Source organism: Gemmatimonadaceae bacterium (genome assembly GCA_035606695.1).
Taxonomy (GTDB): domain Bacteria; phylum Gemmatimonadota; class Gemmatimonadetes; order Gemmatimonadales; family Gemmatimonadaceae; genus JAQBQB01.
This window is the reverse complement of the sequence record DATNEW010000023.1, coordinates 57,672-173,014: the sequence shown is the minus strand read 5'-3', so window position 1 is coordinate 173,014 and position 115,343 is coordinate 57,672. Positions and strand designations below refer to the sequence as shown.

Genomic DNA, 115,343 nt, shown 5'->3' with positions numbered 1-115,343 from the left:
CCTTCTGCGTGCGTTCGGCGAGCTGTCGCATTCAGAGAATTGTTATGAGCGCGCGATCGATCTCTTCGCGCGGAGCGGTGCGCCGTTCGAGACCGCGCGAGCGCGCGCGGGGCTCGCGGAGTTGTATGTATCGACGGGCCGCGAGGAATCCGCCGAGCGCGAGGCGCGCTTGGCGGCGGGTGCGTTCGAGGCGCTCGGGGCCGCTCGTGAGGCGAGCCGTGCGCAGGCGTTGTTGGAGTCGCTCGATGAAGCGCCGGTGAAAGGCAGGGCGGGGCTAACCGAACGCCAGATCGAGATCCTCCGTCTCGTCGCGAAGGGCATGAGCAACGGCGACATCGCCGCAAGACTGTCGCTGAGCGAGCACACGGTGAAGCGGCACGTTGCCAATTTGCTCATGAGGCTCGCGCTGCACTCGCGTGCCGCCGCTGCGGCCTACGCCGCCAAAGAGGGCTTGCTGTAGCGAGTGTACATGGCTCGAACGAGCCATGCGCGAGGATGTGGTGTTGTGGCTCGCCTGGGCGAAGCGCCCGCCTGCGACGACGCGTATCCTGCCTCGACCCGGGCGCTGTTGCCCACCACCGACCGAACTTTCTGGAGGCAGAACGTATGCGTATCCTCCGCATCACCGGCGTGTTGCTCGTCGCTCTGTGTGCATACACGGCGCGCGCCGCCGCGCAGTCCCCCGATCTCAAGTGGGGCCCGGCGCCCGCGATCTTCCCAGCCGGGGCGCGCATGGCCGTGCTCTCGGGCGATCCGAGCAAGAGCGAACTGTTCACCGTTCGTCTGGACATGCCCGACGGCTACACCATCGCGCCGCACTGGCACCCGACCGACGAGCATGTGACCGTCATTCGCGGCACGTTCCTCGTGGGCATGGGGGACAAGTTCGATCTCGGGAAGACGATGGCGTTACCGGCCGGCGGGTTCGTCACCGCGGGCGCGCGGATGAATCATTTCGCGCGGGCGAAGGGGCACACGATCGTGCAGGTGCATGCGATGGGGCCGTTCGCGCTCACGTACGTGAATCCTTCCGACGATCCCACGAAGAAGCTCGCGAAGCACTAGCATCGCCTCGCGAACAACTGCGACCACGGACTCAGGCGAACAACTGTGGATCAGTTGGAAGAAGCGTCAAAAATCAGTCAACGGCTGTTGACTGCAGTTCACGCCGTCTCCAACTGATCCGCTGTGGTCAGACTTATTCCGTGGTCGCTTTTTTTTTAGTTTCTTCCTGTGAGCTCGTTCGCGATTCGGTCTCCGCTGTACAACTTTCGCAGTGCCTCCACGATCGCCCTCGAGCTCACGCTCACCGACCTCGCGACATCATCTGTATAGATGAACCGGTTCGGCAGCGACTCGATGTTTCCGTCGAAGATGAGCCCGACGACTTCCGCATTCCTGTTGATCACCGGACTCCCCGAATTGCCTCCGATGATGTCGTTCGTCGAGACGAAATCCATCGGTGTCGTGAGATCGAGCTTGTCGCGTCCGTTCTTCCACCTGTCGGGCAGGTTGAACGGCGGCTTGTTATCGAAATCATTCGAGCGATCGTAGAGGCCGAACATCGTCGTCTTGTAGGGCGCCTCCGTGCCGTTGTACGGATAGCCTTCGACGAGGCCGTCGGTGATCCGGAGCGTGAACGTCGCATCCGGCGGCAGCGATGTACCGTATGCCGCGAAGATCGCCTGACCAATCTTTTCCGCGTTGGCCGACACGATCGCATCGAGCTTCGCTTGACGCTCCGCGAGCTTGCGGTTGGTCGGCTCGATGAGACGCGCGAGTTTGATCAGCGGATCGTTCGAGCTGGCGACCGCTGCCGAGCCGCCGTTGACGAGCGCCGCGCGCGTCGCCGGATTCGTCAGTGTCGTGTGCGCCACGAACGCCTCTGCGGCGCGCTCCGGATCTCCGTTGCCCATGTTCAGCGCGTATGACATGGCCGGATCGGTCGGCGGCAGCGCTTCTTTCCATGCCGCGAACGTCGCGGCGAGCACGCGGCGCTCGAATCCGGTATCGATCGGCGTCATGAGAGCTTGCTGCCGAATTCGCGCGAGGCCGGCGCCGCGATACTGCATCAGTCGCAGCGAGTCCGCGAGTGAGCCCTGCATCGGCAGGCGCACGATCCCGCCGGCGAGATTGAGCAGGGTCGATCCGCCGCCGAAGCTTTGCCACTGCAGGTTCTTCGCGAACGATGCCTCCTCCTTCAACGCGTTCGCGATCGCATCCCAGGCGCCGCCGTACTTGGCGCGCAGCGCCGGATCGGCGTTGATGCGCGCGCGGAAATCGCGCTCGAACGCCCGCTTGCGCGCCATGATCGACGAATCGAGCAATCCGGCGCGATAGCCCGTGACCGCCTTTTTAGAGTTCGCGTATGAGAAGATCGCGTTCTGATACATCCGCGCCGCGTTCGGCGACTGCGCGGACATCGTACGCCAGATATCGAGGAGACGGTCGTACGTCGCGAGGCTGTACGGATAGGTGACGTCGCGCAGGTAATCCATCTGCGCAACGGTGAGCAGCCGGCCCGTCGAACCGGGATTCCCGGTGACGAACACGAGATCGTTCTCGTTCGCGCCGTTCGCGCTCCACTTGAGATAGTCGTGCGGGTGCAGCGGCTGGCCGTTTTCGTACACGCGCAGGAGCGTGAGATCGAGATCGTAGCGCGGATAGGTGAAGTTGTCGGGATCGCCGCCGTAGAACGCGATGCCTTCCTCGGGCGCCATGACGAGCCTGATGTCCGTCCAGCGATGATACTTGTAGAGCGAGTACATCCCGCCCTGATAGAACGTGACGACCTCGCAGATGTCGGTCGGCTGCTGCTGACAGTCTTTTTGAATGCGGTCGATGGCCGCGTTGCGCTGCTCGACCTGTTGCGCCGCCGTCGCGGCGGTCACCGCGCGGCGAACGCGGTCGGTGACGTTGGTGATCGACTGCAGCTGGTCGGCGTACATGTTCGCGCACTTCTTCTCGTCGGTTTCGGCGCGCGCGGCGAAGCCCGTCTCGATGTAATTGCTGTCCGCCGTCGACGAGCCCGCGGTGCAATCGCGGCCGCAGTGATGATTCGTCATCACCAATCCCGCCGACGAGACGAACGATGCCGAGCATCCGGGGATGCGGATCGAGGAGAGTCGAACGTGATCGAGCCACGCCTGATCGGGCGTGAAGTTGTAGCGCGCTTTCCAGTACGCGAGCGGCGGCGACTCGAACGTCCACATCGTGCCGAACTCTTTCACCCAGCCCGCGGGTTGGGTGTCGCGCGGCGCCATTCGTGTTGTCGCGGGGCGCCGAGCCTGCGCGATGGTGCGCTGTGTAGGCGAAGTCAGCGCCAGGGCGATGAGCGTAACGAGCAAGAGACGCATGCGGCTGTCCTCGATGCTAGGTTCTTGTAAGGAAACTAGCATGTCGGCCTTTTGTGTCATCCCGAGCGAGCGGAGCGAGTCGGGGGGACCCCCGTCCCGGCGGAAGGGCCGTATGCAGCGCTCCGCCAAGAAGGGGATCCCTCGACTACGGCGCTCCGCGCCTTCGCTCGGGATGACAACCGAAACGGACCTACCGAGCTCCGCCGTTATTCCCCGTGCTGCCCCAGCAGCATCGAGATGTACCGCTCCATCCGCTCCTTGCCCATCGCGGTCTTCGCGCTCGCCAGATACCCGGCATAAATCGCGTCCCAATGCCCGGCCGCCTCGAGCGCCGCGCGATCCCATCGCGCGCTGTCGTGCGCCTTTTGCGCCGCCTGGAATTCCGGAATCAACGCGCGAATCGAATCGCGCTGCGCCACGAGAATCGGCCGCACGTCGGGGCGCTGCTCGAGATTCCGAAAGATCGCTGTCGTGTCCGTCACTTCAGCGAGTGCGAGCCCAGCCTTCCGGACGCGCATGCTGAACGCCGCATCGTGCATGCGCAATGAATCCGGCGCATCGAGTCCCGCCGCCCAGAACGGAAGATTCGGATTCGTACCCGCGAACGGACCATCAGGCGACGGCACGAACCACACGTGCAGCATCACGAGCCGCTGTCCCGGCGGCGCGAGATCCGGATGCTCATGCCAACCCGGCGCACCGTCGAACAACTTCGGCGGCGACGAATCGTTCACCGCGGTCATGTACGCGAACGCCGCACCGACGAGCGAATCTTTTCCGGCGATGCGCGAGAACATCACGTTGCTCGGGTCGCCGAGCGTGCTTTGTTCGCTCTTGACCATGCGGTTCATCGCGACGTAGTGCACGCCCATCGTCGGAATCCAGCCGAACACCGGGCGAAAGCCCGCGGCGGTCGCGGCCGTGGGCGCCGCGAGTCGCGCCGCGGCTAACGCGACGCTGTCGATCTGCCGCTTCGCCGTCGCGCTGAGCGGCGCATTCGAGTGGTGATGCATGTCCATGCCCGGCATGTCTGGATGCTGAGCGGACAGCGGCGTCGCGAGGGCCGACGCTACGAAAACCGTGCAGAGTACGTTGCGCATGAGGAAGGGGTTGTCTGCATATACTATATATCCGCGTTCCACCCTTTACCACGGCGGTCGCTCTCATGTTCCTTGTCATCGCCTGCATTCTCTTCGTCCTGTGGCTGCTTGCCGTCGTCGCGTTCCGCATGACGAAGGGCATCATCCATCTCGTGCTACTGATCGCGATCATCGCGGTCGTCATTCACTTCGTCCGCGGCCGGCATTGATGCGCCGTCCAGATCTGGTCAGACGATGTCTGACGTTGTCGTTGTCAGGGTTATTGTCGCGCGGTAGTGGCTTCGTGTTCGTCGTCGCACTAGCCGCGTGCACCCGGGCGACACCGGCACCGACTCCTTCGGCGCGGACGATCGGCTCCGCCGTGGTCCCGATCCCACAGACCGTAGACATCGCAAGCCGGGACAGCTTCCTCGTCACCCCGCGCACCGTCGTCTACATCGACGCAAACGCGAGTCCCGAGATCCAGGCGATCGGCGACTACACCGCCAACCTCCTGGCAAGCCGCGCCGGCGCGACAGCGCAGCGCCTTTCAACCGCCAACGCCCCCGACTCGAGCGTCACGCTCTCCCTCGACGCTTCACGCACGAGTCTCGGTGCCGAGGGATACGAGCTCACCGCGACGCGCACTGGCGTTCACATCGTCGCCGCACAACCGGCCGGCGTGTTCTACGGCGTGCAAACGCTGCGACAGTTGCTGCCGGTTTCCGTCGAGCATCAGGCATCGTATACGCGACGCCTGATCATGCCCGCCGCGCACGTCGTCGACGTTCCGCGCTTCGCGTGGCGCGGCGGCATGCTCGACGTCTCGCGACATTTTCTCCCGGCCGCCGACGTCAAGCGATTCGTCGATCTCTACGCGCTCTACAAGTTGAATCGCCTGCACCTGCATCTCTCCGACGACCAGGGCTGGCGCATCGAGATCAAGAGCTGGCCGCGGCTCACGGAGTTGAGCGGCCACACCGCGATCGGCGACGAACCCGCGGGTTTCTACACGCAAGCCGAGTACGCGGACATCGTGGCGTACGCGCGGTCGCGATACATCACCGTCGTCCCCGAGATCGACATGCCGGGCCACATCAACTCGGCACTGCTCGCCTATCCCGATCTCAAGTGCGATCGCGTCGCACCGCCGCCGTTCACGCGCGTCGGCGGCCCGCCGAACTCGCTGTGCGTGACGCGCGACAGCATCTACGGCTTCGTCGCCGACGTCGTGCGCGAGATCTCTTCTGCCGCGCCAACGCCGTATTTCCATATCGGCGGCGACGAAGTCCGCGGGATGTCGAAGGAGGATTACGCATCATTCGTCACGCACGTACAGCAAATCGTGACGAGCATCGGACCGCGCATGGTCGGCTGGGGCGAGATCGCGCCGGTGAACATCTCGCCGACGACGATCGTGCAGCACTGGACGAATGATTCCGTCGTCGTACATGCGCGGCGGGGCGGACAGATCATCATGTCCCCCGGGCCGCACGCGTACCTCGACATGAAGTACGACAGCAGCTCGTCGCTCGGGCTGCAGTGGGCAGGGCTCATCAACTTGCAGCGCGCCTACGATTGGGATCCGGCGACGCTCGTGCCTGGCGTCGCCGAGTCGTCGGTGCTTGGCGTGGAAGGTCCGTTGTGGGCGGAAACATTGTTGACGCGCCAGGACTATGAGTACATGGCGTTCCCGAGGCTGGCCGCGCTGGCCGAGCTGGGGTGGTCGCCGGCGAGCAAGTTGAATTGGAATGATTTCCGCGCGCGCATGGCGGTGCAGGGTGCGCGGCTGGCGGCGATGGGCGTCAACTTCGCGCGGGTGCCGGGGGTGGATTGGAAGTGGTGAAAAGCGATCGACTTCCCTTCGCTACGCTCAGGGTCGCTCGGGATGACAAACGTGCCGCGCCCCCGCTCAGTGACAATTAGAGGACACGGAATATGGATCATCTAATTCAAGATATCAAATACTCCCTGCGCCTCTTCCGGCAGCAGCGCGGCTTCACGTTCGCGGCCGTCGCCGCGTTGGCGCTCGGCATCGGCGCCACGACCGCGGTCTTCACCGTCGTCGATGCCGTGCTCCTCAGGCCATTTCCGTTCCCCGATCCCGATCGGATCGTGATCTTCGAGAACTCCAGTCCGCGCGGCAACGGGACGGCATCATCGCCCGCCAAGTTCGTGCACTACGAGCGGCAGACCGACGTCGTGCAGGACATCGCCGCGTTTCGTACCGGTCTCGCGAACTACACCGGCGGCGACGTTCCTGAACAACTGCGTGCGGGTCAGGTGAGCGCGAATTACTTCCGCCTGTTTGGCGCGACACCCGTTGTCGGTCGCACATTTTCGCCGGATGAAGACAAGCCGAACGGACCACACGTCGCGGTGTTGTCGTACGGGTGGTGGGTGCGCCGCTTCGCGTCCGATCCGGGCATCGTCGGCAAAACGATCTCACTCAGTGGCGAACCGTACACCGTCATCGGGGTGATCGGCAAAGGCTTCGACCCTTCGGATTTCGGCGAGCAGTCCGACGTATGGACGCCGTTCCAGCTCGATCCGAACTCGACGGATCAAGGCCACTACTTCACGACCGCCGGCCGCCTCAAGCCGGGTGTCTCGCTCGTCCAGGCGCAGGGACGCGTGAAGGCGTCGGCCGCTGATTTCCGCCAGCGCTTTCCAGACGCGCTGGACAAAAATGAGGGATTCACCGTCGAAACATTGCAGCAGATCTTCGTGCGCGGGTCGAAGACGCTGCTCACCGTACTGCTCGCCGCGGTCGGCGGCGTCTTGCTCATCGCGTGCGCGAACGTCGCCAATCTGCTCCTCGTTCGCTCGACGGTACGCAAGCGCGAGATGGTCATTCGCGCGGCGATCGGCGCCGACCGCCGGCGCATCGTCGCGCAGCTCATGACCGAGAGTGTGCTGCTCGCCATCTTCGGCGGCGCGGTCGGATTACTCCTCGGTGTCATGGGTATTCGCTGGCTGCTGTCGATCAACACTGCAGGCTTGCCGCGATTGGGCGACAACGGCGCGCTCGTTCATCTGGATTGGCGCGTACTCGCGTTCACGAGCGCGGTATCGATCGGCACCGGATTGCTCTTCGGTGTCGTGCCCGCGCTGCACGCGTCGCGCGCCGATCTCGTCGGTGCGTTGCGCGAAGGCGGCGGTGCCGCGGGCGGCGCTCGCAACAACGGGCTTCGCTCGACGCTCGTTGTCCTCGAGATCGCGTTGGCGCTGGCGCTCGTGATTGGATCGGCGCTGCTCATCCGCACGTCGCTCGCGCTGCGTGCCGTGCCGTCGGGCCTCGACGTCACCAACGTGCTGACGATGCGCATGGCGTTCACCGGAAAACAATACGAGTCGGCGACCGCCGTCGATCAGGCCATTCGCGACGGCGTCGAACGGCTGCGCGCGATTCCCGGCGTCTTGAGCGCGAGTGCCTCGTGCTGCCTGCCGTTCGAAGGCGGCTATGGATTGCCGTTCAAGGTCGTCGGCCGCCCGCTCGACAACGGGCCGTGGCATGGCAACGCTGAATGGGTGACGGTGTCGCCAGGCTACTTCGACGTGTTCAAGATTCCCGTACTCAAGGGCCGAGCGTTCACGGATCAGGATACGAAGGGAACGACGCCGGTGATCATGATCAACGAAGCGATGGCCAAGCAGTATTGGAAGAAAGGCAATCCGCTCGACGATCGGCTCGTCGCGGGCCGCGGCATCATGAAGGAGTTCGCCGATGAGCCGGATCGCCAGATCATCGGCGTCGTCGCCGACAGTCGCGACGACGGGTTGAATCAGGATCCGAGCCCGAAGATGTTCACCGTGCAGGCGCAGACGACCGACGGTGTGAACGCGCTCAACATGCGCCTCTCGGCCCAGGCGTGGGTGATTCGCACGAAGGTGCCGCCCATGTCGCTCAACGCGGCGATCCAGGCGCAGCTTCGCCAGGCGACGGGCCTCCCGGTCTCCGACGTGAGGACGATGGAGCAGGTGGTGTCGACGTCGACGTCACGCACCCGTTTTAATACAATCCTCATGGCGATCTTCGCGAGCTCGGCGCTGGTGCTGGCGGCGATCGGCATTTATGGCGTCATGGCGTACGCGGTACAGCAGCGTACGCGCGAGATCGGTGTCCGCCTCGCCCTCGGCGCGGAGCCGAGCGCGGTGAGGACGATGGTGGTGTTTCAGGGCATGCGTCTCGCGGCCGTTGGTTTGGTGCTCGGCATTCTCGGCGCGCTCATGTTGTCGCGGTACATGAGCAGTCTGTTATTCGGCGTACAGGCGCACGATCCGTTGGTGTTTGTGGGCGTGCCGGTGTTGCTGGCGATCGTGGCGCTGGTGGCCGTGTGGGTGCCGGCGGGGCGGGCGAGTCGGATCGATCCGTTGGGGGCTCTCCGGTCGACTTGACGAAATCTGACTGGTGCTAAACAGCGCTATCACCACGACAAGAACAGACAAAATCTGACCAGATCTGGACGGCCTTGCAGCGTCCGGGCGCGATAACGGTGGTCGTCTCAACAGATCTTGTCAGATGTTGTCAGATCTGGTCGTAGCGCGATTTGTGTTCCGACACCGAGATCTTTACTCGGATCTTGTCGAGCCCAACAGCCGGGAATCTCAGAGGGCCCTATAGTATTTCAAGATGTCGCTCATCTGACCCGAGGAACAACCAACCATGCCCACGACCACCGCCAACGCATCCACCGTCACCGTTCGCTCACCGGACAAACCGAAGAACGACGCTCCGCTGCGCGTAACCAGTAGTTCGTTCACCGAAGGCGGCGACATTCCGCTCGACTTCGTCTTCACCGGGTGCGGCGGCAAGAACAAATCGCCGCAACTCGCCTGGAGCGGAGCACCCGAGGGAACCAAGAGCTACGCGATCACGTGCTTCGATCCCGATGCGCCCACCGGCTCGGGCTTCTGGCACTGGGTCGCGTTCGATATTCCAGGCAACGTCACGTCGATCGATTCCAGCGACGGCAAAGACGCGCCGAAGGGCGGTAAGAGCGCCACGTCGGACTACGGTATGACCGGCTACGGCGGTCCATGTCCTCCGAAGGGCGACGGCAAGCATCGCTACATCTTCACGGTGTACGCGCTCGACGTCGACAAGGTCGACGGCGCCGGCGACAAGGCGCACGGCGCGACGTTGATCTTCATGATGCGCGGGCACGTGCTGGCGACAGGAAAGCTCGAGGCGAAGTTCGGGCACTAGCTGTCATTCCGAGCGCATGCGAGGAATCTGGCGTCCGGACCGAGTGACAGGTCTCTCTATCGGGATGCTAGATCCCTCGCTCCGCTCGGGATGACGCTCTTTCGCCCACACGCCCACACGCCCGCTACTTCACAACCGGCAACTCCACAAAACTCGCCTGCCCCGCCGTGTGATACACGCGCATCGTCGCCTTCTGATAGTCGCCCGGCTTCGCCCAGAAAATATTCGGCACGAACGTCTGCGGATTGCGATCGTAGAGCGGGAACCAGCTCGACTGCACCTGCACCATGATGCGATGCCCCGGCAGGAACACGTGGTCCGCGTTCGGCAGCGCGAAGCGATACGTGAGCGGCACGTTCGGCGCGATCGCCTTCGGCGTCTCGAAGCTCTCGCGATAGCGGCCGCGGAAGATGTCCATCGCGATCGGCAGTTGATATCCGCCCATCGCCGGCTGCCCCGCGACCTCGTCGGGATACACGTCGATCAACTTCACGACCCAGTCGGCATCAGTGCCTGTCGTCGACGCAATCAGATTCGCGATCGGCGGTCCCGCGATGTGCACCGGCTGCGTGAGCACGTCTGACTCGAACGCCAGCACATCCGGCCGGCCCGACTGCTCGCGCTGATCGTCGACGAGCCACTCGGGCCACGTGAGCGGCAAATCATATCCGATCGGCTGCGCCGGACGCCGACGGAAGGGAACCGGCTTCGCGGGATCGGACACGTACTCGTCGAACGCCGCGCCGCCCGAAGGCGAGTTGAAGCCCACTTTCAGTCCCGGCTCGAGATATAACGGCGTCGGCTTCGATTCCGGCGGCGGCCACGCGTTCATTCGCCGCCACTCGTTCGTGCCGGTCTCGAACACCGTGACGGGTGCCACGTTCGCCCTCGGCGCGTTGTTCTGTAAATACTGATTCAAAAATGGTAACAACATGTCCCGCATGAACGTGCGCGAAGTGTTGCTGTCCCACCGCAGCGCCCCCAGCGTGCTCCCGTCGTCGATCTCCTGGCCGTGATGCCACGGACCCATGACCAGAAACACCTTGTCGTTGTTCACGTCCTTGGGCTCGATCGCCCGATACACCGCCTGCGCGCCGTAAATGTCTTCCTGATCCCACAGGCTGTGCACGATCATCACCGGCACGCTCAGCGGCAGACGCCCGAGGATCTTGTCCATGGCTTGTTCCTGCCACCACGAATCGTACGACGGATGCTCCAGCACCTTCTTCCAGAAGCCCACCTGCTCGAGCCCGCGCTCGCGACCCAGCTCGCCCGCCGAACCCGCGCGCATGAAGACGTCCCAGTCGTCGAAGGCGGTGGTCCACCACTTCGCGCTGTTGTCGCGCATCGCCTCCTGCTCGTAGATGTACGGCATGTTCTGTTCGCGGAACGCGCCGTTGTGGAACCAGTCGTCGCCCATCCAGCCGTCGACCATCGGGTTCATCGGGATCGACACCTTGAGCGCCGGGTGCGGGTTGATGATCGCCATCAACGGCTCGAACCCGTCATATGAGATCCCTAATTCCCCCACCCGGCCGTTCGACTCCGGAACGTTCTTGACCAGCCAGTCGATCGAGTCGTAGGTGTCCGTCGATTCATCCACCTTGGTCGGATTGAGCGGCCCGACCAATGGGCGATTCATCACGAAGTCGCCCTCGGAGCCGTACTTGCCGCGAACGTCCTGCACGACGCGGATGTACCCGCCGCCGATGATGACGTCGACCGCGTTGTCGTAGCCTTGCAGACTCGACGCGAGATGCGCGCTCTGTGTGTGCGTCGTGAGCGCGGTGGCGTCGTACGGCGTGCGCGTCAACAGAATCGGCGCGTTGCGAGCTCCCTTCGGAACCAGAATGACGGTGTGGAGCTTCACTCCGTCGCGCATCGGGATCATCACGTCGCGGCGCTCATAGTCGAACCCGGCGTTCGTCGCCTTCACGGTCGCCGGCGTCTCGCTCGGCAGGGTCGGCACTTGCGCATGAACGCCGCGAGCGGCGGTTGCGGCGGCGAGCAGCGCGGCAGCTATACGTACACTACGTACACGCATTGCGATTCCTGGCAGTTTGGATGCTTCAAAGTGGTGGCGCGGGGTGGGTCCTCGCCAGATTTCGATCATACCTGACCGTTTCGCCATGACCGCGCTCACCGACCGGCTGCACCTCCTTCATCCCATCATCCAGGCGCCCATGGGCGGCGCGAGCGCGACACCGCCCGCGCTCGTCGGCGCCGTGAGCAGCGCGCGAGCGCTCGGCTCGATCGGCGCGGCGTACATGCCGCCCGAGCAGATCGCGCGCGAGGCGGCGGCCATTCGCGAGCTGACGCAGCGGCCATTCGCGATCAACCTCTTTGCGCCGGTCGACGCGCCGCCGCCGCCGGCGCCGAGCGAGTTGGAACCCGCCCTCAAACAGCTTTCGGTGTATCACCGCGAGCTCGGCATCGATCCGCCGACTGGGCCGACGCCGCCAACGTTCGCGTTCGAGGAGCAGCTCGTTGCCGCGCTCGCGACCGAGGCGAGCGTGTTCAGCTTCACGTTCGGGCTGCTGCCCGAGCAGGCGATGCGCGCCCTCAAATCGCGCGGCGTCTTCGTCATCGGCACCGCGACGACGGTGCAGGAAGCGATTCTCATCGAACGCAGCGGCGCCGATGCCGTGGTCGCTCAGGGCAGCGAGGCCGGCGCGCATCGGGGCACGTTCGCCGGTTCGTTCGAGTCCTCGATGATCGGTACGATGGCGCTCGTCCCGCAGATCGTGCAGGCGGCGCGCATTCCGGTGATCGCGTCGGGCGGCATCATGACCGGCCGGGGCATCGCCGCCGCGCTCGCGCTCGGCGCCGCGGCAGTGCAGATGGGCACCGCCTTTCTGACGACGCGCGAATGCGGTATCGCCGAGTCGTACAAGCGAGCGATTCTCACGGCGCCCGAGGATTCGACGCGCGTCACGCGCGCCTTCTCCGGCCGCCCGGCGCGGGGCATCGTCAATCGCGCGATGACGGAGCTCGAGGATGCCCCCGGGGCGATATTAGCATATCCTCACCAGAATTCTCTGACGCGACCGATGCGCGTCGCGGCGGCCCAGCGGGATCGCGCCGAGTTTCTGTCGTTGTGGGCGGGGCAGGGCGTACGCCTGGCGCGAAGGATCGGCGCCGCCGAGCTGATCCGGCAGCTGACGGAAGAGATGCGCTAGCCTGTCATTCCTCGCCGTCGGCTCGGGATGACAGGGGCCGCTCGGGCCGACGACCGCCACAAAACTTTCGTAGCACGGCGCTTCACGAGCACCTGATTTGCCTTTGGGTGCGTCATGTCGATTCGCATCTCCACGCTCCGGCGCGGTGCGCACCTCGCGTGCGCCGCCCTCATCATGGCTGCGTCCGCCTGCGGGTCCGGCGGCGGCAGCGGCAACAACGGCGTCGTTCCGCCAACCACGCCAACGCCGCCGTCGTCGGTGCTGTCGAGCATCAACGTCACGCTCAGCGCGGCGACGCTGCAACTCGGACAGACCGCAACGGCCACCGCAACGGGTCTGGATCAAAACGGTGCGGCTACGACATTGAGCGACGTCACCTGGGCCTCGAGCAACACCAGCGTCGCTACGGTGAGCGCGAGCGGCACGATCACCGCGACGGGCGCGGGCACCGCGGTGATCACGGCATCGTCCGGCGGCAAGACCGGCAGCGCGACGATCACCGTCATCGTCGGACCGACGATATCGGGCGTGATCATCACACTTTCCGCATCGACGGCCATTCAGGGCCAGAAGGTACAGGCCAGTGCCGCCGCGATCGACCAGACCGGCGCGACCATCCCGAGCGGCGGCGTAACGTGGTCGTCGTCGAACACGGTCGTCGCGACGATCGATTCGACCGGCGTCATTACCGCGCTCTCGCCGGGCACGACGACCATTACCGGCCGCATCGATGGTCACTCCGGACAAGCCACGTTCACGGTAACGACGGTGCCCGTCGCGAGCGTGTCGATTTCGCCGGCGAACGTGTCGCTCAATATCGGCGGCACGCAATTGATGAGCGTCACGGTTCGTGACGCGAGCGGCAACACGCTCACTGGCCGCCAGGTCACGTGGTCCAGCTCCGATCCGACGAAGGCGAGCGTGTCGCCAACAGGGACGGTGCAAGCGATAGCCGCCGGCACGACAACGATCGTCGCCACCAGTGAAGGCAAGTCCGCGTCGGCGACCGTGACCGTCACCGCGCCCGCTCCCACGCAACCTGCCACGCCGTCCTGCACGCCTGCCTCGGCGCTGCAACCGGCGCTCGGCGACGTCCGCACGTTGACCGCGGCGCAGGTCGCGGCGCTCTGCGTCAGCGGCGGCGGATCGGCGGCGGAGTTCGCGCTGATTCCGTTCAATCATTCGAGCCTCGCGTCGACGACGACGCAGATCGAGCTGTCGTCGACCGGAACGGTTGCCGTGACCGCATCGCCGAGCCTCGTGCCGTCCAGCGTACTGCGTGCGACGGGCCTTCGCCCCGCGACGATTCGCAGCGTCGAGCCGGCGTTCCGCGCGCGGGAGCTGCGCGACATCGGTTCGTTGCGCGCACGTGGCCGCATGCCGCGCGCGTTCATCACGGGCGTGCCATCGACCCCGTCGCTTGGCAGCGTCGTCTCACTCAACGCGAACGTCAGCGGCAACACCTGCAGCGATCCCAAGACTCTGCATCAGGCGCGCGTCGTCGCGGTGACGACGCACGCGATCGTGTTCCTCGACACCCAGGCGCCGGCCGGCGGTTACAGCGATGCCGAGCTCGCCGCGTTCGCGGCAACGTTCGACACGCTGGGCTTTGCGCTCGACACGACGAACTTCGGCGCGCCGACCGACATCGACGGCAACGGACGCCTTGGCATCTTCTTCACGACGGGCGTCAATCAGATTCCCGGACCGGTCGGCGGCGTGATCGGCGGTCTCTTCGCGGCGCGCGATCTCTTTCCGGCGACGACCGGCGGCTGCACCGCGAGCAACGAAGGCGAGATGTTCTACATGCCGGTGCCCGATCCGAACAGCACGATCAACGGCAACTACACGAACAAGTCATTCGTGGCGAGTCTCGTCGAGCCGACGCTCGTGCACGAGTTCCAGCATCTGATCAACGCGGGCCGGCGTATTTACGTGAACAACGCCGCTTCGCTCGAGGAAGTCTGGCTCAACGAGGGCCTTAGTCATATCGCCGAAGAGTTGTTGTACTTCCATCAGGCGGGCAACGGCCCATTGCAGAACATCGATCTCCCGCGCCTGCAATCGAGCCAGGCGCAGGTGACCGCATTCAACAATGATGAATCGCAAAACTTCGGGCGATTCAGCACGTACCTGAGCGCCACCGCGGCGAATTCGCCGTACTCGCTGATGGATGGTCTCGCCATGCGCGGCGCCATCTGGTCGCTTCTGCGCTACTCGGCCGATCAGAAGGGTGGTAATCAACGCAACACGTGGTTCGCGCTCGTCAACAGCACGACGAGTGGCGAAGCGAACTTCAACGCGGTGTTCGGCGACATCGTGACGAACACGCGCAACTGGTCGGTGGCGAATTTCCTGGATGACATCGGCTTCGCGGTGCCCGCGCAGTACACGCAGCCGAGCTGGAATTTCCGGAGCATTTATCCGGGACTGTCGACGAAGAAGTTTCCGCTCGTGACGAATCCGCTGGTTGCGGGCACGCCGGCGACGATCACGATCGTCGGCGGTGGTGCGGCGTACGTGCGCTTTGGCGTCGGCGCGGGTGCGGCCGCGAGTGTCGCGGCGACGTCGCAAGGGCAGGCGGTGCCGCCGAACATGGACTTCATGCTGGTGCGGACGAAGTGACGACGCCATGACGCCGTTCGGACGACCACGACGACGGCCGCCTTGAATCCGAGGCGGCCGTTTGTCTTGCGCGCTCGGTGACGTTCGTGCGCGTCGCGGCGTTTGGCGTCACATGAAGATGACGCTGATCCTTCCGATGTGTGTCGCGGCCGCGCTCGGCGCCGCGCACGCGCAAGCGACCGGTCCGACGTCGCGCTGGAGCGTTGGTGCGTCCGTCGGTGCTCAGAGCGTGCCCGATGCCTTTGGCTCCCGCTGCGGCAAGCCGGCGAGCGACGATTTGGCGCTGAATGCCGGCGGGATGGTGGTCTTCCGTCCGCGCGCCTGGCTCAATCTCGAGGCAAGCACGCGGTACACGAACGTGCCGCAACTGTTCGGCTGCGACTTGGTCATTCCCGCGCCGATCCCACTCGGCAACGGCGTCTTCGAGGCACGGTCCGGTCCCGATTACGATCGCGACGTGCCGGAAGACCAATTCGTCGATTCGAGGCTGCGCGTTGGCGTCGCCACGCCCCCGAGTTGGAGCAGCGAATTCGTGCGACTCATGCTCGGCGGCGGTGTGATCTGGGGCAAGCAGAGCGTTCCAGTGGGCTCGATCGCGGCGGCATTCGGAACGCGCGGCGAGCGTCACCGCTTCTACGTCGAGCTCGAGGAGTCCGCGTCACGCGTGCGCGCGCTGGAAACGATCAATCGTTTTCGCCAGGATTCGACGGGCGAAACACCCATCAGCTCGACGCACGTCTATTCGATCGCGCACCCGCACTGGACCGAATTCCGCTTCGTCTTCGAGCAGACGATTCGTTGAACGTTATGACGCGGACGTATTGCGCGCCAACCGCAGCTCCAGGTGCCGCTTGACGTCCGGCCACTCGCTTTTGAGAATGCTGAACATCACCGAGTCTCGCACCGTGCCGTCGCGCCGCGCTTGATGATGGCGCAGGACGCCGTCCATCTTCGCGCCAAGTCCCGCGATCGCGCGTTGTGAACGGAAATTGAAATTGTCGGTGCGAAGCCCCACCATCGCGCAGCCGAGCGTATCGAAGGCGTGCGCGAGCAGGAGCAGCTTGCAGGTCGTGTTCACGCGGCTGCGCTGCCAGCGTTGCGCGTACCATGTCCAGCCGATTTCGACGCGATCGACCGGCTTCACGATATCGTGATACCGCGTCGTGCCGATGATCTCGTTGGTCGTCAGCTCGCGAACGGCCCACGGCAGCATGTGGCCGGCCTCGAGTCCGTCGAGCGCCGTCGCGATGTACGCGTCGCACTCGTCGGGGCGCGGCACCGAGGTATACCACAATTCCCACAACTTGCCGTCGGAGGCCGCGACGCCAAGCGCGGATGCGTGCGCCGGCGTCAACGGCTCGAGACGAATTCCGCGACCCTCGAGAACGACCGGTGCGGGATCGATCATCGCCCTCGGGGCATCACGACCCGCGGCGTCCCGACTTCGACGACGTCGAGTGCGGCTTCGGCTGCGGCGTGCGCGCCGGCTTCGCCGACTGCTGTGCGTTGCGCTCCGGCGTGACGCCGCGCGGCGTCTGCGGAGCCTTTGGTTTCTTCGAGAAGTCGGGAATCTGACGTTCGCCTTTGTGCTTCATGGCTCCTCCAATGAGACACCAACATGTCGCGCTCGCAGCCGTTTGCGCAAACCGGCGCGGCTAGCCGCCGTGCTTGAAGTACTGGACGGCGCGCTCGTGCTTCTCCGCCGCCGCGCGCGTCTTGAATGTACCGAGGTTGCGGCGTTTGCCCGTCTTCGGGTTCTTCTTGCGCGAATACAGGCGATACTGTCCGTCCTTGAGCTTTCGGATCATCGCTCCTCCCGCGTGTGTTCGTACACCTGATGCTCGAAGCCGTCGAACTGCGTATGTTCGCACGCCGCGCGCCACTCTCTGTCGCGTTCCTCGCCGAGCCAGAGGCCATGCCGGTCATGCGCCCGCGGCAAGTCTCGCCGAGAGGACGTCGACTGCGCGGACGATCGCGGCCATGTCGTCGTCGCTCACTCCGCCGAGCAGTCGCTCCATCGCGGCGAGTCGTCTCCGGCGCGCTGCGTCGAGAATGCGCCGGCCTTTCGGTGTGGCGCTCAGGCGGATGGACCGCCGATCGTTGCTGTCAGTCTCGCGACGCACGACTCCGGCGGCCTCGAGCGCGTGCACCAGCCGCGTCATGGTGGGCGTCGTGACATGCTCGGCGTCGGCGAGCTCGGTGAGACTGAGCGGGCCGGCGAAGACGACGACCGAGAGCGCCGAGAGGCGAGGACCGGTCAGGCCGCTCTCGTCGTCTCCCGCGCGCACGGCGCGCAACAGGTGGATGGCGAGCGAGTGCAGCCGGTCGGCGGTGGCGACGCGGTCGAACGGGGCGTGGGGCATGGCGGGATCATTGGTTAGCACCGCTAACTATATCGCCAGGATCCGCCTCGCGTCACTCCTGGTCCGATCTTGTCGCACTGCCTCGTTTGGCTCCGCGCCAAACCCTACTCCATCACCGCGTGCGCGCCCGCCGCGCCTTTCGTCTGCCGCACCAACGCCAGCAACGGTATCAAAAGCAGAATGAGCCCCGCCGCGAGCACATAGATTCGCGAATACGCAATCACGCTCGCCTGCCCGAACAGCTGTCGATCGAGTAGCGTCAGCGCCTGACGCCGCGCCGTCCAGTAGTCGGCGCCGCGCGCCATCATGCCGCGCGTCATCATGTCCAACCGCGCGACACTCGCTGGATCCGCCGACGACACATGCTCGCCCACCAGCGCGCGGAATTGAACCGTGTACCGCGACACCAGCGTCGCGATTCCCGCAATCCCGAACGATCCACCGAGCTGCCGGAAGAAATTGTATAAGCCCGTACCCTGCGGCAGCTCGATCACCGACAACTCGGCCAGCGTGATCGTGGTGAGCGGAACAAACATCAACCCGAGCCCGACGCCGCGGAAAATGAGCGGCCAGAAGAAATCGCTCGCGCCGCTCTCGCCTGTCACGAGCGACAACTGCCACGCCGCCAGCGCGAAGATGAGCGCCCCGGCGGTGATGAGTAATCTTGGATCGATCTTGTTGACCAGCTTTCCGACTACCGCCATCGAGATCGCGGTCGCAAGCGCGCCCGGCAACAGCACGATACCGGTCTGCTGCGCGGTCATACGCAAATTGTTCTGCAGGAACACGGGCAGCGTGAACGCCATCGCGTAGAGTCCAACGCCCATCACGACGCCGAGCACGGTCCCGACCCACATCTGTCGATGTCGCATGATGCGGAAGTCGATCGCCGGATGATCGGTCGTCAACTCTCGCCAGAGAAGCGCCGCGCCGCCGACGCAGCCGAGCACCGTCAATGACAGGATAACGCGCGAGTCGAACCAGTCCTCGCGCTGCCCGTGCTCCAGCACGAATTGCAGCGAGCCGACGCTCACGATCAACAGCGCGATACCCAGGTAGTCGATCGTGTGCGGCTTCCGCTGATGCAGCGGATCGTGCACGTACGCCGCGATCATCACCGCCGCCACGATGCCGACGGGAATGTTGATGTAGAAGATCCACGGCCAACCGTAATTGTCCGTGAGGTAGCCGCCGAGCGTGGGGCCGATCGTCGGGCCCACCATGACGCCGAGTCCGAACAGCGCCATCGCGGTGCCCGCTTCCTCCGGCGGAAACGCCTCGAACAGCACGGCCTGCGACACCGTCATCAACGCGCCGCCGCCAATGCCCTGCACGATGCGCCAGAAAATCAGCTCGCCGAGCGAGTGCGACGCGCCGCAGAGAAAGCTCGCGATCGTGAACGTCACGATCGAGCCGACGAAGTACCGCTTGCGTCCGAACAGGTCGCCGAGAAATCCGGTGAGCGGAATGACGATGACGCTCGCCAGGATGTAGCCTGTCGACACCCAGGCGATCTCGTCGAGGTTCGCGCCCAGGTTGCCCATCATGTCGGGCAGCGCGACGTTGACGATCGAGCTGTCGATGACCTGCATCAACGCGGCGAGCACGACGGCGACCGCGATGAGATAGCGATGTTCCTCGCCGCGGCGCGACATGGCGCCGGCGCCGATCTCGTGCGAGAGCTGCTCCTCTTCGTCGTCGCGTGCTACGGTTGCGCTCAATCGTCCGCCGCGTCGGGTGAAGGCGATCCGTGCGGCGCGTGCCCGGCGTGCGCCTCGCCGGCGTGGGTCACGCGACTGAACTTGCCGAGCAGCCACTCGCGCCACTCATCGAGAATCTCGTAGACGGTCGGAATCACGACGAGCGTCAACATCGTCGACGCGATCACGCCGCCGATCACCGCGCGGCCGAGTGGGGCCCGGAAGTCCGCGCCTTCGCCGTAGCCGATCGCGACGGGAATCATGCCGGCGATGAGCGCGAGCGTCGTCATCATGATCGGCCGCAGGCGCGTGCGCCCCGCTTCGATCAATGCTTCACGCCGTGGCACGCCGCGGCCTTCGTGCGCCCATTTCGCGAAGTCGATGAGCAAAATGGCATTCTTCGCGACGATGCCCATGAGCATCATCACGCCGATCAGGCTCATGATGTTCAGCGTATCGCGCGTGACGAGCAGCGCCGCGACGACGCCGATCAGCGAGAGCGGCAGTGAGACGAGAATCGCCAGCGGATCGAGGAATGAGCCGAATTGGATGACGAGGATCAAATACATCAGCATCGCGGCGACGCCCAACGCCAGCACCATCGCCGTGAAGACCTGGTTCTGATTCTCGACCTGTCCGCCGGCGGTGATGTGATACCCCGGCGGCAACTGCACCTTGTTCACACGGCGCATCACGTCCTGATTGACATTGCCCACCGATGCGCCGATGACGTTCGCGCCGATCGTCACCACGCGCTGGCGCTGATAGTGATCGATCTGCGCCGGACCCGAGCTCGGCGTAATCGTCGCGACCTGGCTGAGCGGTACGAAGGCCGGCGCGCCGTTCGCCCCGGGGGCGGTGAGTTGGAGCGGCAACGCGGCGAGATCGCTCGCGTTCTCGCGCGCTTCCGGCGTGAGACGCACGTGCACTTCGCGCGTGGTTCCCGTTGGATCGACCCAGTTGCCCGCCGCGACGCCGGCGAATGCGTAGCGCAGCGACACCGCGAGCTGCGACAGACTCACGCCAAGCTGCCCGGCGAGCGGACGATTGACGAGCACCGTGAGCTCAGGCGTTTGTCCGCGCGACGAGAGACCAACGTCGACCGCGCCCGGTGTTGCCCGCACGGAATCCGCGATCGGCTCAGCCAACTGCGACAACATGTTCGCGTCGGGGCCTTGGAGTTGGAGCTGTAGCTGCTTTTGATTGCCGGCGAAGCCGCCTGCCGCGTATGTGTACGCGGTCGCGCCGCCGATCTTCGCGAGCTCCTTGCGAAGCAACTGGCCGAACTCGTCCTGGCTGATGTCACGCTGATGCTTCGGCACGAGGCGCACGTATACCGTCGCTTCGTCGACGGCGCCCGATCCCGTCGCCGAACCCACGGTGCTGTAGACGTACGCCACTTCCTTGTGCGCCCGCGCGGTCCGCGCCGCTTCTTCCGCCTTGAGCGTGGTGTACTCGAGACTCGATCCCGGCGGCGTCTCGATGTTGATGTTGAGCTCACTGTTGTCGGACAGCGGCGCGAAACCAAACCCGCCGAACGAGACCTGCAACGCGACCGCCGCCACGAACGTGATGACGGCCAGGCCGATCATCGCCGCGCGGTGGTCCAGCGCCCACGCGACCAGGCGTTCGTATCGCCCGGCCTGACGGTCGAACCAGCGGTTGAATCGCTCGAGTGCGCGCGCGATGGCATTCCGTCGCTCGTGCGCTTCGATCTGCGGATCGGGCCAGTACGCGGAGAGCATCGGGTCCAGCGAGAACGAGACGAAGAGCGACACGAGCACCGCGGCGGCGATCGTCAGCGCGAACGGCTTGAAGAATTGTCCGGCGATGCCCGGCATGAATCCGACGGGAACGAACACGGCGACGATCGAGAACGTCGTCGCGGTCACCGCGAGTCCGATCTCGTCGGTGCCCTCGTGCGCGGCCCGCATGTGATCGGCGCCCATCTCGACGTGTCGCACGATGTTCTCGCGCACCACGATCGCGTCGTCGATCAGAATGCCGATCGCGAGCGACAGGCCCATCAGCGACATCACGTTGAGCGTGAAGCCGAACAACAGCAGCGGCACGAACGACGTGAGCACCGACACCGGCAGCGCGAGACCGGTAATGACCGTCGAGCGCCACGAGTTGAGGAACAGGAACACGACCAGCACCGTGAGCAGCGCGCCTTCAATGAGCGTTTCCTCAACGTTGCGCACCGAGTTGCGAACGCGGACGCCGGCGTCGCGAATCGTCTCGAGCCGCGTGCCGGCGGGCAGCGTCTTCTGCAGCTCGGCGATGCGCTTGCGGACGCCGTCGCTGACCTCCGTCGTCGCGTACTCGCGCGACTTCACGATGTCGAGGCCGATCGCCGGCGTCCCGTTGAATCGCGCCGCCGACTTCGGCTCGGCCGCGCCCGCGGTGACGTTCGCGACGTCGCCCAGTCGAATGAGCGACTGGCCGCGCTGGGACACGACCATCTGCGCGAAATCTTCCGGACGCTCGAAGCGGCCTTGCAGGCGAATCGATCGCTGCTCGAGCGGGGTGTTGAGATTGCCGACCGGCGCCGCGAGATTCTGCGCCCGCAGCGCATTCACCACCTGATCGATGCCGATGCCCGACGCGGCGAGATCGCTCGGCCGCACGTCGACGCTCAACTGCGCGCTGTCGCCGCCGACGATGTTCACCTGCGCGACGCCGGGAATCGACCGCAGCTCGCCGCCGATCGTCTGATCCGCGAGCTGCGTGAGCTGTGGCGGGCTGAGCACGTTCGACGTCAGCGCGAGCGAGACGATCGGCAGCGTGTTCGGATCGAACTTTTGAATGATCGGTTCGAGAATCTCCGCGGGCAGCTGCGAGCGCACCGCCGAGATGGCGTCGCGAATGTCCTGTGTCGCCTGGTTCGTCTCCTTGGAGAAGACGAACTGCACGATGATCTGCGCGAAGCCGTCCGTCGACGTGGAGTTGACCTTGTCCACGCCGCTGATGCCGGCGATCTGATCCTCGAGCCGCGTGACGACCTCGCGCTCGACGACATCGGGCGCCGCGCCGGGGTACGCGATGCCGATGAAGACGATCGGCTGATCGATGTCGGGAAACTCATCCGTCTCCAGCCGGCTCAGCGCCGAGAGGCCGAAGACGACGATCGCGATCATGGTCACCACCGTGATGATGGGCCGTTTGATCGCAAAGTCGGAGATGAACATTTATCGAAGTGAGAGCGGGGCCAGTGGTGTCACGCGAAAGATAGTTTGGCCCCTGAAAGCATCGACGGCCGAGGCCGGTGGCCGCCGTCAAGGTCCAGTTCAGGTACGCGGCCGTACCGCGTTGATAAGAATCTCTCACATTCGAATAATCACCGCAGCGTACTCTAGCTTTCTTCGGGTTTCGGGTGAGATTCTGCATGGGCGCCGCAGCCGCGCCCTCTCCCTCCTCCCCGCCGCACTGATGGTGACTGACGTCGAGTCGGTAGTCAACGATTGTACGTCGTCCGTTGTCGAGCTCACGACTCCTGCCGGCACCCGGATGTTCGAGTTCCTTTCGGCAGAAGAGCGCGGTGCAGTTCTGCATCCGTTCGTGCGTGCGCTCGCGCTCGATGCATGCGCCTCGTCGTCGCAGCGCGCACGCGATGTCGTGGAACGCGCGGCTGCACTCGCCGATGCCGCGCGCCGCGCGGGCGTGGACGTCACGGATCTGCTGGGCCGCGTCGCGCGTCTCGTCTTCATTACCGAGCGCCGACTGGGCGAGCTGCGGCCCGAGTTCCGTCAGGATCGCGCGTGGCGCGCGCACTGGCACATGCTCGATGAGATGAGCACGCGCGCGTGCATCTACGCGTTCTCACGCGAAGCGTTCAGCAGCGACGGTGCGTGGAACAAGGCGCTCGACACGATCGCGAGCAATCCGGCGGGCGCAGCAAACGCCGTGCGCCGCACCGCGCAAGCGATGGACTCGGGCGTCGCCGCCGTCATCGGGACCGACGTGTCGGGAACGATCCTCTATTGGAACGCCCAGGCGGCCGAGCTCTATGGCTGGGATTCGACGGAAGTGCTGGGCCACAACATCATGCACGTGACGCCGACGTCGCAGAGCATGGCGGACGCCGAGGACATCATGCGCCAGCTGGCGGCGGGCGAGGTGTGGTCGGGAACGATTCTGCTGCGTGATCGGCGCGGGGCGGCGATGCAGGTGAATGTCACGGATACGCCGGTGTTGTTTAATGGAGTGATCGTCGGGATAGTGGGGGTGAGTGGGCGTATGGGCGTGTAGGCGTATGGGCGTCGAGGCGTCGGGGCGTCGGGGCGTCGAGGCGTCGAGGCGGAACAACGAAGGGCGACGGATCTCTCCGTCGCCCTTCGCTTTTGCGCCATTCGGGTCCTGCGCCGTTCGGGCTTTGCGCTGTTCGGGCTTTGCGCTGTTCGGGCTTTGCGCTGTTCGGGTTCTGCGCCTTTTGTGTAGTTCCGCCCATACGCCCATACGCCCATACGCCCCGACGCCCCGACGCCCCGACGCCTAGAACGTCGTCGTCACCGCCTGCTGCCCCTTATACGTCCCGTACTTCTCGAACCACCCGCGCACATAGAGTTGCGTCCGCAAAAAGTTCGACGGCGTACTGCTCGTGCCGTGATACTCGTTGTTCATGCGAATCATCGCCGTCGGCACGCCGCGCATCTTGAGCGCGCGATAGAACTCCTCGATCTGCGGAATCGGCGTGCGCAGATCGAGCACGCCCGTCATCAGCAGCGTCGGCGTCTTCACATGCCCGACGTACATGATCGGTGAGCGCCTGAGATACTCGCTCGGATCCTCCCAGAACGGCTTTTCAAAGTTTCCATACCAACCCGCGCCGTCCGTCTCGCCCACGAAGCTGATCCAGTCGATCACCGGACAGAGCGCCGCGGCCGCCGCGAAGCGATCGGTGTGCCCCACCGTCCACGACGTCAGCACGCCGCCGCCCGAGCACCCGTACACGAACATGTTCTTCGTGTCGATGTAGCCGCGCCCGACGACCGTATCCACACCGGCCATCAGGTCGTCGAAATCCTTGCCCGGATACGCGTTCTTGATCTCGTTCGTGAACTTCTCGCCGTAGCCCGTCGACCCGCGCGGGTTCGTGTAGAGCACGATGTAGCCGTTCGCCGCGTGATCCTGGCGCGGGAAGCTGAAGCCGACGTTGTACATCGACTGCGGACCGCCGTGAATGTCGAGAATCAGCGGATACTTCTTGCTCGGATCGAATCCGGCCGGTTTCACGACCCAGCCCTGGATCTTGAGCCCGTCCTTCGACGTGTACCAGATCTCTTCGGTCTGCGCGAGCTCCTTGCCGGCGAGCACGTCGTCATTCACCGCGGTGAGCTGATTGAACGTCGACGTCGATCCGGTCTTCGGCACCGTGAACGTCACGACGTCGTTCGGCTTGACCGGCGTCGTGCGCACGCCGACGGCGAGGCCGCTCCTCGCGATGCCGGCGACGGTGAGCACCTGCTTGCCCGTCGTCACGGGATGGAACTGCCCCGCCGGCGACGCGAAATACAAGTTCTTTGAACCTTCGCTCTCGACGTTGAAGTACACGCCGCTGTTGTCGGGGGCCCAGATCACGCCCGAGATCGGACGGTCGAGGGTGCCCGACACGAGATGCAGATTCGACCCATCAGCATTCATGAAATACAATTTGCTCTCGGCCCACGCGGAATGGTCGCCCGAGTCGGCCGAGATGAACGCGATCGTGCGGCCGTCGGGCGAATAGAGCGGTTGCCCGCTCGTGCCGTTGCGGTGCGTGAGCTGCTTCACCTCGTTCGTCTCGACGTTCGTGGCGTAGATGTTCGACTTGCGATACGCCATCTCCGCGTTCGGCTCGCGCAGGCTCGAGTACGCGATCCACTTGCCGTCCGCCGAATAGGCGGGTGCGCTGTAGTTCCAGTCGCCGGTCGTGATCTGCCGCGCCGTGCCGCCGTCGGACGGAATCACGAAGATGTGGCGGTAGTAGTCGTCGGTGTAGCCGACGCGATCCGAGCGGTAGTTGAGCCGCGTGACGATTTTCGGCGGCTCGATCCACTTCGCGCCCTTCGGCGCCTGCGGCATGTTGATGCGCATGAAGTTGTCGCGCACCGGCACGTTCATGTTGAACGCGATCGACTTCCCGTCGGGCGACCACTCGAGCGCCGTCGGCGCTTCGGTGAGATGCGAGATCTGCGTCGCCGCGCCTTCGCCGTCCATCCAGCGCACGAAGATCTGCGAGCCGGTCGGCTCCCCCTTCCCGATGTAGGCGATACGCTTGCCGTCGGGCGACCACTGCGCGTCGGAGCCTTGCACGAGCGCGCGCTGATGCGTGCCGTCGGCGTTCATCAACCACACCGACGATTCCCACCGGTCGTTCATCTTGTCCACCCATCGGCGCGTAAAGAGAATCTGCGCGCCGTCGGGCGAGAGCTGCGGCGTTTGAACGTCTTCCCAGTCGAGATACTGCTCGAGCTGGAGTCGGTTGGAGGGGCGTGCTTGCTGCGGCTGCTGTTGCTGCTGTTGCTGCTGTTGTTGCGCGATCAACGGAGCCGTGGCGACAAACGCGCCGAGCGCCGCGACGGCGATACGGGTGCGATACATGTGTGCCTCGTGTGCGGGGAGCACTCTGATTCTGGTGTCCGGAAGGGAGGTGGGGAAGGGCTCTGCGCTGACTCGGACGGGACGCCGTTTGGGGCTGGCGCCGTTCGGGTTGGCGCCGTTCGGGTTGGCGCCGTTCGGGTTGGCGCCGTTCGGGCCGGCGCCGTTGCGGCCGGCGCTCTTTAGCTGCCTCTCCACACGTTAAATGTCGATTACGATCCGTCCCGAAAGCTTCGCCGCCCACGTTCCACGACACATGATTCACCCGTCATTCCGAGCGCAGCGAGGAATCTGATGTCCCGGTCGACCGCCTTCATGGCCGCGACACTGCTAGCCCTGCCGAGCGCCGTTTCCGCTCAGCAACACGGCATCGTGCGCGACGCCGGCACCAACGCGCCGCTCCCCGGCGTCGTCGTCACCGCCGTCGACTCGGCAGGCAGCCAATCCACGCGCGCCATCGCCAACGCCGAGGGCCAGTTTACCATCGCCCTGCCGCCCCACGCTGCGCGGCTGCATCTCATTCGCATCGGCTTCCGCCCTCGCGACGTCGATCTCCCCGCGCGGCGTGATTCCGTGCTTCAGCTCGTCATGGAGCGCATCCCGCCGCTGCTCGAGGCCATGAAGGTGTCGGGCAAGGAACTGTGTCCCGGGTCGTCGGAACGAGGCGCGGCGTTCGCGCTCTGGGACCAGGCACGCGCCGGTCTCCTCGCCGCTGTCGTCGCACGCGAAGTGAATCCCGCCACGGCGACCACGCTCGTCTACGACCGGCAGATGTCGCCGAGCGACGAGTTGATTCGCCAGCAGCACACGCGCACCAACTACGGCACGACGACGCGGCCGTTCATCGCGGCCGCGACGCCTTCATACTTTGCGAAAGTCGGCTACATGTCCGATGGCGGTGACGGCGGGCGTATCTTCAACGCCCCCGATGCCGACGTGCTGCTCGATCCATCGTTCGGCGCCACGCACTGCTTCCACCTGCAACGCGCCGACGCCGCGCATGCCGGCCAGATCGGTCTGGCGTTCGTGCCGGCCCCCGGCCGCGACAACCTCGTCGACGTCGCGGGCGTGATCTGGATCGATCAGACCACACCGCAGCTCAGGTCATTCGACTTCTCATATACGTCGCTCGAACCGCCGGCGATGAAAATGAAGGCCGGCGGACGGCTCGAGTTTCAAACCATGCCGAACGGCGTGTCGTTCATTCAGCGCTGGGTGCTCCGGCTGCCCGTGCTCGCCTTGGCGCCAAGGAACGGCGACTCCTACCGGCCGAATCAAACGGGTCCGGTCCGCCGTCAGGATCGCGACGACCTCGGGCTCAACGCCATCGCTGAAGCAGGCGGCGAAGTGCTCGACGCGAGATGGGGCGACGGCCAGTCATGGCACCTGCCGCGGACCGCGCTCGTCGGCGACGTCGTGCAGCGGAAATCGTCCGAGCCCGTGCGTCACGCGATCGTCACGCTCGCCGGCACCACGGACAGCGTCCCCACCGATTCGCTCGGGCATTTCGAATTCACCGTGGTGCCCGGCAAGTACACGGTGATCGTCGCGGACACGTTGCTGCGCGAGTTCGTCGCCGAGCGCGTCGAGCGCCGCGTCGTGACCGCGCAGCGCGATCGCGAGACTCCGGTGCGTATCGAAGTCGATCGTGTGGCCAACGCTGTCGCCGACGTCTGCCACGGCCAGGAGATGCGCGACAAGACGTCGATCATCATCGGGCACGCCGTCGCCGCGTCCGGTGACATGCCCGAGGGCGCGCACGTGAAGGCCGACTGGCAGGCGGAGTATCTCATCGCCAACGGCGCGCCGCTGCAAGTCAACGTTCGCACGTCCGACTCACAGCTCGACGATCATTCGCGTTTCGTGATTTGCGGCGTCGTGCGCGAGCGGCCGATTCATCTCCGCCTGGTGCTCGCCGAGGGAAATAGCGTCGTAGCCGATACCTCGGTCAGGGTGTACAGCGAACAGTTGACGTATCCCGTCGTCTGGCGCCTTCCCGCCGGGATCACCGCACACGGCGGCGTCCTCGCCGGCTCGGTCATCGGGCCGGACGCGCGGCCGCTCGCGAACGTCGAAGTCGGCATTCCGCAGCTGCATCGTCTGAGCACCACCGATTCGGCGGGACAGTTTCAGCTCGCCGCCATTCGTCCGGGCGCGTACGCGCTGCAGGTGCGGCGCATCGGCTACGAGCCGGTGAACGATTCGATCACCATCGTGGCCGGCGCGCGCGCGAATCGTGTCTTCGCCCTGAAGAAAGTCGCGAAGGCGCTCGATACCGTTCACACGATCGCGGGCAGCACGAAATACATCTCCGGCAACCTGCGCGCGTTCCAGGAGCGCGCGGAGAAGGGCATCGGCCGCTTCGTCGTCGATTCCACGCTGCGCAAGAACGAGAATCAGCCGCTGTCGGACGTGTTACGCGCGTTGGTCCCCGGGCTTCGCATTCAGCAGCGCGGTGCCGAGTCGATCGTGATGTCGTCGCGCGACCAGCGGGGCGGGAAGTACGCGCTGCTCGGAGCGGGCGCCGGCGCGCGTTGCTTCGCCTCGATCTATCTCGACGGCATTCTGGTCTACGACCAGGCCGCCGTGGACGACCGCGTGCCGCCGCCGAACATCAACGACTACACGGTGCGGGACATCACCGGCATCGAGTATTACGCGGGTCCGGCCTCCGTGCCCTCGCAGTTCAAGGCGAGCGAATGTGGCACGCTCCTGCTGTGGACGCGGGAGAAGTAGCACGGTATTCTCCGGCGAGCGTTCTTGGGCTCTGATCGCCCCCACCTCTCGCGGAGTGACGATGCGCCTGCGCCCGTTCCTGTGTCTCCCGTGCTTGGCCGCCGTCGCATGCGCGTCAGGCAACAGCCCCGGCGCCGCGGTTCCCGCCGGCGCGCCCGATCCGATGCGCATCGGCAACGTCGGTATCGCCACCGATCAACGCCTGCAGATCACGACGACCAACGGCGAGAACATGGTCGCGCTGCAACACCCCGTCGCCGACGTCTGGCGCGTGCTGCGCAGCGCGTACGACTCCCTCGGCATCACGGTCGGGTCGGTCGATCCAACAATGCACGTAATCGGCACCAACGGCTTCCTGCGCGTGCGCCGGCACCTGGGCAATAGCGACGTGCCCTTGAGCAAATACATCGATTGTGGGAGCACCCAGGGCCCGCCGAGCGCGGATACCTACGAGCTGGAGATGCAGGTCCGCACCGAGGTGCGGCCGGTGACGGGCGACGCGAGTCGCTCGAATCTCGTCACGCTCGTCCAGGCGCAGGGGCGGCCGATCGGGATGTCGGCGGATTATGCGGTGTGTCCGTCGAAAGGCGTGATCGAGCAGCGGCTGGCGGAGATCGTGGACAAGCAGTTGCGCTGAGTCGAACGGAGACAAAGCGAAACACGCGACAAGAAAAACACAGCGGGGCGGCGCACATGCGCCGCCCCGCTTTCGCTCGTACGAGATCGAGGTCGCCGAATCAGAACCCGCTATTCGGATTCTTGTCGACGATGTACACGATTCCCGCCGTCGTAAAGCTCGTCGCCTTGCTGCCCGCGACCGACTTGGGCATCAGGAACGCCGTGATCACGCTGCCCGGCTGCGCGATACCACCCACCGCCGTCAGATCGTTCGGCTGATCCGCTGCCAGACCGGCCGGCATCGCTGCCTCGACCAGCGCCGGGACCGTCTTGGTGCCCGCGTTGACCGCGCGCAGGAACATCGCCGACGCCGTCGACGTCGGCACATACTTCGACGCACTCAAGCTGCCGAGACCCGCGACCAGCGCCGACGACGGCAGCGCCGTGCTGCCACCAGCGCTCGACGTGTAGACGTCCACGGTGCCCACGCCGGCGTTCACGACGCGCACCTCGACGCCGTTGCCGGGATCCGCGAAATCATCCGTCAGGATGAACAGCTTGCCCTGGCCCGCGCGCATGTTGCCCGCGACCATGATCGTGTAGTGTGTGTTCGCCACGAAATTGAACGTCGTGTCGAACAACACCTTCGAGACGATCTCCGGCGTATTCAGCGTCGGATCGGCCGCGTTGCCGCTCTGGAACACGCGGAGGTGCCGGCTGCCCGCGCCCGTCTCCGAGTAGCCAGAGCCTGGGAACGTGCCGCGGAAGTTCATCGCGAACGTCACCGGCGAATTCTCGATGACGTCCACGAACCGGAAGTCCATGCCGCCCGAGTCGGGCACCGCATGCACGTACCGCGTGAACGCGATCGGCGGTTTGGGGGCGATGATGGGGCTGGTGTCGTACTTGCACCCCGCCGCGAACACGGCGAGCGGCGCAAGCGAGAGCAACGTTTTCAAGGTCTTCATCTGCATCTGCAGGATTCCTCCGAAATCATTCAGTGAATCGCGTAATGAATCGCGTCGAGCTTACGGGTGAAAAACGGGAACGCGGAGCGAGGCCGGCGTAACGCCAGTGCCGGGATCCGGATCGGGATAGCCACCGAAGTGACCGATGAAATGCGCCCCGAGCGCGATGACTGCCACGCCCGCGACCGCCGATCCGACGAGCAGCGCGGTTCGTGAAGCAGAGAACTCGCGCTGCTTGACCGTGCCGATGTACGACCGGTCCAGGCGAACCATCTCGCCGCTCCACATCGCCGATGCACCGTTGAGCTGCGACACGCGATAGACGTTGACGACGTATTCGTTCGAGCTCGACTGCACCAACCGGCCCTGCACCGCGGCAAGCCCGGAGCCGAACCGCTCTCCAAGCCCGACACGGCCCACGTCGCTGATGTCCAACTCCACCAGCTCGCCGGCAGGGACAGCGCCGCTGTCAGGCGGCGTGTACACGTAGCACGCTTCGGCCGTCGGCAAGAGCGCCGCCGCCACCATCAGAGCACGACCGAAGCGGGTGCGTGACTGCATCATCTTCATCAGAAGCCGTAGGTACCCTTGGTGGCGCTGCTCGGCAGCCCACCACCCAGACTGTAGAAGCGCGACTGACGTGCCTGCATCTCTTGATACGGCACCGGATATTCGTACGCGGTGTTGGTGATCAAGTCGCCCCAGCCGCGGCTGTCCTGCCACCAGCGGCCAAAGCTGGAGAAGGCGGTCTCGATGCGCTTCTCGTACTTCATCGCTTCCATGATGTTGCCGCACGACACCGTCCCATCCGGCGACGGAACTTCCGGCACGCAGTGCGATCCGCCCGGCACCGCCTGCGTGGCCGACGTCACCACGCCGCTCAGCTTCTCGAGCCCGTTCGGTACGCGCGTCAAATCGATCTTCGCCGCCGCCGAGGCAATGTCACCCTTGCGGATGTAGCCTTCCGCCGCGAGGAGATCGATCTCCGCCTTCATCAACTCGGGATAGAGACCGGTCTGGCTGTTGTTGCGAATGTACTTGTAGCGATAGTAGTCGTAATTCGAGATGCCCCAGCCGGCGCCCGACGGATCGGCGAGCGTGCGATTGCCGATGTACGGCTTGGTGCTCGCGTTCGCGGGCGACGCCGACGAATTCCCTTGCTGCGTCTTTCGGTCCGCACCCGCAGGCCACCGCTTGTCCGGCGTCTGCACGATCAGCTTGCTGCCGTCGCGCGTCGTGATCGGCGTCGCAATGAAGCTCGCGTACGCGCCCGACGTGTCGGCCATGCCGAGATACATCATCGACAGCTCGCTCCACGTCGCGTCCTGGTACATCGTGCTGATGTAGCCGAGCGACCAACCGCTCGTCGAGCCGACCGTGACCATCAGATCCGACTGAATGCCGTTCTCGGCGTCGGCGATGACCTGCGACCAGTCGACCGCATTCCGCTCCGCCGGCGTGCGGGCCACGCCCGCGCGGAACACCGCCTTGTACGAGCGCGTGAGCCGCTTGAACTGATCGGCGCTCAACCCGACGTTGCCGAACCAGCTCGTGCCGGTTGGCGTCGGGAAACCGCCCGTGGCGCTGGCGGTCGCATTGTTGGCGTACGCATAGGCGCTGTCGAGGTACGCCAGCGCCGCGGCGGCGACTTCCTTCGCGCCGCTGAGCGGCGGGATCGAATCGGATGGCATCCGGGGTCCCACGATGCCCGCCGAGTCGTAAATGATGGAGAGCCAACCGGTCGCCACACCCATCCCGAAGAAGCCCATCGCCCGCGCGCGCAGGTTCTGCGCGTCCGAGCCCAGGGTGCTCTTTTGATCTTCGATCAAGCGCGCCAGCGCGTCGAGCGCATTCGCGTCGAGACGCGCCGCACGCTCGAGCGAGCTGAATTCCGAAAAGATCGTCGACGACCCGTTCTGGTTCGCGATCGGCGAGCGCGGAATGTCCACGCGCGGGCCGTTGAGAAAATTGTTAAGAGAGGAATAGCTCTCCAACCCCAGCGACAGCGCTTGCTGGTACAGCGCCGGATCGTTGGTGTGGTGGATGGCGTTGTGAACGGACTGGAACGAGCTGGCGATCGTGCCCTCGATTCCCGACGGCAGCGCGAACACGCGCAGCACGTCGGGGTTCGTGGTGTTATCGACCGTCAGATCCTGGTTACAGGCGGACGCTGCGAGTACCAGCAGCGACGCCGATGCAAACGAGGCAAGGCGGTGAATCGACTTCATCTTGTGTCCTCGGAGTCGGGAGACACGCGCGCGGGAAGGAGGGAACCTGAACGATCGTGAAAGCGCCCGCGCGCGTGTTGCTAGTTTGCTGGTGGTTAGAACTTGGAGCCGAGCGTGAACGAGAACGTGCGGCTGGCCGGATAGGCCGACGACTGCGCGGAGAAGATCGCGCCGGAGTTCGTATTGCCACCACCCGCGCCGATGTCCGGATCCCAACCCTGGTACTTGGTCCACGTATACAGGTTGCGCCCGATGATGCTCAAGCTCCAATCACCCGGCAGCTTTCTGAGCACGCCGATGTTGTACGTTACCGACGCTTCGCGAAGCTTGAGGTAGCTCGCATCCTCGAAGCTCACCGAGTTCGGACCAAGGACGCTGTAAAAGCCGCCCACGCCGGCGCCGTTGTCCGGAGCCGTTGCGCGCCAGTAGTAGCCGATCGGCTTCGCCGTCTCGACCGACTGACCGCGCTGGTCTTCGTCCGCCGCCATGAAGTCGCCGAACGACCACTGGCGATCTTCGTTGTATACGTGATTGCCGAACATCTTGTCGAGCAAGAGGTAGCCGTTCACGCGCTTGAAGCTGACGTTGTGCGCCCACGTCACGTGCCACAGCGGCTGGCTGTTGCCCAGGAGGCTCAGCTTGTGGAAGCCCGTCGAGTCACGCACTTCGATCGGCATGCCCCAGTTCATCGTCGGCTGGCCCCACGGCGTGTTGACCGTGCCGCCCGCGGCGAGACAGTTCGCCGAACCCGTGATGGTGTTCGTCGGCACGCCCTTCACCGTGCAGCCGAGCAGCTTGGCCTGCCACAGGTTCTTGGTCACGCCGTCCTGCCACGAATTACCCGCGCCGACCCAGACGATGTAGCCCTTGTCGTTCGCCTGGAAATCCTTGCCGGCGCCGCAGCGACCCTGGAAGTCGGACGGCAGCTGGCCGCAGCTCTTCACGAACTGCCAGCCGTACACGTTGCCGTATCGCTCGCCCACCGCGTAGCGGATGTTCGAGTTCGTGTTCGCGGCGAAGAAGTCAGGAACGTTCATCGCCGTGATGTAGGACCGGGTCTGATCCCAATTCAACCGGCTCGTCCACGCGAGACTGCGGTGGTTGATGAGCGGCACGTTCAGCGAGACTTCCCACGTGCGGCTGTCCATCGTGCCGGCGTTCTGCCACTGCGACGAGAAGCCCGACGACACCGACGGCGGCACCTGCATGATCTGGTCGGTCGTGATGTCGCGCGCGTACGTCAGCTGGAGGCCGTACTTGTGGAAGAACTCCGCGTCGATGCCGTACTCGGTCTCGAGCGCGTGCTCCGGACGCAGATCCTTGTTGCCGAGCGTCGATGCGGTGATCGAACCGCCGGTGCCAAGGTTGTACACCTCGTACTGCTGATCGAACGCGGGACGGCCACCCGCCGTGCCGACCGCCGCGCGGAACTTGAACTGATCGATCTGGCTCGGCAGGAACCACCAGGGCTCTTCGGACGCCAGCCACGCGAGCGAGGCGCGCGAGTAGTCGTGCCAGCGCTGCGCGATACCGAACAGCGAGCTGCCTTCACGGCGGATCGAGCCGTCGAGGATGTAGCGATCCTTGTAATCGAGATTGAGGCCCGACGAGTAGCCGAGCGCCCGCTGCGCGTTGTTGGTGTACAACGGCTGCAGCGACGTCGTCGCGTTGCGCAGCGTCTGCAGGCCGGGAAGGGTGAGCGTGCTGCCCGAACCCGACTCGCTGTGGCTGTTCTGGTCGTCGAAGCTGTAGCGAACGTCCCAGCGCGTCGCCAGATCCTTGCCGAAGTTGTGCGTGGCGGTGCCGTTCACGAGGACGTTGTACGAGAGATCGTAGTTGTCGCTCGTGCTCATGTTGCCGTCGTTCGCCGACGTGGATGCCGCGGTGCGGAAGCCCTTGTCGGTCACGAACGCGCCGCTCGTGCGCCGCTCGTCGATCGCCGTCGTGGCCTCGAACGTCAGCCAACCCGTCGGCGTGTAGTGCGACGTCATCGACCCGAGATAGCGGTTGATGTCCGTCTCGCCGACGTTGCGATAGAGCTGGAAGTAGTTCGGGTTGTCGTTCGAGTCCTGCGACGTCTCCGACGTGATGTCGGGGCGGTAGTACAGACGGCCGAACGCGTCGAACTGATTCAGGTTGGCGCCCGCGTGCGTGCGCGTCACGCCGAACCAGCTGGTCTGATCCGGGAACTGGCGGCCGCGGCTGAACATCATCTGCAGCGACGTCGTGAAGTCCGAGCCGATCTGTTGATCGACGTTGGCGCGGCCCGACTGGCGCTGATAGCCCTGCTGGTATTTCACGGCGCCGTTCTGAATCGTCTGGTTGAAGCTCGAGAAGTAGCTCGTCCCGCCGTTCTTTCCGGTCAGGCTCACCGTCGAATTGATGTACGCGTTCGACGCCTTCACCTGATCGACCGGATTGTAGCGCTTGGGCCATTCATTGATCATGAACAGACCCTTGATCTCGTACTGCGTGCTCGGCGGCGCGGTCGAGAAGCCGTAGTCGCGCACGAGCGCGTAGGGGGTCGCGGTGAACGCCGTCGGCACGTTGTTGATGCGCGCCGCTTCGGTATCCCAATCGACCGTCTGCGCGCAGTTCGGCAGGCCCGACCGATTGATGCAGAAGCGCGTGCCGTCCTCGTTCATCTGCAGCATCTGCGTCGTCGGGAAGTGATACGTGCCCTGGATGTCCGAGAAGCCCGTTTCCTGACGCGCGTCGATGCGCAGCGCACGCGACTCGTTCGTCGCGCGCTTCGTGCGAATCGAGATGATGCCGTTCTCCGCCAGCGATCCGTACATCGATCCGCCGGCGGCCCCCTTCACGATCTCGACCGACTCGATCGATTCCGGATCGATGTCGGTGGAGTTGCCGTTGAGGATGATGCCGTCCACGATGATGAGCGGGCCCTGTCCGCGGTTCGTCGCGTTGATCGAGTGCGCGCCGCGCAGCAGGATCGCCGGCGCGGTGCCGGGACGTCCGTTACCGCCGACGACCGACGCACCCGCCACCTTGCCGGCCAGTCCTTCGAGCGGCGTCACCGAGGCCACCGGCATGTCCTGCTCCGCCGTGAGCGCGGTGATGGCGAACGTCGTCTTGCGCTGCTCCGTCGCGCCGGACATGCCGGTGACGACGACTTCCTCGAGACGATTGATGTCCTTCTTCAGCTCGAAGTCGATGGTTTGGTTGCCGGCGCGCACCGTCACGGGGCGCGACTGGGCAAGGTGCGCGATCGCGCGCACGCGGAGCACCACTGCCTGACCCCGGACACGTTCGGCGGGAATCACGAGCGTGAACCGACCCTGCGCGTTCGTACCCGTGGAGAGATTGAGCTCCTGGATGTACGCGTTGGCGTTTTCGATCGGTTGGCCGGTTTCCGACTTGACGGTGCCGGTGATTGATGCGCTTTGCTGCTGCGCGAGGGCGGTGGAGGCGGGTAGGGCCGCTAGAAGTAGGGCCGCTAGGGGGAGGACGAAACCGCGGGACGAGCACAAGCGCTTCATGTTCACCTCGGAACGGTGGGGTAATCCGTCTGGTGCCATGCTGCAAAGGCCGATTCTGGGGATGAGACGGCCTTGTGGAGCCGCCAGATACTGTAACCCAGCGCAGGCCCCCGCAAGTCACGCCGGCTTTTTCGGGGCCAAACAGGCGTTTTGGGCGTCGGAGTGCCTTCGGCGATCGACCGGCCGCTCGGTCTGGCCTCCTAAACCCCTGTCATCCTGAGGACAGTGAACGACCCCTCGGTTGCCGGGGAGGGCCCCTCAGTCGGGAGGCGGTTCCCTCGACGCTGGCGCGGCGCGCATCCGCCGGGGATGAAGGGGCGGTTCCGGCCAATGAACACACTCATAATAAGAGCACGCTCATTCGAGTCTCGAAATTAATGACCACGGACCATGAACGGCGACGTTCTCGGATCGGCACGGAGAGGGCGTCAACGGCAGTCAACTGCCGTTGTCAGTCAACGCTGTCTCCGTGCCTGTCCGAGAACGTCGCCGTACCCAATTCCGTGCTAATGCCTTTTCCCTCGTCCGCGCCCTCAGGACGACACGCCGCGCGCTCGCATCCGCCGCCTCATCCGTGACGTCGATCCGTGCTTCCGAAACCTTCTACAGCACGCAGCGAACCGAACGGTGTCGCCCCCGCGCATGAGTGCCGAGTTCGTCACGTCTCTCACATCCGCCTCCCTTCGAGAACCAAAAAGGCAAGGCCCGCGCCGCTCGCCGCCGCGAGTCGAGGCCTGGGGATTGCCTCATTGAATGCGAGGTGCACGAATTCAGACCTTGTCTCACGAGGAGAGTTGCATGAGTGAACGTCACAAGACGCACAATGGCCGCGATGTCGATGGACGCTTCCGCGTCCGGCAAGAGGATGTCGACGATCTGCTCGAAGATCCCAGCGGTGTCGACGCCGTGCGCGACGATGTGCGGCTCGGCGGCGCCGTCGCGGACGACGGAGCGCAAGCAGGTTTGCGCGCGCGTCACATTGGTGAAGTGATCGAGGAAAATCGCGAAGACGTGAACAAGGCAACGGGTCGTTCGTCGTCGCGCGGACGCGGAAATCGCCGCCGCTAAGATTTGCCCGCGTTTGCCCGCGCGGGGCTTGCGAAAGGAACCGTGATCTCGAGCTTTGGATTCGTGGCGTCGGTACCCGCCATTAACCGGAGCTCGAGACCATGCGATCCTCATTCAGATTTTTGGCATTAAGCGTTGTTGCCGTCGCGGCAGCGTGCGGTGGAAGCAGCGGCACGTCGACGGGAGTCACCGGACCGACGGGGCCGACGCAACCGACCACGCCCTCGTCACCGTCCAATCCAGTTCTCACGACGGCCGTGACCGTCGGCGACGACTTCTTCGATCCGTCCAACATTCAGGTATCGCCCGGCGCCACGGTGACGTGGTCGTGGCCGTCTGGCGTGTCCATTCACAACGTCACCTTCAGCGGTGACAATTCGGGTGACAAAGGCCCGGGCGGGTCCTTCAGCAAGGCGTTCCCGACCGCGGGAACATTTTCCTATCAGTGCACGTTACACGCTGTGATGACGGGGACGGTGCTGGTGAAATAGGCGGCTGCTTCGGTTTGCCGTCTGACGCCCGTACCGCTCGCGCGGTGCGGGCGTTTTCTTTTCGGTATGCGTGAGGCGTCTGTGTTTCGAATTCGAATGCGATTCATCGCTGTGCTCGTTCTTGTCCCCGGCGTCTGTGCGGCGCAGCGCGGCGGATTCGGCGGTCGCGGGCGCGGCATCGGCAAGATCGCGCACGAACCGGGCATCGACATTCCCAGGCAGGTCAATCCCGTGAACCTGCTGATCGCGCACCGGCAAGAGCTCGCGCTGTCGGATTCGCAGTTCATGCACATCGTCGCGCTCAAGCGGACGCTCGACTCAACGAATGCGCCGCTCATGCGGCGCCTCGACTCGGTGCAGCATGTCTTCCGCGGCGGACTCATATTCAGCGAGCAATCGCGCGAGCACCGCGATTCAGTCGCCGACGCGCGGATGTTCGTGAAAGGCACGAGCGCGGAGCTGCACGACAACTATCTCGCCGCGCGCGAGAAGGCATTCGGCGAATTGAATGCGACCCAGTATGCAAAGGCGGTCGACCTCGAGGCGAGCGCGGAGAAAGCCATCGCCGACGAAGAGCTCAAGGCCACAAAAAGCGCTGGACGTTCGGGCCCACCGCTGTTGCACTAGCCATCACTAGCCAGCACTAGTCTGCAATAGGCGGTTCGCGCCTAGCGGAACCCCGCGCGGCGCGCGAGAATTGCCGAGCCTTCACTCGGCCCCCGCGTCGCGATGCCGCCTTCCACATCTCGCTCGACTGCACCAACGTCGGCACGCGTGCTCGCGCGGGTCGTCGTGTTCTATGCATTCATCTTCGGCGTCGGCGCCGTCGCGTGGCGCTATTTGCCGCGCACGCATCTCATCACCACGGACTCGCTCGACGCCTTGTTCGGCGACGCGACCGGCACCATCCGCGGCAGCGGAAAGAATGCGGTGAGTGTCGCCACCGACCAGGGCACCCTCGCCGTCACCGTCATTCTGGCGATGCTTGGCTCCGCGCTGCTCGCGCTGCCCGTTGCGTGGATCTACACGCTGACGCGGGCGCGGCGCGGCTATCAGCAGTCGATCGTGCAATTGCTGATCGTCCTGCCGACGGTGATCGCCGGCGTGATCGTGCTCGTGAAGTACAGCATCGCGCTCGCGTTCGGGCTTGGCAGCGTCGTCGCGGCCGTGCGCTTCCGCAATTCGCTCGACGATAGCAAGGACGCCGTCTACGTGTTTCTCGTGACCGGTTTGGGGATTGCCGCCGCGGTCGACATGCCGGTGGCGATGGTGATTTCCGTGTTGTTCAACGCGGTCGTCGTCATTCTCTGGATGACGGATTTCGGTCGCACGCCCGTGGCGCTCGATGGCAGATTGGCCGAGCGGCGGTTGGAGCGCGCGCGGCAGCTGGCGCGCACGGGAACGTTCGTCGCGCGCATCGACGACGAAGTCCTGCGCAACATGACGGCGGAACAGCTCGAAGGCGTCGCGAAGCGGGCGTGGCGCCGCGCGCGCGAGAATCACCCCGACGGACACGGCAAGGGCGGCGATGAGGAGGTGCGCACCGAGACCCGCCTGCGGCTGCGCACGCGCGACTCGGGTCTCACGCGTCCACTGGTCGAGGCGCGGCTGGAGGACACGACGAAGCGCTGGAAACTCGGCGGCGTCTCGATGGAGCCCGATGGGACGTGCGTGCTCGAGTATGTCGTCCAGACGCGCAAGCGCACGACGCCCGACGAACTGCTCGCGCTCGTTGTTGCGACCGGTGGTCCCGAGTTGGTCGACGCCGAACTGGCGCGCTGAGCGGCGTGCTCGCGACCCTGTTTTCACTATGAGATTTCTCACGTCGATCTCCGGCGTGGCCGCATGGGGTCTCTTCGCCGGCGTGGGCGCGGCGCAGAATCCAAAGCCTCGCGCGCCGAAGGACACGTCGCTCGCGGCGCAGGCGAAGCGCGATACGGTGAAGCGCGCCAAGCTGGCGAAGATGCCGCACGACAGCCTCGCGGTTGCGCGCTTCTTCGAGCGCAGCGAGCCGCTGCCGGTCACGCTCGTGATCGACGTCAAGCGCATTCGGAGCGATCGCGATGCGAATGCGCCGTATCGCCAGGCGGTGTTCAGGTACAAGAATGACAGCGGCGGGATGATCTCGGTGCCGGCGAGGGTGCGCACGCGCGGCATCTGGCGTCTCAAGACGTGTGAGTTTCCGCCGCTGCGGATCAACTTCACGAGCGAAGCGACGAAGCACACGGTGTTCAAGGGCCTCGACAAGCCGAAGCTCGTGAACTATTGCCGCGACGACGACGCGTACGAGCAGTATCTGCTGCAGGAGTATCAGCTATACCGAGTGTATCGTTTGCTCACGCCGGCCAGCCACGCGGTGCGGCTGATGCGCATCACGTACGAGGACAGCGCGAGCGGCAAGGTCCAGGCGACGCGCTACGGCTTCATGGAGGAGGATCCCGACGCCGTCGCGGCGCGCATGAACGGCAAGATGCTCAAGATCACCGGCGCCGGTCCCGGCGATCTCGAGCCCTATCAGGACGCGCTGGTCGGCGTCTTTCAATACTTCATCGGCAATACCGACTTCGCGCTATCAGCGTTGCACAATGCCGAGCTGCTCGGCCGCAACAATGGCGACTATTTGCCGATCGTGTATGACTTCGATTTCGCCGGCGCCGTCAACGCGCGCTATGCGACGCCGGATCCCCGGCTCCACATCAACAGCGTGCGCGATCGCTTGTATCGCGGCTACTGCGTGCCGGACGAGGAGTATCCCAAAGTGTTCGCGCTGTTCAACGCGAAGAAGGATTCGATCTACGCGTTGTATCGCGATACGGTCGGCAAGTTGATTCGGCCGAGCGTCGTGGATGAGACGCTGGGGTATTTCGATCAGTTCTACAAGACGATCAATGATCCGCGCGCGGCGAAGGCGAGTATCGTCGAGGCGTGTTTGGGGAAGAAGAAGTAAGGCGTCATCCCGAGCGCAGCGAGGGATCTTCTTTCCCGGTAGAGAGCTCTAACCGGACAGAAGATCCCTCGTCGCTTCGCTCCTCGGGATGACAGGCTATTCCGAGCGCAACGCCACGATCGGCGACACCGACGACGCTCGGAGCGCCGGCAACAACACCGCCGCCACCGCCGCCGCCGAGAGCACACCCACCGCGAGGACGATCGACGCCGGATCGATGAGCGCCACGTCGTGCAGCTGGGCGCGCAACAGTCGCACACTCAGCAACGCGAGCGGCAGGCCGATCACCACGCCAAGCACGACCAATCGCATCGCGTCGATCAGCACCATGCTCACCAGATTCACGCGCTGCGCACCGAGCGCCACGCGCAGACCGATCTCTCCCGTGCGGCGTGAGATGGCATACGTCATCACCCCGTACAGTCCAACCGCCGCGAGAATCAACGCCAGCACGCCGAACGCTGTCGCGAGCTTCGCGAGCAGACGTTCCTGCGTGATCGTGTCGCGAATCAACGTGACGAGCGGATCGACGCCGTCGATCGGCAAGAGCGGATCGACGCTCTGGACCGCCTTGCGCAGCGGCTGCACCAGCGCCGTGGGATCGCCGCTCGTACTCACCTCCAACCGCAGCGATCCCGGCCAGCCGAGGTTGAGACTGTCGGCGGCGTGGACGAAGGGGAAATAGATGCGGCGAAGCGGCGCGGTGGCCAGCTCGTGGTCGCGCGTGTCGGCCAGCACGCCGACGATCTGCACCGCCACGCTGTCGTTGAAGTGGATGTATTTGCCGACGGCGTCGCCGTTGAAGAAGAACTTCGCCAGCGACTCATTCACCACGGCGACGCGCGGTACACCGGCTTCGTCGGACTTTGCGATGTCACGCCCGGCGAGGAGATGGGCTCCAATCGCGTGCGCATAGCCCGCGCCAACCTGGTCGTACGCGACATTGCTGTCGCTCGGCTGCCGCATTGCGAAACCGGGAATCTGAATGTTCGTAGCCGACTCGGTGCCGGAGAAGATGCCATTCTCCGAGAACGTGACCTCTTTCACGCCCGGCACCGCCGCGAGCCGGTCGCGCAGCTTGTTGGCGAACGGGCCGAGCAGCGGGCCTTGAATCCCGCGCGAGGTGACATCGACGTCGACGAGCACGAGATGATCGCGGTCGAGACCGATGTCCGTTGATTGCACGTTGCGAAGGCTGCGCACGAGCATCGTCGCGCCGACGAGCAACACGATCGACAGCGCGACTTGTCCCGTCACGAGCAGCGCGCCGAGCGGAGCCCTGCGTCCGCGAGCACCGAGCGCGGAGCCGGTGACGGCGGTGGCGCCCGCGCGCATCGTGGATGCGAGATCGACGCGCGACGCACGCACCGCCGGCGCGAGGCCAAACAGCGCGACGGCGGCGATCGACACGACCACCGTAAACGCCAGCACGGTGAAATCCATGTTCAATCGCAGCGGGATGGTGCCGCCATCGGCCGCCATCGTGAGCAGTGCACGACTGCCCCACCAGGCGACCAGGAGTCCCGCCGCCGCGCTCAATACCGCGAGCACCGCGCTTTCGGTCAGCAGCTGCCGCACGAGTCGCGAGCGATCGGCGCCGAGCGCGAGACGCACGCTCATCTCGCGACCGCGGGCGACGGCGCGCGCCAGGAGCAGGTTCGCGACGTTCGCGCAGATGATGCAGAGCAGCAGTGCCACGCCGATCATCAGCGTGATCAACGGCGCCTGGAAGGTCGTTCTCACCCGGGAGAATCCTTTCGATCCGTCGCTGACGTAGTAGGTGTGCTTGTCGGCCGCGAATTCCTGGGACAGGGACTGCGGGCCGCCGGCGAGCACGTGGCGCTTGATGATGTCGGGCAATACGAGCTTCGCCTGCGCGAGCGTCGCGCCGGGCTTGAGGCGGCCGAGCAGCAGCACCCAGCTCGCCGAGCGATCGTTGAGTATTTTCTGATGGGGCTGGAGCGACGGCTGCATCGAGATCGGCAACCAGAGGTCCGTCGAGGTGCCGACGATCTCGCCGCTGAATCCGGGCGGCGTAACGCCGATGATCGTCATCTTCACGCCGTCGATCGTCACCGTGCTGCCGATCGCGTCATTGCTCGCCTTGAATCGGCGCGTCCAATAGGAATTGCTGATCACGATGACTGGCGACGAGCCGGTCACGTCGTCCATGTGCGCGTCCAACGTGCGTCCCGCGAACGCCGGCACGCCCAGGAGGCTGAAATAGTTGCTCGAGACGAATCGTCCGTGCGGATGCTCGAGCTCTCGGCCACTCGAGACCTGGACGTCGAGACGACCGGTGCGGCCCGACGCGAGGACGTCGCTGAAGACGGGATTGTCGCCGCGAATGTCCTTGTAGAGCGGATACGAGAGCAGGTCGGTGCGCACCGACCCTTCCGAGAGACCGCCGATGCGCGACGGATCGCCGACGACGACGAGCTGCTCGGGATGCGCGACGGGCAACATGCGCATCAGGACGGCGTCGATGAGCGTGAAGATCGCCGTGTTCGCGCCGATGCCGACGGCGAGCGCGATCACGATCACCGCCGTGAAGCCGGCGTTGCGGCGCAGCGTGCGGAGCGCGTACGCGATGTCCTGTAAGAGATCTGCCATCATGTTCGTTCGTTGCCTCGCTCGTTCGCGTTGTTCGTCGAGCGTCATGCACGAGCTGCGCACGGCGTCGACGTTGCCGAACTGTCTCAGGGCTTCATGGCGCGCGTCATCGTAGGACCACCCGGCGGCGACCAGCCGTTGCACGCGCATGTCGAGATGGAACGCGAGCTCGTCGTCGACCTCGCGCGCGATGTGGTGCTTGCCGAACGGCATGCGGAACGCCCGGCGCATGGCGTGTTATGCGAGCGCGGGGGAGGAGGCGGCCAACGCCTTGCCGACGGCGCGCGCGTAGCGTTCCCACGATGACACTTCGGTGCGCAGTTGTGCGCGTCCGCTGCGGCTGAGCTGATAGTACTTCGCTCGGCGGTTGTTCTCGGAGTATCCCCACTCGGCCGTGAGCCAGCCGTTCTTCTCGAGTCGGTGCAGCGCGGTGTACAACGGGCCTTCTTCGACGAGGAGGTCGCCGTCCGTGATCATCTGGATCCACTCGGCGACGGCGTATCCGTGCCGCGGACCCCAGGTCAGTGCCTTGAGGATGAGTACATCGAGCGTGCCGCGGAGCAGTCCGCCGTCGGGATCGAGCATGGTGTTGTCCCCTCTGTGTTAGAGGGGAAAATAGGGTGTGGACCGCGAGGGGACAAGTTCTGGACTCCAAAAAAGCTCGAACAACGAACAGATCAGACACGATCTGACCAGATCTGTAGATCTTCGGCGGGCTGGCGTGCTCTCGCCCTGGACGGTTCAGATCTTGTCAGATCTTGTCAGACTCGGTCGTTGTTGGACAGTTCAATCCGGACGAGCGTTCGGTGGCGCGCGACTCAGCTTCCCGCCAACGCGGGCGGTACACGGCCTGGCGCTCGACGTGAGCGGTATCTCGACGTGAGCGGTATTTCGAATCGGCGTCGGAGGCCTGAGAGCCGAGTCTCCGTCGGCACGGTTGGCTCATTCATCCCATGGCGGTGTCGGGATTCCGAATGCAAAGATTGTGAATTCAGTTGTTCGGACTCCTTGCTGACAAACGGATGGCGGGGTAAGCTCGTGCCGGTCGCTCCTCAAGCATTCGCCTCCTATCCGCACTACGTGACCGCGCGGCTCGCGTCACTCATTCAAAACGCCATCGGCCCGGACTACCGCATCGAGCAGGAGCTCTCGGGCGGTGGGATGAGCCGGTTATTTCTCGCGACCGACATCCGCCACGACCGCCGGGTGGTGGTGAAGGTGTTGTCGCCGGATCTGATCACGGAGCAGAGCACCGCGCGTTTCCGCCGCGAGATCGAGCTCACCGTGAAGCTGCAGCATCCGCACATCCTGCCGATTCTGACCAGCGGTGCGTGGGAGGACGTGCTGTACTACATCACGCCGTTCATCCCCGGCGAGAGTTTGCGGGAGCGCATCGCGCGCGACGGGAAGCTGCCGCTGGATGACATCGTGAAGATCCTGCGTGATGTGAGCGGCGCGTTGGCGTTCGCGCATCAGCGTGGCATCGCGCATCGCGATGTGAAGCCGGGGAATATCCTGCTCGCCGAAGGGCATGCGATTCTCGCGGACTTTGGAATTGCGCGGGCGATCGGGACGACGCAGCAGGGGACGCCGATCACGACGACCGGGTTGGTGCCGGGGACGCCGGCGTACATGGCGCCGGAGCTGCCGACGGATGAGAAGGCGGACGTGTATGCGCTCGGTGTCGTGGCGTATGAGATGTTGGTCGGGAAACTCCCCAAACGAGCTGTAACAGCAAGAGAAATCATCGCCGGTCGCGGCCGGCTGTCGATGGACCATCGACGAAGGCTGGTCGATCTCGCCGCCGTCGTCGCGCGCGCCCTTGCTGGGCCAGTTGATCGTCGAACTGAGACCACCGCCGAGCTGCGCGCCGAACTTGAGAAGATTGGCGGACAGACTCGCCGCGCCCGACTCGCATTCATCGTTACAAGCATTTCCGTCGTCGTCGCCGCCGCCGTGACCGGAGTCGTATTCCTTACAAGGCAGCGCATCCCACCCGCGGACTCGTACGCTGTCCTCTCGATCGGCATCGATTCGTTGAATGTCGTCTCGCCGCTCCGCGATGCGATGGCGGAGTGGCGGGGAGTCACCGTCGTGGAGACGCGAACGCCCAACCTGGATGGCGAAGCTTCGCCAGATGCGGTGAATCGTGCCACACAAAGCCTGGCGGAGCACGTCGTCGTTCTCCAGGCAACTCGCGGGGGAGACAGCGTATTCGTGAAAGCGACTGTCTATGGGGGGTCGACTGACCACTCGCCACGCTCGAGTCGCACTGCGTACGCCAGCCGCGGTCGCAAGTCCGATCAAACCATGGTCTTTCGTCGGCTCGCGAACTCGCTACTGCGTGCCGGCAATGAGTTGCCGTGGAATTCGGCGACAGATGATGCGACCGCTTCACTCGCTGCATGGCGCATCTATGACGGAGGACGCGCCGCCCTCGCACGCTGGGACTTATCAGGTGCAGCGGCGCAATTCCGCGCAGCGATCCGCGTAGATGCACGGGTTGCGCCCGCACACGTGTGGCTCAGCCAAACGATTCTGTGGATCGGACGTGACGCCCAATTCACCGAGGCGCGGATCTCGGCCGAGCGCGCCCTCGAGTCTGGCGAATTGGACGCGCGAGATTCCATTCATGCAGCCGGACTCCTTGCATTGGCGGCTGGCCATTTTCCCGAAGCTTGCGCTGCGTTTCAGCAACTCAAGCTGACCGACTCCACTCGTGTAGTGCCGTGGATTGGATTGGGTGACTGTCGTGCGTGGGATCGGGCCGTCATCGTCAGTCGACGCTCGCCCAGCGGCAGCGCATTCCGCGGATCATTCGAAGAAGCGTCGCACTCGTATCAGCGGGCGGCGGAGTTGGGGTCGACTGACAGTTCCTCCGCCTTCCAAGGATGGATCCTCGGCCGTCTTTCACGAGTTCGGTACGCAGTCCCGAACGTCGCGCGAATGGGGGTAAGCAGCGGGGGTGACTCGATAACGTACGCCGCGCTGCCGGTTCTTGATCACGATACTCTCGCGTTTTGGCCGCTTCCCCTCACCGAGCTATCTACGAATCGAGGGCAATTGCCGTCGGGTCTGATGCTCGACGCAATCCGGCGAAACCGGGCGATGATGCGCCGGGTCGCCGAAGAATGGGTTCGCCGCGCACCCCAAGATCCGGCGGCCTACGACTCGCTCGCGACATGGGTCGAGGTATCGGGCGGCGTTGCTACGGTTGGTGAAGCCCAGCTGTCCACGAGCGATGTTGTGCGGCGCGCCCTTCAGCTGGCCAGTGACTCAAGTGAAAGAATCCATCTTGGTGTCAGCACGGTTCGGCTGCTCGTTAAAGACGGCAAATTCGCGGCAGCTCGTATCATGGCCGAATCGTTGCTTGCGGCAGGCGCCGGCATACACACGCCGTATGTGCCCGGCGTTGCTGGGTTGGCCGCCTTAATTGGTCACATCGACGAGGCCGCGCGGTTGCTTGCTTTGGACCCGGAGAATACGGCAGTTACTGGGCCACGCGGCATTCGGACGCCGCTCCCACGCCAGGTCTCGCAAGTCGCGGGGCGACTCGTGGCGTATGCCTCTTTGGGCGCGAACGCCGACACGACGGAGTTGCTCCTTCTGCGGTTCACACAACTCTTGCCGAGCTACTTCACTGATAGCGCGTCCGCGAGTGAGATCCGCGAGGCGATACTTGCCAGGCCACTCGCCCTCGCGTATCCGGTGGGCGGTGAGCTGTTTCGAACAATCGCACCGAGGAACAATCCACTCCTCCAGCTTATCTCGCTCGAGCAGCACAACGACGTCCCCGGCACTCAGCGCCTGTTGCGCGACCTGCAACGCCGAGACCGGGTCGGCGAGCCTGGCTTCATCGAGTTGACATATGTACACGCGAAGGCGGAGTTGTTCGTGGGTGACACGAGCGAGGCGACGCGAATGCTCGACCTGACGCTCCAGGCTCTGCCGACGCTGCAACCGATGCTGCTCGAGCAGGTCCCACAAGTCGGAGCGCTGGTTCGCGCTCTCGCCCTTCGCGCGGAAATCGCACGCGCGAAGGGCGATGGGTCGACCGCTGTCGAGTGCGCGGCCGCCGTGAGAGAGCTATTCAAGGATGCTGATCCGCAGCTTCAACCGCTCGTCAGGCGAATGCGCGCGATTGCGCCGTAACGGCGAAATCTCACCAAGCCTTCGTCAACACTGAACAGGGAGCGAAAATGCGCGAACTCTCGTCGAAACATCTACTCGTGATCTGTGCCGTGATGGGGTTCACCGGGGTCCGTCCCGAAGACCCGGATCCCAACGCGTCGCCGGCGTTGCAGCAAACGGTTGAGTATTACGTTCAGCACCCAGATCTATTCAAGGAGTTCGCGGGAAACCCTGACAATTGGAGAAACAAAAAGGCAATGGTGTTCCCAACGGCACTAATTCACGGCGATGGGTGCACGTTGGACAAGGACGTCATTATCACGCCGGCGAAACAAGACAGACATCTCATTCATAAGCGAGACCATCATCCGGCGGAGAACAGCGACCTCGATGACTGGAGCAAAGGCTATCTCGTCGGCCGGATTGATAATCCGAATGGGTGCGCCGTTCTGCCGATGCACGCCGGCCAGGGTGTGACCTATTGGATCGTTCGCGCGAATCCGAATGGGCACGACTACCAATCCTTGCTCGTCTCTGGTGAGATACCCGAGATGCCGGCAAAACCTCAGCATTTCGGGAAGTGCGACGTCGACCCGCACGATCAGAAGGAAGACATCGCCGCCGGATACACGACGGAGGAAGAGTGTCATCACACGTTCATGGCCAGGCTCGTCAAAGACAAAGCGTTTCGAAACGCTCGATTCGCCGAGTTGGAACAGCGACAAAAGGGGACGCTTAAGATTCGCCACGCGAACCAGCTGAAACCCCTGACAGATGCGGACTTCGCGCTTTGGTTCTCATGCTATCAAGGCTGTTGCTATGCCGACGGGTTCACCGAGTGAACGAGCGATACCTCCTCGCCACTTGCCGATGATTGGCCTCCGTTGCATCCTCCCAAGATCAACTCCTCTTTGGAGATGCACGTGACCCCGCAGTCCCGTTCTCGCCGCACCGCTTCGACGCCCTACCCCCGCCTCACCCACCCCCTCGTCCGCGACGCCTCGGGCGTCCTCCGTCCCACCTCCTGGGACGCCGCACTCGACGCCGCGGCCGAGGGATTTCGCCGGAATCTGTTGCAAAAAGGCCGCACGGCCACCGGCATCTTCTCGTGCTCCAAATCGACCAACGAGGTCAACTACCTCGCGTCGAAAATGGCACGGCAGGTCTTCGGCAATAACAACGTCGATTCATGTAATCGAACCTGACACGCCCCCTCGGTCGTCGGTCTGACGGCCATCCTGGGGGCGGGCGGATCCACCTCGTCGTACGAGGAAGCGGAGCACACCGACTTCGTCTTCCTCTGGGGATCGAACGCCCGCGATGCACACCCGATCTGGTTCCACCATCTCCTCAAGGGGATCCAGAACGGGGCGACGCTGCACGTCGTCGACCCGCGCCGCACCACCTCCGCCGCGTGGGCCGACGTGTGGCTCGGCCTCAACGTCGGCACCGACATCGCGCTCGCCAACGCCATGGCGCGCGTCATCATCCACGCGGGACTCCACGACGCATCGTTCATCGCGCGCGCGACCACCGGCTTCGACGACTACCGCGCGACGGTCGAACCCTACACGCTCGAATACGCCGCCGGCGTCACCGGCGTGCCGGCGGCAGGTATTGAAGAATCGGCATTAGCATATGCGAAAGCCGACCGCGCGATGATCTGCTGGACGTTGGGCATCACCGAACACCACAACGCGGTCGACAACGTCGTCGCGCTCATCAACCTCGCCCTGCTCACCGGACACGTCGGCCGCTACGGCTGCGGCTGCAACCCGCTCCGCGGACAGAACAACGTCCAGGGCGGCGGTGACATGGGCGCGCTCCCCAACAAGCTCCCGGGATTTCAGGACGTCGAGAATCCCGAGCACCGCACCAAATACGAGACCGCGTGGGGCAGAGACATCATCCCGCACGACGGCTGGAACCTGAGCGAGATGATCGACGCGATGAGCCGCAAGGAGCTCACCGCCCTCTACGTCATCGGCGAAAACCCCGCGCAGTCCGACGCCGATGCCTCGCACGTCACGCACCTGTTAGAGAACCTGGATCACTTGGTAGTGCAGGAAATCTTCCTCACCAAGACGGCCCAGCTCGCGCACGTCGTCCTTCCCGCGGCCGCGACGTGGGCCGAGGGCGAAGGCACGGTCACCAACAGCGAGCGCCGCGTCCAGCGCGTGCGCAAAGCGATCGAGCCGCCCGCCGACGCGCGCGACGAGATCTGGATCATGTCCGAGCTCGCCCGACGGCTCGGCTACGACTGGGGGCATCCCACGGCCGAAGACACGTGGAATGAGCTGCGGTCCCTCTCGCCACAGCTCTATGGAATGTCCTACGAGCGCCTCGAGGCACTCGGCGGACTTCAATGGCCGTGTCCCTCGCTCGACCATCCGGGCACCAAGTTCCTGCACGCGCGCCTGTGGGAAGAGGAGTTGGCCAATCGCGGACGTCTCGCGCCGTTCTCGTGTGTCGAACATTCCGGACCAGTCGAAATGCCCGACGAGGAGTATCCGTTCATCCTCAGCACGGGTCGTCGATTAGAATCCTATAATACCGGCGTGCAGACGGGCGGCTACGAGTCGCCGCTGCATCGCGGAGAGACGGTCGACATCTCGCCCGAAGATGCCGAGCGGCTCGGTGTCGAGCAGGGCGACGTCGTGCGCGTCACGTCGCGCCGCGGATCGATCGAGGCACCGGTGCACGTCGACCGAAGCTTGCGCCCGGGCGGCGTGTTCATGACGCTGCACTTCCCCGACGACGTCGAGACGAATCTCCTGACGATCAACGCGACCGATCCGCGCTCAGGCACCGCCGAATTCAAGGCATGCGCGGTGCGCGTCGAACCGGTGCGCACGTCGCGCGCGCATGCCAAACGCGACGCACGGCCTTTTGCCGCTGCTGGAGACGATTGATGGATCTACACCTGCGGCACGCCGCCCCAACTGATGACGAGCGTGCCGCGGTGGATGCGGTGCTTGGACCTCCGCGATCCCAGTGGGACGGCGGCGATCGCGATCCGGATCGCGATTCACACGTGGGATTCGGCGGCCGCGAAGCACGCTCGCGCCGTCACATGCTGCTTCCGGCGCTGCGCGCACTGCAATCACGCGTCGGATGGATCAGCGAGACGGGGCTCGACTACGTGTGCGCGCGACTCGACGTCGCGCCGGCCGAGGCGTGGGGGGTCGCGACGTTCTATGCGCTCTTGTCGACGACACCGCGCGCGCGCCGCGTACTGCACGTGTGCGACGACGTCGCCTGCCGATGCAACGGCGCCGCCGAGCTGATCGAACAGCTCGAGCGAACCGTCGGACCGGCGCATGCGCATGGTCCCGACGGTGACCACGTCAGCGTCGATCCCAACGGGGCGGTGTGGATGCGCTCGCCGTGTTTAGGATTCTGTGATCACGCGCCGGCGGCGTTCGTGCAGGAATTTGGGGCAGAGGCGAGGGAGTATCTCACTTCTGGCATCCCGAGCGCAGCCGGGGATCTAGCGTCCCGAACCGGGGACTGGCCGTTCGGCCGGGACGCTGGATCCCTCGCTGCGCTCGGGATGACAGACGTTCCGCAAAAGGGCGATCCTGCCCTCCGCCTCCTCAAACGCGTCGGCGTCATCGATCCCACCGACATCACGGCCTATCGGACGAGCGGCGGCTTCGACGCACTCCGCCGGGCCATCGAGATCGGCCCCGACGCGGTCATCAAGGAAGTCATCGACTCGCGCCTCATGGGCCGCGGCGGCGCCGCGTTTCCCACCGGCCGCAAATGGGACGCGGTCGCCAAGCAGGCCGCGCACCCGCACTATCTGATCTGCAACGCCGATGAGTCCGAGCCCGGCACGTTCAAGGACCGCGTACTGCTCGACGGGGATCCGTTCGCGATCGTCGAAGCGATGACCATCGCCGCGTTCGCCACCGGCTGCGAGCGCGGGTTTCTCTACATTCGGGGCGAATATCCGCTGGGCGCAGAGCGAATGCAGCATGCCATCGACGAAGCGCGCACCCACAACTTCCTCGGCGCCGACATCCTCGGCCGCGGCGTCACCTTCGACATCGAGATCCGCCGCGGCGCCGGCGCCTACATCTGCGGCGAAGAGACGGCGATCTTCAACTCGATCGAGGGATTTCGCGGCGAGCCGCGCAACAAGCCGCCCTTTCCGGTGCAGGCGGGGTTGTTCGGTCTGCCGACCGTCGTCAACAACGTCGAGACATTGGCGAACATTCCACTTATAGTATTACAGGGTGGTAATGCGTTCGCCGCCGGCGGCAGCGAGCTGTCGACCGGGCCAAAGCTGTTCTGTCTGAGCGGGCACGTCGCGCGGCCAGGCGTTTATGAGGTGCCGTTCGGCAAGACGCTACGCGAGATGATCGCGCTCGCCGGCGGGATTCCCGACGGGCGATCGCCGCAGGCCGTGCTCCTCGGCGGCGCGGCCGGCGTGTTCGTCGGGCCCGCCGACCTCGACATGCCGCTTTCGTTCGAGGGCGCCCGCGCGGCCAGGGCCACGCTCGGCTCCGGCGTGATCGTGGTGTTCGACGATACCGTGGACATGCGGCAGATTCTCGTGCGCATCGCGGGATTCTTCCGCGACGAATCGTGCGGCCAATGCGTGCCGTGCCGCGTGGGAACCGTGCGGCAGGAAGAGGCGTTGTATCGCATTGCCAGCGGAAAGACGATTGGCGGCGTAGCTCAGGAGATCGCGCTGCTCGACGAGGTTGGCCAGGCGATGAAAGACGCATCGATCTGCGGGCTCGGCCAAACCGCCTACGCGGCGATCGAGTCGGCAATCCATCGAGTTGGAGTATTGAAGTAATGTCATCCCGAGCGAAGCGAGGGATCTCGCGTATATGTATGAGTGATGTCCCTCTATCGAGATGCCAGATTCCTCGCCTTCGGCTCGGAATGACGGCTGGGGGCAGTCGCGGAATGACGCCGGAGCGCATGTGAGCTCCATAACAGCGCCGCTCGTCCAACTCCAGCGCCCCACGATCGCCACCGATCGCGCGCGGCGCACCTCCACGCGCACCATCCATCTCACGATCGACGGACAGGCCGTCGCCGTGCGCGAAGGCACGACGGTGCTCGCCGCGTGCCGCGAAATCGGCGTCGAGATTCCGACGCTGTGCTTTCTCGAGACACTGCATCCCGTCAACGCGTGCCGCATCTGCGTCGTCGAGCTCGAGGGCGCCCGCGTGCTGATACCGGCTTGCTCGCGCGCGGCGGAAGACGGGATGGTGATCCACACCAACTCGCCGCGCGTCAAGCACAGTCGCAAGCTCGTGCTCGAGCTGTTGGCGTCGTCGGTCGATCTCTCGACCACGCCGCAAGTCGCCGAGTGGCTGCGCGAGTACAGCGCGGTGCCGGAGCGCTTCGGTCCGCCCGCGCCGCCGGCGCCGCCAGGCACTCGCGATGCGTCGATCCCCGGACATCATGCGACGCCAAATCCCGACGTCGCCGCCACGGTCGCCGAGCCGACGACGATCGACAACGATCTGTACGTGCGCGACTACGCCAAGTGCATTCTCTGCTACAAATGCGTCGAGGCATGCGGACCCGATCATCAGAATACGTTCGCGATCGCGGTCGCCGGGCGCGGATTCGATGCACGCATCTCGACCGAGTTTGCGGTGCCACTTCCCGAATCGGCGTGCGTGTACTGCGGCAACTGCATCGCGGTGTGTCCCACCGGCGCACTGATGGCGAAACGCGAGTTCGACATGCGCACCGAGGGCACGTTCGACGAAGCGCGACAGACGACCACCGACACGATCTGTCCCTATTGCGGCGTCGGCTGCACCTTGCGCTTGCACGTGCAGGATGAGCAAATCGTCAAGGCCATGTCGCCGCTCGAGAACACCATCACGCAGGGCAACCTCTGCATCAAGGGCCGATTCGGTTGGCGCTTCGTGCAGAACCGCGGCGAAGTCGTCGTGCCCGATGCCGCGAGCGGGAATGGCCGTCACTGATCACGCGCATCATCCGCTCGTCGGTCTGGGATACGCCGAGCCATCGGCGACGCGCGAGTTCACTCGGCTTGGCGCCGAGGGGCCGGTCGCGGCGTCGGCAGACGTGGCGGAGGAAGTGCCGATCGCATTCGTGTACAACGGCCGGCCGCACGTCGTGGTGATGGGTACGCCCGGCGATCTCGAGGATCTCGCGACGGGGTTCAGCATCACCGAAGGCATCGTGCGCGATCTCGCGGCCGTCGAGCGCGTCGAGGTGGTGCGCGCGAGTCACGGCATCGAGTTGCAGATTCAAATCCCTTCGACGGATGCCGAGCGACTTGCCGAGCGCTCGCGCGGACTGGTGGCGCGCACCGGCTGTGGGTTGTGCGGCATCGAGACGATCAATGACGCGATGCGTGTGCCGGTCGCCGTCGGCAACGCGCTGCGTGTGACGCCGAATGCGATCGCGTTGTCGGCGATGGACCTGTCGCGGCGCCAGCGATTGAACAACGCGACGAGCACCGTGCACGCCGCCGGTTGGGCGACGAGTGACGGCAACGTTGCGATCGTGCGTGAAGATGTCGGACGTCACAACGCGCTCGACAAATTGCTGGGCGCCGCAGTGCGCGAAGGACTGCGCGACGGATTCATCGTCGTGACGAGCCGCGCGAGTTACGAGATGGTACAGAAAGTCGCCGCGCTCGGCGTCGAGCTGATCGCGGCAATTTCACGACCGACCGGCTTGGCGATTCGATTCGCGGAAGCGGCGAACGTCACGCTGGTCGGGCTGGTGCGGGGCAGTTCGGCCAATGTGTATACGAATCCTCAACGAATAACCGCTACCGTGTCATCCTGAGCGAGCGTCAGCGGGTCGAAGGACCCTGCCCCGACGGAGCACCTCTCCTCGGTGCACGGGGGTCCCTCGACTCCCCCTCGCTACGCTCAGGGTCGCTCGGGATGACACCCGCGCAAGAGAGAGAAACGATGACCACGACAGCCTTCCGCTCCGACATCGAAATCGCACAACGCGTGAAGATGCGCCCCATCGAGGACGTCGCGGCCGAGCTTGGACTCGGCCGCGATGAGCTCGACTTCTACGGCAAGTACAAGGCGAAGATTCCGCTCGATATCGCGGCGCGTCCGGTACGGGGGAGGCTCGTCGTCGTGACGTCGACGAATCCGACGCCCGCCGGCGAAGGCAAGAGCACCGTCTCCGTCGGCCTCGCGCAAGCGTTGCGGCGCATGGGAAAGAAAGTCGCGTTGTGCATTCGCGAGCCCAGCCTCGGACCCGTCTTCGGCGTGAAGGGCGGCGCCGCCGGCGGCGGCTATTCGCAGGTGGTGCCGATGGACGACATCAACCTGCACTTCACCGGCGACTTCCACGCGATTTCGAGCGCGCACGCGCTGCTCGCCGCGCTGCTCGACAATCATTTGCAGCAAGGCAACTCGCTCAACATCGATCCGCGCCGCATCACGTGGCCGCGCACGATCGACATGAACGATCGCGCGCTGCGCAATTGCATCATCGGCCTGGGTGGCCCGGGCGACGGTGTGGTGCGCGAAGACCACTTCGTCATCATTCCGGCGAGCGAGATCATGGCAATCGTCGCGCTGTCGACGAGCACGCAGGATCTCGAGGAGCGATTGGCGCGCATCATCGTCGGCGCGACGGCCGGAAAGGACAAGCGTCCCGTCACCGCGGGCGAGCTGCGCGCGACCGGCGCAATGGCGCTGCTGCTCAAGGACGCAATGCGGCCGAATCTCGTGCAGACGCTCGAGGGCGGCCCGGCCTTCGTTCACGCCGGCCCGTTCGGCAACATCGCGCACGGCTGCAACAGCATTCTGGCGACGCGATCGGCGCTCGCGCTCGCCGACATCGTCGTCACCGAGGCGGGTTTCGGCTCCGATCTCGGCGCAGAAAAGTTCTTTGATATCAAATGTCGAATGGGTGGGCTGAATCCCGAGGCGGCGGTGATCGTCGCGACGGTACGGTCGCTCAAGATGCACGGCGGCGCGGACAAGAAGCACTTGGGCACCGAGGACCTCCGCGCGCTCGAGGCAGGGTTGCCCAATCTCGAGAAACACATCGAGAACGTCAGGCACTTCGGCGTGCCGGCGGTGGTCTCGATCAACCGCCGCAACACCGACACGGATGCCGAGGTGCGCATCATTCACGATTTCGTGAAGAGGCTTGGGCTTCCTGTGGCGATCACCGATGTCTTCGCGCAGGGCGGGGAAGGCGGCGAAGCGTTGGGCGGTGAGCTGCTCGCGTTGCTCGAGAAGAAGAGCTCCGAATTTCGTCCGCTCTATCCGACGAATCTGCCGATCAAGGAAAAGATCGACATCATCGTCAAACAGATTTACGGCGGCGACGGTGCGGACTACTCACCCGAAGCGGATCGCGCGATCACCTACATCGAATCGATCGGACTCGGCAACACGCCGGTGTGCATGGCGAAGACGCAGTATTCGCTCAGCGATGACCCGACGAAGCTCGGCCGTCCGCGCGGGTTCCGCATCGAGGTCAACGTGGTGCGGCCGTCGGCGGGCGCGGGGTTCGTCGTCGCCGAGTGCGGGGACATCATGACGATGCCGGGGTTGCCGAAGGAGCCGGCGGCGGAGAGAATGGCGCGGTTGCCGAGCGGGGAGATCGTCGGGCTGTTCTAGAAGCGTCACCCTGTACGCGCGACGCGAAAGGATCTCATCCGCGTCCATGCGGATGAGATCCTTTCGGCACTGCTCGTCGGCGCTGACCGACGCGTGCGTTTCGTGGTTGCGATCAGCCGTGTGGATTTTGCCGATCGAACACGAGCCGCACTTTGCCAATGCCGTCCACGTCGATGACGCGTGCGTTAGGCTCACGTCTGCGCATATTCGGAACAGCCGTCTCTTGAAGGTTGCCGTAGACCAGATTCAGCTTGCGCCATTGCGTCTGCCCAGCCGTCTCGAGCTTGATGAGCCCATCCGGCATGATGGTCCAGACGCGGCGGGACGTCAGCGATGGAACCGCTCTCTTGTCGAGGGTCAACACGTACCTCGCGTTCAAGTAGGAAACGTGTGTCAGTTGCTCGTCCGCCAACACGACGATTTCCGGTTCGTCAGCGCTTGGATCGCGAATCACCTTCGCGACGGCGCCTCCGAGCTGCGAGGCCGCCGCGAGCCCGTAGGATGTCGTCGGCGTTGATGCAACGGGCAGTTTGTCCATCGTGGCACTGCGGCCAAAAGGTGACGGCGCCGTCCGCGCGCGAACGCTTACGGACATAGGCTTCGGGCCGGACATTAGCGGTTTGTAACTAGGAATCGCCAAATTCACGCCGGACGTTCCACCAAAGCGATTCCCCAACAGGCTGTAGAGGCCATCTTCGCCGCGACCGGCCGCAGCCGGCCGTCGCACGGCAGGCAGCCCGCCGGAGCGGTCGAAAACGGAAACAGCACGACAGCGCCGACACAGCGCGGCATTCACTGCTCCGTGATGAGGAGATCAACGCCGTTCGCCCTTACCTACACGCCGGATACGATGGATCCGCCCCGGTGATCGCCACCCGGTTCGGCCGCTCCGCGATCGTCCACATGATGTCGTGAATGAAATTCCCGATCTTCGCCATGTGATCGTAATCCGCGTACCGCGGCTCATCCGTCGCCTGGTGATAGTCCTCGGCGTACCCCGTCGAGAAATACGTCACCGGCACGTCGTGATGGACGTAGTTCACTTGATCGCTGCGGCAGAACCGATTCATCGGATTCGCCGGCACGTCCCACGTGTGATCGATCGCGATCGGATTCGTCGTGCTGTGCGTCGCGATCGAATCGATGATCTCGCCGAACTCGCGCGACAGGCGGCGCGAGCCGAGCGTCTGAATGGAATTCGGTCCGCCGTTGATCACCTGATCCGCGCGGCCCTTCGACTCCATGTCCATGTTGAGCGCCGCATCGATCGAGTCGAGCGGGATGGTCGGATGATCGGTGAACCAGCGCGAGCCGAGCAGCCCCGCTTCCTCGCCTTCGTGCGAGATGAAGATGATCGAGCGCGCGGGCTTCTCCTTCGCGAACTTCTCCGCGACCTCGAGCAGAATCACCGTGCCCGAGCCATCGTCGTCGGCGCCGTTCATGATCGAATCGCGGCGCGGCGGACGGATGCCGCGCGCGCGCGCGATGAGCGAATCGATCTCATGCTCCTGCTCGGCCGTGGGACGACAGGCCGGATCGTTCGCGCCCTGGCGGCGTGTGATCATGTTGACCGCGCGGAGCGAATCATGATCGACCGCGGTGGCGTTCACGCCGACGTGATCGTTGTGCGCGCCGACGAGCACGTACTCGCCGGCGAGCTTGGGATCGCTGCCGGGCAGAATCGCGATGACGTTGCGTCCCGGTGTCGGCGAGATGTGCCACGAATAATTCCACGATCCGCTCACCGGCGCGCCGCTCGCGCCTAGCTGGAGCTCGTTCACGGGACGGCCGAACAAACGCTCGGCGGTGGCAGGGGTGATCGCCGCGGCGCCGAGTGACCCGGCGGCGGGTGTGACCTGCATGATCATGCGCGGCGAGAATGCAGTGTTGACGCCGATGCGCGTCATGCGGTTCGTGTCGATCGCGACGAGCAGCACACCCGCCGCTCCCGCCTCCTGCGCGCGTGTGTCGCGCGCCGCGAGTCCAGCACCGCGTCCGCCGCGTCCACCACCACGTCCGCCCCGCGCCATGCTGTCCGCACGCTGCTCCGCCTCGACGCGAGCCGCCGCCGCCGCGCCGAACTTGTCGGGGACGGAATCACAACGAACGACGCGCGCCATCCCGCGACCGCCGCCAAGTCCCGCCGCGGCAGCCGTGGCCGTGAAGACGACCACCTTCCCGCGCACCTGCGACGCATCGAGATGCGCGCTCGTATCGCCCCAACGACCGCCGAACACCGTCGGCACGTTGTTGAAGTTTGCGCTCGCGCCGATGCCATTCGTCGCCGTCGGCGCAACGGGCACCCAATCCGTCCGCGCGGCCAGCGGCTGACCACTCGCCATCAAGCGCGATGCGTTTGCGTCGAATGAGGCGGGTCCGTAAGGGAGAATTTGAAAGTACGTTCCATGCTCGCCGCCCGGCTTGAGCCCGAGACGTCGAAACTCGGACGCGATGTAGTCGGTGCCTTTGAGGTTTCCGGGCTCGCCGATCTTGCGGCCCTGCATCGAATCGTCGGCGAACTGGTACAGACGCGTACGCAGATCGTTCGCGGTGATCGCGGTCTCGGTCGGACGAGGCGTCCACGTCGCCGGTCCCTCGTCGGGCCACACGGCGCCAGGCACGCGCGATGCGGCCGGCGCGGCGCTGCTCGACATGGCGCTGCTGCCGCTTCCGGCGCACGCGGTGAAGCCGGCGAAGCTGGCGAAGCCGCCGGTCAAAAGAAAAGCAAACGGAACAAAGCGACGGTTCACGGTGGAACTCCCAGGCTTGCGAGGATAGCGTAGAGGGACGGCCATTCACCCTCCGGCGGACTCCATGATCAGAACGTTTGGCGTCACATTGACGTTGATCCCCGCGCTGCTGTCGGCGCAAGGCGCAGGGGCGGCGAAAACAGCGCCCGCGCAGGCACTTACCGTGCGCAACACGCTGACGGAAGCGCAGCAGATCGCTTCGGCCGTTCTCCCGCTGCCGCAGGAGTTCCGCGCCGACGCCACCGTGCTCGGCTACCGTGCGGGATCGACGACGCTGACCGTGCTGCGCACGGGGAAAGGGGCGTTCACCTGCCTGGCGAGCGATCCCGCGCAGTCGCGCTTTCACGTCGCGTGCTATCACAATTCGCTCGAGCCGTTCATGGCGCGCGGGCGTGCATTGCGCGAGCGGGGTGTGAAAGGCGACCAGGTCGACACGGTGCGCTTCGCGGAGATCAAGGCGGGGAAGCTCGTGATGCCGAAGCAGCCCGCGGCGCTGTATCAGCTGACCGGTCCCGCGGGCAGCTATGATGCCGCTACGAATACCGCGAAGGGCGCATCGGCGCTCGACGTCGTGTACATCAGCGGCGCGACGACGGCGACGACCGGTCTGTCCGATCGGCCGAATGCCGGTCCGTGGATCATGTATCCGGGCACGCCGAAAGCGCACATCATGCTGACGCCGAAGATGTGAGAGCGGCGCGGCTGCGCCGCGGGGGGTGGCGCGGCTGCGCCGCAGGGGAGCGAGCCCGGCCGTTCGCGTTCGTTGGACCATTTGAAACCAACGGTCCCCGGCTTCGTGGTGTCCAAGGAGATGCCGCTGCCGGTGCGACGCCGCTGTTGCGCGTGAGATAAAAAATTATCACATTGGGATAAGTTCTTATCTCTCGACCCGCTGTTGCAGGCTGACACAGGCGGGACTTCATCGTTTCATAATCGTCCTGTCATCGTACGGCGCTGTCCGAACCACGTCGGAACTACTAAGGTGATGCGAGGTAGACTACTCGCCCGCCGCGGTCTCCCATCCACCCCCTCCAAGGACCCGAGGGTTTCGCGATGCAACACCTCCGCAAACGCTGGCTCCCCGTTCTGCTCGTCGCCTTGATCGTCGGCGGCCCCATTGCCTGGTACAAGTGGCCATCGACCGCATCGGCGGCAGAAGCGGCGCTCACCGCGCCCGTGAAACAGGGGAACTTCAAGGTCGCGGTCACCACCACCGGCGAGTTGCGCGCGCGAAAGTTCGTGCAAATCCAGGGGCCCAATTCCATGCCCGCGCAGGTCTACCAGTCCAAGATCACGTGGATGGTTCCTGAAGGCACGGTCGTGAAGGAAGGCGACAAGATCGCCGATCTCGATCGCGCGCCGGCAGCGACGCGCCTCTCCAGCGTGCAGCTCGACCTCCAGAAGGCACAGGCCGAGTACACCAACGCGTCGCTCGACTCCACGCTGAATCTCGCGCAGGCGCGCGAAGACGTGCGTACCGCGGAGTACGGCCTCGAGGAAAAGAAGATCGCGAAGGAGCAGGCGCAGTACGAGGCGCCGACCATCAAGCGTCAGGCGGAAATCGACTTCGAGAAGGCGCAGCGCGCGCTCGATCAGTCCAAGCGCAATCTCGACACGAAGACGAAGCAGGCCGTCGCGAAGATGTCGGTCGCGGGCGCCGAGCTCGGACGCCAGCAGAACAATCTCAAGACGATTCAGGACGTGATGGGCGGCTTCACGATCAACGCGCCGTCGCCCGGCATGGTCATTTACGTGCGCGAATGGAACGGCAAGAAGAAGGGCGTCGGCTCGCAGTGGAACACCTGGGACCCGACGGTCGCCACGCTGCCCGACCTCTCGCAGATGGAATCGCAGACCTACGTGAACGAAGTCGACGTGCGGAAGCTCGCCGTGGGCCAGTCCGTCGTCATCTCGCTCGACGCCGATCCGACGAAGAAGCTGAACGGCAAGGTCACCGCGGTCGCGAACGTCGGCGAACAGCGGCCGAATCAGGATTCAAAGGTCTTTGAAGTGAAGATCGACGTCGTGCAGGCCGATACGACGCTGCGCCCCGGCATGACGACGTCGAACGCGATCGAGATCTCGTCGGTGCCGAACGTGTTGTCGGTCCCGCTCGACGCCGTGGTCTCTGACGGCGGCTTTTCCTACGTCTACAAGAAGGATGGCCGCAACGTCGTCAAGCAGATGATCGAGACCGGCGCGATGAACGACAACGAGATCGTCGTCAAGAAGGGGTTGACGAAGGACGATCGCGTGCTGCTCACCGTGCCCACCGACAAGACCGGCATCAAGACGGTCGCGATTCCGGGACTCAAGCCCGCGGTGTCTGCATCGCAGGGCGACACCGCGAAGTCCGTGACGTTGCCGGCGAAGCCGACGACACCGGCGACACCGGTGCCAGCGGCGACGCCGGCCGCCAAGCCGAAGGGCTGAGCCGTGGCCACAGTCGTGTTGCAGCCGGCGGGGTCCGATCCCGCCGGCCACGCGCCCTCGCGCCTGCGCACGTTCATCGCGCACGTCACCTTCTCGGCGCGTACCGCCGCCGAGGCGGTGGCGCACAACAAGTTGCGCGCGGGACTCACGTCGCTCGGTATTCTCTTCGGCGTCGCGTCCGTGATCGCGATGCTCGCCATCGGCAGCGGCGCCGAGCACGAGATCCTCGAGCAGATGAAACTGCTCGGCGCGAACAACATCGTCATCACGCCGATCGTCGAGCAGAAGGAAGGCAAGGTCGACGCCGATCCGAACTCGAAGAAACAGACGAAACGCTTCACGCCGGGGTTGTCGTATCTCGACGCCGAAGCGATTCGCCAGACGATTCCCGACGTCTCGTCCACGAGCAGCGAAGTCGTGGTGAACAGCGTGCTGACGCGCGAAGGCCATTCGCGCTCGGGCAAGATCGTCGGCGTCGATTCCACGTACTTCGACGCGATGAATTTGAAGCTCGCCGAAGGGGCGCGTTTCGATCCCAAGCACTTCAGCGCCGCGGCGCCGGTCGCGGTGATTGGCGCCAGCGTCAAGTCGCGCTTCTTCACGAACGTCGATCCCGTCGGGCAAACGATCAAGGTCGGTAACGAGTGGCTGACGGTGGTCGGCGTGCTCGAGGACCGAAAGGTGTCGAAGGAGACGGCCGAGCACCTCGGCATTCGCGACGCGAATCTCGACGTGTACGTGCCGCTCCCGACGATGCTGCTGCGCTACCGCAATCGCTCCGAGGTCACGCAGGAAGAGATGGAAGCGGCGGCGAATCAGAACAACAGCGGCGGCAGCGCGGACTCGTCGGAAACCGACGACCAGCGGGCCGAGAAGCGGAACTATCACCAGCTCGACAAGGTGATCGTGCAGGTCGACAAGTCGACCGCCGTCACGCCCGTCGCCGACGTCGTGCGGCGCATGCTGCAACGCCGGCACAATGACGTGATCGACTTCGAGATCACGGTGCCCGAGCTGCTGCTGCAACAGGAGCAGCACACCAAGAACATCTTCAACATCGTCCTCGGTGCCATCGCGTCGATCTCGCTGATCGTCGGCGGCATCGGGATCATGAACATCATGCTGGCGTCGATCCTCGAGCGCATCAAGGAGATCGGCGTGCGGCGCGCGGTGGGTGCGACGCAGCGCGACATCGGTACACAGTTCCTGAGTGAAGCCGTGATGATCAGTCTCGCGGGCGGCATCACGGGCATTCTGCTCGGCGCGGCGCTGGCGGGCGCGATCGAGCGCATTGCGAAGATTCACACGATCGTGTCGCCGTTGTCGGTGGTCGTGGCGTTCGGCGTGTCGGTGGCGGTGGGCGTGGTGTTCGGGATCGTGCCGGCGCAGCGCGCGGCGAAGGCGGATCCGATCGTGTGTCTGCGGTACGAGTAAACAATCTTATCAGTATTCATATGCGTCGATTCGCCCTTCTGCTCCTGTGCGGAGCCGCCAGCCTCGGTGCACAGCAGGCGCCACAGACTCTGACGCTTCAGGATGCGATTGCCCTCGCCCAGAAGCAGGGACCGCAGGCGCAGATCGCGCGCAGCCAGCGCGATGCGGCGCGGTACCGGAATGATTCGTTCAATGCGGGGCTGCTGCCGCAGGTCAGGCTCGCGGGCGATGCGGCGAATTTGAATCACGGCATCAATCCCGTGACGCTGCCCGATGGATCGACGGAGTTCATTGGCCAGGCGCAGAACCAGTCGACGTTGGGCCTGGCGATCGATCAGCGCGTTCCGCTCACGGGCGGCACGCTCACACTCGGCTCGCAGATGAGCCGCATCGATCTCTTTGGCGATCATACCAATCGGTATTATCAGACCACGCCGTTCTACATCGCGCTGCAGCAGGATCTGTTCAAGCCGCGCACGTTGGTGTGGAACGAGAAGGAACAATCGCTCGGCGCCACGGTCGCCGAGCACGCGTATCTCGAGGCGCGCGAGGACGTCGCGGCGAACGTCGCCGGCGCGTTTTTCGATTTATATGCCGCGGAAGTGTCGCTCAGGAACGCCACGGCGAATCAGGCGGTGAACGACACGCTCTACACGCTCAACAAGGGGCGCTACGAGGTCGGCAAGATCGGCGAGAACGATCTGCTAAAGAGCGAGCTCCAATTGCTGCGCGCGCGCGCGTCGGTAGACGACTCGAAGCTACAGCGCGATCGCGCCGAGGCGGCGCTCCGTCGTCAGCTCGTCGTTCCGGACGGTCAGAGATTCACGATCGCTGTGCCCGATTCGATTCCGAATGTTGCCGTCGACCCCGATCTCGCGGTGAGCGAGGCGCTGCGCAACGCGAGCGCGATGCAGCAGAATACACTGGACGAGACGTTCGCCAAGCAGGAGATCACGACCGCGAAGCTGAACAATCGCTTCAACGCCACGCTGCAGGCGAGCGTCGGATTCAATCAAACGGCGAACGCGTTCGGTCAGGCGTATCAGAGTCCGTTGGGCAAACAGGCGCTGCAGCTCGGCGTCAACATGCCGATGATGCAGTGGGGCGCCGGTCACGCGCAGGTCGAAGCCGCGAAGGCCGACATGCAGCGCATTCAGTCGAACAACAAATCGCGCCGCGATCAGCTCGTGGAAGACGCGCGCTTCTCGGCGCTACAGCTCCAGCAGGCGCAGCGCAATGTGGTGTTGGCCGCGAAGGCCGATACCGTGTCGGCGAAGCAGTTCGAGGTGGCGCGCAACCGCTACACGATCGGCAAGATCAGCAATACCGATTTGTACAATGCGCAGAACGACAAGGACCAGGCGGTGCTGTCGTACGTGCAGGCGCTGCGCTCGTACTGGACGTCGTACTATCACCTGCGCCGCGCGACGTTATACGACTTTGCGACGAAGAGCGAACTGGCCGACGTGCGTGATACGAACAAATAGCCTTGTCATCCCGAGCGCAGCGAGGGATCTCGCGTCCAGATAGAGGGCTCTCTGTCGGGGCGCTAGATCCCTCGTCGCGTACGCTCCTCGGGATGACGGAGTGAAACGGCTCTCACGCGCTGAACTGCCGCAGGTGATGGTCGAGATGCTTCGCCTGCAGGCGGCCCCACTCGTCGCCCGACATTTTTCCGAACGCGGGTGACTCGCCCCAGTTCGTCGCATTGACCGAACGCGCGCCGAATTCGTCGAGCAGGCGCAGCGCACGAGCACGTTCTGTTTCGAGCGAATGGCGCTCTCCCGCGACAAGATCAGGGTGCGTCGGCGCGCCCTTGGGCCAGGGCAGGTTGAACACGGCGAATCGGATGATTGCCCGCGGGAGTGGAAACTTCATCGGACCGGATGCCGGTTTGCCGAGCGAGTTCTCGAGCGACTCGTTGCAGTGCCAGAGCATCTGGTCGACGGTCATCTTCCCCCATTTGCGCGGCGACTGTTCCGTGAGACGCTGAATTCGGGAGCGAATGGCGTCGCGAACGGCGGGATCGTGAAGGTTGGGCATGTGTTTGTCATCCCGAGAGAGCGAAGCGACGGAGGGATCTCGTGTCACGGTAGAGTGGACAGCTCTCTACCTTCGCGCTAGATCCCTCGCTGCGCTCGGGATGACGGCGCACGGGAGCGGAGCTCGACGTGCAAGGCGCGTTCGCTGTACCTCCGATCTTGACAGCCTCGATCACATGCCGTAGCGTCAGGTCATGACCCGCGCCCAGTCCTACGCCTACTATTACTACTACACGACCCACACCACGGGCCGGAGTTGGCGTACGCGCTGAGTCGATCGAAAGCCGCGACCAAATCCCAGACCCGTGAGATTTCTCACGGGTTTTTCGTTTTTCCGCCCCGACGCCCATTCGCCCCGACGCCCCGACGCCCCGACGCCCATGATCATCATCACCCGCCCCCACGTCACCGACGCCGAGATCGACCACATTCGCGAACGCATCGAGGCCGTCGGCATGCGCACGCATCTGTCGCGCGGCGAGGTGCGCACGATCATCGGCTGCATCGGCGACGAGTCGCTGCTCGCTGAAGTGCCGCTCCGCTCGCTGCCCGGCGTCGAATCCGTCACGCCGGTGCTCAAGCCATACAAGCTCGCCTCGCGCGAATTCGCGGTGGATCGCACCATCGTTCGCGTCGGCGGGCGCGACGGACAGGCCACGTTCGGCGGCCGCTCGATCGCCGTGATCGCGGGACCGTGCTCCGTCGAGAGTCGCGAGATGCTGCTCGACACCGCGCACTTCGTTCGCGACGCCGGCGCGACGATGCTGCGCGGTGGCGCGTTCAAGCCGCGGACGTCGCCGTACGCATTCCAGGGGCTTGGCGCCAAGGCGCTCGAGCTGCTCGCCGAGACGCGGGCGGCCACGGGACTGCCGGTCGTCACGGAGGTGATGGACACCCGGCAAGTCGATCTCGTCGCCGAGCACGCGGACATGCTGCAGGTCGGCGCGCGCAACATGCAGAACTTCGCCCTGCTTGCCGAGCTCGGACACGTCCAGCGGCCGATCCTCCTCAAGCGCGGCCTCTCGGCGACTATTAAAGAATTGTTAATGGCCGCGGAGTACATCATGGCGAACGGGAATCACGACGTCGTGTTGTGCGAGCGCGGCATTCGCACCTACGAAACCGCGACGCGGAACACGCTGGATATCGCGGCGATTCCGGTGCTCAAACGCGAGTCGCACCTGCCGGTGATCGTCGATCCAAGCCACGCGGGGGGCGACGCCGATCTCGTCGCTCCGCTGGCGTTCGCCGCCATTGCCGCGGGGGCGGACGGATTGATCGTCGAGGTGCATCCCAACCCGGAATGCGCGCTCTCCGACGGGGATCAATCGCTTGCTCCGCCGGCGTTCACGCAGATGATGGCGCAGCTCGGCGCATTTGCCCGAGCGGCTGGTCGTGAGCTGGAAGTGACCGGTGCTCCGAGGGCGGTTGCATGAGCGATCCAGCGAAAGCCGAAGCGCTGACGCAGCTCGCGCAGTGCCGCGACGAGATCGAGCGCATCGACAATCAAATCGTCACGCTGCTCTCGCAGCGGCTCGCGCTCGGTAAACGCACGGGAGAGCTCAAGCGTGCCGCGGGACTCCCGATTCTCGACCCGACGCGCGAAGCCGCGGTGATTCGCCGTGTGACCGAGCGCGCGCGCGACGCCGGGCTGCCATCCGAGGCCGCACGCGAAGTGTTCTGGCAAATCGTCGGCATGTCGCGCCGCGCGCAGGAAGCCAAGGAGTGACGCTCGAGTTCTCGAGTGCCGCGGTCATCGGTCTCGGCTTGATCGGCGGTTCGGTCGCGCGCGATCTGGCGGCGAACGGTGTAAAAGTTCTCGCATACGATGCGGACGCCGCGCACCTCGATGCCGCCGTTCGAGACGGCGTCGTGAGCGTGCGGCTGGACGACACCTTCGCGGGTGTCCGCGGCGTGCAGCTCGTCGTCATCGCGGTGCCGGTCGACGCGGCGCTCGATGTCTTGCGACGCATTGCGCCGCAGGCGGCCGGTGCGCGACTGATCACGGACGTCGGCAGCACCAAGGCGCGCATCGTCGAGCTGGCGCAGGATCTGGGACTCGCCGGCTCGTTCGTCGGCTCGCATCCCATGGCCGGCGATCATCGCTCGGGTTGGGCGGCGTCGCGCGCGGGGCTGTTCGTCGACGCGCCGATGTATCTGTGCGCGCCGCGCGATGGCTCTCCGCACGCGATGATGCTCGCCGAGAATTTCTGGCGTGCGCTCGGCGCGCGAACGATCGAGATGGACGCCGACGCGCATGATAAGTGGCTCGCGTGGACGAGCCATTTGCCGCACATGATCGCCGTCGTGCTCGGCCTGACGCTCGGCGAAGGTGGCGTTGGTCGCGACGATCTCGGACCCGGAGGGCGTGACATGACCCGCATCGCCGGAAGCTCGCCGGAAATGTGGACTGCCATCGGAATGGACAATGCGCTCGAGATCGCGCGTTCGCTCGCCGTAGCCGAACGCGAGATCGCGCGACTTCGCGGTGCATTGAAGGATCGCGACGCCGCCGCGCTGCGGGAAATGTTCGCCGCCGCGCGAACCTGGTTCGACGGAAGGGCTTCTCTGTCTTCCTGAGCGAAGCGAAGGACCCCTCGCTCGGCGGAGCGCTGCGTATGGCTCCGCCGTCGGGACGGGGGTCCCTCGACTTCGGCGCTGCGCGCGTACGCTCGGGATGACGGAGGGAGCTGGTCGAGTCCGCTGGTAGCGGCCCTGGAGTTGCGGTCGGACGATTCCCGCTCCAATTCTCAGGAACACTCAGCGGAGCCAGTCCATGCAACGCATCCCGACCGGAAGCTTCGTCTGGCACAATCTCGTGACGCCCGACGCGAAGAACGCCGCGGCGTTCTACTCCGAGATCGCCAACTGGCACACGACACCCTGGGAGTACGACGAGCGCGACTTCACGCTCTTCACGGTCGACGGCGAAGAGTTCGGCGGCGCCGTGGCTCCGGCGAGTGACGTCGTCGATGCCGCGCCATCGGCGCCGCGCTGGGTTCCGTACGTGTACGTCTACGACGTCGACGCGTGCGCGCGTCAGGCGGCGAAGATCGGCGGATCGCTGCGCAAAGGCCCGTTCGAGGTGCCGAACGTCGGCTCGTGGGCCATCGTCGGCGATCCGCAGGGGGCGACGCTCGGTTTGTTCGAGCCCGAGGTCATTCCGCCCGAGAAGACCCTGGCGCCGCGCGCCACGCAGTTTTCATGGCATGAACTGATGACCACCGACTACCACGCGGCATTTGAGTTCTATAAACAACTCTTCCACTGGACCGCGATCGCCGAGAACGACATGGGCGAGCACGGCACGTATCTGACTTTTGGCCAGAATGGCCAGGCGTGCGGCGGCATGTTCAACAAGCCGGGCGCCACGCCGAGCTGGTTGTCGTACCTGCGCGTGAACGACGTGAAAATCGCGGCGCAGACCGCGCAGCGATTGGGCGCTACCGTGCATCTTGGACCGGTCGAGGTGCCCGGCGGCGATTGGATCGTGCAGTGCACGGATCGCGAAGGCGCGCCGTTCGCGATGCACGCACCGCGAGCGTAACCGCGGGTACCGTCGTCGTCGGAGGGGCGGGGCGCCGCGGGTTTCGTGAAGGCGGGCTCGTCGCGTAGCTTTCGGGCATGACTACTTCACGCTCCGCTCGTACGCGCTCGCGCGCGCAACGTGTCCGTCGCGCGAGTGCGCCGCTCGTCGCCGTGCTCGCTATCGTCTTGCTCGCCGCCTGGGGCGATGCGGGCCATCGCATGACGGGCGAAGCCGCCGCGCTCGAGCTCCCGCCGTCGATGCCCGCGTTTTTCAGAAGCGCGTCGCGTCAGCTCGGCTACCTCAACCCCGAGCCCGATCGCTGGAAGGATCGTGCGGAACGGACGCTCGATCCGGCGCTCGAGGGCGGCACATCGCCGGACCATTTCATCGACATCGAAATGGTGCCGCCCGCGGTGCTGGCGAATGCGCTCAAGGCGCCGAATCGTTTCGCGTACTCGGACACGCTCGCGGCCGCCGGTGTGAAAGCGTCAGTGTACGGCTTTCTCCCGTTTCGCATGCTCGAGCTCTCGCAGCAGCTTCGCGTCGATTTCCGCAATTGGCGCGCGGCGCCGGATTCGATCAAGCCATGGATCGAACAGCGCATCATCGACGACGCCGGCATCCTCGGCCACTATGTCGCGGACGGATCGAACCCGGCGCACGCGTCCGATCAATACAATGGTTGGACGCGGGCCAATCCGAACGGCTACGCGACCGACAAGCAGTTCCACGCGCGATTCGAGTCGGCCTACGTCGGCGCGAACATCAAGCTTGCCGACGTACTCTCTCGCATGGACACCACCGCGCGCGTCATTCCGGATTTTCGCGCGGCCATCATCAAGTATTTGATGGACAGCAACGCGCAGATCGAGCCGCTCTATCGCCTCGACAAGGTGCATCCATTCAGCGCGACGCAGACCGCGCCCGAAGACAAGGCGTTCACGGCCGATCGTCTCGCCGCCGGCGCCGCGATGCTGCGCGACATCTGGTTCACGGCCTGGGTGACCTCGAAGTAGCACGCGCCCACGCGGCCGGCTCGCGTCCGCAGAGCGTCATCAGCTCGTCGTCCGTCAGCGTCATCCAGTTCTCGGGATATTCCCACAAGCGGCGGACGACGGTGCTGGATTCGCAGATGAGGCATCGCGGCCCGCGCGATCCGGGAACGAGCTGCGCCGCCACTTCGCGTAACGTCCAGACTTCGTCCCCGCGCTCCAGGATGCGCTCGCCAAAACTCGGTTCGGGCATCTACGCGTAAGGAGTGTTCGAGTATAGTCGTGTTGTTCCCCGTCGGCGCACAACGCGCGCCGTGCGAGAGCGAAGGCGCCGAGGAACAGAAAGCCGTTGGAACATGCCTTGCTTTTTCATATGGCATGTCAATCAGTCGATCAAAGAAGCGAATCATGGCGGCGGCCGCGCTCGCCTCCATCGGCGCGTTGGGTACGGCGGCAGTGCACAGTTCCGCAGCCGCCGCGCTCGCAACGCCGTTCGTGCGCGAAGATCCACCGACGAGCCTCGTCGCCGATCTCAGCGAGCGAAAGCTCTACATCAAGGAAGGCGACTCGACCGTCGAGACGTTTCCGGTCGCGGTCGGCAAAGGCAGCAAGCCGACGCCGCAGGGCAATTACAAAATTCGAAAGATCGTCTGGAACCCGGAGTGGATTCCACCCGATCAGCCGTGGGCGAAAGGCAAGACGCCGCAGGCGCCCGGCGCGAAAGCAAATCCCATGAAGCTCGTGAAGATTTTCTTCAAGGAGCCGGACTACTACATCCATGGGACGGGTGAGGTTGAATCCCTGGGCGAGGCCGCCTCGCATGGTTGCTTGCGTATGGATCCCGACGACGCGTACCGTGTCGCGCGGTACCTCATGGAGCACGGCGGACAACCGCAGGACGACAGCTGGTTCCAGCGCGTGCTGCACTTCCGCAGCGAGACCAAGACCGTCATTCTCGACCATCCGATCCCGATGACCGTCGTGGACTAAGAGATCAAAGCACGGCCCCGTCACGAGTTGACCGCGAAGCCTCGCGCGAATTGCTTATCGCCAGCAGTCCGCGACGAGGCTCACCTTTTTTCGCGACGACGATGCAGAACATGCAACCCGAGCTGCTCTATCTGCTGCATGGCGACCCCGCCGAGCTCGCCGAGTCGCTTGCCGGCATGCGCGCGGCGGATGTGGCCGAGGCACTGAATGAGCTGCCGCCGCCCGCCGCGGCGAAGGTGATGGCGGTGCTTCCCTTCGATCTCGCCGCGCAGGCCTTCGACGAACCGGAGCTCGATCGCCGGTACGAGATCGTGGCCGCCATGAACGAGGACGCGGCGCTCGAGCTGATCGAGGCGATGTCCGCCGACCAGCGGGCCGATCTCTTCCGCGAGCTCGCGCCGAAAACGCGCGAACCGTTGCTCGCCGGGCTCGAGCCCGAGACTCGACGCACGCTCGAGATGCTGCTGCGTTATCCGCGAGAGAGTGCGGGCGGCATCATGACGACGGAGTTTCTCTCGGTGCCGTCGGACTGGAGCGTCGCGCAGACGCTCAACTATATCCACGACGTCGCGCGCACGAAGGAAACGGTGTACGCGATCTACGTGCTCGACGACGAGGACCATCTCGTTCGCGTCGTGTCACTCAGGCAGTTGTTGATCTCGGATCCGCGCTCGGCCGTTCGCGAAGTCGGCGACCGCCGCGCGCCGCTCACCGCGAAGCCAGATACGGACCGGGAGGAAGTGGCGCGGATGATCGCGAAGTACAATCTCCTCGCGCTGCCCGTGGTCGACGACGAACGACACGTCCTCGGCATTGTGACGGTGGACGACGTGATCGATGCGATCGTACACGAACAGACGGAAGACGTGCAGAAGTTCGGCGGCGTCGAAGCCCTCGAGGCGCCCTACATGGAAGTCGGATTCGGGCAGATGATCCGCAAGCGCGCGCCCTGGTTGTGCGCGCTGTTTCTGTCGGAGATGCTCACCGCGACCGCCATGCAGCATTTCCAGGGCGAAATCGAGAAATTCGCGATTCTGGCGATGTTCATTCCGCTCGTGATGAGCTCGGGCGGCAACTCGGGTTCGCAGGCGACGTCGCTGATCATTCGCGCGCTCGCGCTCGGCGAGATCAAGTTGCGCGACTGGTGGCGCATCGCGGTGCGCGAGCTGCCGACGGGCCTCATGCTCGGCGCGATTCTCGGCGTGATCGGATTTGCGCGCATCGAGCTGTGGCAGTCGCTTCACATCTTCGACTACGGCGTGCATCACAATCTCGTGGCGCTTGCGGTTGGTCTCGCGCTGGTCGGGATCGTGGCGTTCGGGTCGCTCGCCGGTTCGATGCTTCCGTTCGTGTTGCGGCGGTTGGGCTTCGATCCGGCGAGTGCGTCGGCGCCGTTTGTGGCGACGCTCGTCGACGTCACCGGGTTGGTGATTTATTTCAGCGTGGCGTGGGTGGTGTTGCACGGGACGGTGCTCGGGGGCTGATGGAAAGACCGAATGGAAAGGGCGGGCGCTGTTTCCACTAGCCGTTTCCATTCGCGCTTGCCGTTGCCGGACTCTCCAAGCGCGCGGTGCAGATCGCGCTGCGCCTGCTCGAGCGGCGGAAGCTCGTGGCGCGCGCACAGGCAGCGCGGACGAGCATCGCGAGCTACGAAGGGCTGCGTCCCTGGCGTAGACGCTGAGCCGCCTGCAACGCCTGCGACGGCGCAAGGCGCGTGAGATTCACGACGAGAATACCGGCCAACACCAGTGCGCCGCCGATCACCTGGCCCAGACGAAGTCGCTCGCCGAGCAGCGGCCACGCAAGCAATGCGGTGAGCGGCGCCTGCGCGAGCAGCACCACCGACGACATCGTCACCGGCAAATGCCCGAGCGCGTACGCGACGCAGAAGTGCCCGACGATCTGCGTCGCCAGCGCCAGCGCGATGAGCGACGCCCACGACCGCCCGCTGAAACCCCACACCGGTTGCCGCGCAAGGAGACACACCGGCAGCAGGCTCGCCGCGCCGGCGCACACACACCACGTGCTGAACGTCAGCGTGTCCATGCCGACGCGCGCACGCTGCACGTAGAGGAGATACGCGCCGTAACACACCGCGCCGGCCACCGCGAACGCATCGCCGATACCGAGCCGTGGATGCACGACCACATCTGTTCCGACGATCGACAGCACGCCGCTCAACGCCAACGCGAAGCCGAGCCAGAAGCGAACGTTCGGCCGATCGCCATACAAGGCCCAGGCGCCGATCGCCACGAACACCGGCGAATTCACACCGAGCAGCGTGGCGTTCGCGGCCGACGTGATCATGATCGATGTATTAAAGAATGCGAGATCGGCGGCGAACACCACGCCGGCGAACACCGCGGCGCGCTTCAGTGCCGTGCTCGCGGGTCCGCGCGCCGATCCGCCGCGCGACGCGCGCACGAGATACCACGGCAGCAGCACCATCGATGCGAACAGCAGGCGATAAAACGCCGACACCATGCCGGGCACGCCCGACCACCGCACGAGGATGGCCGACCAGCCGATACCAAACACGCCGACGCCGAGCGCGAGCGAGGCGGCGCGATGGTGCGCCGAGGGAGGGGAGTGCATCGCACTGGAACCTAAGCGCCGAGCCAGGTTAATTCGCGAGCTCGGCCATGATTCGCCATATTGATGCGCTCAATTGGCGCAAATCGTCGTGTGAGGGGTATGCACATGTTTGCATTTTCCGTCTGACTCACCCGACCTACCGACGCCGGGTTCTCTCCCGTATGCGCCTATTCCGTCCGTTCATCGTCTGCGCTCCATTCGCCATCGTAGCGAGCTGTAGCGGCAGCGACTCTACGCCACCCGTAGTTCCTGCATCGATCGCGTTGGTGACCGGCGCCGCCCAGTCGGCGGTTGCCGGACAGAGGCTCGCGACCGCGCCAACCTTCGTCGTCAGCGACGCGAACGGGTCACCGCTCGGCAACGTTGCGGTGACCATCGCGACCAGTGCGGGCAGCGTAAGCGGTGCACCGACGCGGACGCTCGCCGGACCGACGAGCGTCGGCGCGTGGACGTTGGGCGAACACGCCGGCGCGGACACGATGACCGTGTCTGTGCATGGACTCACGCCGCTCGTCATCGTCGCGAACGCGATGCCGGGCGCGGCGGCGAAAATCGTGACGACCGCGCCGATCTCCATAGCGGGACGCGTAGGCGACGTCGGTCCGTCAATCAACGCAAGAGTCACCGACGCGTTCGGCAATCCGATTGCGCTTGCGGCCGTGAACGTCGCGCTGGCCGGCGGCGGTTCGGCGCCATCGAACGTGACGAGCGACGCGAACGGCGACTTCACAGTTTCAGGATGGCAGTACAGTACGATCGCGGGCCAGAACATTCTGACGGTGAGTTCTGCGCAGGCAACGTTGTCGTTCACGGCGACGCTATCGCCGGCCGATCCATCGCAGGTGCTCGTGAGTGGCGCCGATCAGAAAGGCCGCGCGGGTGCCGCGGTTTCGCCGATCGTCGTCAAGGTCGCCGACAAGTACGGCAACGCCATCGCGGGCCGCAGCGCGACGTTCGCGGTGACCGCGGGCGGTGGCTCGATCGCCGCGACGAGCGCGACGGCCGGCAGCGACGGATCCATCGCGATGCCGGCATGGACCCTCGGCCGCACGACCTTGCCGCAGGTCGTGCACGTCGTGTCCGGTACGCTCTCGACCGACGTGAACGTCACCGTCGCGAGCGATTACAAGATCGACATTCGCTTTTTCGGTCCCAACATGACCGACGCACAGCAGGCGTTGTTCACGACCGCGGCCGCGCGGCTGCAATCGATCGTCACCGGTGACATTCCCGACATCGCCGTGAGTGGTCTCGACGTGTCCGCCGCGTGCGGGATGACCGGACTGCCCACGATCAGCGAGAACATCGACGATCTCGTGATCTACGCATCGGTGCAGCCGATCGACGGCGCGGGAAAGATTCTTGCCGAAGCCGGTCCGTGCGTGTTTCGTAATGACGCGCAAGGCGGCTTCAGCGCCGTCGGCGTGATGCTCTTCGACGTCGCGGATCTCGACAAGATGACGGCACAAGGGACGCTGCAAGACGTCATCACGCACGAGATGCTGCACGTGCTCGGCGTCGGCACGATGTGGTCGGCGAAGAATCTCGTCGCCGCGACGGGCACGGTGAACGTTGGTTATTACGGTGCCCTCGGCCGACAGGGTTGTATAGATGATGGCGGAACGAGCACGTGCTTCTCGAACGTTCCCGTCGAGAACAGCGGAGGCGCGGGGACGGCGGACTCGCACTGGCGCGAGACGACGTTCGGCAGCGAGTTGATGACCGGTTACGTGAACCTGGGTGGCATGCCGTTGAGCGCGATCACCGTGGGCAGCCTGTCCGATCTCGGTTACGTGGTGAATCCACTATCGGCGGATCCGTACAGCGTTCCAACGATTGGCGCGAGCGGCGAGCTCATTCCGCTGCCTGGCGCATCGTCGGCATGGGAGCGCGTTACGCCCTCGGCTGTCGTTCTCGGCGCGTCGCCCGGGGCAGCGCCACGATTTATTCGACGATGATGAAAACTTGCGGCGGTGTCGTGCCGTGTTGACCACTACATGGCTCGGAACTTCCGTGACGCGAGTCGCGAACGCGAAACAAGGCGACGCAGCTGAGGTGGGATGGGTTATCGGCGTTTCGAAGACGACACTGGCCGCTTGTGGGAAGCGTGGGAGGTCCATCCCGCGCTGGTGGAGCGTCGCCTCAACGATGACCGTAGGGCAGCGCCGCGACAGACCGCGGAACGGCGGAAGGCAGCCGAAGTTCGCTTTCCCATTCCGCGAGAGCTCGAAGGCGGATGGCTCACGTTTCAGTGTGAAACGGAAAAGCGCCGATTGTCGCCCATCCCCGCGCATTGGATGAGTCTGTCGGATGAGGATCTGGTTCTGCTCGCGCGCACGGCGCGACCGTACCGCGTCACGCCGCCTACCGGCTTTCGCCGGGAGCCGTGAACGGCGCACTGGGCGTCATATATTTCTCGTGTGACCAGTCTCGATCTCTCACCCGACGCCACGGCGACGTTCCCCGGCGACGGAGAGATGGCGGCGCGGTGCCGCGCGATCGATTGGTCGAAGACAGGGCTCGGGCCCGTGGAGCAATGGCCCGATAGTCTGCGCACGGCCGTGCGCACGGCGATCGAGTGTCCCTTTCCGATCAATCTGTGGTGCGGACCGGACAAGCTCCTCATCTACAATGACGGGTACATCCACGCACTCGGCGCGAAGCATCCGCGTGCGCTCGCCCGACCAGGCGCCGAAGTGTGGCGCGAGATCTGGCCGGACATCGCGGCGATGTTCGAATCGATCGCCGCGGGTGGGCCGGCCGTGTATCAGGAGAACGCGCGCTTCGTCATGGAGCGCAGCGATGGACCGCCGGGCGAAGCATATTTCACATTTTCGTTGAGCCCGGTGCGCGACGAGAACGGCGCTATCGTCGCTTTCTTGAACGTCGTGACGGAGACGACACGTCGCGTCACGGCGGAGCGGAATGCGATCGAAGCCCGCGCCCAGGCGGAAAACGCCGAGCGCTATCTCAGGGACATCTTCGCGCAGGCTCCGGCATTCATGGCCGTGGTGCGAGGGAAAGACCACGTCTTCGATTTCGCGAACGACGAATACATTCGCCTCATCGGGCACCGCGACATCATCGGAAAGTCGGTCTACGATGCGATTCCCGAAGTGCGCGACCAGGGTTTCATCGAGTTGCTCGACCGCGTGTTCGAGACCGGCGAGACGTTCGTGGGCCGCGAGACGCCGATCATGCTTCAGCGCACCGCCGGCAGCCCTCCGGAAGAAGCGTTTCTCGATTTCATCTATCAGCCGCTGAGCGACGCGAGCGGAACGCGCATCGGCATCGTCGCGCATGGTTCGGACGTCACCGAGAATGTTCGCGCGCGCAAGGAGATCGAGCGCTTGTGGCACGAGAGCGAAGCCACGCGCGTCGGCGCGGAAGAGAGCGAAGCGCGGTATCGCTTTCTCGCCGAGGCGATTCCCGTGCAAGTGTGGACGGCGACGCCGGATGGCGCGCTCGACTACGTGAGCGATCGGACCGCGCGCTACTTCGGCAAGACGGCGCAGGAAGTCGTCGGCGAACAATGGCTCTCCGTGTTGCATCCCGACGATCTGGAGCAATCGCTCGAGCGATGGCGCGCGTCCCTCGAGTCCGGGCAGACGTACGAGAACGAATTCCGCCTCTGGAGCGCCGAGCATCAGACATATCGGTGGCATCTGGCGCGCGCGGTTCCGCAGCGCGATGAAAACGGCAAGATCATTCGATGGTTCGGCACCAACACCGACATCGAGGAGTCGAAGCGCACCGAGGAGGAGCTCAAGCGCCTGACGCACGAGGCGACGGAAGCGAATCACGCGAAGAGCGCGTTCCTCGCCGCGATGAGCCACGAGCTTCGCACGCCGCTCAACGCGATCGGCGGCTACGCGCAGCTCATCGAGATGGGCGTGCGCGGTCCGGTGACGGAAGAGCAGAAGGTCGATCTGCTCAAGATCCAGCGCAGCAAGAACCATCTCGACGCGCTCGTCAGCGACGTGCTCAACTTCGCGAAGCTCGGCTCGGGGCGCATCGAGTATCGCATCGGGCCGGTGGACGTGCAGCGGGTGGTGCACGGCGTGCTCGAGATGATCATGCCGCAGCTCGCGGAGAAGCATCTGCATCTCGCGCCGTTCTCGACGCCGCGCGGACTCACCGTGACGGCGGACGAAGACAAGCTCCGCCAGATTCTGCTGAACCTCCTCGCCAACGCGATGAAGTTCACGCCGGCAGAAGGCACGATCTCGCTGTGCATCGCGACGCGCGATCATCAGGTGGCGATCGACGTCAGCGATACCGGCATCGGCATTCCGCGCGATCAGTGGGACCGAATCTTCGAGCCGTTCGTGCAGGCCAAACGCGCGCTCAATCCGAGCGATCAGGGCGTCGGCCTGGGCCTGGCGATCAGCCGCCAACTCGCGCGCGCGATGGGTGGCGAGCTCACGGTGGCGAGCGAGGTCGGAAAGGGCTCGACGTTCACCGTGACGTTGCCGCGATTCGCGTCCTGACCTGGATCGGCCAAACTGACTGTTGACTTTTCAGCAACACTGTTGAAAAATCAACATACCGGCATTCTTCACCGGTTCAAACCTCAGCGAGTCCCCGCGTGCCTCTCCCCAAGGACACTCCCACCGATCTGTCGCGCCGCGAGCGCCAGGTGATGGACATCCTCTATCGCCGCGCCGAAGCCACCGTGGCCGAAGTGATGAACGATCTGCCCGATCCACCGACCTACTCGGCGGTCCGGTCGATTCTGCGCATCCTCATGGAGAAGAAGTTGATCACGCATCGCGAGGACGGACCGCGGTACGTGTATCTCCCGGCCGTCGACACCGACGAAGCGCGCGAGGATGCGCTCAAGCACGTCATTCGAACTTTCTTCGACGGATCGGCCGAGCAGGCCGTGACCGCGGTGCTGCGGATGTCCGACGCGAAGCTCAGCGACGCCGAACTCAACGCGCTGGCCGATCGCATCAAGGCCGCGCGGATCAGCGGGAGGTGAGTGCAATCATGACGACGACGCTCTTCCTGGGAATGTCTCCTCTCGTCCTGTTCATCGCGAAAGCGACGCTGGTGTTGATCGCGGGTCTCGTTGCCGCGTTTGCGTTGCGTCACAGTACCGCCGGCGCGCGTCATCTCGTTTGGCTCGCCGTTCTCGTTGGCGTGCTCGCGTTGCCGGTGCTTGGCCGCATTCCGTCGCTGCGCCTGGCGGTGCTCCCGGCGACGATCGGCGACGCGCGCATCGACGCGCCGAGTTTGGCGCCCACCACCTATCAGCCGACGGAGCGTTCGCGGCGAGCGGCCACGAACGATGTGACCGTGGACCCACGCGGTGCAGCGCCGGCCGCCAGTCTCGCGAACGACGTCGGTTCCCCGTCGAAGGTCAACGACGCCGCGACGTCCTCGAGCACATCCACGCCGGCGTCGCTGCTTTCAACTTTGCTCATTGCCTGGGCTGGCGTCGCGCTGTCGCTGATGACGTGGCTCGTCGTCGGCGCGCTGCAGGTGCGACGCATCGTTCGCCGCGGCCACGAAGCGACGTCGCCTGACTGGACCACACCGTTGTGCGAAGTGGCCGATCGCCTGGACCTCGAGGCCGCGCCGCGCTTGTTGTTGAGCGACGACATCGAGATGGCGTTCGCGTGCCGCGCGCTCGAGCCGACGATCGTGTTGCCGGCGATCGCGGAAGCGTGGTCGGACGATCGTCGTCGCGCCGTCCTCTTTCACGAGCTCGCGCACGTGAAGCGCCACGATCTGCTCGGCCACACGCTCGGGCGGCTCGCGTGCGCGCTGTACTGGTTCCATCCGCTGGTGTGGACGGCCGCGAAGAAGCTGCGCGCCGAGAGCGAGCGTGCGTGCGATGACCTGGTGTTGGGCTGCGGCGCGCGCCCGAGCGAGTACGCGCAGCACCTGCTCGACATGGTGACGAGCGTGCGGCGCCATGGCGCGCCGGTGATGGCGATGCCGATGGCGCGCAAGAAAGAATTCGAGGGTCGCATGTTGGCGATTCTCGATCCCGCGATTCGACGCGCGGCACCGGGCCGTGCGCAGGCAGCGCTGGTCGTGGCGTCGCTCGGCGCGCTGTCGTTGACCGTCGCCGCGGCGGCGCCGGTCCGCGCGACGCAGACACCGGACGCTCATCCGCGCACTGCCGCGCGACGGGAGACCGGCCGTCAGCTCGCGGTAGACGCGGCGCAGCTGGATTCGCCCGTAACGCAAGGCGTACGGGATCCGCGTCCGACTCCCAATCCGAGCCCGGACGGAGAGGCGAAGGCCGATCCTCAACCCAACCCCCATCCTGATGTTCGGGTGAACGCGTTCGACCGCAGTGTGGCCGATCTCGCCACGGCGATCGGCAACGCGGCGGGCGGAGCGGCCACCAACATCGTCAAAGGCATTTTCGGCGGCGATGCGCGAGGGAAGGCGATCGACACGGCACGTGTCAGTTTACTCATTAAGGTTTTGCAAACAGATGCGGACGGCTCCGTTCGCCGCTCGGCCGCCTGGGCGCTGCACGACATGCCGACCGAGCGCTCGCGGGCCGCGCTGGCGCAGGCGCTGCGCGACGATCGCGACGACCAGGTGCGCGAGATGTCGGCCTGGGCGCTGTCGGACTTTGAGTCCGAGGCCACGGCCAACGCGCTCGCCGAGGCGGTGCTCAAGGACCGCAGCGCACAGGTGCGCCGCACGTCGGCGTGGGCCCTCGGCCAGTTCGATCGCGCCGGCGGGGCGGACGCGCTGATCAGTGCCGTGAACGACAGCGATCCACAGGTGCGCGAAGTGGCGATCTGGGCGCTCGGCCAAAAGAATTTGACGCGCGCGCCGATCTCCGTCATGAACGCGCTGACGGATGACTCGCGCGCGGTGCGGACGATCGCCGCGTGGACGCTCGGCCAGATCGAGGACACCGCGGCGGTGCGTCCGCTCACGCGCGCCTTCGAAACGGAGAGCGACGACCACGTGCGGACGACGCAGCTGTGGGCGTTGCGCTCGATTGGCCAGGTGCCGAACAGTGTGATCGAGACCGCGATGAAGTCGAGCGATCCCGAGCTGCGACGCCACGGCGTGGCGATGCTGGCCGGCGCGGTCGATCCCTGGCCCTGGCCGTGGCCCTGGCCGTGGCCTCGGCCGATGCCGTGAGTACTTCGGCAGCTCGGGCGTCCCGGGCGGCTCGTCGCCCGGGAGGCTCGTCATCCCGAGCGACGCGAGAGATCTAACCTGAGCGGTCGCGGACGAGCCATCCGCCATGAAACCGTAATATACGTTTTGGTATTGTCGTATTGTAATATGCTGATTTTTCACCATTGGAGTCACCAACAATGCATACGCGCATCCTCCTGCTCGCTCTTCCGTTATCGATGCAGGCGAGCGGCGTCCGAGTGAATGCTGCATCCTCGCCACAGGCCCAAACCGCTGGTGAACGAACGCAGTCCGTTCGCGAGCTGCTTACCGCCGCGCGCGGCGTTCCCGCCGAGATGTGCGCGCTCGCCTCGAACGGCGCTTCCAACGGGGGCGGCCGATGGGACGCGCCGAGCACGTCGATTCAGGCGGATCCGTGGCAGTCGCTTCACGACGCCATGCGCGCCCCGCTCGCCGAGGATGAGCGACGGATACTCGTCGACGGGCTCGCGTCCGACGACGGGTGCGTGCGCCACATGGCGGGAACGCTCATCGGGCGCTCGGGCGACCGCGCGTTCACGACCGAGCTCGGGCCTCGCCTGCAATCGGCGAACGCCGTCGAGCGCGCGGGCGCCGCGCGGGCGCTGGGTCTGCTCGGCGACCGCGGCTCGGTCGACCCGATCGAACATCTGCTTCGCGATGCAGCAGCCGACGTTCGTTCGAACGCCGCCTGGGCACTCGGCCGCATTGGCGATCGTCGCGCGGCGCCGAGCGTCGCGCCGCTCGTGAACGATGCCAACGAGACGGTGCGTCTCGCGGCCGTGACCACCCTCGGACATCTGCAGGCAGCGGACAACGTGGATCTGTTGCTGCGCGTGCTCAAGCAGGATGAAAACACCGAGGTGCGCCGCACCGCGGCGTGGGCGCTCGCGGAGATCGGATCGCGCACCGCGGCCGATGGTCTCGCCGCCGCGATGCACGGCGACAAAAGCGCCAGCGTGCGTGAGATGTGCGCGTGGGCACTCGGCGAGATTCACGCGCGTGATTTCGCCGATGCGCTCGCAGCAGCCGCGAAGTCCGACGACACGCCGTCCGTTCGTGAGACCGCCGCCTGGTCGCTTGGCGAGCTCGGAGTGAAGAAGTCCGCCGACGCGCTGGCCGAGGTGCTTGCGTCCGACAAGGATCCGCGCGTGCGCGGCACCGCGGCGTGGGCGATCGGCGAGTTGAATCCGGGCCGCGCGCCGAAGCAGCTCGTCGCCGCCTTGCACGATGCGGACGACGACGTGCGTCTCAAGGCGGCGTGGGCGCTGAGCGAGATCGGCGATTCCGACGCCGCGACGGCAATCGCGTCGGCGATCAAGTCGGAGCACAACGATCGCGTGCGTGTCGCGCTCGTGCGCGCGGTGGTGGAATCGGGCGATCGCTCGAGCGACGTGTTCAAGGACTTGCTCGATTCAAAGGATACCGAAACGCGTGAGATGGCCGTGCGCGCGTTGGCCGGACGCCGCGGTCCGTGGCCGTGGCCATGGCCGCAGCCTAGGCCGCGACCTTTTCCCTGATCCGCAGCGCGAAGCCGGCGGCGACGATCGACGGTATGGCGAGAACGAGCACGGCGATGCGCGCGCCGAAGAGTGCCGCGAGCCCGCCGTCGATCAGCGCCGCGATGGGGCGCGTACCGAGGAACGCGACGCTCCACAGCGCCATGATGCGCCCGCGTTCCTTGTCCGAGACGCGCAGCTGAAGTTGCGTCGTCGCGCTCGTCTGGCCGAGCAGGTAGCCGAATCCGCCGATGGCGAGCGTCGCGAACGCCGCGCCGAGCGCGGGCAGCAGCGCGAAGCCGATCATCCCGGCCGAGAAGATGACGAGCATGATGGCGATGCGCCGTCCGGGACGATCGGTATCGTGCAGCGGAATCACCGAGCCGAGCACCGCACCCGCGCCGAACGCGCCGATGAGCGCGCCGGCGAACGTGTCAGGGCGGTGAAAGAACTGCGTCGCGAATTGGGGCGTGAGCGTGCTCACGGGATCCATCGTGAGCGACACGGCGGCAACGATCAGCAAGAGGACGCCGAGTGATGAATCGCGGCGCAGAATCTCGAAGCTGTCGCGAAGTCGCGCGCGCGCGGCGTGGCGCTCGGGCTCGTGTTCGACGTGAATGACGAGAATCGCCGCGGCGAAGATGAGATAGGATCCCGCGTTGAGCGCGATCGCCCACGGAATGCCGAGCCGCGCGACGACGAACGCGCCGGCAACGGGTCCGACCGCGCGCGCGAGGTTGAACGTTACGGAGTTCATGGCGATTGCGGCGCCGAGATCGTCGCGCGGCACGAGCGCGGGCACGATCGCCTGCAGCGCGGGCGTCGAGAACGCCGTGGTTGCGCCGAGCAGCAGTGCGAGCCCGAGCACGATGGGCAGTGATCCGAGCTTGATCGCGACGACCCATGCGAGTGCGGCGCTGACGAGTGTGGCACCGACTTGCGTCGCGATGATGAGCCAACGGCGGTTGAATCGATCGGCGGCAGTGCCGGCCCACGGCGCGAGCACGACGACGCCGATGAATTGCGCGAAGTTGACGGCGCCGACCCAGAACGACGACTTGGTGAGGCGATAGACCAGCAACGCCAGGGCGATGTTCTGAAACCACGTCCCACAGTTCGACAGCAGGTTGCCGGCGAAGTAGAGGGCGAAGTTGGGGTGTTTGAGAGCGCGGACAGAGGAACGGCGGGGCATTGGGCGGCGAGTGGGCAGAAAGTGGGCCTTGAGACACGAACGGCGCCAACCCGAACGGCGCGGTTCGGGTCAGCGCCGTTCGGGTCAGCGCCGTTCGGGTCAGCGCCGTCTAACGCGCACTTTCACCGAGTAATCGCGAAATAGAGTACGTATACCCACGAGAGAAACCCATCGATGATCGCCCAGATGAGCGAGTGATGCGCATCCCATGAGATGGCGATGGCGAGCGCCGAGCCGAAGCTCGCACCCGCCTTCGCCACCGACACCGAACGATTCGTGTACGTCGCTCGCTGCTGCTGTTGCTGCGGCGGCTCGCCTTGGTAAATCGGTCCGCTGTGTGCCATGAGTTTTCGAACGTGCTCAGAGCGATGGATGTTTCAGATGCCACTCGGTGTGGATCTGATACTGATGCGCCACGGACAGGATCTTGTCGTCGTTGTACAGATTGCCCGCGAGGACCGCGCAGATCGGCTGCTTGTTGTACGTCACCGGCGGCGCGCTCGTGTCGGCCGGCGCGCCGCGTCCACCGCCGCCGCCGCGACCCGCCGGTGGTGAATCGAACTTGTATGGCACCACCGCGCACGGATGTCCCGTCTGCGCATGCAGGCCGACATCGAAGCCGTTCGCGCCCGGCACGTACATGTCGAAGTCCTTGAGCAGCTCCGCCATCTCCGAGATGAGGATGTAGCGCCGGCGCTGCGCGTTGACGAAGTCGAACCCACGTGCGAATCGTCCGCCGGTCCAGCGCGTGAGCGCCGCCATTCCAGTCGGATTGCCCGGATCACCTCGGCCGGCGCCGCCCGCGCCACCGCCGCCGCCACCGCCACGACCGCCGCGACCGGGTTGCGGTTCGGGGATTGTCGCGAGGTCGATGCCCAACTCCTTCGCCTTGTTCTGCACGTACTCGTCGAAGGCCGCCGCCGATTCAACGCCGAGTCCTCCGCCGCCGCCAGGAATCTGCGGGCGCGGGCCGATCGGCTTGGGTCGAGCGCCCAACTCCGTCAGCTTGTCGACGAACTCCTTCGGCGCATTCGCGTCGACGCCAATGCGCATCGACGCGAGCTTCATCGTCGGATCGAAGTGGAACGGCGTCGTCACGGTCGACGGATCCTTCTCGTCCACGCCGTGAATGACGTTGAACACCATCGCCGCATCTTCAATCGTGCGACAGATGGGACCGACGCGATCCTGCGACCACGCGAGCACCATGCCGCCCGCGCGGCTCACGCGACCGAACGTCGGACGCAGCGCGCTCAAGCCGCACTCACGCGCCGGCGACACGATCGAACCCGACGTTTCGGTGCCGATGCCGAACGCGACGCAGCCCGCCGCCGTCGCCGACGACGGTCCGGCCGACGATCCGCTCGAGCCACGGCGAATGTCCCACGGATTGTTCGTCCGTCCGCGATACCACTGGTCGCCCTGCGCGAACAATCCGGTCGCGAGCTTCGCCATCAACACCGCGCCCGCGTTGCGCAGGCGCTGCACGACCTCCGCGTCCTCGTCGATGACGCGATTCTCGAAGTCCTTCGAGCCCCACGTGGTGCGCACGCCTTTCGTCGCGAAGAGATCTTTCACGCCGTACGGAATGCCGTGCAGCGGTCCGCGATATTTGCCCGCGGCGATTTCCTTGTCGGCCTGCGCCGCTTCGGCGAGCGCCTGATCTTCCATGATCGTGACCGCGCACAAGAGCACGGGATCGAGCCGCTTCATGCGCTCGAGATAGATCTTCGTCACCTGCGTCGACGTCAACTTGCGCGCCTTGATCAGCGCCGACAGCCGATGCGCCGGAAGAAACGCGATCTCGTCGTGCGACGACGGCACCGCGCCGCTCCACGGCTGCACGGTGAACGTGGCGCGCGTGAACACCGACGGCCCGTGCTCGCGCACGAGCTTTTCCATGAGCGCGCCCGTGCCGCCGGGATATGGCTGGAACGTCCAGGACACCGGCTCGCCGTTGCCGAGCGGCGGCGGGGGAGCGGCCTGCGGCGCGTTCGCGCCACCGGGCGCCTGCGCCAGCGCGCGCGCGCCGAATCCGAACGTGCTCGCCGCGGCGGCGGCGAGTGAGAGAAACACGAACTCACGCCGCGCCATGCCGTCCAACTCGAGTGCGTCGGCGGCCAACTCGGCGTCAGTCTCAGCGTCTTGAAGGAGGTCCAACTCGTCGTGGAAAGTCATCAGCGGCTCCGAACGGTCCGAAGGGATGGAGAGGATGGGAGAAGCTCGCGCGCGAAGCGGTGGGCGTCCAGGTTGGGCGTGTAGAAGAGAAGGTTGTCATCCTGACCCTCAGGATGACAGCTTAGGCATTCGCCGAATCCCCCGCCGTATGCGACATCAGCTGGACGTCGTCGCGAGGCGTCCAGCCAAGCCGCATCCAGAACGCGCGCGCCGCGTCGTTGTCGCTCACGACCATCAGGTGGCACTTCATGATCCCGCGCGCCGCGAGCGCGTGCGTGCACGATTCCGCCAGCCGCCGACCGATGCCGCGGCGCCGATGCGTGGACGCCACGGCGAGATGCTGCAAATAACCGCGGCGCCCGTCCGTGCCGCAAAGCACCGCGCCGACGATCGCGCCGTCCTCCTCGGCCACGAAGCTCAAGCCCGGCTGGCGCGCGAGATACGCGGTCAACGGCGTCCGCTCGTCCGCGTCGCGCAAGGTGACGCCGGCGGCGGCGCGCCAGAGCGCCGTTACGGAATCGTAATCAGTATCCTTGAATTCACGAACGCTGATCATTGGCGCGCTGGTGCAGCCGCACCGCCTTGCCGAGCGATTCGACCAGCCCGAGCAGGGCGAGGCCAAGCAGCAGGTGCACGAGCCGCACGGCCCAGTGCGCGCTGCCGACGAGCAGCGTGGTTTGCGCCACGCCGAGCCACGCCACGATGCCGCCGAGCGCGAGCACGAGCAGCGGCAACAATCGCTTTGGCAGCGCGAAGAGCGCGATCAGCGCGATGATCCACGCGTCGAGCACGAACAGCGATCCGAGCGCCGCATGGACCGGCGTCACGCCGCCGAAGCCCACCCAGATCGAGATTCCCAGCAGCACGAGCAGCGCGCCGAGCGTGCGCGCGAGCATCAGCAGTATGGTGACGAGCTTGGACATGCGAAGAACATAGGGCCGAAGCCCGTCATGTCACCAGCGCGGCGGTTGGCCCGTTCCATGCGCACGAGTTCGCAACCCGAACGCGGACAGGCACTGACGCAATGCAGCCAGAACCTCTTCTTCAATGGTCCGATCCCGTCAAGGAATTCATCGGCTTCGTCGCGCTGTTTCTGGGCGCCGGCGCGATCGGGTTCCGGTACTTCGCGCTGCGCGGGTGGGAGATCGAAACCGACCGCGCGTTCTACGACGATGCGGCGCGCCGCGCGGCGAGCCTGGGCCTGGTCGGCATCGTGCTGAGCTCCATCATGGCGCTCGCCGCGCTGCCCGGACTCGCCGCGCGAAAGCATTTGACGGCGACCGCGCTCGCGACGTCGGACACCGCGACGATGATGCAGCTCGGTTTTCTCGCGCTCGCGCTCATCGGATACGGATTGGCGTCGGCGCGCATCAAGGCCGGATGGCCGCTCGCCGCGATCGGTGTCGTCGTCGGCTGGTTGCGACTCGCGCTGCTCGGCCAATGGTCGAAGCTCATCAACTCGATTCACTCGCTGGCCGCGGGCCTCTGGCTCGGAACACTGTTCGTGCTCGTTCTGGCGGGACTGAGTGCGCTGCTCCGCCACGAGCCGACACGCGAACGGCGCGGCGCCATCGCCGCCGACATGGTCAACGGATTCTCGCCGCTCGCGCTGACGATGGGCGGCGTCGTCGTGGTGTTCGGGCTGATCACCGCCTGGCGGCATCTCCACGTGCTGTCGAATCTGTGGTCCACGCCATACGGGTACGCGTTGATCGTGAAGCTCGCCTTCGTGGCGACCGTATTCGGCCTGGGCGCATGGAACTGGCGGCGCCAGCGGCCGACGCTGGGCACGGAACCGGCGGCGAAGAGCATTCGCCGGTCGTCGATGACGGAGCTCACGGTGGCGACGATCGTCCTGGTCGTGACCGCGATTCTCGTCAGCTTGCCGTCGCCGAAAGGATGACGCCGGCCGCCATTAGTATTCTCTCATAGCGCACGTCACGTCCGGCAACGCCCCAGGTGCGCGATCATGGCTTTCCGCGCCATGTCGAGCGCGCCTTGCGGCGTCGATGCGTGCGCCTGGCAGATGCGGTGAATGCCTACGCGGTACGTCGCCGGCGGCTGATGCGGCTTGAGCTTGGTCGAGAACTCGCACGCGATCATGCGGCAGCTTTCGTCCACCTTCACGACCCACGCGCCGCGCAAAAACTCGATGTTGGCGTCCACCGTCCGTTCGACGACGTCGGGGCCCAGCCCCAGACGCCACGAGTCCGCATCCAACGCGAGCGGCTTGCCCGCCACACTCAGATTCTTGCCAAGCGCGTATCGTTCGATCAGCAGCTCTCGATATCGCTTCGCCCCGCCCTCCGTGGTGAAAATTCCCAGAATGGAGTCGTGCGGCCGACCGTCGGTGGTAAGCCAAATCTTCTTCATCGAAGCACCCGAATAAAAGCCGAAGATCAGATTAATGGCCTCCCGGCTCGGAAGGGAAGTGGGCGAACGGACGATGGGAGTTTGGCGCTTGCCTAGCGGGACACCAGGCCAAATTCTACGTTTGCCGGCCTATGCTGAGCGACTACGTCCTGTCGAAAAAGACCGCGCTCGCCGGTCTGCAGTGTCACAAGCGTTTGTGGTGGGAGATCAACGACAACGCCGCCGCGGAATTACGCGAGTCGCCGGCGGTACAGTACCGGCTGCGCGAGGGCACGCAGGTCGGCGCGCTCGCGCGCGAGTACGTGCCGGGTGGGCTGCTGATCGCGGGCGGCAATCGCAGCATCGCGGCGCGATTGGCCGAGACGCGCGCCGCGATGGCGATGCCGAATCTGCGCGTGATCTACGAGGCCGCGTTTCTCGCCGGCGCCACGCTCGTGTTCACCGACATTCTCGAGCGCAACGGCGACGGGTGGAATCTCATCGAGGTCAAGGCATCGACGTCGGTGAGCGCCGCCGAGCACGTGCCGGACATCGCTATTCAGGCAGCGGTGATGCGTGCCGCGGGCGTCGACGTGACGCGCTACGAGATCATGCGCCTCAATCGCGAGTGCGAGTATCCGGATCTCTCCAATCTGTTCGTGCGCGAGGACGTGACGGCTGACGTGCGCGAGCTGCTGGACGGGATCGACGGCGCGCTCGCCGATCTCGTGCGCGTCGCCGGCGAGTCACAGGTCCCCGACGCCGCGACGGGGGATCATTGCTCGAAACCGCGTGCGTGCCCGTTCACCGATCGCTGCTGGCCCGAGCTGCCGCGGCACCACGTGAGCACGCTGTATCGCATTGGCAAGAAGGCGGACACGCTCGTGTCGCAGGGGTATCAGACGATCGATCAACTGCCCGACGACGTGAAGCTCAGCGCGATCGGCGCGCGGCAGCGTCGTGCGGTGCGGCAGGGAGACGTCGTCGTCGAGCGCGACGCGCTCATTCGCGCGCTGTCATCACTCGCTCGGCCGGTGGCACATCTCGATTTCGAGACGGTGCAACCGGCCATTCCGCGCTGGACGGGCTGTCGTCCCTACGATCAGATCCCGGTTCAGCTGAGCTGCCACGTCGTTGATCCTGACGGCCGCGTGCGGCATCACGAATGGTTGTTCGACGGCGAGGGCGATCCGCGTCCGGAGGCGGCGCGCGCGATTCTCGCCGCGTGTCGCGGTGCGCGCACGGTCACGGCGTACTTCTCCACGTTCGAGCGGGATTGCATCCGTCGCGTTGCGGTCGCGTGCCCCGACGACGCGACGGAGTTGTTCGCCATCGCCGAGTCGCTGGTCGATCTTCTGCCGATCGTGCGCGAGAACGTCTATCATCCGGAGTTTCACGGCTCGTTCAGCCTGAAGAAAGTCTTGCCCGCGCTCGTCCCCGAGCTGTCCTACTCCGGACTGGCGATCGCCGAGGGCGAGACGGCGCAGCTCCAGCTCTCGCGCATGATCTTCGAGCGCGGCGCGATGAGCGAGGAGGAGCGCCGCGAGCTTCGCGGTGCGTTATTAGAGTATTGTAAACTCGATACGCAGGCGATGGTGGCGTTGGAGGAGCGTCTGATGCGACTGGCTGTCATCCCGAGTGAAGCGAGGGATCTGCCGTAGCGGTACGAGGGCTGTCCACTCTACCCGGACGTTAGATCCCTCGGTCGCTTCGCTCCATCGAGATGACGGGTCTGTCGCTACTTCGCTACTTACAGAAGTAATCCATCGCCACCTGCGCCATCGAGCCGCCGATCGCCGGGCCAAATCCCGGAATCTTGATCACGTCGCGCTTGACAACCTTCGTCGCCTTCGGATCGCCATAGTAGACGTTCAACTTCGACGCGATCGTGTGCTTCGCGCAGTCGAACATCGCCTCGTGGCGCGACAGGTACCACTTGTCGTTGCCGACGGTGGTCGGCGTGGTGAACGTCACCTGCAGCGTGGCCGACGTGATGCCCTTCGATTTTTTCACGCTCGCCGGATTGAAGGAAACGATGTTGCCGGCCGACGTCTTGCCGATCTCCTTCCAGCCCTTTGACGGCTTTTGCGCGTGCGCCGCGGCGGGCATGGCGACCGCCAGCGACGCGATGGTGTGAAGCATGAGGATTCGCATGCCCACACTATGCGCGATGGCGCTCGTCCTTGTAAGGGCGATTGACAACCCGGCCGCCTCCGGACCCATTTCATGTGACCGGTGTTAACACGGCCGGAGTCTGAACGTCTGTCATGAAACGCCCAAGGATGCGACGGCGAGACCTTGTGATCTCGCTCACGTCCGCCGAGCGTCGCCGTCATATCTTGCAGCCGCTCGAGTCGTTTCGACTTTCATGCCGGGTGAGGACTCCATGGCCACGCCAGCGCCGGACATCGACCGTCCGATCGCGGAACCGTCTGAACGGACGCCGCTGAAGCACCGCCGCTCCTTCGTTTTCTTCGGCGCTCTGGCCGCCGCGACACTGCTTCCGAAACGTCTCCGCGCGCAGGGTCGGTCGCGGCGGCGAAAGCCGATCGAGCCCGCGGCGCCCGTCGACACCGGCGTCATCGAGCCAAGCGAAGACGTCGCCGCCTTCGCCGAGTGGGACACGGGCGGACTGAGCCGCCTCATTCGCCGCGTGACGATGGGCATGACCGCGGGCGACGTGCGCCAGGCCGAGGCGATGGGCTGGGACGGCTACCTGAATCATCAACTCAATTATCAGCGCATCGACGACTCCGTGGTCGAGTCGGCGATCGCCGCCAAGTATCCGCTGATGGCGCAGCCGTCGAGCGTGCTGCGCGCGTCGTCGACGAACGTGAACGACGTCTTCAACCAGCTGCGCGAGTCTACCATCTACCGCTCGGCATTCTCGCAGCGGCAGTTGTATCAACGCATGGTCGAGTTCTGGTCGGATCATTTCAATCAGGACATCGACAAGGTGCAGACCCTGCTCGTCGCCGATCAGCGCGACGTCATTCGCAAGTACGCGATGTCGACGTTCCCGCAACTGCTCAAGGCGAGCGCGCATTCGGCGTCGATGATGGTGTATCTCGATCAGAACGTGAGCAGCTCGAAGGCCCCCAATCAGAACTACGCGCGCGAGATCATGGAGCTCCACACCCTCGGCGTCGACGGGGGCTACACGCAGAACGACGTCGCCGAGTTGTCACGCGTGCTCACGGGGTGGACGGTCAATAACTCGGGCGATTTCGTCTTCAATGCGGCGCTGCACGACACCGGCGACAAGGTTTTTCTCGGGACGACGATCAAGGGTGCGTCGGGCGCGGCCGGCCAGCAGGAAGGCGAGCAGGTGCTCGACATGCTGGTGAATCATCCGAGCACGGCGCGGTTCATCGCGACGAAGCTGCTGCGTTGGATGGTGACGCCCAGCCCGAGCGATGCGCAGGTGGGCGCGATCGCGGCGGTATATCGCGCGACGGGCGGCGACATCAAGGCGATGCTCCGCGCCATGCTCAACGACAGCTGGATTCCGCAGGCGCCGATGAAGCTCAAGCGGCCGTTCCATTTCGCGGTGTCGGCGGTGCGCGCGCTCACGCCGACCGTCTTCTCATTCTCCGCCATCACGACGCAGCTCAACACGCTCGGCCACCTGATTTTCTCGTGGGATACGCCGGACGGATTTCCCGACAAGCTCGAGTACTGGGCGGGCAACATTCTTCCCCGCTGGCAGTTCGGCACGGCGATGTCGCAGTTCAATTCCACGGTGACGCTGGCGGTGGACCTCACGCCCTACAAAGCCGGCTCGCCCGCGAACGCGGTCGATCTGATCAATCAGAACTTCTTTGGCGGCGAGATCCCGAGCGTCACGAGCACGGCGCTGCTCAACTACGCGGGCACGGCGACACTCACCGACGCGAAAACGCGCGAGCTGATCGCGTTGGCGATCAGCGCCAACGCGTTTCAGTGGTACTAGGGTACTAGGCGGTCTTAGGCGCTGACCGGGAGATACGGATCGATGTCAGACGAACTGCACGACGAGAGCTGCGGCTGTCAGGAATACAACGAGTTGTCGCGCCGCAGCTTTCTGGGCGCGGCGGCGACATTTACCGCGGCGTCGATGTTCCCGGCGTGGCTGCCGAAGATCGTGATGGCGAAGAACCATGCGTCCAATCGCGATATCATCGTCTCGATCTTCCAGCGCGGCGGCGCCGACGGTCTGAGCATCGTCTATCCGTTCCTGGACGACGCCTACTATACCTCGCGGCCGACGATCGGCTTCGCGCGTCCGGGCAATGGCTTCGCGTTCGCGCTCGACAACCAATTCGCGATCGCGCCGGCGATGGTGGGCGGCGACGGCACCGGCGGCCTGATGCCGGCGTTCGCCGCGAAGGATCTGTTGATCGCGCACGGCGTGGGCATTCAGACGAACAACACGCGCTCGCACTTCGACGCGCAGCGGTTCATGGAAGTCGGCAAGCCGGCCGATCCAACGATCATCACCGGCTGGCTGGGCCGCCATCTGGCGAGCATTCCGCCGCTCAAACCCGACGCGCTGCTTCGCGGCATTGGAGTCGCGAACGGGTTGCAGAAGACACTCGTGGCGCCCACCGGCGGCACGCTGTTTCCGACGCACACGCTGCCGATCGCCGATCCGACGAACTTCACGATCGGTGGAACGTCGACCACGGCCGCCGCGCGCACGACGATTCTCGAAGGCGATTATCAGGTCGCCGACGAGCCGCTCAAGTCCGCGGCGTTGGACGCGATCAACACCGTGAGCCTGCTCAAGTCGGTGAACTTCACGGGCTACAAGCCGGCGAACAACGTCACGTATCCGACGAGCGCGTTCGGCCGCGCGCTGCGCTCGGTGGCGGTGTTGATCAAGAACGACGTCGGCATCGAGGCGGCGCAGATCGACATCGGCGGGTGGGATACGCATGCGTCGCAGGGCGCCGTCGGCGGCGGTATGAAAACGCTCATGCAAGATTTCTCAAACTCGCTGGCCGCGTTCTACGCGGACGTCATCGCGCCGGGCGGCTTCAACGTCACGGTCATCGCGATGTCGGAGTTCGGCCGCAACGTGCGGGAGAACGCCAGCCAGGGCACCGACCATGGCCGCGGCACGGTGATGTTCGCGATGGGCAACAACATCGCGGGCGGCCGGGTGTTGACACAGAATTGGAAATCGCTCGACCACGCCAACCTCGAGGCCGGGCAGGACCTGGTCGTCGGAACGGACTATCGAGACATTCTGTCGGAGATCGTGCAGAACCGGCTGGGGAATCCGAACCTCGATTTCATCTTCCCGACGTGGCAAGCGAACATGCTCGGTGTGACGCGCTGACCGAGCACGACTGCGTCACTGCACGATGATTTCGCCCGTCATGCCGCCGTGTAGATCGCAGACGTAGTTGAAGTCGCCCTTCGCCGTGAATTGCAGGCTGCGAGTGCCGGAACGGACTTCCGTTGGAATGTCGGGCGGTGCGCCGGCGAGGCGAGGCTTGAACAGTACGTTGTGGCCGAGGTTGTCGGCGGCGACCGCGAAGGTCCAGCGGACGGTGTCGCCGGCGGCAATCGTTTGAGAGGTCGGCAAGAACGTTTCACCGAACGTCGCGATGTCGTAGGTCTTGTTGGTCGATGGCGGCGGAGTCGGCGAGGCAGTGTCCGATCCGCACGACACGGATGCGACGAGCAGCAACGTCAGAGCGGGAGCACGCACGGATGCACGGAAGCAGGAGAGTGAACGCATGATAGACATTGACGCGACTGGACCACGAAGTTTGACGCTCATGCGCATGCGCGCGTTAGTGGCGTGCGTGCTGGCCGGGGCCGTCGTCGGCGTCGTCGCGTGCGGCGGCGACGCACCGACGAGCAGCGGCACGACCACCAGTCCGCCGCCGACAACGTCCCCGGCCGGCACGTACGCGATCTCGACGATCAACACGAAGGCGCTTCCTGTTGCCGTCATCGCGGATTCGGGTTTCACCTGGGAAGTCACCGCCGGCAGCATGGCGCTGACGTCCGACGGAAAGTATCTCGCGGTCGAGACCTTTCGGCAAACGGTGCCGGGCGACGTGTCGGTGTTCGTCGACACCACCACAGGTACGTGGGCGCTGTCGGGCAACGTCGTGACGTTCACCAACACGCTCGACATTCCGCCATCGACGTTCACGGCAACGTGGGCGAGCACGGGCACGCTGACGTTGAGCGAGCTCGATGGGAAGAACACGAATACGTTCGTGTATGCGATACAGAAGTAGCGGGCGTATGGGCGTATGGGCGTATGGGCGTATGGGCGTATGGGCGTATGGAAAGCAAGGGCGACGGACACTCCGTCGCCCTCGTTGTTTCGCCCATACGCCCATACGCCCATGCGCCTACGAATGTTTAGAGAATGCGAAAGGCGGCTTGCATCGCCGACGCGACGAACCGCTCGCTCTGCGCCTCGGCGCTCGCGGGATCGATGTTCGACGCCGGAAGCACCGCACCAATCCACTCGCGCGTATGCCAGCGTCCCGCGCCGTCGAGGGACGGCCGCTCCACATCGAGGTCTGGCGCGGGATGCATGTTCACGTACCAGTACGGTTCATTATAGTACTGATCGCCGGGCTCGAGACCGACGCCGATCGTGCGAGTCGCATCCACCGCAATGAGCGTCGCGATGTCGAAATGATGCGGCCAGCACCGAACCGGCGACGCATTCGGCGTCGTCGCGGCGACGTGGCCGAGCACGAGCGCGGCGTTCGTGAACCAGTGGTCGAGCTGCTCGAACTCGACGCGGCGGCTTCCATCGAACGGCCGCCCCTCGCCAACGGAATGCGCCGGGATGGTGTAATGCGCCGGCAGCGCGAAGGCGTCGCCGTTCAAGCCGTGCTGCGCGACCGTGCGCCGCACCCACCCGATGGCCTCGTCCACCGTACGCGTCTCGAGCGTGAAGCACGCCAGCTCGTCGTCGCCCGACAGCGCGAGCACCGTGAGGTTGCGTGGACGGATGGCGAGGCGGAGCGACGCATCGTCCGCGGGGTTCGACGCGAGCGCGTTCGAGAGCCCCAGCCATTCCATGTTCGTGTGGCCGTCGTCGGCGCGCGGCGCGACGTAGGACGCGCCGAAGCCCGCGACGAGCTGCGCGGCGTGATGCAGTTGGAGCCGCGCGTCGGTCAGCTGCGGTGCGACCGGCAGATCGAGCGGCCGCCAGGCCGGCACCAACCGCTCGAGGCGGATCGCCTCAGACGCCGCCGTACCACTCATAGCCGCGATCGCTCCAGTAGCCGCCGTTGCGGGCCGGCAGGAAGGTGATCTTCGTTAGATATTTAGTATTCTTATATCCTAATTTCACCGGCGAATAGATGCGCGCCGGCGCGCCCCACGCGGCGTTCAGATAGTGGCCGTCCTGCGCGTACACCACGAGCGTCTGCGGATGCGTGGCGCTCTCGATGTCCCAGCTCTCGTGGTAGTTGCTGTCGAACGACGCGAAGTCCACGTAGTGCGCGCCGGGCTGCACGCCGGCCAGCGTCGCGATGTCCGACAGGCGCACGCCGGTGCGCGTCGCGACCGCCGTCCACCCTTCGACGCAGTAGTGATCGAGCTTGTAGCCAATGCGCGGCATCGCCGCGAGATCGGCGAGCGACAATCGCAGCGGATTGTTCACCATCCCGCCGACTTCCAGCCGCCAGGCGCCGCGGACGGCCTCGTCCCACACCGGCACGCTGTCCGACACGAAGTACGACGGGAAGTGCTGGCCCGCGGGCAACGCGCCGGCGCGCGGCACGTCCATGGAGCGGTGACTGAACAGCGCGCGCTCGAGTGTTTCGTTCTTTGCTTCCGCGAATTTGAGAACACCCTTCGCCGAGCGCGGACCCATCGAGTCGCAGGCGGCCAGCAACGTGGCGCCGAGTGCGCCGGCGGCGACTTCGAAAAACCGCCGACGATCGAGTCCAACCTGCTCGGCCGGATGTGTTGGTCGCTTCGTCATGTTCGCCGCCGCGGAAGCAGATGCCAGAACGGCCGCGCGTTTCTGGCCTCGGGCGAGAGATCCTCGCGATAGCCGCCGGTCGTGATCGATCGAATCGAATACGGGTCGACCGCGAACACCATGAAGATGTGCATCGCCGACAGCGCCACGAGCAGAAGCATCGCCCAGAAATGCCAGTAGCGCGCCCAGACGTATCCACCCAGGAGATTCGTCAGTGGCGCAAGCTGCACCGGCTTCCAGATCGCGATGCCGGTGATCACAGCCATGATGCCCACGATCGGCATCGCGAAATACGCCATGCGCTGCAGCGCGTTGTGCTTTCCCTGAATGGGATGATCGCGACGACGGCCGACGTAAAAGCGAACCATCTCCCACGAGTCACGCATGACACCGCGACGCGGAACGAGATCGCGCCACTCGCCGTGGAGATAGATGAATCCCAGATACACGAGCCCGTTCACCGCGAGCACCCACATCATGGCGAAGTGCCAGTTGCGCGCGCCCGCCAGCCACCCGCCGAACGTCAGCGGCGCGGGGATGTCCTTCCGACCGAACGGCCAGCAGCAGAACGTCTCACCGCGGCGCGCGAACGTGGGGTACGCGTTGAAGATGCGAAGCCCGGTGGCCACCATGATCGTGAGCGCGATCGCGTTCACCCAGTGCGTCACGCGCACCACGATGTGATGCCGCGTGTGATGCGCCGCGGAGGTCGAGGCCGGCGGCAACGGAGCAGTCGTCGATGATGCGGACGTGGAAGCACTCATGCTCGGCCAAATAGCAGTCCGTACAGCAGCAATGTCAATACGATCGCCGTGATCAAGACATATTTGCGATCGCGCTGGAGCGCGAACGCGACGAGGGTGAATCCGACGCGCATCACGGGCGTGGCGATCAGCAGAAGCAGGCCGAACTGAATCGTCGCGCGCGCATCGAGGGAAAACGCGCCGCGCAGAATGCCGTGCAACGTCGCGAGCGCGGGCGGCTCGCCGCGAAACGGAGTGTAGACCGGCACTTCGCTGCCGTGGTGCATCAGCAGCATGATGCCGCCGGCGGCGATGATGATCGCCGAGAGGAGCACGCCGATCTGGAGGAGCCGCCCGACGAACTGCTCGATCGCGTGATCGCTCGGGCCCGCGTGCGGCGGTTCGGCAACCGTTTGTGAGAATTCGCTCATACGGTCCCCGTCACGCCTTTGTAGAGCATCTGGGCCGCCATCACGACCACCACCGCGGTGAAGAGGAATCGCAGCGGCTTCACCGGTGCCTTCGTGAGAATGCGCGCGCCAAGCAGCGCGCCGCCGAGCACGCCGAGCGTGACCGGGAAGACGACGGCGGGGTCGATTTGACCGCGATGCAGATACACGCCGGCGCTCGCCGCGGCCGTGACGCCGATCATGAAGTTGCTCGTCGTCGTCGAGACCTTGAATGGCAGGCGCATCATCTGGTCCATCGCCAGCACCTTGATGATTCCGGATCCGATGCCGAGCAACGCCGAGAGGACGCCGGCGAGAAACATCAACGAGAATCCGCCGGGCACGTTGGTCACGGCGTAGGCCTGCTTGCCCGCGGCGGTCGGATACGTCGAGTCGAGGCGGAAGCGCGTCGACCATTTGTCGGGCTTGTCGAGCGGCGCGTGATCCTGTTTGGGCTTCATCGACCGCACGGCGGTGAACAGCAGTACTACGCCCATCAGGATGGCGAGCACGTTCGTCGGCGTAATGCCCGCCAGCGCGGCTCCTACGAGGGCGCCAACCGTCGTGGCGACCTCGAGCAGTACGCCGACGCGTACGTTGGTATAGCCCTCACGCACGTAGGCCGCCGCGGCGCCCGACGAGGTGGCGATGATCGACACGAGCGACGCGCCGATCGCGTAGCGGAGGTCGACGTGGAAGATCAGAGTGAGCATCGGCACGATGATGATGCCGCCGCCGATGCCCGTCAGCGAGCCGAGGAGGCCGGCGGCGAAAGAGCCGACGGCGACCAGCATGGTCATGATGAGAAGCGTCACGCGCGCAATTTGGGGCACCATGTGCTCATTGCGGCAGTCCCGACCGCTTGGCCCGTATTTCGCCTTTTGGGAATCCGGGGGCCAACCAGAGGGATATGACGACATTGACTGTACACAGAGTGCGGCTGTTCGGCGGGGCGATCGCGATCGCGGCGGTATCCGCGTTCGCCGCGTGCAAGAAAACCGGGTCGGCCGGCGGCGAGGTCAGCCGCAACTGGACGCCGGCCAAACAGGACGCCTACATGGGCGTGCCCGCGGCCGAGGTGCAGGCGGCCATTCAGAAGCGCTTGACGATGAAGCCAAATCCGCCGGTCACCGCCGACCAGTGGAATCACGTGAAGAAGCTGTACGCCACGTTCGGTCAGAGCCTGTTGTGGCTCGACGGAAAAGGCGTGCACCAACCACGGGTGAGCGCGCTGCTCAATCGCATTGCCGACGCGGACAGTGATGCGCTGCGGCTCGAGGCGTTTCCGCTCGCCGATCTGAATCGTTCACTCTCGACGCTCGGCGACAAGGCGACGGCGGATCAGCTCGCGGATGCCGATGTGCTGCTCACGTCGGCGTTCGTCGCCTATGGCGAGAACATGATGACAGGCCAAATCTCGCCGCAGGGATTGAATCAGGCCTGGCACATCAACAATCAGGATGAGAAGGTCGACAGCGCGCTCACGCTCAGCCTGCGTGAAGACGATCTCGCGGCTGGACTCGCTCGCATGCGGCCGCAGGATCCGGCATACGATTCACTGCGTCTTCAGCTCGGGCGCTATCGCGATCTCGTGAACAAGGGCGGGTGGCAACCGATTCCGGATGGACGCGCGCTCAAGCGCGGCGATGCGGATTCGCCGGCTCGAATTTCGGCGCTGCGCAATCGTCTCGCGGCGGAGGGCTATCTCAGCGATTCGACGGTGCAACCGGCGAGCACCGACTCGGCTGCTGCGCCGCGAAAAGTGGCGCGCGCAGGCGGTGCCGTGTTCGATCGCACGCTGGCCGGTGCCGTTGCACAGTTTCAGGCGTCGCACTCGATCGGCGTGGACAGCATGCTCGGCAAGGAAACGCTGGATGCGCTCAACATGCCGGCGGCGGATCGTCTGGCGGAGATCGCGGCCAATCTCGAGCGCTATCGCTGGATGCCGCGCGACCTGGGCCAGCGATACATCCTCGTGAACGTGCCGCAGTTCTATCTGCACGCGTATGACAGTGGGCAGAAAACGCTCGACATGAAGGTGATCGTCGGCCAGGAGTATGAGGACAAGGCGACGCCGGTCTTTGCCGACTCGATGGAGTACGTCGTGTTCCGTCCGTATTGGAACGTGACGCCGTCGATCGCCGCGAAGGAAATCTTTCCGAAGGTTGCCGCCGATCCGGGCTACCTCGATGCGAACGACATGGAGGTGTACACGGATCACGGCCAGCGCGCGGTACGCCAGCGCCCGGGCCCCAAGAACGCGCTCGGGTTCGTGAAGTTCTTATTCCCGAACGATTACAACATCTATCTCCACGACACGCCGAATCACGAGCTGTTCAAGAAGGACGTGCGGGCCTTCAGCCATGGCTGCATCCGCGTCGAAAAGCCCGATGAGCTGGCGCAGTGGGTGTTGGGCTGGCCGGCGGACAAGGTCGAAGCCGCGATGCACGGCGCCGACAATCATCAGGTGACGCTGCCGAAGAAGATTCCGGTGTACATCGTGTACTTCACGGCGTTCGTGGAGAACGGGCAGCTGCACTTCGGCAACGATCTCTACGATCGGGACAACGCGCTCGTCGAGAAGATGCGCGACGCGGCCACCGTCTCGCCCGAGACCGTGCAGGCGCAGCAGGCGTTGCGGAAGCTGGCGGGGGAGTAGTGGTGGATTAGCGAACGGACCAGGGCACCGTGAGCTGCACGGTGCCCCATCGCACGCGCATCACCCCGCCCAATGTGGCATATCCCGAACTTGGCTGCGGCGAATCCGGCACGAGATAAATCGTGAGTGTCTCCTCATTGTCGTTCATGGCGGTCGCCGTCAGCGCGACGCGGCCGAAATCCTTCGACGCGTTCCGATCCGTTCCCCACTGCGCCGTGCCGCTATTGACGATGAGCTGCCACGCGCCGCCGCTGTGGAGAAGAAACAGCGTGTAGTCGCCGCGCGGGATCGCGAGGCTGCCAAGCGTGAGGTCGACTTCCGTGTGCAGCGTCGTCGCGTAGTTCGATCCGAAGCGCCACACCGTATCGTTCGGGATCAATCCGCCTTCGATCTTGCGCCCGCGCGCATGCGGTTGCCCGTAGCTGATCGCGATCCGCGCTGGTCCGGACAACGACGCGTCTTCCGCGTACCAGCGCCGTCCGATCGGACGTTCGTTCACGTGTACCTCGACCGTCGCGAAACTGCTCGCCGCCATGCGCCGCGTGGTGTCTGACCCCTGCGCCGAGAGTTGACTCGCTCCGATCGCCAGCAGAATCGCGGTGGATGCACACGTTGCCCGAATCACGAACACGCTCCGATGAGTGAGGGTACCGTGGACGATGCGCGGCCCGGCCCGGCCACCGCAAGGCGCCCGACCGCCGTCCTTACCGAACAGAAACAGTTTTACGGCCCAGCGCGTAGTTCTTCGCGGACGGCTTCCTCCACCGACGCAACGGACCACGATTCGTGAAACGCATTCTCACGCTCACATTGCTCGCCGGGATCGCGACCGTCGCACTGGGCCAGTCGGCGCCGCCAATCGCGCGGTACGTTCCGGCGTCGCCCGACCCCGCGCACCGCTTCGTGACCGATGCGGCTCACATTCTCTCGCCGGCCACGATCGTCGCGCTGCAAGACAGCGCGCTGGCGCTCCAGGCCGCAACCCACGCCGACGTCGCCTGGGTTACGCTTCCCACCCTCGGCGGGCGCGCGATCGAGGAAGCGGGCATCTACATCGGGCGCACGTGGCGCATTGGAAGTTCCGGCCAGCCGGGCGACGAGGACCGCAATCGCGGGCTCGTGCTGCTCTATGTGCCGGACAAATCGACCACCGCGGGATCGAACATTCGCGTCGAAGTCGGCAATGGGCTCGAGGGAACGATCACCGACGCGCGCTCGCATCAGATCATCTTCGCGATGCGCGACGATCTTCGCGCCAAGCGCTACGACGACGCGTACATCAAGGGTTGGAACGCGGCGGCCGCGCTCGTGCGCGAGGACTACGCGTCGCGCACGCATGCGTCTGCACCTGCCGCCGCGCCGGCAGCGAGCAAGAATGCCGGGCCGAGCGCCTTCGCCATCGTGGTCGTTGTCGCCGGACTCGGCGTGTTGTTGATGGTTTTGCTCCGGCGGTCGCGCCGCAGGCGCGCCGCCGAGCCGGAGACGATGACATTCACGCGAAGCGATTCGCCGAGTGAGGACGACGACCGAAATTTGAAGCGCGCCGCGATGTGGGCGCTGTTCAATGCGGCGCTGAACTCCTCGGGCGGCGGCGGCGGCGGTGGCGGAGATTCGGACGGCGGCTCGAGCGATTCAGGCTCGTCGGGAGGCGGAGATTTCGGCGGCGGCGGCGGCTTCTCGGGCGGCGGCTCGTCTGATTCGATCTGAGCCCTTTTCAGATCTTGTCAGACGTGGTCGTAGTGCTTGATCTTGTCGCCATGCTCAAGCCATTCGTCTTCTGCGTCCTCGCCCCGTCGCTGCTCCTGGCGCAACGCCCGTTCAACGTCAACGAGACAACAATTTCCGACGTGCACGCGGCCATGCGCGCGGGCTCGCTGACGTGCCACGCTCTCGTGCAGTCGTATCTCGACCGCATCGCGAAATACGACAAGGTTGGACCGGCGATCAACGCGATCACCGTCGTCAACCCTGACGCGTTGGCCACCGCCGACTCGCTCGACCGCCGCTTCGCCGCGTCGCGACAACTCACGGGTCCGCTCCACTGCATTCCGTTCATCGTGAAGGACAACTTCCAGACGATCGGACTGCAAACTGCGGCTGGCAACATCGCGCTCAAGGGCTACGCACCGACGAAGGACGCGTTCCAGGTGCGGCGCATCAAGGAGGCGGGTGCGGTCATATTAGCAAAGTCTAACATGGCGGAATTCGCGTTCAGTCCGTACGAAACGGTGAATTCGGTGTTGCCGGGATACACGCACAACCCGTACGACGTCTATCGCGTGACGGCCGGCTCGTCCGGGGGCACCGCCGCCGCCGTCTCCTCCGACTTCGGCGAAGTCGGACTCGGCACCGACACCGGCAATTCGATTCGTGGCCCGAGCTCGCACCAGGCACTCGTCGGCATTCGCTCGACGATGGGGCTCACGAGCCGCGCGGGCATCGCGCCGCTCAGCCTCTTCGCCGACATCGCGGGGCCGATGGCCCGCACGGTGTCCGACGCCGCCGCGGTCCTGCAAGTCGTGGCCGGGTACGACCCCGACGATCCCGTCACGGACTCCGCGCGCGTGCATCCCTCGCCCGATTATTCGGCGTCGCTCGTGAAGGGCGGGCTCGAGGGCGCGCGCATCGGCGTATTGCGTCAAGCCTTCGAGGCGCCGACCGTCGATCCCGAAGTGCGCGCGATCTTCAATCGCGCAATCGAGGATCTCCGAAAGGCCGGCGCGACGGTGCTGGACACCGTCATGATCGCCGAGTCGGATTCGATTCGCCGTTCCGGTCCGCGCGGCGGATGCAATCCGTTCCGCGCCGAGTTCGATGCCTGGCTCGCGCAGAATCCAACGGCGCCGGTGAAGACCGTCGAACAGATCTTTCGCTCGCGCCAATATCATCCGTCGATCGAAGCCCGGCTTGGCAGTGCGGTGAACGACACGACGAACATCGAGACGGCGCCGGCGTGTCTTGCGCGCACGCGCATTCGCGCCGGGCTGCGCGACGCGGTGACGAAGACGATGGATCGCTTGCAGCTCGATGCGCTGATCTATCCGACCTGGAGCAATCCCCCGCGGTTGATCGGCGATCTGAACACGCCGGCGGGCGACAACAGTCAGGTCTTTTCGCCGACGACGGGCATGCCGGCGATCACGGTGCCGATGGGGTGGTCGCGCAGCAACACGCTGCCGGCGGGGATGACGATCTACGGCCGCGCCTTCGATGAAGCGCGGTTGATTCGCTTGGCGTACGCGTACGAGCAAGCGACGCACTGGCGGAAACAGCCGAGCTCGACGCCGTGATTTTCCCGTTGTTCGCTGTTTTCGCTGTTTTCGCTGTCTTCGCTTTTCCGCCCATCGCCCAGCCCCCATCGCCCATCGCCGCTGGCACGGCGTCTGCTTTAGTAAATCACCGGCGAGACCGCGAAAGGGAGGGCCGCTCCGGCGGCTGAAGGTGGGACGCGGATCGCCAGGTGGGGGAGAGAATGCGTGCGGGGGCGAGCAGTCGGCGCCCCCGCACCGTTTTTTGCTAGTCTTCTTGTCGCCCTTCCAATCTCCATCCGAATCCAACCATGTCGTTCGATCAGTACCACGAACCCCCCGAAGAACTGTCCGCCGCGACGCGCACCTTCGCGCGCATGATCGCCTCGCTCACCGAAGAGGCCGAAGCCATCGGCTGGTATGAGCAGCGCATTGCTCTCGAGAAAGACAAGGATGCGCTCGCGATCATGAAGAACGCGCAGCACGAGGAGATGAAGCACTTCGGCATGGACCTCGAGTTTCTGCTGCGCAAGAAGCCGAAGTGGCGCGAGACGCTGAAAGGCATCCTCTTCAAGGCGGGCGACATCGTCGAACACGCGGACGAGGCCGAAGAAGCGTCCGAGTAGTGAGCCGCGTCGCTATTATGCGATAGCATGGGTCGCTTCACGAAAATCTTTCGCAATACGATTGCGCTGTCGGCGTTCGCCTTCGTCGCCGGCGTCAGCACCAGTCGCGGCGCGCCGTTCACCGGTGTTCTGCACCGCCCGCCGTCCGCGCCGCCCGCTGTGCCCCGAGAATTTCGCGCCGCGTGGATGACGCCGATCTGGGACCGCGGCTTCAAGGACTGGCCGACGTCGCCGAACATGACGCCCGACGAGCAGCGTGCCGAGCTGCGCCGCATGCTCGACCAGGCGGTGGCCGCCGGCTTGAACGCGGTGATCCTGCACGTGCGCCTCGCGGGCGACGCGCTGTACCCCACCTCCTACGCGCCGTGGTCGGTCGTGCTCACGGGCAAATCCGGCGTCGGGCCGCAGCCGTCGTACGATCCGCTCCGGTTCGCGATCGACGAAGCCCATGCGCGTGGACTGCAGCTGCACGCGTGGTTCAATCCGTTTCGCGCGATGTTGCCGCAATTCGCGGGCAAGGCGGCCCCGAATCACGTGACGCGCACGCATCCCGAGTGGATTCGGAAGTACGGATCGCAGACGTGGATCGATCCCGGCGAGCCCGCGGCGCGCACGTTCGTGCTCGAGACGATTCTCGACGTGGTGAAGCGCTACGACGTCGACGGCGTGCACCTCGACGACTACTTCTATCCGTATCGCGAAAGCCGCACGGTCACCCGCCGGGTGCATCGCCGGCGCGTGCGCCAATCGGTCGAGATTCCGTTTCCGGACGACAAGACCTGGAAGAAGTACGGACGCAGCGAAGGCTACGCCGACCGCGACGCCTGGCGCCGCGACAACATCGATCAGTTTATACAATTATTATATCAGAATGTAAAAGCCATCAAACCGGCCGTGGTGGTCGGCATCAGCCCGTTCGGCATCTGGCGCCCGGGGCATCCGCCGGGCATCGCCGGACTCGACGCGTACGCCGAGATCTACGCGGACTCGCGGCGGTGGCTGCAGAATGGGTGGCTCGACTATCTCGCGCCGCAGCTCTACTGGGAGATCGGCGGCACGCAAGACCGCTTTCGCCTGCTCGACGCGTGGTGGCGGAGCGAGAACGTGCGCGGCCGCCACGTGTGGCCGGCGCTCTATACCTCGCACGTGTACGGGGGACGCGACGCCTGGCCGATGGGCGAGATCGCGCGCCAGGTCGAAGCGATTCGCGCCTCGCGCATCGGCACCGCCGACGTCCCCGGCCACGTGCATTTCCGCCTGGCCGCACTGTTCGCCGACAACATGCGGTTGGCGAACACGCTCGCCAACGACTACCGCGAACGCGCGCTGGTCCCCGCATTCCCGTGGCTCGGCGCCGCGGCACCAGCCGCTCCGCGGGTGTCGTTGGTGACCAACGGCGGCGCCGCGGCGTTCCTCGTCGAGCCTGGCGACGCGAATACTCCGCGGTGGTGGCTCATTCAAACGCGCGGCCGCGACGGCGCGTGGAGAACGAACGTGCGCCTCTCCACCGACACGAAGTTCACCGCCGCCGCACTCGGCACCGCCGACGCGGACGAGATCGCGGTGAGCGCGATCAGTCCGACCGGAATCGCGAGCGAACCGGCGATCGTGGTGCCGTAAGAAGCGTCACCCGGAGTTGTCTTTCCGAAGCAACGGTCATCCGGAGTTGTCATTCCGAGCGAAGCGAGGAATCTTCTGTCTCTTCGGGACACCCGGTCGTGCTCTCATGCTGCCGGATTCCTCGTTGCGCCCGGAATGACACCGTCATAGGACCATGATGATGCGGAAACTCGCGCTCGCGCTGATCGTGCCTCCAGCGCTCTTCGCCCAACGCCAGTCCCCGGCCGCGAACGGCCCGCGCCCGTCGCTCCTCGATTCCGCGCGCTACGCCGCGGCGCCGCGCGAGCTGCGCGGGCTGCAATGGCGTTTGGTCGGACCGTTCCGCGGTGGACGCGCGGTAGCCGTCGTCGGCGATCGAACTGATCGCAACGTGTTCTACTTTGGCGCCGTGGACGGCGGCGTGTGGAAGACCACGAATGGCGGCACGAGCTGGCGGAACATCACCGACGGTGTGTCGAACATCGCCTCCGTCGGCGCGATCGCGATCGCCCCTTCCGATCCGAACGTGATCTACGCCGGCGGCGGCGAGGCCGATCTGCGCGAGGACTGGACATACGGCGACGGCATGTATCGCTCGACCGATGCCGGTGAGACGTGGACGCACCTGGGGCTCGACGACGCGCGTCACATCGCGCGCATCGTCGTCGACCCGCGCGATCCCGACCGTGTCTTCGTCGCCGCGCTCGGTCACGCGAGCGGCAGGAATACGACGCGAGGAGTGTTCCGTTCCATGGACGGCGGCCGCACCTGGGACCGTGTGCTCTTCGTCGACGATTCCACCGGTGCGATCGACGTCGCCATGGACCCGGCGAATCCGCGCATTCTCTTCGCCGCGATGTGGCACATGCAGCGCACGCCGTGGGGATTCACCGCGGGTCACGGCAGCCTGTGGAAGACGACCGACGGCGGCGCGACCTGGCGCGACATCAGCGGGAATCCCGGCATTCCAAAGAACCCGCTCGGCCGCATTGGCGTCTCGGTCTCGCCGGCGAATCCGCAGCGCGTGTATGCGACGATCGAGTGTCCGCCGGAAGATTCGACCGGCGGCATCTTCCGCTCCGACGACGGCGGCGCCACGTGGCAGCGCACGAGCGGCGATCAGAAGTGGATGGTTCGCCCGTTCTATTACAGTGTTGTAACAGCCGATCCCGCCGACGAGAACGGCATCTACGTGATGAACCTGCGTACGTGGCATTCGACCGATGGCGGCCGCACGTTCACCAGCCTGCGCCTGCCGCACGGCGATACGCATGCGCTGTGGATCGATCCCAAGGATGCCAAGCGCATGATCAGCGGCAACGACGGCGGCGCGACGATCAGCTTCGACGGCGGCGTCACCTGGTCGTCGGTCATGAATCAGCCCACGGCGCAATTCTATCACGTGACGACGGACGATCAGTGGCCGTACCGCATCTACGGTGCGCAGCAGGATAACACGACCGTATCGATGCTGAGCCGCTCCGACGAAGGTGCGATCACCGATCGTGATTGGTATCCGGTCGGCGGCGGCGAGTCCGGGTACATCGCGCCCAAGCCGGGCGATCCGAACACGATCGTCGCCGGCACGTACACGGGCACGATGACGCGGTTCGATCCGCGCACCAAGCAATCGAAGGACATCTCCGTCTGGCTCAACAACTACGACGGCTGGCCGGCGCGCGACGTGCCGAACCGCTTTCAGTGGACGTATCCCATCCTCTATTCGGGCCACGACAACCACATCCTCTACAGCGCCGCCAACAGACTTTATCGTTCTCTCAACGACGGCGACTCCTGGGAAGCGGTCAGTCCCGACCTCACGCTGCACGACCCGAAGACGCTGGGCCCCGCGGGCGGGCCGATCACCTACGACATGACCGGCACCGAGTGGTACGCGTCGATCTTCGCACTGGCCGAGTCGCCGCTGAATGGCGATGTGCTGTGGACGGGCTCCGATGATGGATTGATCAACGTCTCGCGCGACCGCTCGAAAACGTGGACCAACGTCACGCCGGCGGGCCTCGCGCGATACACACGCATCTCGATCATCGACGCTTCGCACTTCGACGAGGGGCGCGCGTACGTTGCCGCCAATCGCTTTCAGCTCGACGACTTCCGGCCGTACCTGTTCAAGACCACGGACTATGGCCACACGTGGACGAAGATCACGACGGGCATTCCCGACGGCGCGTACACGCGCACGATTCGTGAAGATCCCCTGCGCCGGGGCTTGCTCTACGCCGGCACCGAGACCGGCGTCTACTACTCGACCGACGACGGTGCGAACTGGCGGCCGCTGCAGCTCAACCTGCCGCGCGCCTCCGTGCGCGACCTGCACGTGCACGGCAACGATCTCATCGCCGCCACGCACGGCCGCGCGATGTGGTCGCTCGACGACATCTCGCCGTTGCGCCAACTCACGGACACGGTGCGGCAGTCGAATGTCTACCTCTTTGCGCCCGACACCGTGACGCGATTCGCCGGCGGCCACTTCCGCACCACCACCGCCGGCGAGAACCCGTTCGACGGCGTGATCGTCGACTACTGGCTGCGCACGGCGGCCAGTCCGAGCGACACGCTGCGCCTGGAATTCCTCGACGCGCAAGGCAAGGTCATTAGAAAATTCTCGAGCGCGCCGCCGCCCGACTCGGTCAAGTCCGCCGCGTTCGGCCGGGAGCTCGCCGATACGACGCGCATCGGTGCCGCCTCGGCGAAGCCCGTCAGCACGAGTCCCGGCAAACAGCGCAGCGACACGCTGTCGAACAAACCGCGCGGATCGCGCGAGTTGCTGCAGGACGACACGCTGGCCTTCACGCCGGCCGATTCGCTCGTCAGCGCACGCCCCGGCCTCAACCGATTCACCTGGAACCTGCACTATCCCGACACGCACGAAGTGAAGGACGTCGTCAACGACGAAGGTTCGACACAGGGACCGGTGATCGCGCCGGGCACCTATACCGCGCGTCTGACCGCGCACGGACAGCAGTACACGCGCACGTTCGTCGTGCGCGGCGATCCGCGGTTGCGCACCACGCAGGCCGAATACGACGCGCAGGTCGCCCTCGCGCTCCAGGTGCAGACGAAGACGAACGAGCTCTCCGAGGCCGTCGAGCGCATTCTCACGATCGAGCGCGCGATGGACGAGCGCGCCGCGGCCGCGAAGAATCAGCCGTACGTGAAACGTGTGACCGACGCCGTGAAGCCCATCCATGACAAGCTCGAGGCAATTCGCGACTCGCTCGTCGAGATCCATTCGCACGCCGATCAGATCACGCTTCACTACCCGGTGCGCTATTACAACATGCTGTTGTCGCTCGCCGGCATGGTGCAGAGCGCGGACGCCGCGCCGACCGCGCAGGAAGGCGCGGTGTATCACGACATCGCGCCCAAGGTCGATGCGCAAATTGGAAAGTTGCGCGCGATCGAAGGCGGCGATCTCGCGGCATTCAACGGCTTGTTGAAGGAATTGAACGTGCCCGGCGTCCCGATGGCGCAGCCCGTCATCGTTCCATAAGTCAAGCCATGATCATGAAAGCCGCGATCATCACCAAGCCGGGCGGTCCGAACGTCCTGGAGATTCAGGACCGCCCCATCCCGACGCCGGGTCCCGACGACCTGATCGTACGGGTGCGTGCGTCGGCGCTCAATCGCGCCGACTTGCATCAACGCGAAGGGAACTATCCGGCGCCGCCGGGCAGCCCGCCCGACATTCCAGGACTCGAATTCGCCGGCGAGGTTGCGTCGCTTGGCGCGAACGTGCGCGACTGGCGCGCGGGCGACCGCGTCTTCGGCATCGTCGGCGGCGGGGCGAACGCCGAATATGTCGTGGCCGACGCGCAGTCGGTGGCACGCATTCCGGACAATCTCTCGTGGACGGACGCCGCCGCCATTCCTGAAGCGTTCATCACCGCGCACGACGCGCTCGTCGTGCAAGCGCGCGTACAGCGCGGCGAGAACGTGCTCTTGCACGCAGTCGGCAGCGGCGTCGGACTCGCCGCCGTGCAGATCGCGCGCGCGTGGGGCGCGACGCCGTACGGCACGGCGCGCACCGCCGACAAGATCGATCGCGCGATACCCCTCGGTCTCGAGCACGGCGTCGTGCTCGGCGACGATCCGGACGACATGCTTCCGTCGCTCAAGGAGTGGACGAACGGCGCCGGCATTCACGTGACGCTCGACCTGGTCGGCGGCGCGTACCTGCCGGCGAGCATTCGCGCCGCGGCAAGCCGGGGGCGCATCATGCTCATCGGCACCGTCGCCGGCCGCACGGCCAGCGTTCCGCTCGGCAACATTCTCGGCAAGCGACTCACGCTGCGCGGCACGGTCATGCGTGCCCGCCCGCTCGAGGAGAAACGCGCGGTTGCGGCGGCGTTCGCGCGCGAGGTGGTTCCGCGGTTCGCCGATGGGACGCTCGAGCCCACGGTCGACTCCGTGTTTTCGCTCGAGGAAATCCAACGGGCGCACGAACGTCTCGCGTCCAATGCGACGTTCGGCAAGGTCGTCGTCACGATCTAGCTGACATTGTTTGTCATCGCCCCCGCATTCGATCCAACCGCTCTCCGAACGCCGCGCGGCTCTCCAGAAGCTCCACCGACAGATTTCGCAGCGTGACCTGATGGTCCGCCGCCGCCGCGCCGCCCGCGAACACGGCGGTGCGCCGGCCGACCGCGCGCCGAAGGTCGCCCAGCTCGTCGCGCACGGAGCGAGTCGGCTGCGGCATCACGATGCCGATCGTGACCGCGCGCGCTCCCGCGTCGCGCGCCAGCGTGCCGATCTCCGTCCCCGGCAGGTTCGGTCCGAGATAGACGACTCGCCACTCGCGCGACGCCGCGACGACGGCCGCCATCATCGCGCCGAACTCGTGCAGCTCGTCGGCGAGCGTCGTCGCGACCATGACCGGTGCATCGTCGGGAATCGGCGCATGCTGCAGCAATGCGCCGAGTACGTCGCGCACGACGGCCGAGGCAAGATGCTCCTGCGCCACGCTGATCTCGCGGCACGCCCAGGCTACGCCGACCTGATCGAGGTACGGGGCGACCACCGTGTCGAGGGCCGTGAGCGTGCCGAACGATACGATCGTCTCGGACAGCCGCGCGCGCAACGCGGGCGCATCGAGCGCGCGCGTATCGTCGAGCAAGCGCGTCACGATCGCCGCGGCGCGCGAAGCCTGCGCGATGACGGCGGCATCGCCCGAGGGCGGCTCGAGCGCCTGGCGCGCCATGCGCGAGAGCGTCGTCGTCGACGCGGCGCCGAGGTCAGCGAGGGAATTTCCCATCGCCGCGAGGCGCGCGATGAGTTGCAGCCGCTGAATGTCGTGATCGGTGTAGAGGCGCTGCGCGCCTTCCGTGCGCGTGGGCGCGACCGCGCGGTACCGTCGCTCCCACGCACGTACCGTGGCGGCCGTCAGTCCGGTGCGCTCGACGACGACGCGGATGGGATGGCGGGGAATCTCGGGCGGCATCGGCTCCGTTGCCCAGGTTTTGTCCAGAGAATACCTGGACAAAACTTAAACAAGCGCGATGCCTACTGGGTTGCCGCGGTGCCGGCGTCCCCGCGCTTGCCGAACAACCCCGCGATGAACGGCTTGGCGATGCAGTCGAAGAATCCCTTGTCGCCGCAGAGCGACGTGCCTGCCTTCTCGACGTAGGTCTTTACCTTCGACGGATACGTCGCGCAGTTCGGCGTGTTGGTTCCGTGCACGCAGCCGTTGTAGTGCAGCAGGCCCTGCGTCAGCGCCTTCGATGTCACCGCGCCGGAGTCGGACTTGATGTATTGGCGGAGAATGAAGATGCCGTACTTGAGGTTGGTCGAGTCCGATGCGAGGTCGGTGCCGAACTTCGCGCTCAGCGCCTTGAGCCACACTTTGGGGTACACCTGCATCAGTCCCACGGCGCCGACGTTCGACATCGCCTTGCTGACGAACAGTGCGTTCTCGGTGAGCATCACGCCGAATACGACCGCGGGCGGAATGCCGTCGACGTACGCTTCGCGCACGGCGTAATAGGAGATCGAGTCGGCGCGCGCCTGGCTCATGCGCCCGGTCTTGACGAGATCCTCGGAGAACTTGCGGCGATCGGCTTCGAACTGCGGCGACGACACGAGTTGCGCGAGCTTGCTCGTGTCTTTCGGCGTCGGGGGCAGGATCGATTTCGCGATGGGTACGGCGCGCGTCAGCGCTTCGGCGACGGTGGGCTGGCCGGCGAAGATCGGATTCATGTGGCGCACGGAGAACACGATCGTGCCGACCGTGAGCACGATGATCCCGACGTCGCGGCCGGCGACGGTTGCCCATTGCAGCCACGCCGGGCGGCGAGGCGCGCGACGATCGGGACCGGGCTCGGCGCGGCGGTCCGGCGAGGCCCGCCGCTCGGCGGCCGGCGCGGGCTCGCTGCTGACAGGGATTGGGGTGGCGCTCTCCGACGACATCATAGTCGTTCAGTGCAAGAGGAGCGCCCAAATCGGACGACAGGAACCCGCGGTGCGACGCTACCGGACGCGCTTCATGTGGTAGACCGTGACGTGCTCGTGCCCGCCGACGCCGCTGCGTTGCGTCGCGGTCCATTCGTCGGGCGAAAGGAACTGCCACGACAGGCTGCTGCGCACGTTGACCTGCGGAACGAACACGACGCCGGTGCTGTCGACGCGCGATGCGCCCCATCGAGCCGGGCCGTACGCCGTGTACAGCCGGCCGACCGAGAGATAGAGTCGGCCGGTGCTGGCGGGCTGGCTGAACCCCGCGTCGCGATAGTACGTGATGTCCACCGTCGAGTCATTCGTGAACGTGTAGCGTGCGTAGAGCGGTGCTTCGTCGGTGGACGATCCTGCCCAATCGCCTTGGAGCCAGTGCAGCTTGCCCAGGTCGGATGTGCCGAAGGGCGTGCGCGGCTGACCGCGCTGCGACGCCTGCGCGTGGAGCGCGGCGGGCACTGCGGGTATCGCAACGAAGATCGCGGCGACGGCGGCGGTCAGGGTGATTCGGAGGTGATTTCGCATGGTTGGTGGTACCCCACCGCTTACTCGTCGCTCCCCATTTTCGCCATGCGATCGCATGTTTCGGCGCACGAAGCGCACACATCCGCGCAATGGCCGAGCTGTTCGTCGCCCGCCACGCCTCGGCACGCTTCCTCGCAGGCGCGGCAGAGCTCGGCGCACGCGCCGCAGGTGATGACGTGGTAGGGCGAACCGCGCAGCATGAAGTTGGCGCTCGTCTGTGCGATCTCGGCGCAGTCCAGCAGGATGCCGATGAGGTGGACGTCAGTGAGCTCGCCGCCGCCGCTGGCGATGCAGTGCTGCAGCGTGAGTGTACAGACGGCGTGGCAGTTGAGGCATTCTTCGATGCATTCCTGAAGATCGTCGTGCGCTTGCGCGCCGATGTCTTGTTGTTCCATGGAGTTCTCCGCGTTGACGGAAGTGCTAGCGGCACGATGCGTACCGTGGGGGATGGCCGCGGCTGCACCGCGAGGGGATGGCCGCGGCTGCGCCGCGAGGGGATGGCCGCGGCTGCGCCGCGAGGCAACTGCGAAGAGCGCTGTTTGCTCTCACCATCCGCGCGCAGGGCGGGCCTCACCATCGACGCGGAGCGCCGGCCTCACCCTCGCGGCCCTCGGCCCGCGGCCCACACCATCCGCGCGCGCGAAGCGCGCACGGGCCTCACTCCCTCAAAACCTCAGCCCCGCGGTCACAAACAAATTCCTAGGCGGCAACACATAAAAAAACGACACGCCGTCTCCCGCATATCCGCTCCCGAACTTCTTGCTGTTCGTGAGATTGTTGCCGCGCGCCTGGATCTCGTAGCGGCCACGCTGCCAGCCCAGCGTGCCGTCGAGATTGAAGGCGGCGGGGAGCACGAAGCGGGGATCGCTCGTGTTCTCCAGGAATGAGCGGCCCTGATAGCGTGTCTCGAGCGCGAGCGACACGTCGCGGGTCGCGGCGAACGCGGCCCGCTCGAACGTCTGGAAGCGCGGCGTGAGCAGCGGCTCCACGTTGTGATACGCGACCGGCGTATCACCGCTCGAATCCACATAGTCGCGAATGCGATTCATGCTCGCCGTCGCGTTCGCGCTGAGCGTGATGCGTTGAATGCCGCGATAGGTCACGTCCGCTTCGACGCCCCGGCGATAACTCGCCGCTACATTCTTGCGCAGCGGCGTGCCGATCACCGTCAGCGCACCGATCGGCGCGATCTCGTTGCGGAAGTTCATGTCGTAGACGTTCGCCTGGAGATCGAGTGCCGCGGCGTGATAGTTCGCCCCGACCTCGACGTCGTGCACCGTCTCCGGCTTCACGCGGCTGAAGCTGCCGATTTCCGCGACGTTCGACGCGTCGATGTTGTCGGCGCCGGCGAGCATGTCGGTGCGCGCCGGCTCGCGCGTGTTGCGCCCGTAGGACGCCGTGAACGACAGCGACGGAAGGGCCGCGTAGCTCACGCCGGCTTTTGGATTCACGAACGTCCAATCGACGGACTGTCCGCCGACGCCCGAGTTCACGTCGGGCGAATAGCGAAAGCGCGCGTGACGCGCCTGCAGGTCGCCGAACAACGTCGCGGCGCCGGCCGTGTAGGCCAGCTTCGCAAACGCGCCCGCGTCCTGCTTGTGGCCGGTGTTCAGGTACACCGGCGTCGTCAGGTTCGGGCGATCGTATTCGGAGTGATCGCGCGCATAGGTGTTGGCGTTCACGCCGACGTCCATCCGCCACGCGTCGCCGCGCATCGTCCAGTTGCTCGTGAGCCCGTACCACACGAAGCGCAGATTGAAGTTGTCGAGCGAATCGATCAGGACGTCGTAGTCGCCGGCCGACGAGATGCGGTACAACGTCGTCGACAGCGAGGACGACGCGCCGAGCAGGCGCGTGTACGCGATCGAGGCGAGACGCTCGCTGAAGCCGTCGCGCTCGCGCGGCGTGAGCGGATTGATGCGCCGGTTCGTGTCGAGATCCGACTGCGCGACGGCAAGATACGCCATCGTGTCACGCATGGTGCCGGTCGTCGCCATGACCTTCACGATGTCGCGGTCGCCAAAGTATCCGCCGCTGGCGAAGGCCGATTTTCCTTCGACGCCCGAGTGATAGCGGTAGCCGTCCGTTCGCAGATCCGACAAGCGCGCGTACCAGGCGAAACGGCTCGGCAAGAGACCGCTCGCGTACGACGCGCTCACGCGCTTCGAGCCAAACGATCCGCCGGACAATTGCACGTTGCCGCCGCGCTCGGCGCCGGCGAGGGGAATCGTTTCCATGTTGATCGATCCCGCGTACGCGGCCGTCCCGTTGCTGCTCGTGCCGACGCCGCGCTGCACCTGCACCGTGGCGAGGCTATTCGTGAGATCGGGGAAATCGGCGAAGTACAGGACCTGATCTTCCGGATCGTTGAGCGGAATGCCGTCGAGCGTGAGGTTGATGCGCGACTGATCGATGCCGCGCAGTCTGATGTAACTGTATCCCCAGTAGTTTCCCGTCTCGGCGTACGCCGTCAGCGACGGCGCGGCGCCTTGCAGCACCAGCGGTACGTCCTGCCCGAAGTACCGCGGTCGAATGTCCTCGCTGGTGAGTGTCTTTTGCGAGATCGGGGCGAGCCCCGCGCCGCGCATGGCTGAGATCATCACGCGCTCCAGTCGCTGCACGCGCGAGCTGTCCGCGTGCGTCGAGTCGCGTCCCGTGCGGGCCGCTTGGGCGCGAAGCGAGTTGGAGCTATGGACGAGAAGGAAACCGAGCGCGACGAGGATCGTCGCGCCGCCACGGCGCGTGTGCGCCGGCAACGAAATGCGATTCATGTCTGACTCCCTACGCCGGTACGAACCGGATCAGGTTCTGCGGGACTCTCTCAGCCTGCGCCCTTTGTGGGCAGGCACCCCGGTCACCGGGAAAACCTAATGACTGTTGCCCCCGGCGTAAGGAAATTCGCGCGCGCGCGGATTATGCAATCCTATGAGGCTTAACCCGCGTTATCATTGGGACAGATGCCTCAAACGCTCAACCGCGTCCTTGTACTCGCCGACGGTCCCGTCGTCGCGGCGCTGATCGGCATGCTCGTGGAGACGACCGGGAGAACTCCCGTGTTCGCCAATCCCAACGAGGTGCCGAGCGATGCGCTCGAGCGTACGCGGCCGATCGCCGCGGTGATCATCGACGCGTCGCTGAGCGCGGCGGAGTCGGACCTTTTCTTCGCCGCGGCGGCGAAGTGGGACATCGGGGTCGCGGTGTTCGGTCCGGAATCGGCAGCGCGGCGCATTGCCGAGATCGCGGCGGGACGGCGCATTCCGTGGTTCACGATGCCGCCGACGGCCGATCAATTGGCGCGCGCGCTCGACGTCGCGATTGGCACGCAGAGCCGGCGCGGTGCGGAACGGCGCTCGGCCCCGAGTGAGGCGCTCGTTGCGCCGGACGGCACCAGGATTCTTCGCGACACGGACGGGTGTCGTTGGATGGTGTACGATCGGCGCGTATCGAACGATCGCCGTGCGTCGGACGGCGATACGATCACCGTGCGCGTCTTCGTGAGCGAAGTCGGCGAAGCCCTGGAGTGCGGATTGGGCGAAATGGAAATTCGGCAGGCAACGGCGAGCGCGTTGGAGCTTCAACTGTCGCGCTGCGTACGGTCGTAGCACGCCAACGCGGCAATCGCGCTGGTTCGTTTATTGCCGCCGTGTTCGCATTGACTCGATCGGTATTGGCACATGGCACCTGATGATCCGCAAGGCTTGCGACCGAAGCTCGCACGCGCGCAGGAGACGTTGCAGTCGGCGCTGGAAGACGCCTGCAATGCCGATCTCGGTGATGCCGACACGGGCGAGCTGATTCGCATCGAGGAAGTGCTGGCGATCGCGAACGAGGCAGCGAAGGAAGCGGTCTCGGTCCGCCGCCGGCTCGGCCGTGCGCGCGAGCTCGAGGACGAGAGCTCGAGCAGCAGTCACGCCCCGCGCGAAATTCAGGACGGCGTCGGCGTACGCTGG

Annotated in this window: 95 protein-coding genes and 1 riboswitch (2 of these 96 cut by a window edge); of the genes, 55 read left to right on the top strand and 40 right to left on the bottom strand. The window is 65.3% G+C overall.

The window, feature by feature from the left end; translation table 11 throughout:
* Window positions 1–460 carry the 3' portion of a LuxR C-terminal-related transcriptional regulator gene (locus tag VN706_10525; protein ID HXT16053.1) on the top strand. The gene continues 1,229 nt to the left of window position 1, outside the view, so only the last 460 of its 1,689 coding nucleotides appear in the window; its start codon lies beyond the left edge, outside the window; it ends in the stop codon at window positions 458–460.
* Window positions 461–606: 146 nt separating this feature from the next.
* Window positions 607–1,065: a cupin domain-containing protein gene (locus VN706_10520; protein ID HXT16052.1), complete on the top strand. Its 459-nt coding sequence runs from the start codon at window positions 607–609 to the stop codon at window positions 1,063–1,065.
* 155 nt (window positions 1,066–1,220) lie between these two features.
* On the opposite strand, the gene VN706_10515 is transcribed toward VN706_10520, so the two are convergent.
* Window positions 1,221–3,356, bottom strand: coding sequence for a S46 family peptidase (locus tag VN706_10515; GenBank protein HXT16051.1), 2,136 nt, complete (start codon window positions 3,354–3,356; stop codon window positions 1,221–1,223).
* A 206-nt stretch (window positions 3,357–3,562) separates the two neighbouring features.
* A complete protein-coding gene (locus tag VN706_10510) occupies window positions 3,563–4,384 on the bottom strand; it encodes a hypothetical protein (GenBank protein ID HXT16050.1) in 822 nt (273 codons plus the stop codon).
* 137 nt (window positions 4,385–4,521) lie between these two features.
* Between VN706_10510 and VN706_10505 the strand changes: the two genes are divergently transcribed.
* The 4 genes from VN706_10505 (at window position 4,522) to VN706_10490 (ending at window position 9,644) form a co-directional block, all read left to right on the top strand.
* The gene (locus VN706_10505; protein ID HXT16049.1) at window positions 4,522–4,665 is read left to right on the top strand and encodes a lmo0937 family membrane protein; all 144 of its coding nucleotides are present in this window, start codon (window positions 4,522–4,524) and stop codon (window positions 4,663–4,665) included.
* A gap of 74 nt (window positions 4,666–4,739) precedes the next feature.
* Window positions 4,740–6,281, top strand: a complete 1,542-nt coding sequence (locus VN706_10500) for a family 20 glycosylhydrolase (GenBank protein HXT16048.1) — start codon at window positions 4,740–4,742, stop codon at window positions 6,279–6,281.
* 92 nt (window positions 6,282–6,373) lie between these two features.
* Window positions 6,374–8,833, top strand: coding sequence for an ABC transporter permease (locus VN706_10495; GenBank protein HXT16047.1), 2,460 nt, complete (start codon window positions 6,374–6,376; stop codon window positions 8,831–8,833).
* A 268-nt stretch (window positions 8,834–9,101) separates the two neighbouring features.
* A complete protein-coding gene (locus tag VN706_10490; protein ID HXT16046.1) occupies window positions 9,102–9,644 on the top strand; it encodes a YbhB/YbcL family Raf kinase inhibitor-like protein in 543 nt (180 codons plus the stop codon).
* A 124-nt stretch (window positions 9,645–9,768) separates the two neighbouring features.
* Here the strand turns inward: VN706_10490 and VN706_10485 are convergent, their stop codons facing one another.
* Window positions 9,769–11,688, bottom strand: a complete 1,920-nt coding sequence (locus VN706_10485; protein HXT16045.1) for a CocE/NonD family hydrolase — start codon at window positions 11,686–11,688, stop codon at window positions 9,769–9,771.
* Between the two features lie 85 nt (window positions 11,689–11,773).
* Here VN706_10485 and VN706_10480 point away from each other — a divergent pair, with 85 nt between their 5' ends.
* From VN706_10480 to VN706_10470, 3 genes are all read left to right on the top strand, one after another.
* Complete coding sequence (locus VN706_10480) at window positions 11,774–12,823, top strand: nitronate monooxygenase (protein HXT16044.1); 1,050 nt, start codon at window positions 11,774–11,776, stop codon at window positions 12,821–12,823.
* A 114-nt stretch (window positions 12,824–12,937) separates the two neighbouring features.
* Complete coding sequence (locus VN706_10475; protein ID HXT16043.1) at window positions 12,938–15,448, top strand: Ig-like domain-containing protein; 2,511 nt, start codon at window positions 12,938–12,940, stop codon at window positions 15,446–15,448.
* Between the two features lie 112 nt (window positions 15,449–15,560).
* Window positions 15,561–16,250 carry a hypothetical protein gene (locus tag VN706_10470; protein HXT16042.1) on the top strand — a complete coding sequence of 230 codons (690 nt, stop codon included), beginning with the start codon at window positions 15,561–15,563 and terminating at the stop codon, window positions 16,248–16,250.
* Between the two features lie 3 nt (window positions 16,251–16,253).
* On the opposite strand, the gene VN706_10465 is transcribed toward VN706_10470, so the two are convergent.
* The 6 genes from VN706_10465 to VN706_10440 all read right to left on the bottom strand — a co-directional run bounded on the left by VN706_10465 (window position 16,254) and on the right by VN706_10440 (window position 22,702).
* Complete coding sequence (locus VN706_10465; GenBank protein ID HXT16041.1) at window positions 16,254–16,856, bottom strand: GNAT family protein; 603 nt, start codon at window positions 16,854–16,856, stop codon at window positions 16,254–16,256.
* Between the two features lie 13 nt (window positions 16,857–16,869).
* Window positions 16,870–17,043, bottom strand: coding sequence for a hypothetical protein (locus VN706_10460; protein ID HXT16040.1), 174 nt, complete (start codon window positions 17,041–17,043; stop codon window positions 16,870–16,872).
* Between the two features lie 60 nt (window positions 17,044–17,103).
* Entirely contained in the window at window positions 17,104–17,256 is a 153-nt protein-coding gene (locus VN706_10455; protein ID HXT16039.1) for a hypothetical protein, read from the bottom strand.
* A 114-nt stretch (window positions 17,257–17,370) separates the two neighbouring features.
* A complete protein-coding gene (locus VN706_10450; protein ID HXT16038.1) occupies window positions 17,371–17,811 on the bottom strand; it encodes a MarR family transcriptional regulator in 441 nt (146 codons plus the stop codon).
* Between the two features lie 104 nt (window positions 17,812–17,915).
* The gene (locus VN706_10445) at window positions 17,916–19,532 is read right to left on the bottom strand and encodes a DHA2 family efflux MFS transporter permease subunit (GenBank protein HXT16037.1); all 1,617 of its coding nucleotides are present in this window, start codon (window positions 19,530–19,532) and stop codon (window positions 17,916–17,918) included.
* Entirely contained in the window at window positions 19,529–22,702 is a 3,174-nt protein-coding gene (locus VN706_10440; GenBank protein ID HXT16036.1) for an efflux RND transporter permease subunit, read from the bottom strand. The genes VN706_10445 and VN706_10440 overlap by 4 nt, the downstream gene beginning before the upstream one ends.
* A 319-nt stretch (window positions 22,703–23,021) precedes the next feature.
* Here VN706_10440 and VN706_10435 point away from each other — a divergent pair, with 319 nt between their 5' ends.
* Complete coding sequence (locus VN706_10435) at window positions 23,022–23,762, top strand: PAS domain S-box protein (protein HXT16035.1); 741 nt, start codon at window positions 23,022–23,024, stop codon at window positions 23,760–23,762.
* 243 nt (window positions 23,763–24,005) lie between these two features.
* Here the strand turns inward: VN706_10435 and VN706_10430 are convergent, their stop codons facing one another.
* Entirely contained in the window at window positions 24,006–26,093 is a 2,088-nt protein-coding gene (locus tag VN706_10430; protein HXT16034.1) for a S9 family peptidase, read from the bottom strand.
* 291 nt (window positions 26,094–26,384) lie between these two features.
* Between VN706_10430 and VN706_10425 the strand changes: the two genes are divergently transcribed.
* Together VN706_10425 and VN706_10420 are read left to right on the top strand one after the other, a co-directional pair.
* Window positions 26,385–28,826 (top strand): carboxypeptidase regulatory-like domain-containing protein, encoded by a 2,442-nt coding sequence (locus VN706_10425; protein HXT16033.1) that lies wholly within the window; start codon window positions 26,385–26,387, stop codon window positions 28,824–28,826.
* Window positions 28,827–28,887: 61 nt separating this feature from the next.
* A complete protein-coding gene (locus VN706_10420) occupies window positions 28,888–29,463 on the top strand; it encodes a hypothetical protein (GenBank protein HXT16032.1) in 576 nt (191 codons plus the stop codon).
* 100 nt (window positions 29,464–29,563) lie between these two features.
* Here VN706_10420 and VN706_10415 read toward each other — a convergent pair whose 3' ends face one another.
* The 4 genes from VN706_10415 to VN706_10400 form a co-directional block, all read right to left on the bottom strand.
* Window positions 29,564–30,412, bottom strand: a complete 849-nt coding sequence (locus tag VN706_10415) for a DUF4397 domain-containing protein (GenBank protein HXT16031.1) — start codon at window positions 30,410–30,412, stop codon at window positions 29,564–29,566.
* A gap of 60 nt (window positions 30,413–30,472) precedes the next feature.
* Entirely contained in the window at window positions 30,473–30,982 is a 510-nt protein-coding gene (locus VN706_10410; protein HXT16030.1) for a hypothetical protein, read from the bottom strand.
* The gene (locus VN706_10405; protein HXT16029.1) at window positions 30,982–32,640 is read right to left on the bottom strand and encodes a hypothetical protein; all 1,659 of its coding nucleotides are present in this window, start codon (window positions 32,638–32,640) and stop codon (window positions 30,982–30,984) included. The genes VN706_10410 and VN706_10405 overlap by 1 nt, the downstream gene beginning before the upstream one ends.
* 95 nt (window positions 32,641–32,735) lie before the next feature.
* The gene (locus VN706_10400) at window positions 32,736–36,140 is read right to left on the bottom strand and encodes a SusC/RagA family TonB-linked outer membrane protein (GenBank protein ID HXT16028.1); all 3,405 of its coding nucleotides are present in this window, start codon (window positions 36,138–36,140) and stop codon (window positions 32,736–32,738) included.
* A 798-nt stretch (window positions 36,141–36,938) separates the two neighbouring features.
* Between VN706_10400 and VN706_10395 the strand changes: the two genes are divergently transcribed.
* The 5 genes from VN706_10395 to VN706_10375 all read left to right on the top strand — a co-directional run bounded on the left by VN706_10395 (window position 36,939) and on the right by VN706_10375 (window position 40,646).
* Window positions 36,939–37,208 carry a hypothetical protein gene (locus tag VN706_10395; GenBank protein HXT16027.1) on the top strand — a complete coding sequence of 90 codons (270 nt, stop codon included), beginning with the start codon at window positions 36,939–36,941 and terminating at the stop codon, window positions 37,206–37,208.
* A gap of 101 nt (window positions 37,209–37,309) precedes the next feature.
* Window positions 37,310–37,699 (top strand): plastocyanin/azurin family copper-binding protein, encoded by a 390-nt coding sequence (locus VN706_10390; protein ID HXT16026.1) that lies wholly within the window; start codon window positions 37,310–37,312, stop codon window positions 37,697–37,699.
* 96 nt (window positions 37,700–37,795) lie between these two features.
* Window positions 37,796–38,326, top strand: a complete 531-nt coding sequence (locus tag VN706_10385; protein ID HXT16025.1) for a hypothetical protein — start codon at window positions 37,796–37,798, stop codon at window positions 38,324–38,326.
* A gap of 102 nt (window positions 38,327–38,428) precedes the next feature.
* Window positions 38,429–39,481 carry a DUF4956 domain-containing protein gene (locus VN706_10380; GenBank protein HXT16024.1) on the top strand — a complete coding sequence of 351 codons (1,053 nt, stop codon included), beginning with the start codon at window positions 38,429–38,431 and terminating at the stop codon, window positions 39,479–39,481.
* Window positions 39,482–39,509: 28 nt separating this feature from the next.
* Entirely contained in the window at window positions 39,510–40,646 is a 1,137-nt protein-coding gene (locus VN706_10375) for a hypothetical protein (GenBank protein HXT16023.1), read from the top strand.
* Window positions 40,647–40,742: 96 nt separating this feature from the next.
* Here VN706_10375 and VN706_10370 read toward each other — a convergent pair whose 3' ends face one another.
* Complete coding sequence (locus VN706_10370; protein ID HXT16022.1) at window positions 40,743–43,490, bottom strand: ABC transporter permease; 2,748 nt, start codon at window positions 43,488–43,490, stop codon at window positions 40,743–40,745.
* A gap of 6 nt (window positions 43,491–43,496) precedes the next feature.
* Window positions 43,497–43,844, bottom strand: a complete 348-nt coding sequence (locus VN706_10365; protein ID HXT16021.1) for a PadR family transcriptional regulator — start codon at window positions 43,842–43,844, stop codon at window positions 43,497–43,499.
* A 495-nt stretch (window positions 43,845–44,339) separates the two neighbouring features.
* Here VN706_10365 and VN706_10360 point away from each other — a divergent pair, with 495 nt between their 5' ends.
* The 7 genes from VN706_10360 (at window position 44,340) to VN706_10330 (ending at window position 55,999) form a co-directional block, all read left to right on the top strand.
* Window positions 44,340–47,411, top strand: coding sequence for a serine/threonine-protein kinase (locus VN706_10360; GenBank protein HXT16020.1), 3,072 nt, complete (start codon window positions 44,340–44,342; stop codon window positions 47,409–47,411).
* Between the two features lie 47 nt (window positions 47,412–47,458).
* Window positions 47,459–48,232, top strand: coding sequence for a hypothetical protein (locus VN706_10355; GenBank protein ID HXT16019.1), 774 nt, complete (start codon window positions 47,459–47,461; stop codon window positions 48,230–48,232).
* A gap of 75 nt (window positions 48,233–48,307) precedes the next feature.
* Window positions 48,308–50,302, top strand: a complete 1,995-nt coding sequence (gene fdhF, locus VN706_10350) for a formate dehydrogenase subunit alpha (GenBank protein ID HXT16018.1) — start codon at window positions 48,308–48,310, stop codon at window positions 50,300–50,302.
* The gene (locus VN706_10345; GenBank protein ID HXT16017.1) at window positions 50,302–52,200 is read left to right on the top strand and encodes an NAD(P)H-dependent oxidoreductase subunit E; all 1,899 of its coding nucleotides are present in this window, start codon (window positions 50,302–50,304) and stop codon (window positions 52,198–52,200) included. The genes fdhF and VN706_10345 overlap by 1 nt, the downstream gene beginning before the upstream one ends.
* Before the next feature lie 130 nt (window positions 52,201–52,330).
* Window positions 52,331–53,353 (top strand): 2Fe-2S iron-sulfur cluster-binding protein, encoded by a 1,023-nt coding sequence (locus VN706_10340; protein ID HXT16016.1) that lies wholly within the window; start codon window positions 52,331–52,333, stop codon window positions 53,351–53,353.
* The gene (gene fdhD, locus VN706_10335) at window positions 53,340–54,188 is read left to right on the top strand and encodes a formate dehydrogenase accessory sulfurtransferase FdhD (protein ID HXT16015.1); all 849 of its coding nucleotides are present in this window, start codon (window positions 53,340–53,342) and stop codon (window positions 54,186–54,188) included. The genes VN706_10340 and fdhD overlap by 14 nt, the downstream gene beginning before the upstream one ends.
* Before the next feature lie 128 nt (window positions 54,189–54,316).
* Window positions 54,317–55,999: a formate--tetrahydrofolate ligase gene (locus tag VN706_10330; GenBank protein ID HXT16014.1), complete on the top strand. Its 1,683-nt coding sequence runs from the start codon at window positions 54,317–54,319 to the stop codon at window positions 55,997–55,999.
* 112 nt (window positions 56,000–56,111) lie between these two features.
* On the opposite strand, the gene VN706_10325 is transcribed toward VN706_10330, so the two are convergent.
* On the bottom strand, window positions 56,112–56,795 hold the full coding sequence (locus VN706_10325) for a hypothetical protein (protein HXT16013.1): 684 nt from the start codon (window positions 56,793–56,795) through the stop codon (window positions 56,112–56,114).
* Between the two features lie 34 nt (window positions 56,796–56,829).
* On the bottom strand, window positions 56,830–58,749 hold the full coding sequence (locus VN706_10320) for a M28 family peptidase (GenBank protein HXT16012.1): 1,920 nt from the start codon (window positions 58,747–58,749) through the stop codon (window positions 56,830–56,832).
* 64 nt (window positions 58,750–58,813) lie between these two features.
* Here VN706_10320 and VN706_10315 point away from each other — a divergent pair, with 64 nt between their 5' ends.
* The 4 genes from VN706_10315 to VN706_10300 all read left to right on the top strand — a co-directional run bounded on the left by VN706_10315 (window position 58,814) and on the right by VN706_10300 (window position 64,103).
* Window positions 58,814–59,440 carry a hypothetical protein gene (locus VN706_10315; GenBank protein HXT16011.1) on the top strand — a complete coding sequence of 209 codons (627 nt, stop codon included), beginning with the start codon at window positions 58,814–58,816 and terminating at the stop codon, window positions 59,438–59,440.
* 362 nt (window positions 59,441–59,802) lie between these two features.
* Window positions 59,803–61,182 carry an HlyD family efflux transporter periplasmic adaptor subunit gene (locus VN706_10310; protein ID HXT16010.1) on the top strand — a complete coding sequence of 460 codons (1,380 nt, stop codon included), beginning with the start codon at window positions 59,803–59,805 and terminating at the stop codon, window positions 61,180–61,182.
* Between the two features lie 3 nt (window positions 61,183–61,185).
* Complete coding sequence (locus VN706_10305; GenBank protein HXT16009.1) at window positions 61,186–62,616, top strand: ABC transporter permease; 1,431 nt, start codon at window positions 61,186–61,188, stop codon at window positions 62,614–62,616.
* Window positions 62,617–62,636: 20 nt separating this feature from the next.
* Window positions 62,637–64,103: a TolC family protein gene (locus VN706_10300; GenBank protein ID HXT16008.1), complete on the top strand. Its 1,467-nt coding sequence runs from the start codon at window positions 62,637–62,639 to the stop codon at window positions 64,101–64,103.
* A gap of 112 nt (window positions 64,104–64,215) precedes the next feature.
* Here VN706_10300 and VN706_10295 read toward each other — a convergent pair whose 3' ends face one another.
* The gene (locus tag VN706_10295; protein HXT16007.1) at window positions 64,216–64,659 is read right to left on the bottom strand and encodes a DUF1569 domain-containing protein; all 444 of its coding nucleotides are present in this window, start codon (window positions 64,657–64,659) and stop codon (window positions 64,216–64,218) included.
* Between the two features lie 379 nt (window positions 64,660–65,038).
* Here VN706_10295 and aroF point away from each other — a divergent pair, with 379 nt between their 5' ends.
* The 5 genes from aroF (at window position 65,039) to VN706_10270 (ending at window position 69,203) form a co-directional block, all read left to right on the top strand.
* Window positions 65,039–66,094: a 3-deoxy-7-phosphoheptulonate synthase gene (gene aroF, locus VN706_10290; protein ID HXT16006.1), complete on the top strand. Its 1,056-nt coding sequence runs from the start codon at window positions 65,039–65,041 to the stop codon at window positions 66,092–66,094.
* Window positions 66,091–66,387 carry a chorismate mutase gene (locus VN706_10285; protein ID HXT16005.1) on the top strand — a complete coding sequence of 99 codons (297 nt, stop codon included), beginning with the start codon at window positions 66,091–66,093 and terminating at the stop codon, window positions 66,385–66,387. The genes aroF and VN706_10285 overlap by 4 nt, the downstream gene beginning before the upstream one ends.
* Window positions 66,384–67,238 (top strand): prephenate dehydrogenase/arogenate dehydrogenase family protein, encoded by an 855-nt coding sequence (locus VN706_10280; GenBank protein HXT16004.1) that lies wholly within the window; start codon window positions 66,384–66,386, stop codon window positions 67,236–67,238. The genes VN706_10285 and VN706_10280 overlap by 4 nt, the downstream gene beginning before the upstream one ends.
* 196 nt (window positions 67,239–67,434) lie before the next feature.
* The gene (locus VN706_10275; GenBank protein ID HXT16003.1) at window positions 67,435–68,205 is read left to right on the top strand and encodes a VOC family protein; all 771 of its coding nucleotides are present in this window, start codon (window positions 67,435–67,437) and stop codon (window positions 68,203–68,205) included.
* A gap of 77 nt (window positions 68,206–68,282) precedes the next feature.
* A complete protein-coding gene (locus VN706_10270) occupies window positions 68,283–69,203 on the top strand; it encodes a hypothetical protein (protein HXT16002.1) in 921 nt (306 codons plus the stop codon).
* On the opposite strand, the gene VN706_10265 is transcribed toward VN706_10270, so the two are convergent.
* Window positions 69,178–69,432, bottom strand: a complete 255-nt coding sequence (locus VN706_10265) for a hypothetical protein (protein ID HXT16001.1) — start codon at window positions 69,430–69,432, stop codon at window positions 69,178–69,180. The genes VN706_10270 and VN706_10265 overlap by 26 nt on opposite strands.
* Window positions 69,433–69,557: 125 nt before the next feature.
* Between VN706_10265 and VN706_10260 the strand changes: the two genes are divergently transcribed.
* On the top strand, window positions 69,558–70,169 hold the full coding sequence (locus VN706_10260; GenBank protein HXT16000.1) for a L,D-transpeptidase: 612 nt from the start codon (window positions 69,558–69,560) through the stop codon (window positions 70,167–70,169).
* A gap of 101 nt (window positions 70,170–70,270) precedes the next feature.
* On the top strand, window positions 70,271–71,653 hold the full coding sequence (gene mgtE / locus VN706_10255; protein HXT15999.1) for a magnesium transporter: 1,383 nt from the start codon (window positions 70,271–70,273) through the stop codon (window positions 71,651–71,653).
* Between the two features lie 163 nt (window positions 71,654–71,816).
* Here the strand turns inward: mgtE and VN706_10250 are convergent, their stop codons facing one another.
* Window positions 71,817–72,764 carry a DMT family transporter gene (locus VN706_10250; GenBank protein ID HXT15998.1) on the bottom strand — a complete coding sequence of 316 codons (948 nt, stop codon included), beginning with the start codon at window positions 72,762–72,764 and terminating at the stop codon, window positions 71,817–71,819.
* A 266-nt stretch (window positions 72,765–73,030) separates the two neighbouring features.
* Here VN706_10250 and VN706_10245 point away from each other — a divergent pair, with 266 nt between their 5' ends.
* The 6 genes from VN706_10245 to VN706_10220 all read left to right on the top strand — a co-directional run bounded on the left by VN706_10245 (window position 73,031) and on the right by VN706_10220 (window position 81,424).
* A complete protein-coding gene (locus tag VN706_10245) occupies window positions 73,031–74,722 on the top strand; it encodes a leishmanolysin-related zinc metalloendopeptidase (protein ID HXT15997.1) in 1,692 nt (563 codons plus the stop codon).
* A 102-nt stretch (window positions 74,723–74,824) separates the two neighbouring features.
* Complete coding sequence (locus VN706_10240; protein HXT15996.1) at window positions 74,825–75,154, top strand: hypothetical protein; 330 nt, start codon at window positions 74,825–74,827, stop codon at window positions 75,152–75,154.
* Window positions 75,155–75,184: 30 nt separating this feature from the next.
* On the top strand, window positions 75,185–77,254 hold the full coding sequence (locus VN706_10235) for a PAS domain S-box protein (protein HXT15995.1): 2,070 nt from the start codon (window positions 75,185–75,187) through the stop codon (window positions 77,252–77,254).
* 98 nt (window positions 77,255–77,352) lie between these two features.
* The gene (locus VN706_10230) at window positions 77,353–77,748 is read left to right on the top strand and encodes a BlaI/MecI/CopY family transcriptional regulator (GenBank protein ID HXT15994.1); all 396 of its coding nucleotides are present in this window, start codon (window positions 77,353–77,355) and stop codon (window positions 77,746–77,748) included.
* A gap of 8 nt (window positions 77,749–77,756) precedes the next feature.
* Window positions 77,757–79,886: a M56 family metallopeptidase gene (locus tag VN706_10225; GenBank protein HXT15993.1), complete on the top strand. Its 2,130-nt coding sequence runs from the start codon at window positions 77,757–77,759 to the stop codon at window positions 79,884–79,886.
* 179 nt (window positions 79,887–80,065) lie between these two features.
* A complete protein-coding gene (locus VN706_10220) occupies window positions 80,066–81,424 on the top strand; it encodes a HEAT repeat domain-containing protein (protein HXT15992.1) in 1,359 nt (452 codons plus the stop codon).
* Here VN706_10220 and VN706_10215 read toward each other — a convergent pair.
* The 5 genes from VN706_10215 to VN706_10195 all read right to left on the bottom strand — a co-directional run bounded on the left by VN706_10215 (window position 81,402) and on the right by VN706_10195 (window position 85,696).
* A complete protein-coding gene (locus VN706_10215; protein ID HXT15991.1) occupies window positions 81,402–82,595 on the bottom strand; it encodes an MFS transporter in 1,194 nt (397 codons plus the stop codon). The two genes, VN706_10220 and VN706_10215, sit on opposite strands and share 23 nt — an antisense overlap.
* A 122-nt stretch (window positions 82,596–82,717) precedes the next feature.
* On the bottom strand, window positions 82,718–82,939 hold the full coding sequence (locus VN706_10210; GenBank protein ID HXT15990.1) for a hypothetical protein: 222 nt from the start codon (window positions 82,937–82,939) through the stop codon (window positions 82,718–82,720).
* A 16-nt stretch (window positions 82,940–82,955) separates the two neighbouring features.
* A complete protein-coding gene (locus VN706_10205) occupies window positions 82,956–84,773 on the bottom strand; it encodes an amidase (protein ID HXT15989.1) in 1,818 nt (605 codons plus the stop codon).
* 121 nt (window positions 84,774–84,894) lie between these two features.
* On the bottom strand, window positions 84,895–85,329 hold the full coding sequence (locus tag VN706_10200; protein ID HXT15988.1) for a GNAT family N-acetyltransferase: 435 nt from the start codon (window positions 85,327–85,329) through the stop codon (window positions 84,895–84,897).
* Window positions 85,313–85,696, bottom strand: a complete 384-nt coding sequence (locus tag VN706_10195; protein ID HXT15987.1) for a hypothetical protein — start codon at window positions 85,694–85,696, stop codon at window positions 85,313–85,315. Before VN706_10195 ends, VN706_10200 begins: the two co-directional genes overlap by 17 nt.
* A 101-nt stretch (window positions 85,697–85,797) precedes the next feature.
* Between VN706_10195 and VN706_10190 the strand changes: the two genes are divergently transcribed.
* Window positions 85,798–86,676, top strand: coding sequence for a CopD family protein (locus VN706_10190; protein HXT15986.1), 879 nt, complete (start codon window positions 85,798–85,800; stop codon window positions 86,674–86,676).
* A 35-nt stretch (window positions 86,677–86,711) separates the two neighbouring features.
* On the opposite strand, the gene VN706_10185 is transcribed toward VN706_10190, so the two are convergent.
* Entirely contained in the window at window positions 86,712–87,146 is a 435-nt protein-coding gene (locus VN706_10185) for a hypothetical protein (GenBank protein HXT15985.1), read from the bottom strand.
* Between the two features lie 131 nt (window positions 87,147–87,277).
* On the opposite strand from VN706_10185, the gene VN706_10180 reads away from it, so the two are divergent.
* A complete protein-coding gene (locus tag VN706_10180) occupies window positions 87,278–88,786 on the top strand; it encodes a DUF2779 domain-containing protein (protein ID HXT15984.1) in 1,509 nt (502 codons plus the stop codon).
* 85 nt (window positions 88,787–88,871) lie between these two features.
* Here VN706_10180 and VN706_10175 read toward each other — a convergent pair whose 3' ends face one another.
* On the bottom strand, window positions 88,872–89,279 hold the full coding sequence (locus VN706_10175) for a surface-adhesin E family protein (GenBank protein ID HXT15983.1): 408 nt from the start codon (window positions 89,277–89,279) through the stop codon (window positions 88,872–88,874).
* A gap of 232 nt (window positions 89,280–89,511) precedes the next feature.
* On the opposite strand from VN706_10175, the gene VN706_10170 reads away from it, so the two are divergent.
* Window positions 89,512–91,077, top strand: coding sequence for a DUF1800 domain-containing protein (locus tag VN706_10170; GenBank protein ID HXT15982.1), 1,566 nt, complete (start codon window positions 89,512–89,514; stop codon window positions 91,075–91,077).
* A 42-nt stretch (window positions 91,078–91,119) separates the two neighbouring features.
* On the top strand, window positions 91,120–92,448 hold the full coding sequence (locus VN706_10165; GenBank protein HXT15981.1) for a DUF1501 domain-containing protein: 1,329 nt from the start codon (window positions 91,120–91,122) through the stop codon (window positions 92,446–92,448).
* Window positions 92,449–92,463: 15 nt separating this feature from the next.
* Here VN706_10165 and VN706_10160 read toward each other — a convergent pair whose 3' ends face one another.
* Window positions 92,464–92,823, bottom strand: coding sequence for a plastocyanin/azurin family copper-binding protein (locus VN706_10160; GenBank protein HXT15980.1), 360 nt, complete (start codon window positions 92,821–92,823; stop codon window positions 92,464–92,466).
* A 28-nt stretch (window positions 92,824–92,851) separates the two neighbouring features.
* On the opposite strand from VN706_10160, the gene VN706_10155 reads away from it, so the two are divergent.
* Window positions 92,852–93,364 (top strand): hypothetical protein, encoded by a 513-nt coding sequence (locus tag VN706_10155; protein ID HXT15979.1) that lies wholly within the window; start codon window positions 92,852–92,854, stop codon window positions 93,362–93,364.
* A gap of 127 nt (window positions 93,365–93,491) precedes the next feature.
* Here the strand turns inward: VN706_10155 and VN706_10150 are convergent, their stop codons facing one another.
* From VN706_10150 to VN706_10130, 5 genes are read right to left on the bottom strand one after another with little or no spacing between them, the layout of a single operon-like run.
* A complete protein-coding gene (locus VN706_10150; GenBank protein HXT15978.1) occupies window positions 93,492–94,352 on the bottom strand; it encodes a hypothetical protein in 861 nt (286 codons plus the stop codon).
* Entirely contained in the window at window positions 94,330–95,076 is a 747-nt protein-coding gene (locus VN706_10145; GenBank protein ID HXT15977.1) for a molybdopterin-dependent oxidoreductase, read from the bottom strand. Before VN706_10145 ends, VN706_10150 begins: the two co-directional genes overlap by 23 nt.
* Window positions 95,073–95,840: a cytochrome b/b6 domain-containing protein gene (locus VN706_10140; GenBank protein HXT15976.1), complete on the bottom strand. Its 768-nt coding sequence runs from the start codon at window positions 95,838–95,840 to the stop codon at window positions 95,073–95,075. The genes VN706_10145 and VN706_10140 overlap by 4 nt, the downstream gene beginning before the upstream one ends.
* Complete coding sequence (locus VN706_10135) at window positions 95,837–96,250, bottom strand: DUF1634 domain-containing protein (protein ID HXT15975.1); 414 nt, start codon at window positions 96,248–96,250, stop codon at window positions 95,837–95,839. The genes VN706_10140 and VN706_10135 overlap by 4 nt, the downstream gene beginning before the upstream one ends.
* Window positions 96,247–97,068 (bottom strand): sulfite exporter TauE/SafE family protein, encoded by an 822-nt coding sequence (locus VN706_10130; protein ID HXT15974.1) that lies wholly within the window; start codon window positions 97,066–97,068, stop codon window positions 96,247–96,249. The genes VN706_10135 and VN706_10130 overlap by 4 nt, the downstream gene beginning before the upstream one ends.
* Before the next feature lie 119 nt (window positions 97,069–97,187).
* On the opposite strand from VN706_10130, the gene VN706_10125 reads away from it, so the two are divergent.
* Window positions 97,188–98,927 (top strand): L,D-transpeptidase family protein, encoded by a 1,740-nt coding sequence (locus VN706_10125; GenBank protein ID HXT15973.1) that lies wholly within the window; start codon window positions 97,188–97,190, stop codon window positions 98,925–98,927.
* Between the two features lie 7 nt (window positions 98,928–98,934).
* On the opposite strand, the gene VN706_10120 is transcribed toward VN706_10125, so the two are convergent.
* Entirely contained in the window at window positions 98,935–99,552 is a 618-nt protein-coding gene (locus VN706_10120; protein ID HXT15972.1) for a DUF2911 domain-containing protein, read from the bottom strand.
* Between the two features lie 161 nt (window positions 99,553–99,713).
* On the opposite strand from VN706_10120, the gene VN706_10115 reads away from it, so the two are divergent.
* From VN706_10115 to VN706_10090, 6 genes are all read left to right on the top strand, one after another.
* Window positions 99,714–100,634 carry a TPM domain-containing protein gene (locus VN706_10115; GenBank protein ID HXT15971.1) on the top strand — a complete coding sequence of 307 codons (921 nt, stop codon included), beginning with the start codon at window positions 99,714–99,716 and terminating at the stop codon, window positions 100,632–100,634.
* A 50-nt stretch (window positions 100,635–100,684) separates the two neighbouring features.
* Window positions 100,685–102,217, top strand: coding sequence for an amidase family protein (locus tag VN706_10110; protein HXT15970.1), 1,533 nt, complete (start codon window positions 100,685–100,687; stop codon window positions 102,215–102,217).
* Window positions 102,218–102,486: 269 nt separating this feature from the next.
* Window positions 102,487–102,801: a hypothetical protein gene (locus tag VN706_10105; GenBank protein ID HXT15969.1), complete on the top strand. Its 315-nt coding sequence runs from the start codon at window positions 102,487–102,489 to the stop codon at window positions 102,799–102,801.
* 27 nt (window positions 102,802–102,828) lie between these two features.
* Window positions 102,829–104,421, top strand: a complete 1,593-nt coding sequence (locus VN706_10100) for a family 10 glycosylhydrolase (GenBank protein HXT15968.1) — start codon at window positions 102,829–102,831, stop codon at window positions 104,419–104,421.
* A 154-nt stretch (window positions 104,422–104,575) separates the two neighbouring features.
* Entirely contained in the window at window positions 104,576–107,914 is a 3,339-nt protein-coding gene (locus tag VN706_10095; protein ID HXT15967.1) for a glycosyl hydrolase, read from the top strand.
* A gap of 8 nt (window positions 107,915–107,922) precedes the next feature.
* Window positions 107,923–108,915: an NAD(P)H-quinone oxidoreductase gene (locus tag VN706_10090; GenBank protein HXT15966.1), complete on the top strand. Its 993-nt coding sequence runs from the start codon at window positions 107,923–107,925 to the stop codon at window positions 108,913–108,915.
* Between the two features lie 13 nt (window positions 108,916–108,928).
* Here the strand turns inward: VN706_10090 and VN706_10085 are convergent, their stop codons facing one another.
* The 5 genes from VN706_10085 to VN706_10065 all read right to left on the bottom strand — a co-directional run bounded on the left by VN706_10085 (window position 108,929) and on the right by VN706_10065 (window position 114,164).
* Window positions 108,929–109,861: a MerR family transcriptional regulator gene (locus tag VN706_10085; GenBank protein HXT15965.1), complete on the bottom strand. Its 933-nt coding sequence runs from the start codon at window positions 109,859–109,861 to the stop codon at window positions 108,929–108,931.
* A 62-nt stretch (window positions 109,862–109,923) separates the two neighbouring features.
* Window positions 109,924–110,829 (bottom strand): transglycosylase SLT domain-containing protein, encoded by a 906-nt coding sequence (locus VN706_10080; protein ID HXT15964.1) that lies wholly within the window; start codon window positions 110,827–110,829, stop codon window positions 109,924–109,926.
* A 57-nt stretch (window positions 110,830–110,886) separates the two neighbouring features.
* Window positions 110,887–111,393 carry a hypothetical protein gene (locus VN706_10075; GenBank protein HXT15963.1) on the bottom strand — a complete coding sequence of 169 codons (507 nt, stop codon included), beginning with the start codon at window positions 111,391–111,393 and terminating at the stop codon, window positions 110,887–110,889.
* A gap of 20 nt (window positions 111,394–111,413) precedes the next feature.
* Window positions 111,414–111,788, bottom strand: coding sequence for a four-helix bundle copper-binding protein (locus VN706_10070; protein HXT15962.1), 375 nt, complete (start codon window positions 111,786–111,788; stop codon window positions 111,414–111,416).
* Window positions 111,789–112,058: 270 nt separating this feature from the next.
* Window positions 112,059–114,164, bottom strand: coding sequence for a TonB-dependent receptor (locus tag VN706_10065; GenBank protein HXT15961.1), 2,106 nt, complete (start codon window positions 114,162–114,164; stop codon window positions 112,059–112,061).
* A riboswitch (TPP riboswitch) is annotated at window positions 114,155–114,256 on the bottom strand. It overlaps the preceding gene by 10 nt.
* 94 nt (window positions 114,257–114,350) lie before the next feature.
* Between VN706_10065 and VN706_10060 the strand changes: the two genes are divergently transcribed.
* The gene (locus VN706_10060; GenBank protein HXT15960.1) at window positions 114,351–114,995 is read left to right on the top strand and encodes a hypothetical protein; all 645 of its coding nucleotides are present in this window, start codon (window positions 114,351–114,353) and stop codon (window positions 114,993–114,995) included.
* Window positions 114,996–115,067: 72 nt separating this feature from the next.
* Window positions 115,068–115,343, top strand: the 5' portion of a protein-coding gene (locus VN706_10055; GenBank protein ID HXT15959.1) for a hypothetical protein. 219 nt of this gene lie beyond the right edge of the window; 276 of the gene's 495 nt are visible here — the first part of the coding sequence; the start codon lies at window positions 115,068–115,070; its stop codon lies beyond the right edge, outside the window.

Coding starts and splice junctions, on each gene's coding strand:
- VN706_10270 (HXT16002.1), top strand. CDS start 68,283: ATGACTACTTCACGCTCCGCTCGTACGCGCTCGCGCGCGCAACGTGTC.
- VN706_10475 (HXT16043.1), top strand. CDS start 12,938: ATGTCGATTCGCATCTCCACGCTCCGGCGCGGTGCGCACCTCGCGTGC.
- VN706_10065 (HXT15961.1), bottom strand. CDS start 114,164: ATGAATCGCATTTCGTTGCCGGCGCACACGCGCCGTGGCGGCGCGACG.
- VN706_10190 (HXT15986.1), top strand. CDS start 85,798: ATGCAGCCAGAACCTCTTCTTCAATGGTCCGATCCCGTCAAGGAATTC.
- VN706_10495 (HXT16047.1), top strand. CDS start 6,374: ATGGATCATCTAATTCAAGATATCAAATACTCCCTGCGCCTCTTCCGG.
- VN706_10470 (HXT16042.1), top strand. CDS start 15,561: ATGAAGATGACGCTGATCCTTCCGATGTGTGTCGCGGCCGCGCTCGGC.
- VN706_10435 (HXT16035.1), top strand. CDS start 23,022: ATGTTCGAGTTCCTTTCGGCAGAAGAGCGCGGTGCAGTTCTGCATCCG.
- VN706_10210 (HXT15990.1), bottom strand. CDS start 82,939: ATGGCACACAGCGGACCGATTTACCAAGGCGAGCCGCCGCAGCAACAG.
- VN706_10365 (HXT16021.1), bottom strand. CDS start 43,844: ATGCTCGATCCCGACGGCGGACTGCTCCGCGGCACGCTCGATGTACTC.
- VN706_10170 (HXT15982.1), top strand. CDS start 89,512: ATGGCCACGCCAGCGCCGGACATCGACCGTCCGATCGCGGAACCGTCT.
- mgtE (HXT15999.1), top strand. CDS start 70,271: ATGCAGAACATGCAACCCGAGCTGCTCTATCTGCTGCATGGCGACCCC.
- VN706_10460 (HXT16040.1), bottom strand. CDS start 17,043: ATGAAGCACAAAGGCGAACGTCAGATTCCCGACTTCTCGAAGAAACCA.
- VN706_10075 (HXT15963.1), bottom strand. CDS start 111,393: ATGCGAAATCACCTCCGAATCACCCTGACCGCCGCCGTCGCCGCGATC.
- VN706_10310 (HXT16010.1), top strand. CDS start 59,803: ATGCAACACCTCCGCAAACGCTGGCTCCCCGTTCTGCTCGTCGCCTTG.
- VN706_10330 (HXT16014.1), top strand. CDS start 54,317: ATGACCACGACAGCCTTCCGCTCCGACATCGAAATCGCACAACGCGTG.
- aroF (HXT16006.1), top strand. CDS start 65,039: ATGATCATCATCACCCGCCCCCACGTCACCGACGCCGAGATCGACCAC.
- VN706_10095 (HXT15967.1), top strand. CDS start 104,576: ATGATGATGCGGAAACTCGCGCTCGCGCTGATCGTGCCTCCAGCGCTC.
- VN706_10465 (HXT16041.1), bottom strand. CDS start 16,856: ATGATCGATCCCGCACCGGTCGTTCTCGAGGGTCGCGGAATTCGTCTC.
- VN706_10140 (HXT15976.1), bottom strand. CDS start 95,840: ATGAGTGCTTCCACGTCCGCATCATCGACGACTGCTCCGTTGCCGCCG.
- VN706_10275 (HXT16003.1), top strand. CDS start 67,435: ATGCAACGCATCCCGACCGGAAGCTTCGTCTGGCACAATCTCGTGACG.
- VN706_10355 (HXT16019.1), top strand. CDS start 47,459: ATGCGCGAACTCTCGTCGAAACATCTACTCGTGATCTGTGCCGTGATG.
- VN706_10090 (HXT15966.1), top strand. CDS start 107,923: ATGATCATGAAAGCCGCGATCATCACCAAGCCGGGCGGTCCGAACGTC.
- VN706_10400 (HXT16028.1), bottom strand. CDS start 36,140: ATGAAGCGCTTGTGCTCGTCCCGCGGTTTCGTCCTCCCCCTAGCGGCC.
- VN706_10425 (HXT16033.1), top strand. CDS start 26,385: ATGTCCCGGTCGACCGCCTTCATGGCCGCGACACTGCTAGCCCTGCCG.
- VN706_10385 (HXT16025.1), top strand. CDS start 37,796: ATGCGATTCATCGCTGTGCTCGTTCTTGTCCCCGGCGTCTGTGCGGCG.
- VN706_10420 (HXT16032.1), top strand. CDS start 28,888: ATGCGCCTGCGCCCGTTCCTGTGTCTCCCGTGCTTGGCCGCCGTCGCA.
- VN706_10195 (HXT15987.1), bottom strand. CDS start 85,696: ATGTCCAAGCTCGTCACCATACTGCTGATGCTCGCGCGCACGCTCGGC.
- VN706_10225 (HXT15993.1), top strand. CDS start 77,757: ATGACGACGACGCTCTTCCTGGGAATGTCTCCTCTCGTCCTGTTCATC.
- VN706_10375 (HXT16023.1), top strand. CDS start 39,510: ATGAGATTTCTCACGTCGATCTCCGGCGTGGCCGCATGGGGTCTCTTC.
- VN706_10430 (HXT16034.1), bottom strand. CDS start 26,093: ATGTATCGCACCCGTATCGCCGTCGCGGCGCTCGGCGCGTTTGTCGCC.
- VN706_10060 (HXT15960.1), top strand. CDS start 114,351: ATGCCTCAAACGCTCAACCGCGTCCTTGTACTCGCCGACGGTCCCGTC.
- VN706_10345 (HXT16017.1), top strand. CDS start 50,302: ATGGATCTACACCTGCGGCACGCCGCCCCAACTGATGACGAGCGTGCC.
- VN706_10130 (HXT15974.1), bottom strand. CDS start 97,068: ATGACCATGCTGGTCGCCGTCGGCTCTTTCGCCGCCGGCCTCCTCGGC.
- VN706_10505 (HXT16049.1), top strand. CDS start 4,522: ATGTTCCTTGTCATCGCCTGCATTCTCTTCGTCCTGTGGCTGCTTGCC.
- VN706_10200 (HXT15988.1), bottom strand. CDS start 85,329: ATGATCAGCGTTCGTGAATTCAAGGATACTGATTACGATTCCGTAACG.
- VN706_10215 (HXT15991.1), bottom strand. CDS start 82,595: ATGCCCCGCCGTTCCTCTGTCCGCGCTCTCAAACACCCCAACTTCGCC.
- VN706_10405 (HXT16029.1), bottom strand. CDS start 32,640: ATGAAGTCGATTCACCGCCTTGCCTCGTTTGCATCGGCGTCGCTGCTG.
- VN706_10165 (HXT15981.1), top strand. CDS start 91,120: ATGTCAGACGAACTGCACGACGAGAGCTGCGGCTGTCAGGAATACAAC.
- VN706_10485 (HXT16045.1), bottom strand. CDS start 11,688: ATGCGTGTACGTAGTGTACGTATAGCTGCCGCGCTGCTCGCCGCCGCA.
- VN706_10520 (HXT16052.1), top strand. CDS start 607: ATGCGTATCCTCCGCATCACCGGCGTGTTGCTCGTCGCTCTGTGTGCA.
- VN706_10490 (HXT16046.1), top strand. CDS start 9,102: ATGCCCACGACCACCGCCAACGCATCCACCGTCACCGTTCGCTCACCG.
- VN706_10260 (HXT16000.1), top strand. CDS start 69,558: ATGTCAATCAGTCGATCAAAGAAGCGAATCATGGCGGCGGCCGCGCTC.
- VN706_10415 (HXT16031.1), bottom strand. CDS start 30,412: ATGAAGACCTTGAAAACGTTGCTCTCGCTTGCGCCGCTCGCCGTGTTC.
- VN706_10265 (HXT16001.1), bottom strand. CDS start 69,432: ATGCCCGAACCGAGTTTTGGCGAGCGCATCCTGGAGCGCGGGGACGAA.
- VN706_10300 (HXT16008.1), top strand. CDS start 62,637: ATGCGTCGATTCGCCCTTCTGCTCCTGTGCGGAGCCGCCAGCCTCGGT.
- VN706_10450 (HXT16038.1), bottom strand. CDS start 17,811: ATGCCCCACGCCCCGTTCGACCGCGTCGCCACCGCCGACCGGCTGCAC.
- VN706_10150 (HXT15978.1), bottom strand. CDS start 94,352: ATGAGTGGTACGGCGGCGTCTGAGGCGATCCGCCTCGAGCGGTTGGTG.
- VN706_10070 (HXT15962.1), bottom strand. CDS start 111,788: ATGGAACAACAAGACATCGGCGCGCAAGCGCACGACGATCTTCAGGAA.
- VN706_10510 (HXT16050.1), bottom strand. CDS start 4,384: ATGCCGGGCATGGACATGCATCACCACTCGAATGCGCCGCTCAGCGCG.
- VN706_10220 (HXT15992.1), top strand. CDS start 80,066: ATGCATACGCGCATCCTCCTGCTCGCTCTTCCGTTATCGATGCAGGCG.
- VN706_10105 (HXT15969.1), top strand. CDS start 102,487: ATGTCGTTCGATCAGTACCACGAACCCCCCGAAGAACTGTCCGCCGCG.
- VN706_10110 (HXT15970.1), top strand. CDS start 100,685: ATGCTCAAGCCATTCGTCTTCTGCGTCCTCGCCCCGTCGCTGCTCCTG.
- VN706_10370 (HXT16022.1), bottom strand. CDS start 43,490: ATGCGCCGGGCGTTCCGCATGCCGTTCGGCAAGCACCACATCGCGCGC.
- VN706_10145 (HXT15977.1), bottom strand. CDS start 95,076: ATGACGAAGCGACCAACACATCCGGCCGAGCAGGTTGGACTCGATCGT.
- VN706_10155 (HXT15979.1), top strand. CDS start 92,852: ATGATAGACATTGACGCGACTGGACCACGAAGTTTGACGCTCATGCGC.
- VN706_10085 (HXT15965.1), bottom strand. CDS start 109,861: ATGCCGCCCGAGATTCCCCGCCATCCCATCCGCGTCGTCGTCGAGCGC.
- VN706_10380 (HXT16024.1), top strand. CDS start 38,429: ATGCCGCCTTCCACATCTCGCTCGACTGCACCAACGTCGGCACGCGTG.
- VN706_10100 (HXT15968.1), top strand. CDS start 102,829: ATGGGTCGCTTCACGAAAATCTTTCGCAATACGATTGCGCTGTCGGCG.
- VN706_10250 (HXT15998.1), bottom strand. CDS start 72,764: ATGCACTCCCCTCCCTCGGCGCACCATCGCGCCGCCTCGCTCGCGCTC.
- VN706_10440 (HXT16036.1), bottom strand. CDS start 22,702: ATGTTCATCTCCGACTTTGCGATCAAACGGCCCATCATCACGGTGGTG.
- VN706_10395 (HXT16027.1), top strand. CDS start 36,939: ATGAGTGAACGTCACAAGACGCACAATGGCCGCGATGTCGATGGACGC.
- VN706_10410 (HXT16030.1), bottom strand. CDS start 30,982: ATGAAGATGATGCAGTCACGCACCCGCTTCGGTCGTGCTCTGATGGTG.
- VN706_10480 (HXT16044.1), top strand. CDS start 11,774: ATGACCGCGCTCACCGACCGGCTGCACCTCCTTCATCCCATCATCCAG.
- VN706_10515 (HXT16051.1), bottom strand. CDS start 3,356: ATGCGTCTCTTGCTCGTTACGCTCATCGCCCTGGCGCTGACTTCGCCT.
- VN706_10315 (HXT16011.1), top strand. CDS start 58,814: ATGATCAGAACGTTTGGCGTCACATTGACGTTGATCCCCGCGCTGCTG.
- VN706_10205 (HXT15989.1), bottom strand. CDS start 84,773: ATGACTTTCCACGACGAGTTGGACCTCCTTCAAGACGCTGAGACTGAC.
- VN706_10080 (HXT15964.1), bottom strand. CDS start 110,829: ATGATGTCGTCGGAGAGCGCCACCCCAATCCCTGTCAGCAGCGAGCCC.
- VN706_10185 (HXT15985.1), bottom strand. CDS start 87,146: ATGAAGAAGATTTGGCTTACCACCGACGGTCGGCCGCACGACTCCATT.
- VN706_10180 (HXT15984.1), top strand. CDS start 87,278: ATGCTGAGCGACTACGTCCTGTCGAAAAAGACCGCGCTCGCCGGTCTG.
- VN706_10455 (HXT16039.1), bottom strand. CDS start 17,256: ATGATCCGAAAGCTCAAGGACGGACAGTATCGCCTGTATTCGCGCAAG.
- VN706_10295 (HXT16007.1), bottom strand. CDS start 64,659: ATGCCCAACCTTCACGATCCCGCCGTTCGCGACGCCATTCGCTCCCGA.
- VN706_10285 (HXT16005.1), top strand. CDS start 66,091: ATGAGCGATCCAGCGAAAGCCGAAGCGCTGACGCAGCTCGCGCAGTGC.
- VN706_10135 (HXT15975.1), bottom strand. CDS start 96,250: ATGAGCGAATTCTCACAAACGGTTGCCGAACCGCCGCACGCGGGCCCG.
- VN706_10175 (HXT15983.1), bottom strand. CDS start 89,279: ATGCGAATCCTCATGCTTCACACCATCGCGTCGCTGGCGGTCGCCATG.
- VN706_10390 (HXT16026.1), top strand. CDS start 37,310: ATGCGATCCTCATTCAGATTTTTGGCATTAAGCGTTGTTGCCGTCGCG.
- fdhD (HXT16015.1), top strand. CDS start 53,340: ATGGCCGTCACTGATCACGCGCATCATCCGCTCGTCGGTCTGGGATAC.
- VN706_10240 (HXT15996.1), top strand. CDS start 74,825: ATGGGTTATCGGCGTTTCGAAGACGACACTGGCCGCTTGTGGGAAGCG.